At 58.2% G+C, this 115343-nt stretch carries 98 protein-coding genes, 1 pseudogene and 1 riboswitch (1 of these 100 running past the window's edge); of the genes and pseudogenes, 60 read left to right on the top strand and 39 right to left on the bottom strand.

What is annotated here, in order from left to right; translation table 11 throughout:
• Positions 1-152: 152 nt before the first annotated feature.
• The 4 genes from metA to aceK all read left to right on the top strand — a co-directional run bounded on the left by metA (position 153) and on the right by aceK (position 6072).
• Positions 153-1082: a homoserine O-succinyltransferase MetA gene (gene metA / locus ACNY69_RS14710; RefSeq protein ID WP_418799008.1), complete on the top strand. Its 930-nt coding sequence runs from the start codon at positions 153-155 to the stop codon at positions 1080-1082.
• A 262-nt stretch (positions 1083-1344) separates the two neighbouring features.
• The gene (aceB, locus tag ACNY69_RS14715; protein ID WP_418799009.1) at positions 1345-2943 is read left to right on the top strand and encodes a malate synthase A; all 1599 of its coding nucleotides are present in this window, start codon (positions 1345-1347) and stop codon (positions 2941-2943) included.
• 17 nt (positions 2944-2960) lie between these two features.
• The gene (gene aceA, locus ACNY69_RS14720) at positions 2961-4262 is read left to right on the top strand and encodes an isocitrate lyase (RefSeq protein WP_293774318.1); all 1302 of its coding nucleotides are present in this window, start codon (positions 2961-2963) and stop codon (positions 4260-4262) included.
• A gap of 61 nt (positions 4263-4323) precedes the next feature.
• Positions 4324-6072, top strand: coding sequence for a bifunctional isocitrate dehydrogenase kinase/phosphatase (aceK, locus tag ACNY69_RS14725; protein WP_418799010.1), 1749 nt, complete (start codon positions 4324-4326; stop codon positions 6070-6072).
• Here the strand turns inward: aceK and iclR are convergent.
• The gene (gene iclR / locus ACNY69_RS14730) at positions 6047-6874 is read right to left on the bottom strand and encodes a glyoxylate bypass operon transcriptional repressor IclR (RefSeq protein ID WP_111142050.1); all 828 of its coding nucleotides are present in this window, start codon (positions 6872-6874) and stop codon (positions 6047-6049) included. The genes aceK and iclR overlap by 26 nt on opposite strands.
• A 190-nt stretch (positions 6875-7064) precedes the next feature.
• Between iclR and metH the strand changes: the two genes are divergently transcribed.
• Positions 7065-10748, top strand: a complete 3684-nt coding sequence (gene metH, locus ACNY69_RS14735; RefSeq protein ID WP_418799012.1) for a methionine synthase — start codon at positions 7065-7067, stop codon at positions 10746-10748.
• A 135-nt stretch (positions 10749-10883) separates the two neighbouring features.
• Here metH and ACNY69_RS14740 read toward each other — a convergent pair whose 3' ends face one another.
• From ACNY69_RS14740 to pgi, 5 genes are all read right to left on the bottom strand, one after another.
• Positions 10884-12974 carry a YjbH domain-containing protein gene (locus ACNY69_RS14740; RefSeq protein WP_418799013.1) on the bottom strand — a complete coding sequence of 697 codons (2091 nt, stop codon included), beginning with the start codon at positions 12972-12974 and terminating at the stop codon, positions 10884-10886.
• Complete coding sequence (locus ACNY69_RS14745; RefSeq protein ID WP_293774310.1) at positions 12974-13717, bottom strand: capsule biosynthesis GfcC family protein; 744 nt, start codon at positions 13715-13717, stop codon at positions 12974-12976. Before ACNY69_RS14745 ends, ACNY69_RS14740 begins: the two co-directional genes overlap by 1 nt.
• Positions 13714-14361 (bottom strand): YjbF family lipoprotein, encoded by a 648-nt coding sequence (locus ACNY69_RS14750; protein ID WP_367396000.1) that lies wholly within the window; start codon positions 14359-14361, stop codon positions 13714-13716. Before ACNY69_RS14750 ends, ACNY69_RS14745 begins: the two co-directional genes overlap by 4 nt.
• A 187-nt stretch (positions 14362-14548) precedes the next feature.
• On the bottom strand, positions 14549-14806 hold the full coding sequence (gene yjbE, locus ACNY69_RS14755; protein ID WP_111142061.1) for an exopolysaccharide production protein YjbE: 258 nt from the start codon (positions 14804-14806) through the stop codon (positions 14549-14551).
• A gap of 566 nt (positions 14807-15372) precedes the next feature.
• Positions 15373-17019, bottom strand: a complete 1647-nt coding sequence (gene pgi / locus ACNY69_RS14760) for a glucose-6-phosphate isomerase (RefSeq protein WP_111142065.1) — start codon at positions 17017-17019, stop codon at positions 15373-15375.
• A gap of 380 nt (positions 17020-17399) precedes the next feature.
• Positions 17400-17592, top strand: a riboswitch (Lysine riboswitch).
• A 113-nt stretch (positions 17593-17705) separates the two neighbouring features.
• On the opposite strand from pgi, the gene lysC reads away from it, so the two are divergent.
• The 3 genes from lysC to panS all read left to right on the top strand — a co-directional run bounded on the left by lysC (position 17706) and on the right by panS (position 21095).
• The gene (gene lysC, locus ACNY69_RS14765) at positions 17706-19058 is read left to right on the top strand and encodes a lysine-sensitive aspartokinase 3 (RefSeq protein ID WP_293774307.1); all 1353 of its coding nucleotides are present in this window, start codon (positions 17706-17708) and stop codon (positions 19056-19058) included.
• Positions 19059-19292: 234 nt separating this feature from the next.
• Positions 19293-19979 carry an aquaporin Z gene (aqpZ, locus tag ACNY69_RS14770; RefSeq protein ID WP_304598438.1) on the top strand — a complete coding sequence of 229 codons (687 nt, stop codon included), beginning with the start codon at positions 19293-19295 and terminating at the stop codon, positions 19977-19979.
• A 192-nt stretch (positions 19980-20171) separates the two neighbouring features.
• The gene (gene panS, locus ACNY69_RS14775) at positions 20172-21095 is read left to right on the top strand and encodes a ketopantoate/pantoate/pantothenate transporter PanS (RefSeq protein WP_111141929.1); all 924 of its coding nucleotides are present in this window, start codon (positions 20172-20174) and stop codon (positions 21093-21095) included.
• 72 nt (positions 21096-21167) lie between these two features.
• Here the strand turns inward: panS and ACNY69_RS14780 are convergent, their stop codons facing one another.
• The 6 genes from ACNY69_RS14780 to ACNY69_RS14805 form a co-directional block, all read right to left on the bottom strand.
• The gene (locus ACNY69_RS14780) at positions 21168-22793 is read right to left on the bottom strand and encodes a Na/Pi cotransporter family protein (RefSeq protein ID WP_111141931.1); all 1626 of its coding nucleotides are present in this window, start codon (positions 22791-22793) and stop codon (positions 21168-21170) included.
• Between the two features lie 108 nt (positions 22794-22901).
• Positions 22902-23894, bottom strand: a complete 993-nt coding sequence (locus ACNY69_RS14785; protein ID WP_111141933.1) for an ABC transporter ATP-binding protein — start codon at positions 23892-23894, stop codon at positions 22902-22904.
• A gap of 2 nt (positions 23895-23896) precedes the next feature.
• Complete coding sequence (locus tag ACNY69_RS14790) at positions 23897-24682, bottom strand: ABC transporter permease (RefSeq protein ID WP_111141935.1); 786 nt, start codon at positions 24680-24682, stop codon at positions 23897-23899.
• Between the two features lie 11 nt (positions 24683-24693).
• Complete coding sequence (locus tag ACNY69_RS14795; protein WP_418799017.1) at positions 24694-25539, bottom strand: ABC transporter permease; 846 nt, start codon at positions 25537-25539, stop codon at positions 24694-24696.
• Positions 25536-26348: an alkaline phosphatase family protein gene (locus ACNY69_RS14800; protein ID WP_111141939.1), complete on the bottom strand. Its 813-nt coding sequence runs from the start codon at positions 26346-26348 to the stop codon at positions 25536-25538. Before ACNY69_RS14800 ends, ACNY69_RS14795 begins: the two co-directional genes overlap by 4 nt.
• A gap of 20 nt (positions 26349-26368) precedes the next feature.
• Positions 26369-27430, bottom strand: coding sequence for an ABC transporter substrate-binding protein (locus ACNY69_RS14805; protein WP_111141941.1), 1062 nt, complete (start codon positions 27428-27430; stop codon positions 26369-26371).
• A gap of 206 nt (positions 27431-27636) precedes the next feature.
• On the opposite strand from ACNY69_RS14805, the gene ACNY69_RS14810 reads away from it, so the two are divergent.
• The 4 genes from ACNY69_RS14810 (at position 27637) to ubiA (ending at position 30317) form a co-directional block, all read left to right on the top strand.
• On the top strand, positions 27637-28344 hold the full coding sequence (locus ACNY69_RS14810; protein WP_111141943.1) for a UTRA domain-containing protein: 708 nt from the start codon (positions 27637-27639) through the stop codon (positions 28342-28344).
• A 71-nt stretch (positions 28345-28415) separates the two neighbouring features.
• A complete protein-coding gene (gene psiE, locus ACNY69_RS14815; RefSeq protein ID WP_111141944.1) occupies positions 28416-28826 on the top strand; it encodes a phosphate-starvation-inducible protein PsiE in 411 nt (136 codons plus the stop codon).
• An 86-nt stretch (positions 28827-28912) separates the two neighbouring features.
• Positions 28913-29425, top strand: coding sequence for a chorismate lyase (gene ubiC, locus ACNY69_RS14820; RefSeq protein WP_111141945.1), 513 nt, complete (start codon positions 28913-28915; stop codon positions 29423-29425).
• Positions 29426-29435: 10 nt separating this feature from the next.
• A complete protein-coding gene (ubiA, locus tag ACNY69_RS14825; RefSeq protein ID WP_418799021.1) occupies positions 29436-30317 on the top strand; it encodes a 4-hydroxybenzoate octaprenyltransferase in 882 nt (293 codons plus the stop codon).
• A gap of 112 nt (positions 30318-30429) precedes the next feature.
• Here the strand turns inward: ubiA and plsB are convergent, their stop codons facing one another.
• A complete protein-coding gene (plsB, locus tag ACNY69_RS14830; RefSeq protein ID WP_418799132.1) occupies positions 30430-32853 on the bottom strand; it encodes a glycerol-3-phosphate 1-O-acyltransferase PlsB in 2424 nt (807 codons plus the stop codon).
• Positions 32854-32981: 128 nt separating this feature from the next.
• Between plsB and ACNY69_RS14835 the strand changes: the two genes are divergently transcribed.
• The 4 genes from ACNY69_RS14835 (at position 32982) to ACNY69_RS14850 (ending at position 35866) form a co-directional block, all read left to right on the top strand.
• Positions 32982-33350: a diacylglycerol kinase gene (locus ACNY69_RS14835; protein ID WP_013359773.1), complete on the top strand. Its 369-nt coding sequence runs from the start codon at positions 32982-32984 to the stop codon at positions 33348-33350.
• Between the two features lie 105 nt (positions 33351-33455).
• Positions 33456-34070: a transcriptional repressor LexA gene (gene lexA, locus ACNY69_RS14840; RefSeq protein WP_111140194.1), complete on the top strand. Its 615-nt coding sequence runs from the start codon at positions 33456-33458 to the stop codon at positions 34068-34070.
• 100 nt (positions 34071-34170) lie between these two features.
• Positions 34171-35493, top strand: coding sequence for an MATE family efflux transporter DinF (gene dinF, locus ACNY69_RS14845; RefSeq protein WP_111140195.1), 1323 nt, complete (start codon positions 34171-34173; stop codon positions 35491-35493).
• A 160-nt stretch (positions 35494-35653) separates the two neighbouring features.
• The gene (locus ACNY69_RS14850) at positions 35654-35866 is read left to right on the top strand and encodes a CsbD family protein (protein ID WP_111140196.1); all 213 of its coding nucleotides are present in this window, start codon (positions 35654-35656) and stop codon (positions 35864-35866) included.
• A 53-nt stretch (positions 35867-35919) separates the two neighbouring features.
• Here the strand turns inward: ACNY69_RS14850 and zur are convergent, their stop codons facing one another.
• Positions 35920-36441: a zinc uptake transcriptional repressor Zur gene (gene zur / locus ACNY69_RS14855; protein WP_111140197.1), complete on the bottom strand. Its 522-nt coding sequence runs from the start codon at positions 36439-36441 to the stop codon at positions 35920-35922.
• Positions 36442-36889: 448 nt separating this feature from the next.
• Between zur and ACNY69_RS14860 the strand changes: the two genes are divergently transcribed.
• From ACNY69_RS14860 to pspG, 3 genes are all read left to right on the top strand, one after another.
• The gene (locus ACNY69_RS14860; RefSeq protein ID WP_418799024.1) at positions 36890-38140 is read left to right on the top strand and encodes a conjugal transfer protein TraF; all 1251 of its coding nucleotides are present in this window, start codon (positions 36890-36892) and stop codon (positions 38138-38140) included.
• 105 nt (positions 38141-38245) lie between these two features.
• Entirely contained in the window at positions 38246-39238 is a 993-nt protein-coding gene (gene dusA / locus ACNY69_RS14865; protein WP_111140199.1) for a tRNA dihydrouridine(20/20a) synthase DusA, read from the top strand.
• A 178-nt stretch (positions 39239-39416) separates the two neighbouring features.
• Complete coding sequence (gene pspG / locus ACNY69_RS14870; RefSeq protein ID WP_111140200.1) at positions 39417-39683, top strand: envelope stress response protein PspG; 267 nt, start codon at positions 39417-39419, stop codon at positions 39681-39683.
• A gap of 209 nt (positions 39684-39892) precedes the next feature.
• Here pspG and ACNY69_RS14875 read toward each other — a convergent pair whose 3' ends face one another.
• A complete protein-coding gene (locus ACNY69_RS14875; protein ID WP_111140201.1) occupies positions 39893-40876 on the bottom strand; it encodes a quinone oxidoreductase in 984 nt (327 codons plus the stop codon).
• A gap of 96 nt (positions 40877-40972) precedes the next feature.
• Between ACNY69_RS14875 and dnaB the strand changes: the two genes are divergently transcribed.
• From dnaB to ACNY69_RS14905, 6 genes are all read left to right on the top strand, one after another.
• A complete protein-coding gene (gene dnaB / locus ACNY69_RS14880; RefSeq protein WP_111140202.1) occupies positions 40973-42379 on the top strand; it encodes a replicative DNA helicase in 1407 nt (468 codons plus the stop codon).
• Positions 42380-42508: 129 nt separating this feature from the next.
• On the top strand, positions 42509-42988 hold the full coding sequence (locus ACNY69_RS14885; RefSeq protein WP_128084961.1) for an Lrp/AsnC family transcriptional regulator: 480 nt from the start codon (positions 42509-42511) through the stop codon (positions 42986-42988).
• Positions 42989-43230: 242 nt separating this feature from the next.
• Positions 43231-43845: a YitT family protein gene (locus ACNY69_RS14890; RefSeq protein ID WP_111140204.1), complete on the top strand. Its 615-nt coding sequence runs from the start codon at positions 43231-43233 to the stop codon at positions 43843-43845.
• 40 nt (positions 43846-43885) lie between these two features.
• Positions 43886-45079, top strand: a complete 1194-nt coding sequence (locus tag ACNY69_RS14895; protein ID WP_111140227.1) for an amino acid aminotransferase — start codon at positions 43886-43888, stop codon at positions 45077-45079.
• A gap of 119 nt (positions 45080-45198) precedes the next feature.
• Positions 45199-45618 (top strand): secondary thiamine-phosphate synthase enzyme YjbQ, encoded by a 420-nt coding sequence (locus ACNY69_RS14900; RefSeq protein ID WP_111140205.1) that lies wholly within the window; start codon positions 45199-45201, stop codon positions 45616-45618.
• Positions 45618-45941: an MmcQ/YjbR family DNA-binding protein gene (locus ACNY69_RS14905; protein WP_111140206.1), complete on the top strand. Its 324-nt coding sequence runs from the start codon at positions 45618-45620 to the stop codon at positions 45939-45941. The genes ACNY69_RS14900 and ACNY69_RS14905 overlap by 1 nt, the downstream gene beginning before the upstream one ends.
• 48 nt (positions 45942-45989) lie before the next feature.
• Here the strand turns inward: ACNY69_RS14905 and ACNY69_RS14910 are convergent, their stop codons facing one another.
• Both ACNY69_RS14910 and uvrA read right to left on the bottom strand, forming a co-directional pair.
• Positions 45990-47054 (bottom strand): NAD(P)-dependent alcohol dehydrogenase, encoded by a 1065-nt coding sequence (locus tag ACNY69_RS14910; RefSeq protein ID WP_293774286.1) that lies wholly within the window; start codon positions 47052-47054, stop codon positions 45990-45992.
• A gap of 231 nt (positions 47055-47285) precedes the next feature.
• Complete coding sequence (gene uvrA, locus ACNY69_RS14915) at positions 47286-50114, bottom strand: excinuclease ABC subunit UvrA (protein WP_111140208.1); 2829 nt, start codon at positions 50112-50114, stop codon at positions 47286-47288.
• 223 nt (positions 50115-50337) lie between these two features.
• Here uvrA and ssb1 point away from each other — a divergent pair, with 223 nt between their 5' ends.
• The 3 genes from ssb1 (at position 50338) to ACNY69_RS14930 (ending at position 53000) form a co-directional block, all read left to right on the top strand.
• A complete protein-coding gene (gene ssb1, locus ACNY69_RS14920; protein ID WP_418799028.1) occupies positions 50338-50877 on the top strand; it encodes a single-stranded DNA-binding protein SSB1 in 540 nt (179 codons plus the stop codon).
• Between the two features lie 259 nt (positions 50878-51136).
• Positions 51137-51964, top strand: a complete 828-nt coding sequence (locus tag ACNY69_RS14925; protein ID WP_418799030.1) for an AraC family transcriptional regulator — start codon at positions 51137-51139, stop codon at positions 51962-51964.
• A gap of 76 nt (positions 51965-52040) precedes the next feature.
• On the top strand, positions 52041-53000 hold the full coding sequence (locus ACNY69_RS14930) for a DMT family transporter (RefSeq protein WP_111140211.1): 960 nt from the start codon (positions 52041-52043) through the stop codon (positions 52998-53000).
• A gap of 925 nt (positions 53001-53925) precedes the next feature.
• On the opposite strand, the gene ACNY69_RS14935 is transcribed toward ACNY69_RS14930, so the two are convergent.
• A complete protein-coding gene (locus ACNY69_RS14935; protein WP_111140212.1) occupies positions 53926-54321 on the bottom strand; it encodes a transposase in 396 nt (131 codons plus the stop codon).
• Positions 54322-54845: 524 nt separating this feature from the next.
• On the opposite strand from ACNY69_RS14935, the gene ACNY69_RS14940 reads away from it, so the two are divergent.
• Positions 54846-56102 carry an oligosaccharide flippase family protein gene (locus ACNY69_RS14940; protein ID WP_111140213.1) on the top strand — a complete coding sequence of 419 codons (1257 nt, stop codon included), beginning with the start codon at positions 54846-54848 and terminating at the stop codon, positions 56100-56102.
• Positions 56103-56110: 8 nt separating this feature from the next.
• Positions 56111-57061 carry an ATP-grasp fold amidoligase family protein gene (locus tag ACNY69_RS14945; RefSeq protein ID WP_111140214.1) on the top strand — a complete coding sequence of 317 codons (951 nt, stop codon included), beginning with the start codon at positions 56111-56113 and terminating at the stop codon, positions 57059-57061.
• A 54-nt stretch (positions 57062-57115) separates the two neighbouring features.
• Here the strand turns inward: ACNY69_RS14945 and ACNY69_RS14950 are convergent, their stop codons facing one another.
• Both ACNY69_RS14950 and soxS read right to left on the bottom strand, forming a co-directional pair.
• Positions 57116-57397, bottom strand: coding sequence for a YjcB family protein (locus ACNY69_RS14950; RefSeq protein WP_111140215.1), 282 nt, complete (start codon positions 57395-57397; stop codon positions 57116-57118).
• A gap of 243 nt (positions 57398-57640) precedes the next feature.
• Positions 57641-58066, bottom strand: a complete 426-nt coding sequence (gene soxS / locus ACNY69_RS14955) for a superoxide response transcriptional regulator SoxS (protein WP_199560009.1) — start codon at positions 58064-58066, stop codon at positions 57641-57643.
• A 101-nt stretch (positions 58067-58167) separates the two neighbouring features.
• Here soxS and soxR point away from each other — a divergent pair, with 101 nt between their 5' ends.
• The 4 genes from soxR (at position 58168) to ACNY69_RS14975 (ending at position 62839) form a co-directional block, all read left to right on the top strand.
• The gene (soxR, locus tag ACNY69_RS14960) at positions 58168-58653 is read left to right on the top strand and encodes a redox-sensitive transcriptional activator SoxR (RefSeq protein ID WP_111140217.1); all 486 of its coding nucleotides are present in this window, start codon (positions 58168-58170) and stop codon (positions 58651-58653) included.
• Between the two features lie 39 nt (positions 58654-58692).
• Positions 58693-59358 carry a glutathione S-transferase family protein gene (locus tag ACNY69_RS14965; RefSeq protein ID WP_111140218.1) on the top strand — a complete coding sequence of 222 codons (666 nt, stop codon included), beginning with the start codon at positions 58693-58695 and terminating at the stop codon, positions 59356-59358.
• A 336-nt stretch (positions 59359-59694) separates the two neighbouring features.
• The gene (locus ACNY69_RS14970) at positions 59695-61044 is read left to right on the top strand and encodes an NCS2 family permease (RefSeq protein ID WP_293774280.1); all 1350 of its coding nucleotides are present in this window, start codon (positions 59695-59697) and stop codon (positions 61042-61044) included.
• Between the two features lie 145 nt (positions 61045-61189).
• Positions 61190-62839 carry a Na+/H+ antiporter gene (locus ACNY69_RS14975; RefSeq protein ID WP_111140220.1) on the top strand — a complete coding sequence of 550 codons (1650 nt, stop codon included), beginning with the start codon at positions 61190-61192 and terminating at the stop codon, positions 62837-62839.
• A gap of 42 nt (positions 62840-62881) precedes the next feature.
• Here ACNY69_RS14975 and ACNY69_RS14980 read toward each other — a convergent pair whose 3' ends face one another.
• Complete coding sequence (locus ACNY69_RS14980; RefSeq protein ID WP_111140221.1) at positions 62882-63784, bottom strand: LysR family transcriptional regulator; 903 nt, start codon at positions 63782-63784, stop codon at positions 62882-62884.
• Between the two features lie 103 nt (positions 63785-63887).
• Between ACNY69_RS14980 and ACNY69_RS14985 the strand changes: the two genes are divergently transcribed.
• The 3 genes from ACNY69_RS14985 (at position 63888) to ACNY69_RS14995 (ending at position 65684) form a co-directional block, all read left to right on the top strand.
• Positions 63888-64313 (top strand): CidA/LrgA family protein, encoded by a 426-nt coding sequence (locus ACNY69_RS14985; protein WP_111140222.1) that lies wholly within the window; start codon positions 63888-63890, stop codon positions 64311-64313.
• On the top strand, positions 64306-65001 hold the full coding sequence (locus ACNY69_RS14990) for an LrgB family protein (RefSeq protein ID WP_111140223.1): 696 nt from the start codon (positions 64306-64308) through the stop codon (positions 64999-65001). The genes ACNY69_RS14985 and ACNY69_RS14990 overlap by 8 nt, the downstream gene beginning before the upstream one ends.
• A 137-nt stretch (positions 65002-65138) precedes the next feature.
• Positions 65139-65684, top strand: coding sequence for a YfaZ family outer membrane protein (locus ACNY69_RS14995; protein ID WP_111140224.1), 546 nt, complete (start codon positions 65139-65141; stop codon positions 65682-65684).
• Positions 65685-65748: 64 nt separating this feature from the next.
• On the opposite strand, the gene ACNY69_RS15000 is transcribed toward ACNY69_RS14995, so the two are convergent.
• The 3 genes from ACNY69_RS15000 to acs form a co-directional block, all read right to left on the bottom strand.
• On the bottom strand, positions 65749-67404 hold the full coding sequence (locus ACNY69_RS15000) for a cation acetate symporter (RefSeq protein WP_111140225.1): 1656 nt from the start codon (positions 67402-67404) through the stop codon (positions 65749-65751).
• The gene (locus ACNY69_RS15005) at positions 67401-67730 is read right to left on the bottom strand and encodes a DUF485 domain-containing protein (RefSeq protein ID WP_418799036.1); all 330 of its coding nucleotides are present in this window, start codon (positions 67728-67730) and stop codon (positions 67401-67403) included. The genes ACNY69_RS15000 and ACNY69_RS15005 overlap by 4 nt, the downstream gene beginning before the upstream one ends.
• A 139-nt stretch (positions 67731-67869) precedes the next feature.
• On the bottom strand, positions 67870-69825 hold the full coding sequence (gene acs / locus ACNY69_RS15010) for an acetate--CoA ligase (protein ID WP_293774275.1): 1956 nt from the start codon (positions 69823-69825) through the stop codon (positions 67870-67872).
• 585 nt (positions 69826-70410) lie between these two features.
• Between acs and gltP the strand changes: the two genes are divergently transcribed.
• The 4 genes from gltP (at position 70411) to ACNY69_RS15030 (ending at position 76275) form a co-directional block, all read left to right on the top strand.
• Positions 70411-71712: a glutamate/aspartate:proton symporter GltP gene (gene gltP / locus ACNY69_RS15015; protein ID WP_111141280.1), complete on the top strand. Its 1302-nt coding sequence runs from the start codon at positions 70411-70413 to the stop codon at positions 71710-71712.
• Between the two features lie 426 nt (positions 71713-72138).
• Complete coding sequence (murQ, locus tag ACNY69_RS15020) at positions 72139-73050, top strand: N-acetylmuramic acid 6-phosphate etherase (protein ID WP_111141279.1); 912 nt, start codon at positions 72139-72141, stop codon at positions 73048-73050.
• The gene (gene murP, locus ACNY69_RS15025) at positions 73050-74504 is read left to right on the top strand and encodes a PTS N-acetylmuramic acid transporter subunit IIBC (RefSeq protein WP_418799038.1); all 1455 of its coding nucleotides are present in this window, start codon (positions 73050-73052) and stop codon (positions 74502-74504) included. The genes murQ and murP overlap by 1 nt, the downstream gene beginning before the upstream one ends.
• Before the next feature lie 226 nt (positions 74505-74730).
• Positions 74731-76275 (top strand): methyl-accepting chemotaxis protein, encoded by a 1545-nt coding sequence (locus tag ACNY69_RS15030; protein WP_418799040.1) that lies wholly within the window; start codon positions 74731-74733, stop codon positions 76273-76275.
• A 22-nt stretch (positions 76276-76297) separates the two neighbouring features.
• On the opposite strand, the gene ACNY69_RS15035 is transcribed toward ACNY69_RS15030, so the two are convergent.
• Entirely contained in the window at positions 76298-77263 is a 966-nt protein-coding gene (locus ACNY69_RS15035) for an AraC family transcriptional regulator (protein WP_111141276.1), read from the bottom strand.
• A gap of 104 nt (positions 77264-77367) precedes the next feature.
• Between ACNY69_RS15035 and ACNY69_RS15040 the strand changes: the two genes are divergently transcribed.
• Both ACNY69_RS15040 and ACNY69_RS15045 read left to right on the top strand, forming a co-directional pair.
• On the top strand, positions 77368-78555 hold the full coding sequence (locus ACNY69_RS15040) for an MFS transporter (RefSeq protein ID WP_367396008.1): 1188 nt from the start codon (positions 77368-77370) through the stop codon (positions 78553-78555).
• A gap of 212 nt (positions 78556-78767) precedes the next feature.
• Positions 78768-78977, top strand: a complete 210-nt coding sequence (locus ACNY69_RS15045) for a YdgH/BhsA/McbA family protein (RefSeq protein ID WP_003855705.1) — start codon at positions 78768-78770, stop codon at positions 78975-78977.
• Between the two features lie 287 nt (positions 78978-79264).
• Here the strand turns inward: ACNY69_RS15045 and sbmA are convergent, their stop codons facing one another.
• The gene (sbmA, locus tag ACNY69_RS15050; RefSeq protein ID WP_418799043.1) at positions 79265-80506 is read right to left on the bottom strand and encodes a peptide antibiotic transporter SbmA; all 1242 of its coding nucleotides are present in this window, start codon (positions 80504-80506) and stop codon (positions 79265-79267) included.
• Positions 80507-80782: 276 nt separating this feature from the next.
• Between sbmA and ACNY69_RS15055 the strand changes: the two genes are divergently transcribed.
• From ACNY69_RS15055 to ACNY69_RS15065, 3 genes are read left to right on the top strand one after another with little or no spacing between them, the layout of a single operon-like run.
• Positions 80783-81517 (top strand): gluconate 2-dehydrogenase subunit 3 family protein, encoded by a 735-nt coding sequence (locus tag ACNY69_RS15055; RefSeq protein ID WP_418799045.1) that lies wholly within the window; start codon positions 80783-80785, stop codon positions 81515-81517.
• Positions 81518-81519: 2 nt separating this feature from the next.
• A complete protein-coding gene (locus ACNY69_RS15060; RefSeq protein WP_288360254.1) occupies positions 81520-83304 on the top strand; it encodes a GMC family oxidoreductase in 1785 nt (594 codons plus the stop codon).
• 10 nt (positions 83305-83314) lie between these two features.
• On the top strand, positions 83315-84625 hold the full coding sequence (locus ACNY69_RS15065; RefSeq protein WP_288360256.1) for a c-type cytochrome: 1311 nt from the start codon (positions 83315-83317) through the stop codon (positions 84623-84625).
• Positions 84626-84709: 84 nt separating this feature from the next.
• Here ACNY69_RS15065 and ACNY69_RS15070 read toward each other — a convergent pair.
• From ACNY69_RS15070 to ACNY69_RS15085, 4 genes and pseudogenes are all read right to left on the bottom strand, one after another.
• A pseudogene (locus ACNY69_RS15070) lies at positions 84710-84911 on the bottom strand (MFS transporter); the annotation flags it as partial.
• Between the two features lie 186 nt (positions 84912-85097).
• Positions 85098-86615 carry a p-aminobenzoyl-glutamate transporter gene (gene abgT, locus ACNY69_RS15075; protein ID WP_293774266.1) on the bottom strand — a complete coding sequence of 506 codons (1518 nt, stop codon included), beginning with the start codon at positions 86613-86615 and terminating at the stop codon, positions 85098-85100.
• 160 nt (positions 86616-86775) lie between these two features.
• Positions 86776-88218 (bottom strand): M20 family metallopeptidase, encoded by a 1443-nt coding sequence (locus ACNY69_RS15080; protein WP_418799047.1) that lies wholly within the window; start codon positions 88216-88218, stop codon positions 86776-86778.
• Complete coding sequence (locus ACNY69_RS15085) at positions 88215-89528, bottom strand: amidohydrolase (RefSeq protein ID WP_418799049.1); 1314 nt, start codon at positions 89526-89528, stop codon at positions 88215-88217. Before ACNY69_RS15085 ends, ACNY69_RS15080 begins: the two co-directional genes overlap by 4 nt.
• A 113-nt stretch (positions 89529-89641) precedes the next feature.
• Between ACNY69_RS15085 and ACNY69_RS15090 the strand changes: the two genes are divergently transcribed.
• Together ACNY69_RS15090 and yjdN are read left to right on the top strand one after the other, a co-directional pair.
• Positions 89642-90538, top strand: coding sequence for a LysR family transcriptional regulator (locus ACNY69_RS15090; protein WP_111141867.1), 897 nt, complete (start codon positions 89642-89644; stop codon positions 90536-90538).
• Positions 90539-90610: 72 nt separating this feature from the next.
• Complete coding sequence (gene yjdN / locus ACNY69_RS15095; protein WP_111141869.1) at positions 90611-91048, top strand: VOC family metalloprotein YjdN; 438 nt, start codon at positions 90611-90613, stop codon at positions 91046-91048.
• Positions 91049-91166: 118 nt separating this feature from the next.
• On the opposite strand, the gene ACNY69_RS15100 is transcribed toward yjdN, so the two are convergent.
• The 3 genes from ACNY69_RS15100 to ACNY69_RS15110 form a co-directional block, all read right to left on the bottom strand.
• Positions 91167-92033 (bottom strand): nucleoside-specific channel-forming protein Tsx, encoded by an 867-nt coding sequence (locus ACNY69_RS15100; protein WP_111141881.1) that lies wholly within the window; start codon positions 92031-92033, stop codon positions 91167-91169.
• 275 nt (positions 92034-92308) lie between these two features.
• Positions 92309-93664, bottom strand: coding sequence for a sensor histidine kinase (locus tag ACNY69_RS15105; protein ID WP_111141871.1), 1356 nt, complete (start codon positions 93662-93664; stop codon positions 92309-92311).
• Positions 93661-94320 carry a response regulator gene (locus tag ACNY69_RS15110; RefSeq protein ID WP_111141873.1) on the bottom strand — a complete coding sequence of 220 codons (660 nt, stop codon included), beginning with the start codon at positions 94318-94320 and terminating at the stop codon, positions 93661-93663. The genes ACNY69_RS15105 and ACNY69_RS15110 overlap by 4 nt, the downstream gene beginning before the upstream one ends.
• A gap of 300 nt (positions 94321-94620) precedes the next feature.
• On the opposite strand from ACNY69_RS15110, the gene ACNY69_RS15115 reads away from it, so the two are divergent.
• From ACNY69_RS15115 to ACNY69_RS15125, 3 genes are all read left to right on the top strand, one after another.
• Entirely contained in the window at positions 94621-94989 is a 369-nt protein-coding gene (locus tag ACNY69_RS15115) for a helix-turn-helix domain-containing protein (RefSeq protein ID WP_003855685.1), read from the top strand.
• A 161-nt stretch (positions 94990-95150) separates the two neighbouring features.
• Complete coding sequence (locus ACNY69_RS15120) at positions 95151-96047, top strand: LysR family transcriptional regulator (RefSeq protein WP_111141875.1); 897 nt, start codon at positions 95151-95153, stop codon at positions 96045-96047.
• A gap of 110 nt (positions 96048-96157) precedes the next feature.
• On the top strand, positions 96158-97363 hold the full coding sequence (locus ACNY69_RS15125) for an MFS transporter (protein WP_111141883.1): 1206 nt from the start codon (positions 96158-96160) through the stop codon (positions 97361-97363).
• A 55-nt stretch (positions 97364-97418) separates the two neighbouring features.
• On the opposite strand, the gene ACNY69_RS15130 is transcribed toward ACNY69_RS15125, so the two are convergent.
• Together ACNY69_RS15130 and ACNY69_RS15135 are read right to left on the bottom strand one after the other, a co-directional pair.
• Positions 97419-99806: a glucose/quinate/shikimate family membrane-bound PQQ-dependent dehydrogenase gene (locus tag ACNY69_RS15130; protein ID WP_111141877.1), complete on the bottom strand. Its 2388-nt coding sequence runs from the start codon at positions 99804-99806 to the stop codon at positions 97419-97421.
• A 276-nt stretch (positions 99807-100082) separates the two neighbouring features.
• Positions 100083-100682, bottom strand: a complete 600-nt coding sequence (locus ACNY69_RS15135) for a hypothetical protein (RefSeq protein WP_233499015.1) — start codon at positions 100680-100682, stop codon at positions 100083-100085.
• Positions 100683-101073: 391 nt separating this feature from the next.
• On the opposite strand from ACNY69_RS15135, the gene ACNY69_RS15140 reads away from it, so the two are divergent.
• Positions 101074-102315, top strand: a complete 1242-nt coding sequence (locus ACNY69_RS15140) for an MFS transporter (RefSeq protein ID WP_418799054.1) — start codon at positions 101074-101076, stop codon at positions 102313-102315.
• A 151-nt stretch (positions 102316-102466) separates the two neighbouring features.
• On the opposite strand, the gene ACNY69_RS15145 is transcribed toward ACNY69_RS15140, so the two are convergent.
• Positions 102467-103624: a Gfo/Idh/MocA family protein gene (locus ACNY69_RS15145; RefSeq protein ID WP_288360266.1), complete on the bottom strand. Its 1158-nt coding sequence runs from the start codon at positions 103622-103624 to the stop codon at positions 102467-102469.
• A gap of 270 nt (positions 103625-103894) precedes the next feature.
• On the opposite strand from ACNY69_RS15145, the gene ACNY69_RS15150 reads away from it, so the two are divergent.
• Together ACNY69_RS15150 and ACNY69_RS15155 are read left to right on the top strand one after the other, a co-directional pair.
• Positions 103895-104779: a glucosamine kinase nucleotide-binding domain-containing protein gene (locus ACNY69_RS15150; RefSeq protein WP_111141329.1), complete on the top strand. Its 885-nt coding sequence runs from the start codon at positions 103895-103897 to the stop codon at positions 104777-104779.
• A gap of 40 nt (positions 104780-104819) precedes the next feature.
• Positions 104820-105938, top strand: coding sequence for an ROK family transcriptional regulator (locus ACNY69_RS15155; RefSeq protein WP_111141330.1), 1119 nt, complete (start codon positions 104820-104822; stop codon positions 105936-105938).
• A 57-nt stretch (positions 105939-105995) separates the two neighbouring features.
• On the opposite strand, the gene ACNY69_RS15160 is transcribed toward ACNY69_RS15155, so the two are convergent.
• Both ACNY69_RS15160 and ACNY69_RS15165 read right to left on the bottom strand, forming a co-directional pair.
• Positions 105996-107087, bottom strand: coding sequence for an ABC transporter ATP-binding protein (locus ACNY69_RS15160; RefSeq protein ID WP_418799057.1), 1092 nt, complete (start codon positions 107085-107087; stop codon positions 105996-105998).
• 12 nt (positions 107088-107099) lie between these two features.
• A complete protein-coding gene (locus tag ACNY69_RS15165) occupies positions 107100-107699 on the bottom strand; it encodes a GNAT family N-acetyltransferase (RefSeq protein WP_111141332.1) in 600 nt (199 codons plus the stop codon).
• A gap of 550 nt (positions 107700-108249) precedes the next feature.
• Between ACNY69_RS15165 and ACNY69_RS15170 the strand changes: the two genes are divergently transcribed.
• The 4 genes from ACNY69_RS15170 (at position 108250) to ACNY69_RS15185 (ending at position 112760) form a co-directional block, all read left to right on the top strand.
• Entirely contained in the window at positions 108250-109581 is a 1332-nt protein-coding gene (locus tag ACNY69_RS15170) for an extracellular solute-binding protein (RefSeq protein ID WP_111141333.1), read from the top strand.
• Positions 109582-109638: 57 nt separating this feature from the next.
• A complete protein-coding gene (locus tag ACNY69_RS15175) occupies positions 109639-110511 on the top strand; it encodes a carbohydrate ABC transporter permease (protein ID WP_111141334.1) in 873 nt (290 codons plus the stop codon).
• A complete protein-coding gene (locus ACNY69_RS15180) occupies positions 110511-111326 on the top strand; it encodes a carbohydrate ABC transporter permease (protein WP_367396012.1) in 816 nt (271 codons plus the stop codon). Before ACNY69_RS15175 ends, ACNY69_RS15180 begins: the two co-directional genes overlap by 1 nt.
• A gap of 102 nt (positions 111327-111428) precedes the next feature.
• Positions 111429-112760, top strand: coding sequence for a glycoside hydrolase family 28 protein (locus tag ACNY69_RS15185; RefSeq protein WP_418799135.1), 1332 nt, complete (start codon positions 111429-111431; stop codon positions 112758-112760).
• A gap of 1 nt (position 112761) precedes the next feature.
• Here the strand turns inward: ACNY69_RS15185 and ACNY69_RS15190 are convergent, their stop codons facing one another.
• A complete protein-coding gene (locus ACNY69_RS15190) occupies positions 112762-113832 on the bottom strand; it encodes a tartrate dehydrogenase (protein ID WP_111141336.1) in 1071 nt (356 codons plus the stop codon).
• A 64-nt stretch (positions 113833-113896) separates the two neighbouring features.
• On the opposite strand from ACNY69_RS15190, the gene ACNY69_RS15195 reads away from it, so the two are divergent.
• Both ACNY69_RS15195 and ACNY69_RS15200 read left to right on the top strand, forming a co-directional pair.
• The gene (locus ACNY69_RS15195) at positions 113897-114835 is read left to right on the top strand and encodes a LysR family transcriptional regulator (RefSeq protein ID WP_111141337.1); all 939 of its coding nucleotides are present in this window, start codon (positions 113897-113899) and stop codon (positions 114833-114835) included.
• A gap of 198 nt (positions 114836-115033) precedes the next feature.
• Positions 115034-115343 carry the 5' end (the start) of a YncE family protein gene (locus ACNY69_RS15200; protein WP_418799060.1) on the top strand. The gene runs 785 nt beyond the window's last position, so the window shows 310 of its 1095 coding nt (coding positions 1-310); it begins with the start codon at positions 115034-115036; the stop codon falls past the right edge of the window.

Raw genomic sequence — 115343 nt, forward strand, 5'->3', positions numbered from 1 at the left:
GAAGTGCGGGGCTTTTTTACGTCCGTACTCTGCCAGTCTAAGCTGAAACATTTTCATTTTCTGCATCAAGCCTCGACAATTTCGACTGATCAGGCTAATGTTGGGCATCCAGATGTCTAACCGTTTATATGGTTGCAAGAGGTGAGCAGGCTATGCCAATCAGGATCCCCGACGAATTACCGGCAGTGAATTTTTTACGCGACGAAAACGTCTTTGTGATGACCTCGTCGCGCGCCAGTGTTCAGGAGATCCGCCCGCTTAAAGTACTCATACTGAATCTGATGCCGAAGAAGATCGAAACGGAGAATCAGTTTCTGCGCCTGCTGTCCAACTCGCCACTGCAGATCGATATTCAGCTGCTGCGTATCGACAGCCGCGAGTCGCGTAACACCCCCTCTGAGCACCTCAATAACTTCTACTGCAATTTTGAAGATATCCAGCATGACAACTATGACGGCTTAATCGTTACAGGTGCGCCACTCGGGCTGGTCGATTTTAATGATGTTGCCTACTGGCCGCAGATCCAGCGCGTGCTGCACTGGGCAAATGAGCATGTCACCTCTACCCTGTTTGTCTGCTGGGCAGTGCAGGCCGCACTCAATATTCTGTATGGCATCCCCAAGCAAACCCGGCATAACAAACTGTCGGGCGTCTACGAGCATCAGATACTGCATCCCCATGCGTTACTGACGCGGGGATTTGACGATAATTTCCTGGCGCCTCATTCACGTTATGCGGATTTCCCTTCCCGGCTGATCAGGGATTACACCGATCTTGAGCTGTTTGCTGAATCGGAACAGACGGGCGCCTATCTGATGGCGAGCAAGGACAAACGACTGGTGTTTGTAACCGGCCATCCGGAGTATGACGCCCTGACGCTGTCGGGTGAATATCATCGCGATTATGAAGCTGGCGTGAATCCGGACATTCCCCATAACTACTTTCCGCAGGATAACCCGGCCCTGCCACCGCGCGCGACCTGGCGTAGTCATGGCAACCTGCTGTTCTCCAACTGGCTCAACTACTACGTTTACCAGATTACGCCATTCGATCTGCGCCGCATGAATCCGACGCTGGAATAGTTCCGATCCGGGATCAGCTGAACCGTGTTAGCCACTGGCAGCACGGTTTTTTTTCGCCTCTATAACGCCAATGAAAAGCTTTCCTTTATCTTTATGAAATTTAATATCATTAAATTCATACAGATAAGAATCATTCACTTATAAAATGGAAATAGTTTTTGATTTAAGAAAATAAATGTTTATGCTCTGATCCTGTAGCTCATAAAACCAGCACCCTATGGATCCGCTGAATTCGATCCTTTGAATACAGGAGAGCGCCAGCATGACAGACTCAGTGATCAGCCATTCCCTGATTTTCAGCCAGCCCTTTAACCACGCCGAACAGGAGGTGTTAACACCCGAAGCGATCGCCTTCCTTGAGAAGCTGGTCGCGCGATTTGCACCACAACGTGAGGCCCTGCTATTGGCCCGCCAGCAGCGGCAGCACCGTTACGATCAGGGCTATCTCCCGGACTTCGATATGGAAACGGCTTCCATAAGAGAGAGTGAGTGGCGCATCCAATCCATCCCGGCCGATTTAGCCGATCGCCGGGTTGAAATTACCGGGCCGCCCGATCGCAAAATGGTGATTAATGCGCTGAACGCCAACGTAAAAGTCTTTATGGCTGACTTTGAAGATTCGCTGTCACCGGAATGGAAGAAACTGATTGAAGGGCAACGGACACTGCAGGAGGCGGTGCGGGGCACCCTGAGTTACACCAACGAGAATGGCAAAGTTTATCAGTTAGCTGCTAATCCTGCGGTTCTGATGTGCCGGGTTCGTGGCCTGCATCTGTCTGAAAAGCATGTCAGCTGGCAGGGTGAGGCGATTCCCGGCGGGCTGTTTGATTTTGCGCTCTACTTCTTCCACAACGTTCGTCCCCTGCTGGCTAAAGGCAGCGGGCCTTACTTCTATCTGCCAAAAACCGAGAGCTGGCAGGAGATCGCCTGGTGGCGTGAGATCTTCAGTTTCAGTGAGGATCACTTTGATCTTCCTCGCGGGACGATCAAGGCCACGGTGCTGATCGAAACGTTACCCGCCGTCTTCCAGATGGATGAGATCCTGTGGAATCTGCGCGATCACATCACCGGTCTCAACTGCGGCCGCTGGGATTACATCTTCAGCTACATCAAGACCCTGAAACAGCATGCCGATCGCGTGCTGCCTGACCGCCAGTCCGTCACCATGGATCAGCCGTTCCTGAATGCCTATTCGCGATTGCTGATCAAAACCTGCCATCGGCGGGGCGCGTATGCGATGGGCGGCATGTCGGCGCTGATCCCCGCGAAAGATCCTTCGCGCAACGCCTGGGTACTGCAGCGCGTGAAGGAAGATAAGCAGCGGGAAGCCGGTAACGGACATGACGGCACCTGGATTGCGCACCCTGGCCTGGCCGATACCGCGATGGCGGTGTTCGATGCCGCACTGGGAGAGCGATCGAACCAGCTGCACATTCTGCGTGAAGAGGATGCGCCCATCACCGCAGAACAGTTGCTCGCGCCCTGCCAGGGTGAGCGGACTGAAGCCGGTATGCGCGCCAGCATCCGTGTCGCGCTGCACTATCTGGAAGCCTGGATCAGCGGCAACGGCTGTGTGCCGATTGACGGGCTGATGGAAGATGCGGCGACTGCGGAGATTGCGCGCACCTCTATCTGGCAGTGGATTCATCATCAGCAGCGCCTCAGCAATGGTCAGCCGGTTACCGCTGAACTGTTTCTGCGCTGGCTGAATGAGGAGCTGCACCTGCTGCAGAGCGCGCTGGGCGAAACGCACTTCAGCGCCGGACGCTATAACGATGCGGCGCAGCTGATGGCGCAGATCACCACGGAGCGCGAGCTGGTTTCCTTTCTTACCCTGCCAGGCTATCGCCTGATCCCCTGAACAGAGGAGCTATTGCCATGACACGTACTCAACAGACAGAACAACTCGAACAACTCTGGCAGACCGCACGCTGGCAGGGAATTACCCGTCCCTACAGCGCGGCAGAGGTGGTTAATCTGCGGGGATCGGTTCTGCCCGCCTGTACGCTGGCCACGCGCGGTGCGGAGAAGCTCTGGGCGCTGCTGAACGGCGGGGCGAAGAAGGGGTATATCAACAGCCTGGGGGCGCTGACGGGCGGGCAGGCTCTGCAGCAGGCGAAAGCGGGCATCGAGGCGATCTACCTCTCTGGCTGGCAGGTGGCGGCGGATGCCAACGTAGCGGGGCAGATGTACCCGGATCAGTCGCTTTATCCGGTGAACTCCGTTCCTGAAGTTGTCACGCGCATTAACCAGACCTTCCAGCGCGCCGATCAGATTCAGTGGTCCAGCGGTATCGAAGCCGGTGACAGCCGCCACACTGATTTCTTTCTGCCAATCGTCGCGGACGCGGAAGCCGGATTTGGTGGCGTGCTGAATGCGTTTGAGCTGATGAAGGCGATGATTCAGGCGGGCGCGGCGGCGGTTCACTTTGAAGATCAGCTGGCGGCGGTGAAAAAATGTGGCCACATGGGCGGCAAAGTGCTGGTACCGACGCAGGAAGCGATCCAGAAACTGGTCGCGGCACGGCTGGCGGCGGATGTCATGGGCGTGCCAACCCTGCTGCTGGCCCGGACCGATGCCGATGCGGCGGATCTGCTGACCTCTGATTGCGACGAGTATGATCGGCCCTTTATCCGCGGCGACCGCACGGCAGAAGGTTTCTTCCGCACCCACGCCGGGATTGAGCAGGCGATCAGCCGCGGGCTGGCCTATGCGCCTTACGCTGACATCCTGTGGTGCGAAACCTCCACGCCCGATCTGGCGATGGCGCAGCGCTTTGCCGATGCCATTCATGAACGCTTTCCGGGCAAGCTGCTGGCCTATAACTGTTCACCTTCGTTCAACTGGAAAAAGAACCTCGACGATCGCACCATCGCGAAGTTTCAGCAGTCGCTCAGCGACATGGGCTATCGCTTTCAGTTCATTACGCTGGCGGGCATCCACAGCATGTGGTTCAACATGTTCGATCTGGCTCACGCCTACGCGCAGGGTGAAGGCATGCGTCACTACGTTGAGAAGGTTCAGGAGCCTGAGTTCGCCGCCCGCGATCGCGGTTACAGCTTCTCCTCGCACCAGCAGGAGGTGGGCACCGGCTATTTCGATCAGGTCACCAACATCATCCAGGGCGGAAAATCGTCGGTGACGGCGCTGACCGGTTCCACCGAAGAGCATCAATTCTGACCTGTTCTGCTGACTGATTTCCCGCCCGCCTCGTGCGGGCGGGCACTGACCGGAGCCGATTATGCCGCCACGCGAATCGCTGATCGCCCACACCATTCTGCAGGGATTCGATGCGCAGTATGGCCGCTTCCTCGACATTACGGCTGGCGCGCAGCAGCGCTTTGAACAGGCGGAGTGGCAGGCGGTGCAGCATGCCATGAAGGCCCGTATTCATCTCTATGATCATCATGTCAGACTGGTTGCTGACCAGCTGCGGGTGCTGAACGGCGCGGCAGACTGGGATGTGACGTTCTGGCTGCGGGTTAAGGATCACTATCAGAGCCTGCTGCCCGGCTATCCGCGACATGAAATTGCGGAAAGTTTTTTTAATTCCGTCTACTGCCGCTTACACGGACATGCCGATCTGCAGCCGGATCGGCTGTTTATCTTCACCTCTCAGTCCGGGGCTGCGCCCGTCACTCCTCTGCGTCCGCTGTCGCGCACGTATCAGCCGCAGCGGGGCTGGCTGGCGCTGGTGGATCAGATGCTGGACGATCTGCCGTTAACCCTGCCGTGGCAGCATCGTGCGCGCGATGTCGGCTGGATTGTCCGCCACCTGCAGTCGCACTTTCCCCGCCTGAACCAGGGCTGGCTTGAGGTCAACAGCGAGCTTTTCTACCGCAATAAAACCGCCTGGCTGGTGGCGCGTCTGCATCTGCCGGAGGGGATCTTTCCCTGCCTGCTGCCCGTCCAGCGCAGTGAGGCGGGCGAACTCTGGATCGACACCTGTCTGACCGATGTGAACGACGCCAGCATCGTTTTCGGTTTTGCCCGCGCCTGTTTCATGGTGTATGCCCCGGTGCCGGCGGCGCTGGTCGCCTGGCTGCAGCCGATTCTGCCCGGCAAAACGCTGGCGGAGCGCTATATGGCGATCGGCTGCCAGAAGCACGGCAAGACTGAATGCTATCGCGAATATCTGCAGGCGCTGGCCGAGAACAGGGCGGCGTTTGAGGTCGCGCCCGGCGTGCGTGGCATGGTGATGCTGGTCTTTACGCTGCCAGGCTTTGACTGGGTGTTCAAAGTCATCCGGGATCGTTTTGCACCGCAAAAAGAGGTAACGGAAGCGCAGGTCCGTGCCTGTTATCAGCAGGTCAAAGAGCACGATCGCGTGGGGCGAATGGCGGACACCCAGGAGTTCGAGCAGTTTGCGCTACCGCTGGCGCGTCTTTCACCGGCGCTGCTGGCGGAACTTTACGCCTGCTGTGCGGAGAAACTGCATGTCGAAGGCGATCGCCTGATCATCCGTCATCTGTGGCTGGAACGGCGTATGCAACCGCTCAATCTCTATCTGGCGCAGGCCAGCGCCGCCGAACGGCATCACGCCATCGAAGAGTATGGCAATGCCATTAAACAGCTGGCGGCGGCCAATATTTTTCCGGGTGACATGCTGTTTAAAAACTTCGGCATCACCCGTCATGGCCGGGTGATCTTCTACGACTACGATGAGATTCGCCCGATGCAGGATCTGAACTTTCGTGAGGTGCCGGCGGCGCGCTATGAGGAGGATGAGCTGAGCGCCGAGCCGTGGTACAGCGTCGGGCCGGATGATGTTTTTCCGGAAACCTTCCGCTATGCGTTATGCAGCGAAGCCGTGACCGGCGCGTTGCTGCTGACGCTGCACCCGGAGATATTCGACGCCAGCTGGTGGCGCACGCAGCAGCAGCGCATTGCCCGGGGCCATGTGGAAGAGGTGATCGCCTGGCGGCAGACGCAGCGTTTCAGCGTCTGCTACGCCGCTGAAGCGGTTAACGACCGCTGTACGCCAGCGTGACCTGACGCGCTTCCCGGATGACCAGCGCCCCCAGTTCCGTAATCCGATCGTCTGTCATGCGGGCAATGGGGCCGGAGATAGAGAGCGCAGCAAACGCCTCGCCATGCTCATCATAGATAGGTGCGGCCACGCAGCGCAGCCCCAGCGCATGCTCCTCATCATCCAGCGAAAAGCCCGCTTTGCGCACCTGCGCCAGATTCTCTTTTAGGCTCTGCGGTGACATCAGGGTTTTTGGCGTGTAGTAATGCAGACCCTTCTGATGCAGCAGGGCGGTGACCTGATCGTCTCCCAGATGCGCCAGAAACGCTTTGCCCGCGCCTGACGCATGCATCGGCAGCTTGCCGCCAATCGGTGCTGACATCCGCATCAGCTGGGTACACTGCACCTGATCGATGATCACCGCCTGGTGATCGCTGAGATCCAGCACCGCCAGATTCACCGTTTCGCCGGACTGCTCCATCAGGCTGCGCAGTACCGGATGAACCAGCGCCAGCAGATTGCGACTCTGCAGAAAACTGCTGCCGACCACAAAGGCGTGCGCGCCCATCGTCCAGAGACCCAGATCGCCGACCTGGCGGACAAAGCCCTGCTGCTGCATGGTGCTGAGCAGGCGATGTGTGGTGGAGTTCGGCAGGCCCGCCTGCTGCGCCAGTTCGGTCAGGGCGACGCTGCCATGTGAATCGGCAATCAGCTCCAGCAGCGTCAGGCCACGGGTCAGCGACTGCACCTGTCCACCCGCAGACGCGGCGGCAGGGGAGCTTCGGGGTTTCTTGCCACGCTTTACAGGAACCGGCGTTGCCATCGTGTTTCTCCTTTTGCATTGTGGAAATCATTTTCGTTTTAATCCGCCGGTTTGCAAACGCTGGTTTTCTGGTCAGACCTGTCACGTCGTGCTGAAAATGTCTTAACTGTGGTCACTTTGTCGCCTGACCAGCTTGTGCCAGAATGAAAACCGGGGTTTTCGCTGGCAGACTGACGTGAATGGGGCAACAGTGAGCAGAAAAATCGACGCGTTACATCAGCAGCTCGCCCAACGCATTATGGTGCTGGATGGCGGCATGGGCACCATGATCCAGCGCTGCGGGCTGGAAGAGCAAGCGTTTCGCGGCAGCCGGTTCGCTGACTGGCCCTGCGATCTGAAAGGCAATAACGATCTGCTGGTGCTGAGCCAGCCGCAGGTGATCCGCGAGATCCACGACGCCTATCTGGCAGCGGGCGCGGATATCCTTGAAACCAACACCTTTAACGCCACCTCGATCGCGATGGCGGATTACCGGATGGAGAGCCTGGCGGCGGAGATCAATCTTGAAGCCGCCCGGCTGGCGCGCGCCTGCGCCGACGCCTGGACGGCAAAAACACCGGATCGGCCGCGCTATGTGGCGGGGGTGCTGGGGCCGACCAACCGCACCTGCTCGATCTCGCCTGATGTTAACGATCCCGCTTTCCGCAATATTACCTTCACCCAGCTGGTGGCGGCGTATCGCGAAGCGACCCGTGCGCTGGTGGCGGGCGGGGCCGATCTCATCATGATCGAAACCGTGTTCGATACGCTGAATGCCAAGGCGGCGGTCTATGCGGTGCAGACGGAGATGGAGGCGCTGGGCGTTGCGCTGCCGCTGATGATCTCCGGCACCATTACCGACGCCTCCGGCCGCACGCTCTCCGGCCAGACCACCGAAGCCTTTTACAACGCCCTGCGTCACGCGGAACCGCTCTCCTTTGGACTGAACTGTGCGCTGGGACCGGATGAGCTGCGTCAGTATGTGGCGGAGCTGTCGCGGATTGCGGAAGGCTACGTGTCCGCGCACCCCAACGCCGGACTGCCTGATGCGTTCGGGGAGTACAATCTGGATGCGGCGCGGATGGCAGAGCAGATTGGTGAGTGGGCGAAGGCGGGGTTCCTGAATATCGTTGGCGGCTGCTGCGGCACCACGCCGGAGCATATCGCGGCCATGGCCGCCGCAGTGGAAGGGGTCGCACCGCGCCCGCTGCCGACTCTCCCGGTCGCCTGTCGCCTTTCCGGCCTGGAGCCGCTGAACATCACCGCAGAGTCGCTGTTTGTGAACGTCGGTGAGCGCACCAACGTCACCGGCTCAGCGAAATTCAAACGGTTAATCAAAGAGGAGAAATATAGCGAGGCGCTGGAGGTGGCGCTGCAGCAGGTGCAGAACGGCGCGCAGATCATCGACATCAATATGGATGAAGGGATGCTCGATGCTGAAGCCGCGATGGTGCGCTTTCTGAATCTGATCGCGGGCGAACCCGATATCGCCCGTGTGCCAATCATGATCGACTCCTCGAAATGGGCGGTGATTGAAAAGGGGCTGCAGTGCATTCAGGGCAAAGGGATCGTGAACTCGGTGTCGATGAAAGAGGGCGAAGCGGCATTCATTCAACAGGCGCGTCAGGTGCGGCGTTACGGCGCGGCGATGGTGGTGATGGCGTTTGATGAAGTGGGCCAGGCGGATACCCGCGCCCGTAAAATTGAGATCTGCCGCCGGGCCTACCGGATCCTGACGGAGCAGGTCGGTTTCCCGCCGGAAGACATTATCTTCGACCCCAACATCTTTGCAGTCGCCACCGGTATCGACGAGCACAATAACTACGCCGCGGATTTCATCGGCGCCTGTGAAGATATCCGGCGGGAGCTGCCCCACGCGATGATCTCCGGCGGCGTCTCCAACGTATCATTTTCCTTCCGAGGCAACGATCCGGTGCGTGAAGCGATACACGCGGTCTTCCTCTATCACGCTATCCGCAACGGCATGGATATGGGCATCGTCAACGCAGGTCAGCTGGCCATCTATGACGATCTGCCCGCGGAACTGCGCGATGCCGTGGAGGATGTGATTCTGAACCGGCGCGATGATGGCACCGAGCGACTGCTGGCGCTGGCGGAGAAATACCGCGGCGGTAAAGGCGATGCGTCCCAGGAGCAGCAGCTGGCGGAGTGGCGCAGCTGGGCGGTGGCGAAGCGGCTGGAGTATGCGCTGGTTAAAGGCATTACAACGTTTATTGAACAGGATACCGAGGAGGCGCGCCAGCAGATGCCGCGTCCGATTGAGGTGATCGAAGGCCCCCTGATGGCCGGCATGAACGTAGTGGGTGATCTGTTCGGTGAAGGCAAAATGTTTCTGCCGCAGGTGGTGAAGTCGGCGCGCGTAATGAAGCAGGCGGTGGCCTGGCTGGAACCCTTCATCGAAGCCAGCAAAGAGGCGGGGCGCAGCAACGGTAAAATCGTGCTGGCTACGGTGAAAGGCGATGTGCATGACATCGGCAAGAATATTGTCGGCGTGGTGCTGCAGTGCAATAACTACGAGATTGTGGATCTCGGCGTGATGGTGCCGGGCGAGAAAATCCTTAAAACCGCGCGGGAAGTGAATGCCGATATTATCGGCTTATCGGGCCTGATCACGCCATCGCTGGATGAGATGGTCAATATCGCGAAAGAGATGGAGCGACAGGGCTTTACGCTGCCGCTGCTGATTGGCGGCGCGACCACCTCGAAGGCGCACACCGCCGTCAAAATTGAGCAGCACTACAGCGGCCCGACCGTCTATGTGCAGAACGCCTCACGCACCGTGGGCGTGGTGTCGTCGCTGCTCTCTCCGACCTTAAGAGAGGATTTCATCGCACGTACCCGCAAGGAGTACGAAACCGTGCGCATCCAGCACGCGCGCAAAAAGCCCCGCACGCCGCCAGTCCCGCTGCAGGCAGCGCGCGACAACGCCACCCTCATCGACTGGCAGAGCTATACGCCGCCGGTGCCGCATCGGCCAGGCGTCAGTCAGGTGGAGGTGAGCATTGAGACGCTGCGCAACTACATCGACTGGACGCCCTTCTTTATGACCTGGTCGCTGGCGGGCAAATATCCCCGCATCCTGGAAGATGAGGTGGTAGGCGAAGAGGCGCAGCGTCTGTTTGCCGATGCCCGTGCGATGCTCGACAGACTGAGCGAGCACTCCCTGCTCGCGCCGCGTGGCGTGGTCGGTATTTTTCCGGCGAACCGGGTCGGCGATGATATCCATATTTACAGGGATGAGCGGCGCGAGGAGATTTTGTGTGTAAGTCATCACTTACGTCAGCAGACTGAGAAAACGGACTTCGCGAACTACTGCCTGGCCGATTTTGTGGCCCCGAAATCCTCAGGAAAGGCGGATTACCTGGGGGCGTTCGCGGTAACGGGCGGACTGGAGGAGGATGCGCTGGCGGAGGCTTATGATCGCCAGCATGATGATTACAACAAGATCATGGTGAAGGCGCTGGCGGACCGTCTGGCCGAAGCCTTTGCCGAATATCTGCATGAGCGGGTGCGAAAAGTGATCTGGGGCTTTGCGCCTAACGAAAATCTCAGCAACGAAGAGCTGATCCGGGAAAATTATCAGGGAATACGTCCGGCACCCGGCTATCCGGCCTGCCCGGAGCACACCGAAAAAGCTGCCATCTGGCGTCTGCTGGCGGTGGAGGAGCAGACCGGCATGAAACTCACTGAATCCTTTGCGATGTGGCCCGGTGCGTCCGTGTCGGGCTGGTATTTCAGTCATCCCGAGAGTCGCTATTTCGCCGTCGCGCAGATCCAGCGTGACCAGGTGGAGGATTATGCCGCTCGCAAAGGGATGCCGGTGAGTGAGGTGGAGCGCTGGCTGGCACCCAATCTGGGCTACGATGCGGAGTGAATAAAAAAGCGGCCAGCGGGCCGCTTTTCTCTTCTGGCGGGGTTCCCTGCGCATTGCGCTCAGGTGTGGCGGCCAGATCCACCCTGAACCTTGTTCCACTCAGAAGCAGGAAGCGGCCCGAAGGCCGCTCTCTGCTTAGTTGAAGCGCGCGTCGCGATCGGAGGTCAGGTCATAGAGCTGGTACTTACGACCCAGCATCTGACCGCCATCACGCGTCAGCGGCACCCAGTTCACCTGCGCACGGCCACGGGTCGGCGTCACGGTGAAGAGGTCCATCGGGATGGAGATGTAGAAGCCTTTGGTGAAGTCGCCTTCACCATACTCTTCAGACGAGACGTTGGTTTTGGTGGCATACACGCCGACCATCACGCCGCTGTCGAAGCGCTTCGACACATCGACCGTCACGCCTTTATCTTTCGCCAGATACTGACCGACGCTGGTCTTCACCAGCACATCCTGCATGAACCACGGACGCCAGTAAGCGGTCAGGTTGCCGGTGGCCGCTTTGTAGCGGTTAAACTGCATCATATTGTCCCAGTCACGCTGACGGACGTAGTTGGCATCAACGCCCACCGCCCAGTTAGCATCGACCGGACGATAGAGCAGCTCGCCGCCCACGCCACCATACATCGTCTCCAGATATCCGCCGTAAAGCTGACCATAGAAGCCGTTACCGAGGTGGCCCATATAGTTTGCCTGCAGATCGTTGACGTAGACGTTGTTCTCAACGTAGTCGCGGATGTGGGTACGCACGCGAGGCAGCGTGGAGTCCGCCGGCGCGCCGTTGTAGTTGAACTTATCGTAGTTGTTGGCGAGGTTGCCAAACAGGCTACCGCCCACCAGCAGGTGATCCGTCAGCCAGTAATCGACGTTGCCCATGACGCCGACCTGATACATGTAGAAGCTTTCCGGTCCGCCTACCGACTGATTCAGCACCGGCGACAGGCTGTAGTTCAGGCGATCTTTGCGGATGAACATGCCCTGTTCTGTGTTACCCGGATCGACCGGCTCTTTGCGAACCTGCTGCAGCGGCTGCTCATGACCCAGCGGATAGCCTTCCAGCTCTTTACGCAGGCTGGCGACATTCGTCTCCGTGGTCACCTGCGGCATGTTAAAGCGCGACTCGGTGACATTGATGGTGTCGATGCCGTCAGGCAGGTGGTTCATGATGATGCGGTTAGCGCGATCGACGCCTTCGCGGGTGTCACGATACTTTGTCTGCTCGCCTGACACATAGAGCGTGTGGCCCTGCGTCTGAATACGCGGGCCATCCAGCCCGGCATTCTCTTTCAGCGCGACCAGCTGATCGCCCACTACGGTTGTCTCCAGCAGGGCCGGTTGCGGCTGCGGCTGATAAGCAGGCTTCGCACTGTCGATATGCGACTGGCGCAGGTCGTTAAAGTTGGTGCGGAAGGTCACGCCGAACATAAAGGTGTTGCCGCGTTCGTAGCTGGCGTTGATGTCCGCCCAGTCAGTTACGCGGTAGATCGCGCCGACGTTGAGCTTACTCCGCTGATCCAGTCGTCCCGCGAAGTCATTCTGGTAGTCGTTGCCTTCATACTCCATTTTAAGGCGCAGCGGCTGCCACGGCGTCTGATACTCCACGCCGCCAAAAAAGGCCGTCGGACCGTGGAACATCTGCGAACCGTTGATGGAACCGGCTTCGCCCACCCGTGGCCGCTGGCAGTAGCTGTCGCTGTAGGAACAGAAGGGGTTCTTCACGGTGCCGCTGTTGCCGAGATAGCCCCAGCCCAGCCCCAGAGTAAAGTCGAACGGCCCCCAGGCTTTGGTCGCGACCAGATATTCGCTGTCGAACAGGCCGGTGCCGCCGAGATCGCGGGTACCCACCGCCACTTCCGGCAGCCAGAACCCCTCCTGCCACAGGCGGAGTTTCAGGTCGAACGCTTTGTCTTTATAGCTCTGGGTGCCGCTGAACTCTGACACCGCACTGTACTGACGGGTCCGCACGTCGGTATACCGCACGGTCGTCTCCAGCCACGGAAAGAGCTGCAGCGAGGCGGAGTAGTAGCGGTACTGGTCGTTGTCGCGCGCATTGAGGCTGAACTCGCCCTCTCTGGCCATGCGTGCCGTCGGCACCTGCATCAGGCCCACACCGCCAAAATCGGATTGTGACGGGCCCACCGGTGCGGGCCAGGTGTCCGCCTGCGCCTGACAGGCCGCCGCCACAGAAACAGCCAGCAGGCTGAAGAGATAACGTTTTTTCATCAGTCTGGTATCCGGTGAGTCAGTACGGAGAGGATGCGGTCATTGAGATCGTTGTTGCTGCCTGGCAGGCTCCATGAGGAGAAGCCGAGCCAGATCACGCTGCCGGGTTCCACTTCCGCGTGACGATGATTCCAGTACGCGACGGGCACCTGCTGTGTGGCTCCCGATGGCGCAATCACCGTAACAAAATTGCGTTCTGCCCCGGAGAGTGCCTCATGCCCCTCCAGATAGTCGCGTACCGACTTGCCTGGCTGCCAGCTTACTTTGCCTGCGCCGCGCAGTGCGCCGAGCAGCAGCACGGCGTCGGACGGAGCCTGCAGCCAGAGGTCGTAGCTGCCCTCGAGCCGCCGGTTGTCTGCCGGATGCAGACGGATCCAGTCCGGGTCGAGCGAGGTGAACTGACGTCCTGTCACCCTGATGGCGCTGAGCTGGCGGATCACCTCATCGATGGCCGCGGCCCGCTCACCACTGCTGTCACTGCGCCAGGCACGTAACGCGCCCAGTGTCTGCTGATAGTGCTGCCGGGCGACGGCGGTGGCACCGCGCTCGGCAATAAAGGTGCTGCGCCAGTCCGTATTCACCTGCAGCGGAGGCAGTGTCACCAGCTGGGCGAGATCGGCGATCTGGCTCAGTTCAGCCTGTCCACCTTTGTGCGGCGCATGGACAGTAACCTGCGCAGCGGCCTGCGCGCCTGCGGTGCTGAACAGGCTCAGCCCGGCCAGCAAAAAAGTAATTTTTTTCATGATTTCGCCGGCTTCAGAATGGTGGTTTCAACAGGAAAGGCATCGGCCGCCAGCATCTGCTGGGCCTGCACCACATCGCCGCTGCTGTTATCGATCCAGAAGGTGTTTTCCCACTCACGGTGCAGGCTGTCGATGCTCACCTGCTCATGCCAGACGCGGCAGGGAATGCGGTTGCCCGCGACCGTCAGCACCGCGTCGGTGCCGCGCTGGAAGGTTGAACGCACGGTTGCGCCGCGCACCTTGCCCTGTTCAGTCCACTGCACGATGCGGGTCCAGCCTGCGCCGTTGCTGAGGTGCAGGGCGTTGGCGAGCGGATCCTGTTGCAGATTGCTGACGCTCAGCAGGTTATCGGTCAGGCCAAGGGTCTTCACCAGACGGCCGTGCTGTGTCACCAGCATCGCCTGATCCTGCGTCACCCATTTCTGCTGACCCTGCTCGTTGTAACCCAGCACCACAAAAATGCGCGGGCCGTTGTTCAGACGAGCGTAGAGACTGGCATAGGGGAGATTACTGACCTGTTGATCGGTGACGGTGACGTCGTCCGGACCGTTAACCGCCAGCAGCAACGTCTGTTCAAGACCTTTTTGCGTTTGTGTACAGGCCTGCAGCAGCAGGCAAGCGAGCAGCAGAGGAAGTTGGCGCACTGTGTGTCCCTGATAAGTCATGCCAAAGTAAAAATAACCACACAAACGTGTGGTTATGTTTAAAAGTGCTCTGCCCGTCAGCGCTGACAGCAACACGAAAAACTACGCTGCGCCGCTGAATCACCGTTGAGTGTTCAGCCTTGCCCGTGGGTCATCGGACTGCCATCAGACATCTGTCGGGCAGCCATCAACGAGTGGTGCTCGTCGTGGTTGTGGTTGTTGTACCGGTATTCGCACCGTCACCACCGCCAGAAGCGGCGATGCCGAGCCCGACCAGCGCGCCCAGTGCACCGATACCCACAGCGGTGGACGTGCCGGACGAGATGGCTCCCGCCTGCGCGCCTGCTGCAGTACCTGCTTCACCCGCTTCCTGTGGCGCAGCATAAGCGCCGGAAGAGACAGCAACGAGGATCAGGGCTGCACCGGCAACCATAGTTTTTTTCATAACAACGTTTCCTGCATTGAGTGAATGAAGGATCTCTGACCGGCAACCCGGATGATGCAGATAACCTGCGATCCGCGTGACGGACAGGCCCATTGCGGGCGCGTTCATTATAGGGCAACAAAATATCAGAGTTCAGTGCCATAAAAACCAGGGCAAATAGCGGGGCGCGAACGTGATTTAATGAGCAATATTGGCGATAACTGCTCTTTATATGGGAGGGTTTCGGGCGGATACCAGATATTTCGCTGTCTGCGAATCTGTTGCAAAGCGTAATGTTCTTTTTTATTTATATCTGGTACGGAATAAGAATAATCAGAATTTACTCAAAACGGCCTGAATTAAATAAGCTTATTAATCAAAGGATAACAGGCCGGTCCGCCACTTTTCAGGGCCATTTTAAACTGGGTATACGCCAGTTTCATCTGATCAGGTTCAGAATTATCTCAGGCTGTTTTAAGACTTTTCCCGCCTCGGACAGCAGCCGGAAAAGAATAAATGGCGTGTTCAGCGATAAAAACGGACAAAAAAAGGGCAGCGCGATGGCTGCCCTGTTCATTTAACGCCGATTAACGCCAGGACTTATAGCGGTTAATTAAGGCATTGGTGGAACTGTCGTGCGAAGTAACCTCGTCGTCGTTTTCCAGTTCCGGCAGAATGCGGTTCGCCAGCTGCTTACCTAATTCCACACCCCACTGATCGAAGGTGAAGATATTCAGGATAGCGCCCTGAGTGAAGATCTTATGCTCATACAGGGCAATCAGCGCGCCCAGGCTGTAAGGCGTAATCTCACGCAGCAGAATGGAGTTGGTCGGGCGGTTACCCTCAAATACCTTGAACGGCACGATATGGGCCACGGACTCAGCAGACTTACCGGCATCGGTAAACTCTTTCTCGACCACGTCGCGTGACTTACCAAACGCCAGCGCCTCGGTCTGGGCAAAGAAGTTTGAGAGCAGCTTCGGATGGTGATCTGCGAGCGCATTGTGGGTGATGGCGGGCGCGATAAAGTCACACGGGACCAGCTTGGTGCCCTGATGGATCAGCTGATAGAAGGCGTGCTGACCATTGGTGCCTGGTTCACCCCAGATGATAGGGCCGGTCTGGTAATCCACCGGATGACCGTCGCGATCCACATACTTACCGTTCGACTCCATATTGCCCTGCTGGAAGTAGGCAGCAAAGCGGTGCATGTACTGGTCGTAAGGCAGAATAGCTTCAGTTTCGGCACCGAAGAAATTGTTGTACCAGATGCCAATCAGCGCCAGCAGGATCGGCAGGTTCTGTTCCGCCGGGGCAGAGGCGAAGTGCTGGTCCATAGCGTGTGCGCCGCTCAGCAGCTGCTCAAAGTTGTCGAAGCCGATGGAGAGGATGATCGACAGGCCGATGGCTGACCAGAGTGAATAGCGGCCGCCCACCCAGTCCCAGAATTCAAACATGTTGTTCGTGTCGATACCAAATTCACCCACCGCTTTGGCGTTGGTTGACAGTGCCGCGAAGTGTTTAGCAACATGCTGCTGGTCACCGGCTGTCTTCAGGAACCAGTCGCGCGCGCTGTGGGCGTTGGTCATGGTTTCCTGGGTAGTGAAGGTCTTCGAGGCGACCAGGAACAGCGTGGTTTCCGGGCTGAGATCTTTCAGCGTTTCGGCGATGTGGGTGCCGTCAACGTTGGAGACAAAATGCATGTTCAGATGGTTTTTGTACGGGCGCAGCGCCTCGGTCACCATAAACGGACCCAGATCGGAGCCGCCGATGCCGATATTCACCACATCGGTGATCGGCTTACCGGTATAGCCTTTCCACTCGCCGCTGATGATACGTTCGGAGAAGGCTTTCATCTTCTCCAGCACCGCATTGACTTCCGGCATCACATCTTTGCCATCTACCAGAATCGGCGTATTGCTCCGGTTGCGCAGGGCGACGTGCAGCACCGCGCGATCTTCGGTACGGTTAATCTTCTCGCCGGAAAACATCGCGTGAATGGCACTGCTCAGATCGGTCTCTCTGGCCAGCGCCTGTAACTTATCGAGGGTGTCCTGGGTGATGCGGTTTTTGGAGAAATCCACCAGCATCTGATCATCAAAGGTGGCAGAGAATTTGGCAAAACGATCGGCATCCTGGGCGAACAGATCGGCGATTTCTACCGATTTCATCTGCTCAAAATGCTGTTGCAGCGCTTTCCAGGCTGCGGTTTGTGTCGGATTGATATTTTTCATGGCAACACTCTTGTTGATATTAAGAACCGTCATTCCATCGGAGGCAGATCCTGCCCATTTAGCGTTTCAGTATGACCACAGTTGTAACTGAAAGGAAAAATTTTGTCAGTGCCCGGCGGGCGGGCGCACGGAACAGCGGACGCTTATCGCCAGCATTAAGTGGTGCGAAGCGCCCAGCCCGACGCGGCAAAGTGTGCCGCGAAAGCGGGCATAAAACGTTGTGCATTATCAGGGATTACTGCACAGGCTGAACCCATTAAGCACTGTAGCCGCTGCGACAGAGGGTAATTTGTTTTCTGATGCGACATTCCGGGCCTCACTGGCGTTGACAGCAGGGCCAGAAAAGGCTAAATCTATGCGCCTACTTGCGCACCTGTGCGCAAGCCAGAAGAGGCGCGTCGCCCAGGCAGTGTGTTGGAGGAGCCGTATCCGGTGAAAACACATAATGGGGAGCGACGCCGAGGCGGTTCAGCACGCGGTGTGTTGTCTGTCGGCTACAGGGGCTGAATCCTCTGGGTTGTCACCAGAAACGTCTGCAGTCGACGTTTCGCAAGGTGGGGCGCTTCTGGGTGACTCGTCTACCCGATCTGGTCTGCCCGTTTCTGCTCTTTCCTTGTGCCTGGCTGAAAGAATGTTTCTCGACCCTTTCTGCGGCGAGAACAAGATAACCTGACACGAGGTCCTACATGTCTCAAACTCTGATTGTGGCAAAATTCGGCGGCACCAGCGTGGCCGATTTTGAAGCGATGAACCGCAGCGCCGATGTGGTTCTGCAGGACGCCAGCACGCGTCTGGTGGTGCTTTCCGCCTCGGCGGGCATTACCAATCTGCTGGTGGCGCTGGCCGAAGGCCAGCCGGCTGCCCAGCGCGCAACGCTGCTGGACGATATCCGCCGCATCCAGTACGCCATCGTTGATCGTCTGCAGCGTCCGGCGGTGATCCGCGAGGAAATCGATCGGATGATCGACAATATCAGCATGCTCTCCGAAGCCGCTTCGCTGGCCAACTCACACGCCCTGACCGATGAACTGGTCAGCCACGGCGAGCTGATGTCTACGCTGCTGTTTGTGGAAATTCTGCGTGAACGTCAGGTTAACGCCGAATGGTTTGATGTCCGCAAGGTGATGCGCACAGACGATCGCTTTGGCCGGGCCGCACCGGACGTCGCAGTGCTGGCGGAGCAGGCGACGACACAGCTGCAGCCGCGCATTGCACAGGCGCTGGTGGTGACACAGGGCTTTATTGGCAGCGAAAGTGAAGGGCGCACGACGACCCTGGGCCGTGGCGGCAGTGATTACACCGCCGCGCTGCTGGGCGAAGCCCTCCACGCCGCGCGGGTGGATATCTGGACCGATGTGCCGGGCATCTACACGACCGACCCACGCGTGGTGCCAACGGCAAAACGCATTGATGAGATTACGTTCGAAGAAGCCGCCGAAATGGCGACCTTCGGGGCGAAAGTGCTGCATCCGGCGACGCTGCTGCCTGCTGTCCGCCGCGGCATTCCGGTCTTCGTCGGCTCCAGCAAGGACCCGGCGGCGGGCGGCACCCGCGTCTGCAATGAAACCCGTAACCCGCCGCTGTTCCGTGCGCTGGCGCTGCGTCGCAAGCAGACGCTGCTCACGCTGCACAGTCTGAACATGCTGCACACCTTTGGGTTCCTCGCCGAACTCTTCGCGATTCTGGCGCGTCACAACGTCTCTGTTGATCTCATCACCACCTCCGAAGTGAGCGTGGCGCTGACGCTGGACACCACCGGCTCCACCTCAACCAGTGGCAGCCTGCTGACCCAGGCGCTGCTGACGGAACTCTCGTCGCTGTGCCGGGTTGAGGTGGAAGAAGATCTGGCGCTGGTGGCGATTATTGGTAACCAGCTGTCAAAAGCCTGCGGCGTTGGCAAAGAGGTGTTTGGTGTGCTGGATCCCTTCAACCTGCGGATGATCTGCTACGGTGCCAGCAGCTACAACCTCTGCTTCCTGGTGCCGGGCAATGACGCTGAAAGCGTGGTGCGGACGTTGCATCACAACCTGTTCGAGTAAAACGCCTTGCCCTCAGGCCGCGTTCGCGCGGCCTGAAACCTGCCTGAGTGCCCGATTTTTGTCCGGTCCTTCCTCGTTGCAATAGTCTGAATAAAATAAGCAAAAACAATTTCTTAGATTACTCGTTGTCAAATGGCAACCCATTTCTTTGCGCATTTCGTGCACCTCCGTTGCGCTCCCCTTGCGCAGATTTATAATCCCGCCGCTGAATCAATTCACCCAAATTTAGGAAATATCATGAAAAGGTTAGTCGCAGAGGCGCTGGGTACGTTCGTACTGGTGGCGGGCGGTTGTGGGAGCGCCATTCTGGACGCGGCGTTCCCTGAGCTGGGCATCGGCTTCACGGGCGTGGCGCTGGCTTTCGGGCTGAGCGTGCTGGTCATGGCGTACGCGGTGGGGCATATCTCCGGCGGTCACTTTAACCCGGCGGTCACCCTGGGATTAGTGGCGGGCGGCCGTTTTCCGGCGTCACAGGCCATCCCCTATATTCTTGCGCAACTGGCGGGCGGCATCGCTGCGGGCGCAGTGCTCTATCTGATCGCCAGCGGCAAAGGTGACTTCAATGCCACGGTGAGTGGCTTCGCGGCAAATGGTTATGGCGAACATTCGCCAGGCGGCTTCAGCCTGCAGGCGGGCATGATCACTGAAGGGGTAATGACCGCTATCTTCCTGATTGTCATCATGGGCGCTACCAGCGAACGCGCGCCGAAAGGCTTCGCGCCTGTGGCGATTGGCCTGGCGTTAACCCTGATCCATCTGGTCAGCATTCCGGTAACCAACACCTCGGTGAATCCGGCCCGCAGCACCGCGGCCGCGCTGTTCCAGGGCGGCTGGGCGCTCTCTCAGCTCTGGATGTTCTGGTTGATGCCGGTTATCGGTGCAGTGATCGGTGGTTTGATCTACCGCGGTTTACAGGAATAAGCAGCGTAATTTCGTCGATATCCTGCGGATCGGCAGCAGTCGATCCGCATTTTCCCGCCTCGCCCGATCTTCGCCTTACGTCCCGATCCTGAGATGTTATGATCCCGCCCTCGTCACGGCAGTCGTTCCTGTCTGACGCTCCGACAGGGAAATCCTGCATAAAACATCACATTCTTATAAGGAAGTCTGGCTATGCTCGCCACCCTGACCCGCCTGTTCCCGCTCTGGGCCGTGTTGTTATCCGCCGCGGCGTATTACTCGCCAGGCACCTTTCTCGGCATCGGCCCCTGGGTCACCTATCTGCTGATGCTGATTATGTTCGGTATGGGGGTGACCCTGAATATCGATGATTTTAAACGGGTATTGATCCGGCCTGCGCCGGTGATCGCCGGCACCTTTCTGCACTATCTGGTCATGCCGCTTGCGGCCTGGGGACTGGCAAAACTATTCCATATGCCGCCCGATCTGGCCGCCGGCATGATCCTGGTGGGCAGCGTGGCCAGCGGCACCGCCAGCAACGTGATGATCTATCTGGCGAAAGGGGATGTGGCGCTGTCGGTGACCATCTCCTCGGTTTCGGCGCTGGTGGGGGTGTTCGCTACGCCGCTGCTGACCCGCTTCTACGTGGATACTCACATTCAGGTGGATGTGGCGGGTATGCTGCTGAGCATCGTGAAGATCGTCGTGATTCCGATTACCCTGGGATTGATCATTCATCACAGCATGAACAGCGTGGTTCGCCGGGTAGAGCCGTGGCTGCCTGCGTTTTCGATGATCTGTATTCTGCTGATCATCAGCGCGGTCGTTGCGGGCAGTCAGGGTTTTATCGGATCGGTAGGCCTGATGGTGATCGCGGCGGTGATCCTGCATAACGCGATCGGCCTGCTGGGCGGCTACTGGGGCGGTAAGCTGTTTGGCTTCGATGAATCCACCTGCCGCACCCTGGCGCTGGAAGTGGGTATGCAGAACTCCGGTCTGGCGGCAACGCTGGGCAAGCTCTACTTCTCGCCGCTGGCCGCTCTGCCGGGCGCGCTGTTCTCGGTGTGGCACAACCTCTCTGGCTCACTGCTGGCGGGCTACTGGTCGGGAAAAGCGATTAAGAAAAAGGCACCCTGACGTCGCAGGATAGCGGGGCGATCCCGGTTGCGCCAGACTCCGGCGCAACCGGCGGTTCAGGCTGCTCGCGGCCTATTCATAATCACGTTCATCGTCGGGCTGCTCCAGCACGGTGTAGGCCACGCTGCAGAACAGGGAGTTAAGACGCTTCATGTCGCCGAGCAGACCGAGATGCAGCGAACTGGTTTCGATGCTCTGCACGTTCTGCTGATGCAGCCGATCGACGTGCGCGTGCGAGTAGCGGCGGATCATCAGGCGGAAGCGGTGTTTTGCGCGGCGCAGACGTCTGGCGCTGGTGACATCGTGCGACAGAAACACCGACAGACTCATTCTGAGGTTAGCGAGTAACTGCTCCAGTAACCCCTCCAGCTCTTTTAATCCCTCGGCAGAGAAGGCACGGCCTGCCGCCAGTGATTTATCGGCAACATCGCCACTCATCCGTTCGATGATGTCCCCGGCCTGCTCCAGGTTCAGTGACATCTCGATAATCTCTCCCCAGCGGCGCGAATCCTCTTCGGGCAGATCCTCTTTCGGCATCCGTGCCAGATAGAGTTTGATGGCGGTATAGAGCACATCCACATCATCATCCAGCCGCCGGACCGTGCGCTCCTCGCGGGATTCGCCGTGCACCACCTTGCTGAAAGCCTCCAGCATCTGCTCCAGCACATCTCCGATGCGCAGCGCCTCGCGGGCAGCGTTCACCAGGGCCAGTGCGGGCGTGTCCAGCGCGCTGCGATCGAGGTGTCTGGGTTTGAGATGCAGCGTGGTGTCGATATCGTCGGCGATCAGGCGACGACAGAGACGCGCCATCTGGTCAGTCAGGGGCACCATCGCCACACAGCGGATCAGGTTGTAAAACACATGGAAGAAGATCACTAACTCTTCATCGTTAACCGGCAGCTTATCGAGCCAGTGCGCCACAATATCGACAAACGGCAGGACCAGGATGCAGCCGATGAATTTAAACAGCAGACTGCCAAGCGCCACGCGTTTGCCCGCCGCATTGGATCCGCTGGCGTTGATCATCGCCAGCAGGCCGCTGCCCAGATTGGCACCGATGACCAGACAGAGCGCCACCTTAAACGAGATCACGCCGGTGGCGGTCAGCGTAGCGGTGATCAGCACGGCGGCCAGGCTGGAGTAGCTGATGATGGCGAAGACCGCACCCAGCAGCGCATCAAGCATCACGTCACCGGTCAGGCTGGAGAAGAGGACCTGAACACCGGAAGCCTGGGTTATCGGACGCGCCGCCGCGACGATCAGCTGCAGCGCCAGCAGGATCAGACCCAGTCCGATGCTGGCGCGGCCCAGCTGACCAGCGCGCGTCTGCTTGCGGCTGAGGAAAAAGACCACGCCAAAAAAGATAAACAGCGGTGAGAGCCAGGAGAGATCAAACGTCAGGATACGCGCCATGATCGCGGTGCCAACGTCGGCGCCCAGAATCACCACCAGCGCGGGCGTCAGGCTGACCAGATTCTGCGCCACAAAGGAGGTGACCAGTAAGGTAGTGGCATTGCTGCTCTGCACCAGCGTGGTCACGCCAATGCCCGCCAGAAAAGCCATGGGTTTTTTTTCGATGCTGCGGCTCAGGACCCGCCGCAGATCCGCGCCGTAGACCCGCATGATACCGGTTCGTACAATGTGGGTGCCCCAGACCAGCAGGGCTACGGCAGAGAGCAGATTAAGCAGAGTTAACACGGGGCATCGCTCCTCGTTCGTCAGGCGCAAAGCACAGACTGCCAGCCTGACGGGAAGCGCAATCTGCGAAGGGGGATTGCCGCGCTGTGCGTGATTTTTTCCTGTGTTTTAAGCCACCTGGCGCAAAGTCGACATCTCCAATTGTAGACCAATCTGACTGCCCGCGGGATGCAAATCGGCCGCCGAGCGGTTCAGCACATCCACCGAAAGTTCGACCCCGTTTGCCCGGATACGGTAGCGGATGACGTTGCCCAGCAGGCTGTGGCTGAGGATTTCAGCCGCTATTCCCTCGCCCGGTGCGGTAAACCGCATCGACTCAGGGCGGATGGCAACCTGACTGCTGAAAGGCTGGCCGGTCAGCCGCGTTGCCTCTCCGGCGCTCAGCAGGTTGTAGTTGCCGATAAACCCGGCGGCAAAAAGATCGACCGGCTGAGTGTAAAGCGCCTCCGCATCGCCGTTCTGCACGATTTTTCCGCGATTCATCAGCACGATGCGGTCGGAGAGCGTCAGCGCCTCCTCCTGATCGTGCGTGACGAAGAGGGTAGTCAGTTTCAGCTCGCGCTGAATACGCCGGATCTGATCGCGCAGGTGGCGTCGAATGCGCGCGTCCAGCGCCGACAGCGGCTCATCCAGCAGCAGCAGACGCGGGCGCGTCACCAGCGACCGCGCCAGCGCCACGCGCTGACACTGCCCGCCCGAAAGCTGATGCGGATAGCGGCGTGCATAGTCGCTGAGTTCTGCCAGCTCCAGCACCTCCATCACCCGCTGGCGGATCTGCGCCCCGGGCAGTTTCTGCATCTTCAGGCCGAACGCGACGTTCTTCTCCACCGTCATGTTAGGAAACAGCGCATAGCTCTGAAACACCATGCCGATCGCCCGCTTCTGCGGAGCCAGCGGCACGATATCTTTGCCCTCCAGCCGGATCTCGCCGCTGTCGACGCCGGTCAGGCCCGCCAGGCAGCGCAGCAGCGTCGATTTGCCGCAGCCGCTCGGGCCCAGCAGGGTAACAAATTCCCCTTCTGCGGCACTGAAATCGATCTGCTCAAAAATGGGTGTGGGACCATAGGACTTATTCAGCTCTCTGACTTCCAGATAACTCATATTCAGCCTCGCTCAGGATTCAGGGCGTTAGCCAGCCAGGTGACCAGCAGCACCACGACGAAATAGGAGATCACCAGCGCGCTGGTGAAGTGGCCGCTGCCGTTGCGCATGTTGAAGAGGTAAACCTGCAGGGTTTCATAGCGGTTGCCGACCAGAATATTGGCGAAGACAAACTCGCCGATCAGAAAGGAGAACGAGAGCAGTACGGCAATCAGCATCCCTTTGCGCAGATTGGGCAGCACGACCCACAGCGCCGCCTGCCAGGTGCTGGCCCCCAGCAGCTGTGCGGCATCGATCAGCTCTTTGAGGTTGATCGTCTGCATATTATTTGCCAGCGCCCGATAGATAAAGGGCAGCGCGATAGTGAAATAGCAGCCGATTAAGATCCAGGGTGTGCCGGTCAGCATCAGCGGGGAGGCGGAGTAAAGTTGCAGCAGTCCTACAGAGGAGACGACGGGGGGCACGGCGAAGGGCATCAGGATCAGCACATTCATCACCGCATCCAGCCGGGGATAATAGTAAGCGATCACAAACATGGCAGGCAGCATCAGCACCAGCGAGAAGAGCAGCGCGCCGAAACAGATCAGCAGAGAGTGCCCCAGCGCCGTCAGAAAGCGCGGGTCGCTCCAGAGCTGGATGAACCACTTCAGGCTATAGCCCTGCGGCAGAATGGTGTTGCTCCAGTCGGATGAGAGCGCATAGAGCAGCGTTGCCAGCAGCGGCAGCGCCAGCAGGGTAAAAAGCAGCCCGACCATGATGCGGTGATAGAGGTGTTCGGCGCGTGACATGGCGGCTCCTTTCATGGCTGCTTCGCATTGAGATAGCTGCGGCGCACCAGATATTGCTGCACCAGGGTGATCAGCGCCATGATCGCCACCAGCAGCATGGCCAGCGCGCTGCCGGTGTCAGGGTCCAGCGAAATATCGCCGGAGACCAGCGCGGCAATGCGCACCGGCACCACGTTAAAGTTGCCGGTGGTCAGGGCGTATATCGTGGCATAGGCGCCCAGCGCATTCGCCAGCAGGATGACAAACGTCCCGATCAGCGCCGGAAAGAGAATCGGCAGGCCGATGTGCCACCCGTAGCGCCAGCGGCTGGCACCCAGCAGCGCCGCCGATTCCTGCCACTCCTTCTTCAGTCCGTCGAACGCCGGATAGAGCAGCAGTACGCCAAGCGGGATCTGGAACCAGGTGTAAACCAGCACCATGCCGTTGCGCGAAAAGAGCCGGAAGCTCTCAATCACACCATAGTGGCGCAGCAGCAGCGTCAGGCAGCCGTTCAGCCCCAGCAGGATCACAAAGGCGAAGGCGAGTGGCACCCCGGCAAAGTTGCTGGTCATGTTGGCAAAGGAGAGCAGAAAACGCTGCAGCCGCCCGCCGCCGAGCTGATGCAGTGAATAGCCGGTCACCAGCGCAATCAGTAATCCATACAGGCTTGACCAGAACGAGATATCCAGCGAAAAGCGGAACGCCTGCTGATAGAAGGGCGAGGTCAGGATATCCCGATAGTTATCCCAGCCCCACTGGCTGTTCATCTCACTCCAGAAGCTGTTGATGGCGATCCACAGCAGCGGGGCCAGCTGAAAGGCGACCCAGAACAGGGTGAAAGGCAGCAGCAGCAATAGCGCGATCCCTTTGCCTTTCATCGTGGCCACTCCGCCAGCAGTCCGCGACAGACCGGCTTATCATGCGCGACCGCCAGCAGCTCGCACAGGGTGCCGCAGAGGTCGGTCTGCTGCGGCGCAAGGTCCGGCTGTAGCGAGAACGCGCGGCCAAAGACAAACAGCGGCACGGTGGTCTCCTCCGGCAGGATCCCGCCGTGGGAGCGGTCGTCGTTCATGCCGTGATCAGCCGTGACCATCACCTGATAGCCTTCCGCCAGCCACGAAGGCATCCACTGCGACAGCAGGCCGTCGGCGATGCGCGCCCGGTTGCGATACTGTGGCGAGCAGAGCCCCGACTTATGCCCGGCATCGTCGATGTTCATCGGGTGGATCAGCAGAAAATCGGGATCGTGACGCAGCCGCAGACTCTCTGCATCTTCAAACAGATGCGAGTCGGGATAGCTGTCGTCAGAGTAAAAATGGCCATACTGAATGGGCAGGTCCGGCGCGTCGGTGTGACGGTCGCGCGCCGGAACGAACGGGGTCCGGTTATAGAGCTCACTTACCCAGTGGTAGGCGGCCGCCGCCGTCGTCAGTCCGGCAGCCCGCGCAAAGTGAAATACGCTGCGTTCGCGACTCAACCGGCTGACGCCATTATGAATAATGCCGCTTCTGACCGGCGGAACACCAGTCAGAATGCACTCATAAAGCGGGCGCGACAGTGACGGCAGCTCACAGGTCATACGGTAATAGAAGCCGTTGCCCTGCGAACATTCGGCATGCAGATAACCCATTGCATGTTGCGCCACCTGATTGCTCAGGCCGTCCAGCACCACCAGGATCGTTTTCATTCCGTTCTCCCCGCCAGCGGCTACTGCTGCATGTTGATGATGACGTTTTCCTGCCACAGGCGCGGCAGCATTTTCGACGATTTATCCCATGCAGTCTGGTCCTTAACCGGACGGGCGTTTTTATATTCCGATTGCGGCAGCAGGCGAGCCTGAACGTCCGCCGGCAGCGTCAGATGCTCAGCACGGATCGGGCGGGCATAGCCCTTCGCCAGGTTGATCTGCCCCTGATCGGAGAAGATATATTCGCGGGTCAGTTTCGCGGCGTTTGGGTGTTTTGCATATTTGTTGATAAGGGTGGTGTAGCCGGAGGTCACTGAACCGTCAGAGGGGATCACCACTTCATAGCGATTTTTGTCGATCTGGTCACGGTAGTTCAGGGCGTTGAAGTCCCATACGACCGCCATCTGCACTTCACCCTTTTCGATGTTAGCGATCACCGGATCGGTCACGCCAAGACGTCCCTGTTTTGCCAGGTCCGCAAAGAAGGCCAGCGCCGGTTTCAGGTTCTTCTCATCGCCGCCCAGCGCGTAGTTTGCCGCCAGTACGCCGTTAGCCGCCTGAGCTGCCACGCCGACGTCGCCGATAGTAACCACATACTTACCTTTCTTCAGATCGGCCCAGCTGTGGGGAATATCTTTGACCTGCTGCTTGTCGATCAGAAAGGCAATGGTGCCGGTATAGGCCAGCGCCCAGTGTCCCTCTTTATCTTTGGCCCAGTCCGGGATCTGATCCCAGTGGGTGGGTTTGTAGGGCTGGGTCACGCCTTTAGCCACGGCAATGGGACCAAAGGCGGCACCGACGTCACCGATATCAGCACTGGCGTTCTCTTTCTCCGCCTCGAACTTGGCCAGCTCCTGAGCCGACGACATATCCGTGTCGCTGTGCTTCAGGCCATATTTGCTGCTGATGTCCTGCCAGGTCTCTTTCCAGTTGGCCCAGCTGTCCGGCATCCCGACGCTGTTGACCTGACCTTCACTGCGTGCGGCTTTTTCCAGCGCAGCAGGGTCGTTATCGGCGGCCTGCGCAACGGGCAGGGTAAGCACAACAGCACTGGCTACTACAGAGGCGATAAACGCTTTCATCTCAGTTGCTCCGGGTGTAAGTTGATGGGCCTGACTGGTCTAGTCCAGCAAGAACCGAGCCAATGTAGCCCCTGTATATGAACGATTTATGACAAGGCGGCGCGGGGCGGGGAATGGGGAGAGAAAGCGGCGGCCGGTCAGCCGGTCGATGGCATGTTTACCTGAACAGTAAGTGTGCGGGGTCGCACTAAAATGAGGCTACTGTTGTGGAGTCACCAGCACTCAAATCGGCGGACGCGATCGCCAGCGCCCTGCTGACGCGCATCCACTCTGGCGAGTTCAGCGGCGGACGGCTGCCCGCCGAGCGTGCCCTGAGCGAGGCGTTCAGCACTACCCGCATCACTCTGCGGGAAGCACTGGGCAAGCTGGAAGCGCAGGGGGTGATCTACCGGGAACTGCGGCGCGGCTGGTTTATTGCACCGCCGCGGCTGATCTATAACCCGCTGCATCACAGCCATTTTCATGCCATGGCGCTCGCGCAGGGACGGCAGGCGACCACCGAAGTGATCGCCGCTGAAGAGGTCGCGGCGCACGAGAGCGTGGCGACCGCGTTGCAGCTGACGCCGGGTTCGGCGGTTTACTGCATCCGCCGCCTGCGGCGTATCGATGGACGCGCGGTGCTCTATGTCGAACACTACCTCAATCCCCGTTTTTTCCCGGATTTGCTCGGCGAAGACCTGACGCGTTCACTGACCGATCTCTACGACCAGCGTTACGGCATCCGTTACGGCGGGGCGCGCTTCACCATCCTGCCCGGTCCGTTACCGGAGATCGCCGCACCGACGCTGAATGTGGCATCCGGCAGTCCCGGACTGCTGATCACCCGCATCAATCGCAACCAGCATCGGGAAGTGATTGACTGCGACTGCGAATACTGGCGTTACGATGCGCTCTGCGTGGATGTGGAAGCCTGAGTCAATATTGTGATTTGCGTCACACTCGCGCATGATAGCGCGCGCTGATAACCTCTTTTTTAAGGCGCAACATGAGTGACAAAAATCCGTTTGCCCGCCACCTTGCCACGCTGCTGCAGTGGGTGCTGAATCTGGGCCTGCTGAGTCTGGCGATTATCCTTATCGTCTTCCTGGGCAAAGAGACGATCCACCTGGCAAACGTGCTGTTTAATACCGGCGAGCAGGCCTCTTCCTACCTGCTGATTGAGGGAATCGTCATCTATTTCCTCTATTTCGAGTTTATTGCGCTGATTGTGAAGTACTTTCAGTCAGGCTATCACTTTCCGCTGCGCTACTTTGTCTATATCGGCATCACGGCCATTATCCGGCTGATCATCGTCGACCATAAAAATCCCTTCGATACGCTCTGCTACTCGGCCGCGATACTGATTCTGGTAATCACGCTGTGGCTGGCAAACAGTAACCGGCTGAAACGCGAGTAATCTCTCTGCCGTCTGACACGACGGCAGGTGTTCGCATCGCCGCTCTGCGCTAAACTACCGACCTGAAAATTACCGGGAGTGGTGCTATGTCGCAAGACGCGCTCAGCTTATTACGTGCGCTCAACTGGCTTTCGCCGTCGCAGGCTGCCCCTGCGCCATCTTTGCTCGACTGGCTGATGGAGGAGGATTCGATGACGCGCCGTTTTGAACAGCATTGTCAGCGGGTCACGGTTCAGCCGCTGCGAGAAGGCTTTATCAACGCCAGCGAACTGGCTGAGGAGAGGGCGCTGTTGCCAGATGATGAACGCTTCTGGCTGCGTGAAGTGCTGCTGTTCGGCGACGATCAGCCCTGGCTGGCGGGCCGCACGCTGGTGCCGGAAAGCACCCTCAACGGGCCGGAGGCGATGCTGCAACAGCTCGGCACCCGTCCTCTGGGCCGCTATCTTTTCTCCTCATCGACGCTGACCCGCGATTTTATAGAGCCGGGGCAGGTGGAGGGATTGTGGGGGCGGCGTTCGCGCCTGCGTCTCTCCGGCAAACCGCTGTTGCTGACTGAACTATTTTTACCCGCATCGCCATTCTATCGCGATCGGGACTGAGGGCTCTGTAGTGCAAAATAGTATGACCATGAAATGGCGGGCTTACGCCCGCCTGATGCGTATCGACAAACCGATCGGGACGCTGCTGCTGATGTGGCCAACGCTCTGGGCGTTGTGGCTGGCGGATATGGCCGTGCCGCCGCTGCCGGTGCTGGCGGTTTTTGTCGCCGGTGTGTTCGTAATGCGTGCGGCCGGTTGCGTGATCAACGACTATGCCGACCGTAAGGTGGATGGGCACGTTGAGCGCACAAAGCATCGGCCTCTGGCCAGCGGGGCGGTGAGCGCCAGAGAGGCGAAGCTGCTGTTTGTCATCCTGGCGCTGGTGGCTTTTGCGCTGGTGCTGACCATGAACCTGATGACAATTCTGCTCTCCGTCGTCGGGCTGGCGCTGGCCTGGGTTTACCCCTTTATGAAGCGTTATACCCATCTGCCGCAGGTGGTGCTGGGTGCTGCCTTTGGCTGGGCAATTCCCATGGCGTGGTCAGCAGTTAGTGAGTCCTTACCTCTCGTCTGCTGGCTGGTGTTTATCGCCAATATCTGCTGGACGGTCGCCTATGATACGCAGTATGCGATGGTGGACAGGGATGACGATCTGAAGATTGGCGTGAAGTCGACCGCGATTCTGTTTGGCCGTTTTGACAAGCTGATCATCGGTCTGCTGCAGCTGGCGACCCTGGTGCTGATGGTGCTGGTGGGGATGATGCTGCATCTGAATGGTGCCTTCTACTGGACGCTGCTGCTGGCGGCGGCGCTGTTTGTTTATCAGCAGAAGCTGATCGCCGGGCGCGAACGGCAGCCCTGTTTTCAGGCGTTCCTGAATAATAACTATGTCGGGATGGTGCTGTTCCTTGGCGTGCTGATGAATACGCCGCCGTTCAGCCAGCTATTCTGACAGCGTTCCGGGCATAAAAGGCCGGTTCATTGCTGCCGTGCGCCTTCCGGGCTGAATTTCAGGCATAAAAAAGGCGACCTCATGAGGTCGCCTTTTTATCTGCAGGCAGATGTCAGTCGTGCGCCACGGCGGTTTCAATCGTCAGGCGAACGTCATTGGTCACCAGGTCTGCCAGAATGTGCCAGGTGGCCTGGGTCTGCGCGACATCGGCATCGCCGCGATCACTGATATACCCTTCGTCGCGCAGCGTCAGTACCAGCGAGGTGAAGACGGCTTTGTCGAAGAACTCCGGTGCGTTGATGCCGTGCAGTACCGACAGTCGCTGTGCCAGCGTCCGGCTCTCTTTTTCCAGCGTGCCACGGTTAATCGTTGGCTTGGCACTGAGAATGGAGAAGGTAATAGCGTAACGCTGCAGCGTTTCACGCACCCCGGCGGCCAGCAGTTGCAGCGTGCGGTAGCGCGCCGCAGTGAAGCGCAGCTCACCGGCTTCGCGCGTGATCAGGCCCTGACGCGCCAGCTCCTGACACAGGTCAGCCAGCAGTTGCGGCAGTTCATCGTTCTGCCAGCGCAGGAACAGCTCACTCTTCAGCATCGGGTAGATCAGGCTCACCTGACGCAGCAGTTCGGCTTCGCTCAGCGTCTGATGCTGCTGAACAATGGCGGCAATCAGCGACGGCATCACCAGCATGTGATGAATGTTGTTGCGATAGTAGGTCATCAGCACCGCCTGCTCGCGCGGCAGAATGATGATGTCACCGATACTGTCCTTTTCACTCTCAAACTTGTTCATGCCCATGGCGTGATCCAGCAGTGCTTCCGCTGAGAGATCGGGCACCGTCGCGTTGGGTGAGTAAGGCACATTGCGCAGAAGCTGGGTGTAGCACGCCAGCTGCTCAATCAGCTGTTCGCGCGTTAGTGAGCGCTGACGTGACGCCAGCAGGGCGGTGACACAGAGGTTCATGGCATTGGCTGCGCCCGCTTCATTGATCCGCACCATCAGGCTGGCAGCGATATCGTTGACGGTCGGCGTTAACCAGCTCGGACGCTGCGGCTCGATCGGATCGATGTCGTCGCGCCATTCCGGCACGCGCTTGTTGAGATAGTTAACCAGCGGCATCGGCTCGCCAAAGTTAACGTAGCCCTGGCCGAGATTACGCAGCTTGCGTAAGCCCCGTACCATCTGCATGAAGCCCTCTTTCTCTTTCGCCGCGCCGCGCAGCTCTTTGGCGTAAGTCCCCACTTCCATCACATGCTCATAGCCGATGTAGATCGGCACCAGCGTGATCGGGCGATTTCCGCCGCGCAGCATCGCCTGTAGCGTCATTGCCAGGGTGCCGGTTTTCGGGTCCAGCAGGCGACCGGTGCGTGAACGGCCCCCTTCGACAAAGTACTCAACCGAATAGCCACGGGTAAACAGCTCGCCGAGGTATTCGCGGAACACCGTGGCATAGAGCTTATTACCCTTAAAGGTACGACGGATAAAGAACGCGCCCAGACGACGGAAAATCGGGCCAGCCGGCCAGAAGTTGAGGTTGATACCGGCTGCGATATGCGGCGGCACCAGACCCTGATGGTAGAGCACATAGGAGAGCAGCAGATAATCCATGTGGCTGCGATGGCAGGGCACATAGACGATCTCATGGCCATCCTGCGCCAGCTGACGCACTTTTTCGCCGCCGTTGACGTTGATGCCCTGATAGAGACGGCTCCAGAGCCAGCCCATGACACGGTCAGTGACACGAATTGCTTCATAGGAGAAGTTGGCCGCAATCTCTTCCATCATCTCGATGGCATTCTGCTGCGCTTTCTCGTGGGAGATCTTTTTGCTGCGTGCTTCATCTTCTACCGCTTTTTCAATCGCTTTGGATTGCAGCAGACGATTAAAGAGATCCTGACGCGCCGGTAAACGCGGGCCAATCGCGGCCAGCCGCTGACGGGCAAAATGAATACGGGCCACGCGGGCCAGCTTCTGGGCGATCGACTTGTCCGTTCCGTGTTCGGTTGCCATACGGCGCAGCGAAACGGTCGGCGAGAAGCGGACAAAACTGTCGCGTCCGTGCCAGATGACGGCAAAGAATTTCTGTACCCCGTTCAGGACCCGCAGATGGGGCGTTGGCTCGCCCTGAACTTCACGTCCCGGTGCGCGGCCAAACATCACGGTGACTGGCAGCATCTGAATATCCAGCGTGGGATTGTTTCGATGCAGATCGAGGTAGTCGTGAAAGATTTTCACGGATTCGACGCTGGGCACAAAATAGGGGAAAACGCGCGGACCATCGTGAATAAAGACGTGACGCGGCAGCAGCGCGCCGTCAATCTCCAGCGGAGAGAGCGGATCGGGCAGATGATGCCGCAGACACTGGGCGCGCAAAGTCAGTAAGTCGGCCTTCGAATCGTAAGGCAAAACATACATAATAGGCCGGGTCGGATCCAGACCATGTTCTGACACGGGATCGGCCGGAATGGCCTTACTTTTTACCAAAAACGACAGTGGTAAGTTAAGCAGTTTGTAATAGAGTTTACGCCAACCTGACATAGACAACATGAAGCCTCTTGTTAGCAAAGCGCCGCAAGCATACCAGAAAGTGCAGCGAAGATCTGTGGTGGTGCGAATTGCACGCAGCCCAGACATTGACGTCAATACGATGAAAGGGTTCCCCCATCATGGCAAATAACGCCACCGGACTTATCAGAATAGTTAAAGCCGCAGGTTACTCATGGCAGGGGCTGCGTGCCGCCTGGCAGCATGAAGCGGCATTTCGCCAGGAGGCGCTGGCCGCGCTGGTTGCCATTATTATCGCCTGCTGGCTGGATGTGGATGTAGTCTCACGTATCCTCATGATTGGGTCCGTGGTGCTGGTGGTCATTGTCGAAATCCTTAACAGTGCCATTGAAGCGGTAGTCGATCGCATCGGTCAGGAGCATCATCCGCTGGCTGGTCGGGCAAAAGATATGGGATCGGCCGCGGTGCTGATCAGCATTCTACTGGCTCTGTTTGTCTGGATTGCGCTGCTCTGGACACATTTGCGATAAGCGTTCCATATCGCGTCGGAAGCCGCGTTTTGCGGGACAATCGGTTTCCATTTCACCAATACCTGTATATACTCACAGCGACTGTATAAACAACCAGGGGGCGGGATGAAAGCATTAACCAGCAGGCAGCAGCAGGTCTATGACCTGATTCGCGACCATATTACTTCAACGGGCATGCCGCCTACGCGTGCCGAGATTGCCGCGCAGCTGGGATTCCGTTCGCCGAATGCGGCAGAAGAGCATCTGAAAGCGCTGGCGCGTAAAGGCGTCATCGAGATCGTGTCCGGTGCTTCGCGCGGCATCCGTCTGTTGATGGAAGAAGAAGCCTCAGAAGGCTTACCGCTGATTGGCCGGGTTGCTGCCGGTGAACCGATCATGGCGCAGGAACATATCGAAACCCACTACAAGGTGGATCCGGGCCTGTTTAAGCCGTCGGCTGACTTCCTGCTGCGCGTCAGCGGAATGTCGATGAAAGATATCGGGATTATGGATGGCGATCTGCTCGCGGTGCATAAGACCCAGGATGTGCGTAATGGTCAGGTCGTCGTGGCGCGCATCGATGATGAAGTCACGGTGAAGCGCTGGAAAAAGCAGGGCGCTATCGTGCATCTGCTGCCTGAAAACAGTGAATTTGACCCGATTGTGGTTGATACCCGTGCGCAGTCGCTGACTATTGAAGGTCTGGCCGTGGGCGTGGTTCGCAACGGCGAATGGCTCTGATTTTTCTGCCCGCGTGCATTCGCCCGCTCTGATGCTATTCTGTCTGCCCTAATTTTGTCGCTGCCCTGTCTGCGCAGCGACACTGAGCACGGAACGGCGAATGCGCTTTATCACGGCAACCGATAAAAATCTCTGGCGGCTTGCGCTGCCGATGATCCTTTCAAATATCACCGTGCCCCTGCTGGGCGTGGTCGATACCGCAGTTATTGGTCATCTCGACAGCCCTGTCTATCTTGGCGGGGTCGCGGTCGGGACCACCGTCACCAGTTTCCTCTTTATGCTGCTGCTTTTTTTGCGGATGAGTACCACCGGTCTCACGGCGCAGGCGCTGGGTGCGGGCGACAAAACGGCGCTGGCGCGGGCGCTGGTCCAGCCGCTGATCATTGCGCTGCTGGCCGGTGTGCTGTTTATCGTCTTACGCTATCCGATTATTCAGCTGGCAACGCAGCTGATCGGTGGCAGTCCCGAGGTCCTGGCGCAGGCTGCGCGGTTTATCCAAATCCGCTGGCTCAGCGCACCTGCCACGCTGGCAAATCTGGTGATCCTGGGCTGGCTGCTGGGCGTACAGTATGCGCGTGCGCCGGTGATCCTGCTGGTGGTGGGAAATCTGGTGAATATCGTGCTCGATCTCTGGCTGGTCATGGGTCTGCACTGGGGTGTCGCGGGGGCGGCCACCGCCACGGCGCTGGCTGAGTACATCACGCTGGGCGTTGGCAGCATCATGGTCTGGCGGGTGCTGAAACTGCACGGCATCACGCCAGCCCTGCTGAAACAGAGCTGGCGCGGTGACAGTGCCCGGCTGCTGCGCCTCAACCGGGATATCATGCTGCGATCCCTGATGCTGCAGCTCTGTTTCGCCTCGCTGACCGTACTGGGCGCACGGCTCGGCCCCGATGTGGTCGCTGTTAACGCCGTCTTACTGATGTTCATTACCTTCACCGCCTACGCACTCGATGGCTTCGCCTATGCGGTAGAGGCATTTGCGGGAGAGGCGCATGGCGCTAAAGATGGCCGTAAACTGCTGCGTGTCTGGCACTCCGCCTGTCGTCAGGCGGTGGCCGTCGCGCTGTTCTTCTCGCTGGTCTATGCGATCGCCGGTCCGCAGATCGTGACGCTGTTGACCTCGCTGACGTCGTTGCAACAGACCGCCGATCGCTACCTGGTCTGGCAGGTCATCATGCCGCTGGCGGGCGTCTGGTGTTACCTGCTGGATGGCATGTTTATCGGTGCCACACGCGGTCGCGAGATGCGTAACAGCATGGTAATGGCCGCCGCAGGCTACTTCCTGACGCTGCTGAGCGTTCCGCTGCTGGGTAATCATGGACTTTGGCTGGCGGTAACCGTTTTTCTGGCGCTGCGTGGCCTGACGCTCTGGCTCATCTGGCGCAGGCACTGGCGTCAGAACAGCTGGTTTGAAGCCTGATTCAGCCAGGCTGGCAGAAGGGTACAGATTATTCTGTATTATTCTTCATTCTTGAATATGGCGACTACAATTAACTCTATACGGCGCTGTTAAGCAGCGATTTGTATCGAAGTTATGGCGAGTAGCCAGATAATTAAACCCCGAGGATTGGAGATCTGCCATGAATAAAGACGAAGCGAGCGGCAACTGGAAGCAGTTCAAAGGCAAGATGAAAGAGAAATGGGGCAAGCTGACCGACGACGATATGCAGGTGATCGAAGGCAAACGCGACCAGCTGGTGGGCAAAATTCAGGAGCGTTACGGCTATGCGAAAGATGAAGCAGAGCGCGAAGTAACAGACTGGGAAACCCACAACAAAGATCATCGCTGGTAATCGAGCCCCTGTTCCGGTGAGCCTTCACCGGAACCGCTTTCAGGCGTTACAGCCTATCCCCGTTTTCCCCGTTTTTTTCCCTCCTCCTGATGATCATGTTCGCAGCTATCATGATGCGTACAGGCCGCCACTTCCGCACAGTTTTCACATAACCCATGCGCCTCGATCACGCTATGGCGCAGAGCAAACTGCGCTTCGCCCGCCAGCGTCGCAATTATGGTCTCCACGCCCTGCGCCTGTTTTTCCGAGACGGCAGCACAGCGATCGCAGACCAGCATCACCGAGGTATGCGCCGGGGCTTCAAAATGGTGACACATAACATAGCTATTGTTGGACTCCACCCGATGGATGAAGCCCTGCTCCAGCAGGAAATCGAGCGCCCGATAGACCGTGGGCGGTTTGGCCTGAGGTTCACTGACCCGCAACTGGTCCAGCAGATCGTAGGCGCTGATAGAGCCAGGCTGTTCGGCCATCAGGCGCAGCACTTCAGCGCGCTGCGACGTCAGACGCACACCGCGTTGCAGGCACATTTTTTCGGCCTGGGTCAAAATTTGCTGCGACGTCATGGTTGTCATGAAAATTCTCCGCTGGATGAGTGATGTTATTTTATCACAATTGGCGGCGGGGTGCTGAAGTGGCTTCTGGCTTAAAAAAACAGCATTAATTGCCTGTTAAAACAGCATATTCAGCGTTTCAGCCCGCTTTTTTAACCTTAGTGAGGACAAATCAGATCCATTCCGAATCGACCGTCAGAGGATTTCAGGGGCATTTTGCTTTGCATCTCACGGAGTTAAGAAGTAATGTTCAGAAAGACTTAAGCAACGGCTGGTATTTTTGGTAATTCCCCGGCTCGGTCTGAACAATCACAACAAATTTTTGGTTGGAAAACGTCCAATCACTTGAATTAAGGCACTGTTTCCTTTGAATTCACAGCAACGACGCGTTAGCCAGCATTCACAATACGGCTAACAAATTATTCAGTCATTGAATGTGTTAATGACAATTTCAGGTGATGGCAGGCAAATGGTGAAAAAATCCGCTCAACGTCCGGCGCTGAAGTACTCCGCTGCGGCGACCGCGCTTTTCCTTTCTTCTTCCGCCATGGCGGCAGGGACCTGGTACGATGCACGTAATGACGCCATGGGTGGCACCGGCGTCGCTTCTTCTCTCTATGGATCTGCGGTGCTGGCAAACCCGGCATTGATGACGCGTGCTAAAACCGACGATAACGTCAGCATTATTTTTCCGTCAGCCGGTGTTCAGGTCACTGACAAAGATGACCTGATTAACAAGGTCGATGATATTACCGCGACCGTGGATCGTTATCGCTCAGTGCTGGGTAACTTTACGCCGGCAGACTATTTCCGTGGCTATCCTGAACTGCGTGCTGCCTCTGGTGATGTGGCCAACAGGCTGAGCGATTTGCGCGGTGATAAAGCCAATGGCTCGGCGGGTGTTGCCGTCGCCGTGACGGTGCCGAATGAGACGCTGCCTTTCGCGTTTATCACCAAAGCCTACGGTACGGCGCACGTTCGCGCTAATGTCGAGCAGGGTGATATCGACTATCTGCGCGGCGTGGCTAACGGCACGATACTGCCGCGTCAGGGCGACCAGAACAACCTTCGCTCCAGCGCCAATGGTTTAGCGGCCCTCGTCACCGATTATGGTGTGGCGGTCGCGCATGAGTTCACCATCGCCGGTCAGCCGGTGTCGGTGGGCGTTACGCCGAAAGTGCAGAAAACCTGGCTCTATAACTACACCGCCAGCATCTATAACTACGACAAGAACGACATCAACAACAGCCAGTATCGCAGCACGGATACCGGGTTTAACGTCGATGCCGGTCTGGCGACGACCTTTGCGGAGAACTGGACGCTGGGCGTCACCGGTCAGAACCTGGTGTCGCGCGATCTGCAGACCCGCGAGGTCAACGGTTATCGCGACAACTATCAGATTCGCCCGCTGGTCACTACCGGCCTGGCCTGGGATAAGGGGCCGTTTACCGTGACGGGCGATGTGGATCTGACGGAGACGAAACGCTTTAAAAGCCAGGGCAGCAGCCAGTATGCGGCTGTGGGTGCGGAGTACCGCGTTCTCGACTGGCTGCAGCTGCGTGCCGGTTATCGTGCGGATATGCGGTCCAACGATGAGAATGTCGCTACCGCCGGTTTTGGTCTCTCGCCGTTTAACAAAGCCGTCCATCTGGATCTGGCCGGATCGGTGGGCGCGAACAACACCTGGGGCGCAATGGTACAGCTGGGCTTCAACTTCTAAGCGCGTTATTCAGGCGGTCCGGGGCGGGGCGATGCACTATCGCCCCGCCTTGTGTTATCCTTGCACAGAATTCCATCACCTTAATTACCGGATTGCCTGTACTTCATGCCTGAATTTTCTTCGCAACGCTTCTCTGTCGCGCCGATGCTCGACTGGACCGATCGCCACTGTCGCTATTTCCATCGTCAGCTGACGGCTGATACGCTGCTCTACACCGAAATGGTGACCACCGGCGCCATCATTCATGGCAAAGGGGATTACCTGGCTTACAGCGAGGCCGAACATCCGGTTGCGTTGCAGCTGGGCGGCAGCGATCCGGCGGCGCTGGCGCACTGTGCGAAGCTGGCAGAACAGCGCGGCTACGATGAAGTGAACCTGAATGTCGGTTGTCCCTCTGATCGGGTACAGAATGGCCGTTTCGGTGCCTGTCTGATGGCCGAGGCAAATCTGGTCGCCGATGCGGTCAAAGCAATGCGCGACGTAGTATCGATTCCGGTCACCGTCAAAACCCGCATTGGTATTGATGAGCTGGACAGTTATGCGTTCCTGACCGATTTCATCGGCACGGTCGCGGGGCGCGGCGAGTGCGACACCTTTATTATTCATGCGCGTAAAGCCTGGCTCTCCGGTCTCAGCCCCAAAGAGAACCGCGAGATCCCGCCGCTGGATTATCCGCGCGTCTGGCAGCTGAAACGCGATTTCCCGCATCTGACCATCGCCCTGAATGGCGGCGTGAAAACGCTGGAAGAGGCGCAGAACCATCTGCAGCACCTCGACGGCGTAATGATGGGCCGCGAAGCCTATCAGAACCCCGGTATTCTGGCGCAGGTCGATCGGACCTTATTTGGTCGTCAGCAGCCGGCGGTAAATCCGGTTGAGGTGGTGCGTGCCATGTACCCTTATATTGAAGCGGAGCTGGCGAAGGGCACCTATCTCGGCCACATTACGCGCCATATGCTGGGCCTGTTCCAGGGCATTCCGGGCGCGCGCCAGTGGCGTCGCCATCTGAGCGAAAATGCCCATAAGCCGGGCGCGGACGTGCGTGTGCTGGATGCGGCGCTGTCGCTGGTCGCTGATAAAATCCCGCAGGAAGCCTGATTTTCTTTTTTAACGTTAAAAACCAGCCGTGAGGCTGGTTTTTTTTACGCCATAATCTGGTTTTTCTCACCAGGTCACAGGCACGAACCGGCCGTTTAATGTTGTAAAAACAGCAGGTTATCTGTTGGCACGCTTTTTGTAATATCTATAACAATGAATATCAAAAAGGAGTGCTGACGTGGAAATTTTATTCGTATTGGGTTTTTTCCTGATGCTGTTGCTGACCGGCGTTTCGCTGGTGGGCGTGCTGGCGGCACTGGGGGTAGCGACCATCGTAATGTTTGTCGGTGGACTGCTCGCACTTGTTATTAAAGTGTTACCGTGGCTGGTGCTGGCGGTGATAGCCGTCTGGCTGCATCGGACTTTTTTTGGCGACAGCGATGCACGAGCGCGTCGCAACCTGCGGCGCAAGATCAACAGGTTAGACCGAAAAAGCTGGCGCTAAATGCGGTAAAGATCACAGAGTGAAAGATTGATTAGCGCGGATCTGCAATTAAACATATTTTTTACTTATGTTTTCTGGCAGGATGCTGTCGTCAGTTCGATGTGCCATCGACCCGACACGAATTCATCGCCGCTGTCCCTACACCAGCGCGAACTAAAAAGAAAAAAAGAAGAGGGCTTCCTGCGGGAAGCCCTTTTTGTTGCTGACGCTTACGGAATTAACAGGCAGGAGCCCTGCGTGGCACGGCTCTCCAGCATCTGATGCGCCCTGCTGGCCTCTTTAAGCGCAAACTTCTGCTGCGCGGGAACGTCCACCTGAATCGCGCCGCTGGCCAGCAGCGAGAACAGCTCGGCGCTGGCGGTTTCCAGCTCCTGACGGTTGGTGATGTAGCCAAACAGCGAAGGACGGGTCACAAACAGCGATCCTTTCTTATTCAGGATGCCAAGATCAATGCCGGTCACGGGCCCGGAGGCGTTACCAAAGCTGACCAGCAGGCCATGACGACGCAGCGAGTCCAGCGACGCTTCCCATGTATCTTTACCGACGGAGTCATAGACCACCGCCACTTTTTTTCCCTCTGTCAGTTCGCTGACGCGCTGCGCAATGTCCTCTTCGCGGTAGTTAATGGTCGCCCAGGCACCGGCCTGTTTCGCCAGTGCGGCTTTCTCCGCAGAACCTACCGTGCCGATCAGGTGCGCGCCCAGTGCTTTGGCCCACTGGCAGGCGATCAGTCCGACGCCGCCTGCCGCAGCGTGAAACAGAAAGGTTTCTCCGGCGCTGATTTTATGGGTCTGGCGCAGCAGATATTGCGTGGTCAGCCCTTTCAGATAGCTGGCTGCGCCCTGTTCAAAGCTGATCGCCTCCGGGAGATGCATCAGGCGATCTTCTGCCACATTGTGTACTTCGCTGTAGGCGCCCAGGGATGCCAGGCAGTAGACCACGCGGTCGCCGGGCTTAAACAGCGTAACGCCCCGGCCGACCCGGGAAACCACGCCCGCGGCTTCCGTCCCCAGGCCAGAAGGAAAGGCGGCCACCGGATAGAGGCCGCTGCGCACATAGGTATCGATGTAGTTGATGCCGATAGCGCGATGCTCTACCTGAACTTCCTGTTCCGCAGGCTCAGCAGGTTCAAAATCTGTCCACTCTAAAACGTCCGGTCCGCCGTGCGCACTGAACTGAATACGCTTTGCCATTCTGACTCCTGTGATTGTTTCATCATGAGGGTGAGGCACGCCCCTCAACTAAGGTATACTTGCGCGTCCCCACAGAAGATCGGTAATGCATTCACTATGGCAGGAAATAAACCCACCAACAAATCGAACGAAACGCAGGATCGCCAGCTCGCAGGCGTGAAAATGCCCCCGCATTCGCTGGAAGCGGAGCAGTCTGTGCTGGGTGGGTTGATGCTGGATAACGAGCGCTGGGATAACGTCTCTGAGCGCGTCGTCGCGAATGATTTTTTCAACCGTTCGCATCGGCTGATTTTTTCAGAGATGCAGCGGCTGCTGGAAAACAGCAAACCCATTGACCTGATTACACTCTCTGAATCGCTGGAAACCCGTGGCGAACTGGAGATGGCGGGCGGCTTCGCCTATCTGGCTGAACTGGCTAAAAATACGCCGAGCGCAGCCAACATTGGCGCCTATGCCGATATCGTGCGCGAACGTGCGGTGGTGCGCGAGATGATCTCCGTTGCCAATCAGATCGCCGATGCCGGTTACGATCCACAGGGACGCAACAGTGAGGAGCTGCTCGACTTTGCGGAGTCGAACGTCTTTAAGATTGCGGAAGCGCGCGCAGATAAAGACGCGGGCCCGAAAAATATCGAGCAGATTCTGGAATCGACCGTTACCCGAATCGAATCGCTTTATCAGACGCCGCACGACGGCGTCACCGGTGTCGATACGGGTTATCAGGATCTGAATAAAAAGACGGCGGGCCTGCAGGGTTCTGACCTGATTATTATCGCTGCCCGTCCGTCGATGGGCAAAACCACCTTTGCGATGAACCTGTGCGAAAACGCCGCCATGCTGCAGGATAAGCCGGTGCTGATCTTCAGCCTGGAGATGCCCAGCGAACAGATCATGATGCGTATGCTGGCGTCACTCTCCCGCGTCGATCAGACCCGCATCCGAACCGGCCAGCTCGATGACGAGGACTGGGCACGTATCTCCGGCACCATGGGCATCCTGCTGGAGAAGAAGAATATGTACATCGACGACTCTTCCGGCCTGACGCCTACCGAAGTGCGCTCCCGTGCCCGGCGCATCTACCGTGAAAACGGCGGTTTAAGCCTGATCATGATCGACTACCTGCAGCTGATGCGCGTGCCTTCGCTGTCGGACAACCGAACGCTGGAAATTGCGGAGATCTCCCGCTCGCTGAAGGCGCTGGCGAAAGAGCTGAACGTGCCGGTTGTGGCGCTGTCGCAGCTTAACCGCTCCCTTGAGCAGCGAGCCGACAAGCGTCCGGTCAACTCGGATCTGCGTGAATCGGGCTCGATCGAACAGGATGCGGATTTGATCATGTTTATCTATCGCGATGAGGTTTATCACGAAAACAGCGATCTTAAAGGGATCGCCGAGATTATCCTGGGTAAACAGCGTAACGGCCCGATCGGCACGGTGCGGCTGACCTTTAACGGCCAGTGGTCGCGCTTTGATAACTATGCAGGCCCGCAGTACGACGACGAATAATCTCCGCACCGGGCTGTCATGCACGATCTGTGCATGACAGCTCCCATCATCAGAAAATAGTGTTGGACAACCTCTCGGGTTATCGGGTTATCTGTAACAAAGCGACGACCATTACGCTGTGGAAACGGAATGACTCACGTAGACGATTACGACCTTAAAATCCTGACTTTATTACAATCCAACGGCCGTCTGACCAATCAGGAACTGAGCGATCTGGTCGGGCTCTCGGCCTCACAATGCTCCCGCCGCCGTATTAATCTGGAACAGGCGAATCTGATCCTGGGCTATCACGCCCGGCTCTCACCCGATGCGATTGGGCTGGGCATGGTAGGACTGATAGAGGTGCGCCTGATTAACCATACTGCAGAGTATGTCGAGAGTTTTCACCGCATGGTGGAGCAGGAGCAGGCGATCGTCGATGCTTACAAAACCACCGGGGATGCAGACTATCTGCTTAAAGTGGCTGTGGCCGATCTCAACGCCCTGAGTGCCTTAATCAGTCAGTTAGTGGCCGGTCATCAGAGCGTATCTCATGTGAAAACGTCAGTGGTGCTGGGCCGCATGAAAGAGAACGGGCTGATGATGATGCCTGAGAGCAGAACGCGCTAAAAAGGTGCGCGCTGTGCGCTTTTGGTGCACACTGGCGGTAAAGCATGCAAACAACGCGCATCGTAACGGGGTTTTACGCAAGATATGACGGAAGCAGGCGTCATTCATGCAAAAATTTCTGTCCTGAAGTATCAGGGATATCAATGAGATATCGCGCGCTTCCGTGCAGCCGCCGGTGAGCGCGGTGACGATGGTGCGTTTTTTGCATTTGGACCGCATCCTTTGCACTGAGAAACCCCCCCATGGATAACATCGCAGAACCCGCCCGCGTCCCGCATTCGCGCATTGAAGATGCGCTGGCGATGGTGCTGGGCACCCTGATGGTCTCGTTCGGCGTCATCATGCTGAAACAGGCAGGCGCCCTGACCGGCAGCACCGCTGGTATCGCCTTTCTGATCAGTTACCTCTCGCCGCTGTCGTTTGGCGGCGCCTTCTTCCTGATCAACATTCCCTTTTACTGGCTGGCGGTAAAACGCATGGGCTGGGAATTTACCCTGAAAACCTTCTGCGCCGTCGGTCTGGTGTCGCTGTTTACCCAGCTGCATCCGCTGTTCGTCCACTTTTCCGATCTCAACCCCTTCTATGCGACACTGTTCGGTAACGTCATCATGGGAATCGGGTTTATAGTGTTGTTTCGTCATAAAGCGAGCCTGGGCGGCATCAACATTCTGGCGCTGTGGCTTCAGGATCGCTTTGGGATCCGCGCAGGAAAACTGCAAATGGCGGTGGACACCTGCGTCGTGCTGGCCTCCCTGTTTGTGGTGAGTGGCCCGATCCTGCTCGCTTCGATTGCGGGGGCGGTGATCCTGAATCTGATTATTGCAATGAACCACCGTCCGGGACGCTACCGGGTTTAACCCGTTTTTTACCTCTGGACCAATCTTGGAGACCTATACCGTGTTTCAAAACGTTGATGCCTATGCTGGCGATCCGATTCTGTCGTTGATGGAAGCCTTCAAACAAGACCCGCGCGAACACAAAGTTAACCTGAGTATCGGGCTCTATTATGACGAACAGAACATCATCCCACAGCTGAAGGCCGTGGCGGCTGCCGAAGAGCAGATCTATGCTGAGCCGCATCAGGCATCGCTCTATCTGCCAATGGAAGGGCTGAACAGCTACCGGAGTGCGATTGCACCGCTGCTGTTCGGGGCAGATCATCCGATGTTGCAGGCGGGCCGTATCGCTTCGATTCAGACGCTGGGCGGCTCGGGCGCGCTGAAAGTGGGCGCCGATTTCCTGAAACGCTATTTCCCGCAGTCCGCTGTCTGGGTCAGCGATCCGACCTGGGAAAACCATATCGCGATCTTCAACGGTGCCGGTTTTGAGGTGAACACTTACCCCTGGTATGACGCAGACACTCACGGTGTGCGCTTTGATGCCTTTATCAGCACCCTGAAAACCCTGCCGGCCCGGAGCATCGTTCTGCTGCACCCCTGCTGCCATAACCCGACCGGTGCCGACCTGACGGACGCGCAGTGGGATGAAACCATTGAGGTGCTGAAAGCGCAGCAGCTGATTCCTTTCCTGGATATCGCCTATCAGGGCTTTGGTGCCGGTATGCAGCAGGATGCTTATGCGCTGCGCGCCGTCGCAGCCGCCGGTCTGCCCGCGCTGGTGAGCAACTCCTTCTCCAAAATCTTCTCGCTCTACGGTGAGCGCGTGGGGGGGCTCTCTATCGTCTGCGACAGCGCCGAAGAGTCAGCGCGCGTGCTGGGCCAGCTTAAAGCGACCGTTCGTCGTAACTACTCCAGCCCGCCGAACTTTGGTGCGCAGGTCGTGGCGCGGGTCCTCAACGATGAGGCGCTGAAAGCGAGCTGGCTGGCAGAAGTGGAGGCGATGCGTCTGCGTATCCTCGCGATGCGTGAGTCATTAGTCGAAGTGTTGCGCACCGCGCTGCCGGGCAAAAACTTTGACTACCTGCTGAAACAGCGCGGCATGTTCAGCTATACCGGACTGAGCGCGCAGCAGGTCGATCGTCTGCGCAACGAGTTTGGCATCTACCTGGTGGGCAGTGGCCGTATGTGCGTCGCCGGTCTGAACAGCAAAAACGTGCATCAGGTGGCTGAAGCCTTTGCCGCCGTGATGTAACGGTTGCCACGCTGTGAAAAAACCGCCGGGTTCGATCCGGCGGTTTTTTTATGGGTCAGGGTTTACCTTTGGGCGACATGCTGCACACTTAAACGGGACAACCGTTCAAGGAAACCGTTATGTGGCATCAACAGACCCTCACGCTGAGCGCGAAGTCGCGCGGCTTTCATCTGGTGACCGATGAGATTGTCGGATCGCTCTCCGGCCTGCGGGATATCAAAACCGGCCTGCTGCATCTGCTGTTACAGCATACGTCGGCGTCGTTAACCTTAAATGAGAACTGTGATCCGACGGTGCGCAGCGATATGGAGCAGCATTTCATGCGGCATGTGCCGGAAAATGCACCTTATCAGCACGACTACGAAGGACGCGATGATATGCCCGCACACATCAAATCATCGATCTTAGGCGTGTCGTTACTTTTACCGGTTCAGCGCGGACGTCTGGTGCTGGGCACCTGGCAGGGTATCTGGCTGGGCGAGCATCGCATTGATGGCGGTGCCAGGCGAATTGTCGCGACGTTACAGGGGGAAGCGTAATGAATAACTCAGACTTACTGACCTATTGTATGAGCAAGCCGGGCGCGGAGCAGAGCGTCCACAGTGACTGGAAAGCCACGCAGATTAAGAGCAATGGCGTGCTGTTTGCGATGGTGCACGAGGCCAAAGGGCGGCCCGCGATATCGCTGAAATCGACGCCCGCGCTGGCCGAGTTACTGCGCGAAGAGCATAGCGACATTATTCCCAGCGAACATCTGAATAAGTCCCACTGGAGCACACTGTTTCTCGACGGTTCGCTCAAAGATTCGCAGATCTACTATCTGATCGACGCCTCCTGGCAGCAGGTGGCGGCGGGGCGGTAGACAGCAAAAAACCCTCTTACCTGAGCAAGAGGGTTAAGCGCAGGACGGTTACGCGGCAGACTGCTCGCGCAGCGTGTTGATGTCGATAACAAAGCGGTACTTCACGTCGCTTTTCAGCATACGTTCATAGGCGTCGTTAATCTGGTCCATCGCAATCAGTTCAATGTCTGAGGTGATGTTGTGCTTGCCACAGAAATCGAGCATCTCCTGCGTTTCCGCGATACCGCCGATCAGTGAACCGGCGATGCTGCGGCGCTTAAAGATCAGGTTAAACACCTGAGGTGCCGGGTGATCGTGCTCCGGCGCACCGACCAGCGTCATGTTGCCATCGAGCTTCAGCAGAGTAATGAACGGGTTGAGATCGTGCTGCGCCGCCACGGTGTTGAGGATAAAGTCGAAGCTGTTTGCGTGCTGCGCCATCTGCGCCGGATCTTTAGAGATAACCACCTCATCGGCGCCCAGACGCTTGCCATCTTCGATCTTAGAGGCCGAGGTGGTGAACAGCACCACATGCGCACCCATCGCGTGGGCGATCTTCACACCCATGTGGCCCAGACCGCCTAAACCGACGATGCCCACTTTTTTACCCGGGCCGACATTCCAGTGACGCAGCGGGGAGTAGGTGGTAATCCCGGCGCACAGCAGCGGTGCCACGCCCGCCAGCTCCAGGTTTTCGGGAATACGCAGCACAAAGCTCTCATCCACCACCATTGATGTGGAGTAGCCGCCGTAGGTAATCGCGCCGGTTTCGCGATCTTCACCGTTGTAGGTGCCGACAAACCCGTTTTCGCAGTACTGCTCCAGACCCTGCTGACAGCTCGGACAGCTGCGGCAGGAGTCGACCATGCAGCCCACGCCAACCAGATCGCCGACTTTATATTTCTGCGTCTGCGGCCCAACGGCGGTTACGCGACCGACAATTTCATGACCCGGCACAACAGGGAAAATCGTGTTTTTCCACTCATTACGGGCCTGATGCAGATCGGAATGGCAAACGCCGCAGAACAGCACTTCAAGCTGGACGTCATGGGCGCGCAGCTCACGCGGCTTGAAATCGAACGGTGCCAGTTTGGATTTTGCATCCTGAGCAGCATACGCATGCGTAATATTCATGGTGTCTCCAGTTTCGATGTGTCGTGAGTTTTTCTGATGAAGTGCAGCCGTCTGAACGGGCTGCAAAAACAGGGCGACGCAGGGCGTGCCAAAGAGGAACCGCTTAAGGATAGTCAGCGTGGTGAAAAGCGTATATGCCTATACATGTCTGAATCTTGCCTGATCCTGCATTTTTCTGGCTGAATCGGCAGGGGCAATAAAAAAGGCCCGCACGCGGCGGGCCTGAGGGAATTACTTCTGTAACAGCGGCTTCAGGAAGCGCGCCGTGTGGGATTTCTCACACTCCGCCACGGTTTCTGGCGTGCCCGCCACCAGGATTTCACCGCCGCCACTGCCCCCTTCCGGGCCGAGATCGACAATCCAGTCGGCGGTTTTCACCACGTCGAGGTTATGCTCAATCACCACGATGGTATTGCCCTGATCGCGCAGCTGATGCAGTACTTCCAGCAGTTGCTGGATATCGGCAAAGTGCAGGCCGGTGGTCGGCTCATCCAGAATGTAGAGCGTCTGGCCGGTGCCGCGTTTGGAAAGCTCACGCGCCAGTTTCACGCGCTGCGCTTCACCGCCGGAGAGCGTCGTCGCAGACTGACCGAGGCGGATGTAGGAGAGACCCACATCCATCAGCGTCTGCAGCTTACGCGCCAGTGCCGGCACCGCATCGAAGAACTCACGGGCTTCTTCGATGGTCATCTCCAGCACTTCATGAATGCTCTTGCCTTTGTACTTCACTTCCAGCGTTTCGCGGTTATAGCGTTTGCCTTTGCACTGGTCGCACGGCACGTAGATGTCCGGCAGGAAGTGCATCTCGACTTTCAGCACGCCATCGCCCTGACAGGCTTCACAGCGTCCGCCGCGCACGTTAAAGCTGAAACGGCCCGGGTTATAACCACGCGAACGCGCTTCCGGCACGCCGGCAAAGAGTTCACGTACCGGGGTGAAGATGCCGGTGTAGGTCGCCGGGTTAGAACGCGGAGTACGACCAATCGGGCTCTGATCGATATCGATCACCTTGTCGAAGTGCTCCAGACCCGCCACATCGCGGTAGGGGGCCGGTTCGGCGATGGTCGCCCCGTTCAGCGCCCGCTGTGCAATCGGGAACAGCGTATCGTTGATCAGCGTCGATTTACCCGAGCCGGAGACGCCGGTGATGCAGGTGAAGAGTCCGACCGGCAGCGTCAGCGTAACATCCTTGAGGTTGTTGCCGCGCGCGCCGGTAATCTTCAGCACCTTCGCCGGATCGCCTTTGACACGGGCTTCCGGCACCTTAATCTCACGCTTGCCGCTCAGGAACTGGCCGGTCAGCGACGCCTCCTGCGCCATGATCTCATCCACGGTGCCTTCTGCGACGACCTGGCCCCCATGCACACCGGCACCCGGGCCGATGTCGATCACATGGTCAGCGGCACGGATCGCATCTTCGTCGTGTTCAACCACGATCACCGTGTTACCGAGATCGCGCAGGTGAATCAGGGTGCCGAGCAGGCGCTCGTTGTCGCGCTGGTGCAGGCCGATAGAGGGCTCATCCAGCACATACATCACGCCGACCAGCCCGGCACCGATCTGGCTGGCCAGACGGATACGCTGCGCTTCACCGCCGGAAAGGGTCTCGGCAGAACGCGACATTGAGAGATAGTTCAGGCCGACGTTCACCAGGAAGCTCAGGCGATCGCCAATCTCTTTCAGAACCTTCTCGGCGATCTGCGCACGCTGGCCGCTGAGTTTCAGGTTTTCAAAGAAGGACATCGCATGACCGATGCTCATCTCCGAGATGGTCGGCAGCGTGGTGTTCTCGACATAAACGTGACGTGCTTCGCGACGCAGACGGGTACCTTCACAGCTGGCACAGGCGCGGTTGCTGATAAATTTTGCCAGCTCTTCGCGCACCGCAGAGGATTCGGTCTCTTTGTAGCGACGCTCCATGTTATTGAGCACGCCCTCGAACGGATGACGGCGTACCGAAGTGTCACCGCGATCGTTAATGTACTTAAATTCGATATTCTCTTTGCCGGATCCATACAGAATTACCTTCTGTACGTTGTCGGGCAGGCTGCCGAATGCGGCTTCAATGTCGAAGCTGAGGTGATCCGCCAGCGAACGCAGCATCTGGAAGTAGTAGAAGTTGCGGCGATCCCAGCCGCGGATAGCGCCGCCCGCCAGCGAGAGCTCCGGATTCTGTACCACGCGATCGGGGTCGAAATATTGCTGCACGCCGAGGCCGTCGCAGGTCGGACAGGCACCGGCCGGGTTGTTGAACGAGAAGAGGCGCGGCTCCAGTTCGCTCATGCTGTAACCACAGACCGGACAGGCGAAGTTAGCCGAGAAGAGCAGCTCTTCGGCGTCGGCATCATCCATATCCGCAACAATTGCCGTGCCGCCCGAAAGCTCCAGCGTGGTTTCAAACGATTCCGCCAGGCGGGTCGACAGGTCATCGCGCACTTTAAAGCGGTCAATTACCACTTCGATGGTGTGTTTCTTCTGCAGTTCCAGCTTAGGCGGATCGGAGAGGTCACACACTTCGCCATCGATGCGTGCGCGGATATAGCCCTGCGCCGCCAGGTTCTCCAGCGTCTTCGTGTGTTCGCCCTTGCGATCTTTAATCACCGGCGCCAGCAGCATCAGGCGACGGCCTTCCGGCTGCGACAGCACCTGATCAACCATCTGGCTGACGGTCTGCGCCGCCAGCGGCACATCATGATCCGGGCAGCGCGGTTCGCCCACGCGGGCAAACAGCAGGCGCAGATAATCATGGATCTCGGTGATGGTTCCCACCGTAGAACGCGGGTTGTGCGACGTGGATTTCTGTTCGATAGAGATGGCGGGCGACAAACCTTCGATGTGATCGACGTCTGGCTTCTCCATTAACGAAAGAAACTGGCGCGCATACGCAGAGAGCGACTCTACATAGCGGCGCTGACCTTCCGCATACAGCGTATCAAACGCCAGTGAGGATTTACCGGAGCCTGACAGGCCGGTCACCACAATGAGTTTGTCGCGTGGGATGGTCAGGTTAATGTTTTTCAAATTATGGGTGCGGGCACCACGAACTTCGATCTTATCCATTCACCTTTCCCGGTTAGCAGCACTCACCGCGCCTTGCCGACACGGCCAGAATAAACGTGTCATTATGGCACAAAAAATAGACTGAATAAATATCCAGTACTCTGTGGTCCGGGCGGCGGGCAGATTAAAACTGGAACCCCGCTCTAAAGTGGGAAACAGTGCGCAGGACGTGTTAGAATTGATGGATTAGACTGTATGCATTAACTCATCGGGAGACAGCAACATGGCCAGTCGTGGCGTTAACAAAGTGATTCTTGTCGGGAATCTGGGTCAGGATCCGGAAGTACGTTATATGCCCAATGGCGGCGCGGTTGCGAACATTACGCTGGCGACGTCTGAGAGCTGGCGTGACAAGCAGACCGGTGAAAACAAAGAGATCACCGAGTGGCACCGCGTGGTGCTGTTTGGCAAACTGGCTGAAGTCGCGGGCGAATACCTGAAAAAAGGATCGCAGGTCTACATCGAAGGCCAGCTGCGTACCCGTAAATGGCAGGATCAGGGTGGCCAGGAGCGTTACACCACAGAAGTGGTCGTGAACGTCGGTGGCACCATGCAGATGCTGGGTGGCCGTCAGCAGAGCGGTAACGCCGGTGCGCAGGGCGGTGGCAACAACAACGGCTGGGGTCAGCCGCAGCAGCCGCAGGGCAACAACAACCAGTTCAGCGGCGGCGCGCAGTCCCGTCCGCAGCAGCAGCCACAGAGCGCACCTGCCAGTAACAACAACGAACCGCCAATGGATTTCGACGACGATATTCCGTTCTGATTCCACTGGCAGAAAGAGTGCCGAAAAGCCCGCGATGCGGGCTTTTTTTTATGCGCTGTGTCCATGTTCCCGCGCCGATCGCGCTGCCGGTGTCGCGTTCCTGCGCGGCACGTCGCCGGATAGCCGCAGCGGCGAGCACACCTCATACCATGAATACGTCTGCTGTGCCGTCGTGCACACAGTGAATCGCAATTTTTTGCATTTTGCCCCCGGTCGCAGGCATTCTGAAGGTCACATCGGTTCAGAAGAGGAGTCAATCGTGGAAGGTGTTCCGGCGAGTTTCCCGTATGAGAAAGATCGCGCCTGTTTCCGGCAACCTACCGGACTGCCCGGTGTGGAACTCTATCAGGCCCACATCTCCCGTTACGCCTTTGAGCCCCACACCCATGAAGCCTTTGGGATTGGCACTATCGAAGCGGGCGCGCAGCGTTTCCGCTATCGCGGCACCCAGTATACGGCACCGGTCAACTCGCTGGTCACGATGAACCCGGATGAGCTGCACACCGGCGAGTCGGCGTGCGAGGAGGGGTGGCGCTATCAGATGATCTATATCCAGCCGCAGCGGATGGAGGAGCTGACCGGCGACCGCGGCTGGTGGTTTAACGAGGCGCTGCTGACCGATCCGCGCGTGGCACAGCCGCTTTCCCGCACGCTGGCCGGGCTCTGGCAGGCGGAGTCTGAGCTGGCACGTCATGGCCTGCTCGCGGAACTGCTGCTGCAGATCCGGCCGCTGGCACGCATGGCCTCGCCGGGCCGGATCGAAACCGGTCATCGTTTTGACCTGGTGCGTGATTATCTGCGTGCGAACCTGGCCGAGCCGGTACGGCTGGATGAGCTGGCGGCGCTGGCTTCGCTGTCGCCGTGGCACTTCTTACGCGCCTTTCGTCAGCACTATCACGTCACGCCACATCAGATGCTGATGGCCTTCCGGCTTTACGAGGCGAAACAGCGGCTGGCGCGGGGTGAACCGGCCGCCAGCGTCGCGGCGGCGGTGGGCTTAACCGATCAGGCTCATCTGACCCGCGCCTTTGCCCACCGGTATGGCATCACGCCGGGACGCTATCAGAAACAGGTGCGCCAGCCCTGACGCGATCGCAATCTGCTACAAGCATTGCCCGCCCGAATCCGCCACACTGCCCGAAAACGTCATACGGGAAAAAATCATGTTTGCTGGCGTCATCTTTGCCATCACTGCCGGGCTGATGTGGGGGCTGATCTTTGTCGGGCCGCTGCTGGTGCCCGATTACCCCGGCGCGCTGCAATCGGCGGGGCGTTATGTCGCCTTTGGCGTGATCGCCCTGCCGCTGGCCTGGCACGATCGTCGCCGTCTGCGTCAGCTGGTGCGAGCAGACTGGCGCGAAGCCATTAAGCTCTCGCTGGTGGGAAACCTCTTCTATTATGCTTTTCTGGCGAACGCCATTCAGCGAACCGGCGGACCGGTTTCGACCATGATTATCGGCACGCTGCCGGTCGTGATCGCCGTGACGGCCAATCTCTGTTACGGCCATCTCGAAGGGCGGCTGTCGTGGCGGCGGCTGTTTCCGGCGCTGATCATGATGGCCGCCGGGCTGCTCTGCGTGAACGCGGCGGAGCTGCAGAATCAGGGCGCGATGCTGGATCCTGGCCGTTACCTGACCGGGCTTGTGCTGGCACTGCTGGCCGTGATCTGCTGGACCTGGTATCCGCTGCGCAACGCCCGCTGGCTGCGGACGCATCCCGGACTGCGGCCCTCGACCTGGGCCACCGCGCAGGGGCTGGTGACACTGCCGATGGCGCTGGTGATGTATCTGCTGGTCAGCGTGCAGATCGCCTGGCAGCAGCCCGCATTTTCACTGCCGTTCGGGCCACGGCCCGCCGTGTTTGTCACTCTGATGCTGACGATTGGCCTGCTCTGTTCCTGGCTCGGCACCCTGTGCTGGAACGCAGCCAGCCAGCGTCTGCCTACCGTGCTGATGGGGCCGCTGATCGTTTTTGAGATCCTGTTCGGCCTGTTATGGACTTTTCTCTGGTATCAACGCTGGCCGCCGCAGCTCACTGTTGCGGGGATTCTCTGTCTGATGGCGGGCGTAATCTGGGCCATGCGTATCAAACCTCAGCCGCGGGTGGTGTCGGTGAACGACTAACCCCCCACGCGAAACAGCAGGTGATTGCCGCGCAGAGACGACGCTGCGCGGCTTTTTAAGATTAAGCCCTATGCCGATTTGCTCGCTCTCCGGCAGATTTATGCCGCGAAATCGTTTTCATAGGGCGCTGCACCCAGGCGATTCCCCGTGCTTCCCCTGGTTATCCCCCCTTAACCCGTGAAAAAAAGCCTCTTACACCCGTCTCTCCCCCGATCTTTTCGCACCGAAAAGGGATTCACTGTTCAGATATCGGTCATTAATCAGGGAAAAAGGGACAACATTATGGACGTTACGCTTTTATCCACGGCTTTTTATTGTGGTCTGGCCCTGAGAAAAGCGGGTTAAAAACCACGATTAACTTCACTCAGTGATAAAGGAGTAAGACAATTCCGCCGCTGCGTTAATAAATAAATATTAATCTCTGGCATCAATGATGCGCAATGAAGAGAAGCAGGCGTAAGACAGATAACGTTAGTGTTAAGGAGCAATAAACTATTTATCCTGGATTATTCCTGGTCCCGGCAGAGGCAATTAACGCACTGCACGACAATTAAAGCGAAGCCGAAAGATTTTCGTCAGGACCATTGTTAACTTAAAAAAGACGTGACGATTTTTTGGCCGATGTTTAAAGCGGCTTAATCATATTCAGCGTGTTTAGTTCCGGGGATTAGCAGGGCTTATCAGATAACGAGAGGGCCCGGCCCCGCTGTTAACGGGGCCGGGAGGAGGAGAAAAGGCGTGGAATGCGAGACTTTTGCTGTTGTGAATCAATTTTACCGCAAAAAAAGAAGCTTAGCCGTGAAGCCATTCATTAGTTATAAATGGAGCGGAAAAGGGTGCCGCAATTGTCCTGTTAAATGATCTTCATCTCTTCTGGTAAGAACAAATCTCAGCGTTAAGTCTAAAAAGCGCGGTAGCATTAGGTTCAGCGGTTCTCCGTGCCTGACGGATAGTGGTAGACGCTGCGGCTGATATCCAATAAGCGGCAGCTGCGGCGGGTGCCGATGTCAAAAGTACTCTGCAGAAAATCCACAGCCTGACGTTTTTCATTCGTCGTAAAGAAGTGCTTCAGCACGCTCTGCAGCATCTCTTTGTCAGAGTTGAGGATCTGCAGTTCGCGTGTGATGTTCTGCAGTTTTTCTTCCAGATCCTTGATTTTTCTGCCTTCTTCCGAAGACAACCCAGAAAACTTCTTCTTCCAGCTGTAGAACGTGGCTTCAGAGATGCCTAACTCTTCACAGATTTCCCTGACTTTCACGCCCGATTCAGAAGCTTTAATGGCATTTGTGATTTGATCTTCGCTGTATCGTGACTTTCTCATAAATGCTCTTACCTTTCTTATCGATTAATGGATGAGAATGACTTTAATAATTTCTGGCACTGTAAGATTCTATTAAGGCAGTATTAAAGTGCGCGAGTTGAATTGCGAAGCCTAAATTAAGATATTTGGAATAAATATCATCATGGGATAAATCTTATTTTATTCTTATCGGCCAGGCGTGCCTTCCTGGAGGCGGGTTTTTGTTATAAATTCATCGCATCCAAATTACGAAAAAATTCTACGTACATTGGATATTTAGCCTTATCGACCTGATTAATTTGCCGATAAGGCGCTTTAAGGTTGTTTTATTTTCAGCCTGAAATCGTTTCCATTTGAAGTGATTCGCGCCATTTATAATAAGAATTATCCTGAATTCACTCTCCGGAATATGATTTACTTCTCACTTTTCGGACCAGTTTGGTCTGAAGTCTTACATTTCCGCCAGGCCCACTGAGCGCTTATTAATTCGTTACAGGGATGTTGTACCGAAGCGGTTGTAGTTGAGTAATACTAAGGAAGAGTCGATGAAATTGAGCGTAATGTCGAATGCCGCCTGGATGATGTCTGAAAAGATCATCTCCGTTTTTGGCGTCATTTTTGTGACGTCTTACGTGGCGAAATCCTTTGGTCCGACGGTGTTCGGCCAGATGGCGTTTTCTACTTCACTGTTTGCAATGGTGCAGACCGTTGCAATCTTTGGCACCGAAACCATTCTGTTCAAGCGCGTCAGCAAAAATGCGGCCAAAGGGCTGCGTCTGATGACGATCGCCCGCACGCTGCGGATGGTGCTGCTGCTGGCGACATCGGTGCCAGTCTTAATCTGGGTCTGGTACAACATGCAGGAAAACTTCCTGGCATTTGCACTGGCCTCATTTGTGGCTTCGGTGTTTGTCACTCAGGACACCTTCAGCGTCTATAACAACGCCCGGCTTGCCTCGCGGCTGAACACGATCGCCAACGCGGTGGGAATGCTGCTGAGTTTCGCCATCAGCTTCACCATCGCCTGGCTGCGTCTGAATCCGCTCTGGCTGACGCTGTCGATCGTGGCCGTGACGCTGGTGCCTTACCTGATTAAACGCCGCAATTTCTATCAGGAGCATCAGGATCAGATGCCGCCGCGCGAGAAGCGCACCGCCTATCTGCGTTATCTGATGTATGCCGGTCTGCCGCTGGCGATCTCCAGCATCTTTATCTCTGTGCAGGTTAAAGCCGCACAGATGTTTCTGGCGGGCACCGCGCCCGCGCGCGACCTTGGCCTGTTTGCGGCGGCTAACACCATTTCCGCCTCCTGGATTTTTATCCCGGTGGCGCTTATCACCTCCTGCTTCACTGAAATTTTCAGAGAGCGCGGCGAGGTAGCCATTAAGCTGGCTGCCCGGCTCAATGGCTATGTTATGGCTGTCTCCCTGTTGATGTTGCTGGTTATTTCGCTTTACGGCGAGCGGATCATCATTGCGTTGTACGGGCCGGAATACACACAGTCAGGAAGTCTCATTACGTTGCTGTCGATAGCGACCAGCTTTTCGGCAATGGGAACGGTAGCGTATCGCTACATGGTTAAAGAGGGAGGATTCAACTACCTGCTGCGGAAAATCATCTGCCTGATGGTCATCAGTCTGCCGCTCTCCTGGTGGTTGATTCAGGGGCACGGCATCATGGGGGCCGCGTGGAGCGTTTTCCTTTCAGAGCTCTTGTCCCTGACCGTAATGAATTACTTCTTTAAAAACGGCGTCATTCAAAAGATTCAGGTTTCCTCACTCAACTACAAAACCTACAAATGAGGTCAGATATGCTCAAGTTGAAAGAAGAACTCAGAAGAAGTGTGCAGTACTTTATCAAGAAGATGCCCTGGGCTTATCAGGACCGCATCTACTACTTCCATAAGTTCAGAAAGCTGCCCAATCTGCGTCAGCCAAAAGTGTTCAACGAGAAGGTGTTGTACCGTAAGTTTATCTTCGGCGATTACCAGAACTATGGTCGCCTGTCAGATAAATACTCGGTGCGCGAATTTATTGCTGAGAAAATCGGTAATGAGTACCTGATCCCGCTGGTTCACGAAACCACTGACCCGACCACGCTGAACAGCTTACCCTGCTGGAAAGGCACGGTGATCAAGCCGAACCACGCCTCCAACATGGTGGAGATTCTGCTGGAAGAGCCGGATGCGCTGCGCAAGCAGCAGATCATTCACGACTGCTATCGCTGGCTGAAGACCGACTTCGCCAACGAAGCGCGTGAGATCCACTACCGCTACATCAAACCACGCATTCTGGTAGAGAAGTACATTGGTGATGGCAAAAGCGCGCCGATCGATTACAAGTTCCATATGTTCAACAAGCGTGATGGCAAGTTCGAATATGTGTTGCAGGTGATCTACAACCGCTGCCAGCCGCTGCTGTCGATGAATTTCTATGTGAACAACCTCAGCGAGGCCTATCACAAGATTCGCGACACCGGTCTGGATGTCTCGCCGATCCTGCCTTCGCTGGAGCATGCGCTGGAACTGAGCAAGAAGCTGGCCAGTGATTTCGACTATGTGCGTGTGGACTGGTATATCCATGACGAACAGATCTACTTTGGCGAACTGACCTTCACCCCAGGTGCAGGGCTGGTAACCGGATTGGATCGCGGTTTAAATCAGATGATGGGAGATATGTGGATTCAGGACCGTCGCGGAACGCAGAGCCCGGGCGTGACAGTGCAGGATGTGAATATCCCTGCCATGTTGAAGAAAATTTAAGCACACACAGCAATATAAAAAACCCCGCTTCGCGGGGTTTTTTATGCGCAGAAATCAGGGCATCGGCCAGTCAGCAGGCGCCTGGCTCATCGCCTCAATAAAGGCATGCTTTGAGATAGCCAGGAAGTTATGCACGTTGTCCATGCTCAGGGTAATGCCCATCAGCCCGGTCACAAACCAGCAGGTCATGCCTAAACCGATCCCGCCACACATAAAAGCCATGACGTGACGGCTATCCTGACGAAGTTTAGTTTTCAGGGTGCTGGCAAAAAACATCATTACTGCGCTCAGCAACTCCCAACGCATAACAAGAAAACTGGCGGTTAACGTAGCCATCGGCCGGACCTCAATATCAGTAAGTATCCCTGACAATCTGCGGACATCACCGGCGGCGGAAAAGCGTGTCAGGAAAGACTTTTGCGCCGTCAAATCAGGTTCAAAGTGTGACGTGGGTCACATTATATCACCCGATTTTAAATTTTGAACAAAATCTGACTCATGGTGCGGGCATGAAATGAACAGCGGCGGAATAAACGGCGGGAAATCAGAGGGATGCGCCCGGGCAGGCGCATCGGTCAATCAGCGAACCGGGCAGCACTCGCCTGTGGTGCGCTGGGTAAAGCTGTTCAGCGTGTCGTTGCAGCCAAAACTCAGGAGGCGAGGGCGCTGGATGGCCTGACGACGCATGGTGTGACGATAAGCCGTCGGCGTCTGTGAAAACTGACGACGAAACACCCGGGAGAAGGTCTGCTGCGAGTCATAACCATACTGCATCGCGATATCGAAAACCGGGCGCTGCGTCTGCGACAGCGCTTCTGCCGCCAGCGTCAGACGGCGTTCACGAATATAACCACCCAGCGTCTGTTTCGTCACCGAACGGAACATACGCTGCAGGTGCCATTTCGAATAGCCCGACTTTGCGGCCACTTCGTCAATCGACAGGCTCTTATCAAGGTTCTGGTCAATCCAGTGCGTCAGGGAATGAATGATCTCTTCTTGCATGATGGCCTCATCCTTCTGGTGTGTAATAAAGAGGTAACAGGAGTTTAGTCGTTCTGATGGAGAAGAAGTATAATTCCTCAAGTTAACTTGAGGTAAAGGCTGAGATGAAAAAAGAACGTAACTATCCAAAACCGGTCTTAACGCCGGGTGAAGTGGCGCGCCGCAGCGGCGTCGCGGTCTCTGCGCTGCACTTCTACGAATCGAAAGGATTGATCTTCAGTACCCGTAACAGTGGCAATCAGCGGCGATACAGCCGTGACGTCCTGCGCCGCGTCGCGATTATCAAGATTGCACAGCGCATCGGTATTCCGCTGGCGACGGTCAGCGAGAGTCTGGACCACATTCCGGCCAACAAGCGCATGTCGACGCCGGAGTGGGATGCGCTGACGCAGCACTGGCGCGAAGAGCTGGACAAGCGGATCGAAACGCTGACCCGCCTGCGCAATGACCTGGATGGCTGCATCGGCTGCGGCTGTCTGTCGATGCGCGACTGTCCGCTGCGCAACCCTGGCGATCGGCTGGGTCAGCAGGGTTCCGGAGCCGTGCTGCTCGATCCCGAACAGGATGACAGACATGCGGAAGGTGAGTGACGTCTATACTGAGGGGAGGTCAACACACAGGGAACCACGATGATCACCGTTCACCATCTTGAGAAATCGCGCTCGCATCGGGTGCTGTGGCTGCTGGAAGAGCTGGAAGTGCCTTATCAGATCAAACGCTATCAGCGCGAGCCGACCATGCTGGCCCCGGCGGCGCTGAAAAAAGTGCATCCGCTGGGGAAATCGCCGGTCATCACCGACGGCAACCAGGTGGTCGCTGAATCCGGGGCCATTCTTGAGTACCTTGAAGAGAAATATGACCAGACGTTCAGGCTGAAGGTGAATGATGAGGCGTCGCGGTTGCAGTGCCGCTACTGGCTGCACTATGCCGAAGGCTCCCTGATGCCGCTGCTGGTAATGAAATTAATCTTCGGGCAGATGGGGAAAAAGCCGGTGCCCTGGCTGCTAAGGCCGGTAGGCGCAGCCTTTGGTAAAGGGGTGCAGAAGGCGTTTCTGGATAAACAGCTTAAGCCGCACATGGCGATGATTGAACAGCATCTGACCGCCCACGACTGGTTTGCCGGCCCGCATCTCACGATTGCGGATATCCAGATGAGCTTCCCGCTGCTCGCCCTGGCGCAGCGCGCCGGACTTGATCAGATGCCCGCCACGCAGAAATGGCTGAACACCGTGCAGCAGCGTGCCGCCTGGCAGCGGGCGATTGCGCAGGGCGGCGAACTTTCACTGCCCGGCTGACCGGGCGTCCAGGCCGCCTGGCCGGGTCCGGCCCCGGACAGGCGACTCATAACGCCCTGAAATCCCGTTAACGGCGGCGTTTCCGTCGCCCTCTCTCAGCCCGGCCATGCGCTCCGGATCCTGAAGAATCTCCCTCTGACAGTTGAAAATGGACGGCTAAACGCCGGATAATCGCCTGCCTTTTTTATCTGGCCGCGTCTGACGGGCCACTATCTGCGGCAAGGTAAACGTTTGCCTGCCGGGTTACGCCGGGCAGTGACGCCGTCTACCCGCTTATTCCAGGGACAGCGATGGTCGCAGAGCGATCCACACAACAAAAATTTTTGAGGCTCAACTATGTCAACTGAATCACGCCCGGCCAGTGGAAAACTGGACGCCTGGTTCTCGATCTCGGCGCGCGGCAGCAGCGTGCGTCAGGAAATTCTGGCCGGACTCACCACCTTCCTGGCGATGGTCTACTCCGTGATTGTGGTGCCGGGGATGCTGGGAAAAGCCGGTTTTTCTCCCTCTGCGGTCTTCGTTGCCACCTGCCTGGTCGCCAGCTTTGGCTCCATCGTCATGGGGCTGTGGGCCAATATGCCGATGGTGGTGGGCTGCGCCATCTCCTTAACCGCCTTCACCGCCTTCAGCCTGGTGCTGGGGCAGCACATCAGCGTGCCGGTCGCGCTGGGCGCTGTCTTCCTGATGGGCCTGCTGTTTACCCTGATCTCGGCGACCGGCATTCGCGCCTGGATCCTGCGTAACCTGCCGATGGGCGTCGCGCACGGCACCGGCATCGGGATCGGCCTGTTTCTGCTGCTGATTGCGGCTGACGGCGTGGGTCTGGTCATGAAAAATCCGGGACCGGGCCTGCCGGTGACCCTGGGCCACTTCACCACCTTTCCGGTGATGATGACGCTGCTGGGGCTGTCCGCGATTATCGGCCTGGAGAAGCGTCGGGTGCCGGGTGGCATTCTGCTGACGATCGTCGCCATTTCGCTGCTGGGGCTGATATTTGACCCGGCGGTCAGCTATCAGGGGCTGTTTGCGCTGCCCGCACTGCGCGACGCCAGTGGTCAGTCGCTGCTGTTCAGCCTGGACATTATGGGCGCAATGCAGCCTGTGGTGCTGCCCAGCGTCCTGGCGCTGGTGATGACGGCTGTGTTTGATGCTACCGGCACCATCCGCGCGGTGGCGGGCCAGGCCGGTCTGCTGGATAAACAGGGGCAGATCATTAACGGTGGCCGCGCGCTGACCACCGATTCCGTCAGCAGCCTGTTTGCCGGTCTGGTGGGGGCGTCTCCGGCGGCGGTCTACATTGAGTCGGCGGCCGGTACGGCGGCGGGGGGCAAAACCGGCCTGACCGCGATTGTGGTCGGTCTGCTGTTCCTTGTGATCCTGTTTATGTCACCGCTGGCGTATCTGGTGCCTGCTTACGCTACCGCCCCGGCCCTGATGTATGTCGGCCTGCTGATGCTCAGCAACGTGTCGAAGATCGACTTCAATGATTTTGTCGATGCGATGTCGGGCCTGCTCACGGCGGTAATCATCGTTCTGACCTGTAACATCGTGACCGGCATCATGATCGGCTTCGCCAGTCTGGTGGTCGGCCGTCTCTTCGCCGGTGAATGGCGTAAGCTCAACATCGGCACCGTCGTCATCGCTGTGGCGCTGGTGGCCTTTTACGCCGGAGGCTGGGCGATCTGACTGTACAACCGGACGTGCGGCTGCGCGTCCGGGATTTTTCACTGTTTTCCCGCCCGTCGCACGCGTAGCTGACAACCTTCACCGCACTTTGTTTTACACTTTAGCGCTTAACCAATGATTGAAAGAAACGACGCCTAAGGAAAGCATGGAAATCTTTTTTACTATTCTCATCATGACGCTGGTCGTGTCGCTCTCTGGCGTCGCGGCCCGTATCCTCCCTTTTCAGATCCCGTTGCCGCTGGTCCAGATCGCCGCCGGTGCGCTGCTGGCCTGGCCCACATTTGGTCTGCATGTGGACTTCGATCCGGAGCTGTTTCTGGTGCTGTTTATCCCGCCGCTGCTGTTCGCGGATGGCTGGAAAACGCCGATCAGCGAGTTCCTGCATCATGGCCGTGAGATCATCGGCTTAGCCCTGGCGCTGGTGCTGATTACCGTGATCGGTATCGGCTATCTGATCTACTGGATGGTACCCGGCATTCCGCTGATCCCGGCCTTTGCGCTGGCTGCGGTACTCTCGCCGACCGATGCCGTGGCGCTCTCCGGCATCGTCGGGGAAGGCCGCATTCCCAAGAAGATCATGTCGATTGTTCAGGGTGAAGCCCTGATGAATGACGCATCGGGCCTGGTCTCCCTGAAGTTTGCCGTCGCCGTCGCGATGGGCACCATGGTGTTTACCTGGAGCGGTGCCAGCATTGAGTTTCTCAAAGTGGCGATTGGCGGGCTGATTGCCGGTGTGGCCGTCTGCTGGCTCTACGGGAAATCGCTGCGCCTGCTCAGCCGCTGGAGCGGTGACGATCCGGCGACGCAGACCGTCCTGCTGCTGCTGCTGCCGTTTGCCTCTTACCTGATTGCCGAACATCTGGGCGTGTCAGGCATTCTGGCGGCCGTGGCGGCCGGGATGACCATCACCCGCTCCGGCATTATCCGTCAGGCGCCACTGGCGATGCGTCTGCGTGCCAACAGCGTCTGGCAGATGCTGGAGTTCGTGTTTAACGGCATGGTCTTCCTGATGCTGGGCCTGCAGCTGCCGGACATCCTGCAGACTTCTGTCGATCAGGCGCAGGCCGATCCTAATGTCGAACTCTGGATGCTGTTTGCCGACATCGGGCTGGTCTATCTGGCGCTGATGGTGGTGCGTTTCGGCTGGCTGTGGATTATGCAGCGCTTCAGCAAACGCCTGCTGAAGAAGAAGCCGCTGGAGTTCTCTAACTACTCGCTGCGTGAACTGCTGATCGCCTCCTTTGCCGGCGTGCGCGGTGCGATTACCCTGGCGGGTGTGCTGTCGATTCCCCTGTTCCTGAGCAACGGGGATCCCTTCCCGGCGCGCTATGAGCTGGTCTTCATCGCCACCGGCGTGATTCTCTTCTCGCTGCTGGTGGGTGTTGTGATCCTGCCGGTGCTGCTGCGCGGCATCGACAGCATCGACAAAGGCGCACATCGTCGCGAACTGCAGAGCGCCCGCGCGGTGATGGCCGGGGCGGCGATTGAGAGCCTGCACAAGATGGAAGAGCGGCTGGAAAATGAGTCGGAGGAGAACATCGATCCAGAGCTGCTGAAAGAGGTGAGCCTGCGGGTGATTGGTAACCTGCGTCGCCGCGCCGAAGGGAAGAATGATCTCGAACATGCGCTCTACGCCGAGAACCTGGAGCGCCGCTTCCGCCTGACCGGACTGCGCGCCGAGCGTGCCGAGGTCTACCATCTGCGCGCCACCCAGCAGATCTCCAACGAGACTATGCAGAAGTTACTGCACGATCTGGATCTGCTGGAAATCCTGCTGATCGAAAAAGAGGAGTAAGGTCAGGCTGGCACGCCTGCGCGGAGGCAGCGTGCCAGCCTTTTACACCGACAGGCGCGGCGGTTCATCCGGCCAGTGCTCGCGGCAGCAGGCAATCCACGCCTGCGCACTGCGCGACAGATAGCTCCCCTCCCGCCAGATCAATCCCAGGCTCCACTTCAGTTCCGATTCCAGCGGCAGCCACAGCAGAGACTGTTTGTCCAGGCGCTGACAGATCGGCTCCGGCAGAATCGCCAGCCCCATCCCGGCCTGCACCATCGCCGCCAGAAAATCCCACTGTCCGCTGCGCACCGCCACCGTCGGCGTCAGGCTGAGCCGCTGAAAGGCCTGCATCAGCTGACGGTTCAGCGAGAACTCTTCGTTGAAAATCAGCAGCGGATGCTGTGCGAGTTCGGTCAGACTCATCTGCTGACGGCCGAGCCACCCGGGATGGCGCGGCAGCAGCACACAGAGCGGATGATGCATCAGCGGCAGGGTGTTCAGCGGCAGCCCGGCGTCCACCGGCAGGGCGGTCAGGGCGATATCGAGGCTGCCCGCCAGCACTGCCTGCTGTACCGTCAGACCGCCAAACTCAGAGATCTTCAGCTTCACGCCGGGATAGCGGCGGCGAAAGGCGGATATCGAACCGGCTATCTGCATACCGACCATCGGCGGAATACCGAGCCGCAGCTCGCCGGTTTTAAGCTGGTTGATGTCACCGATCTCCGCCTCCAACTGATGAAACTCCTGCAGGATCGCCAGACCACGCTGATAGACCGCCTCGCCGCTGTCGGTGAGGTGCAGACGGCGGCCATCGCGCAGGATCAGCGTGCAGCCCAGCTCCTCCTCCAGCTGACGCAGCATCTTGCTGATGGTCGGCTGGGTCACGAACAGTTTCTGCGCCGCCCGGGTAAAGCTCTGCTGGCGGACGACCTCAGTAAAGTAACGCAGGGCGCGGACATCCATAACTATTCCTTTCAGGCATGATTGCGATAATTTTAATTCATTTTTTTCACCTTCTGTGGGCGTTTTATACTGGTGCAGTCAATTTATTCGGGAAGAGAGGAAGATGGCGTCCGTGCTGGTTTCACGCAGTCACCGCGCAGCGCAGTGGTTCAGTCTGCCGCTGCAGCTGGGGTTCTATATCGGCCTCTATATCGCCTGCGACCGGCTGGTAAGCTGGCTGCATCTGCCGCTGCCCGCCAACATTGTCGGGATGCTGCTGATGCTGGCGTTAATCGTAACGCGGATTGTGCCGCTGAACTGGGTAAAAGCGGGATCGCGCTGGCTGCTGGCAGAGATGCTGCTGTTCTTTGTTCCGGCGGTGGTGGCCGTGGTCAACTATGGCGATCTGCTGCGGGTGGATGGCTGGCGCATCTGCGTGGTAATTGGTGTCAGTACGCTGCTGGTGCTGGCCTCGACGGCCTGGGTCGTGGAGAGGCTTTATCAGTATGAAGTCGCGCGTGCCGCGCGTAAGCAGGCACCCGATGCGTGATCTCCTGCTCAGCCTGCTGTGTGTGGCGGTCACGCTGCTGGTTTATGCGCTGAATAAACGGCTCTATCGACGCTGGCGGACAATGCTGCTGATGCCGCTGGTGATGACGCCCCTGGTGCTGGTGGCGCTGCTGCTGCTGACGCACATCAGCTGGCAGGACTACATCGCAGAAAACCACTGGCTGCTCTGGCTGCTCGGCCCGGCCACGCTGGCCTTTGCGGTGCCGGTCTATGAGAACGTGGCGATCATCCGACGCCACTGGCTGTCGCTGAGCGCGGGGGTCATCACCGCCACGCTGGTCGCCGTCTGCAGTTCCGTCTGGCTGGCGCGGCTGCTCACCCTGCCGGAGTCGATCCAGCGCAGTCTGGCCGTGCGCTCTATTACCACCCCCTTTGCGCTGGCGGCGGCAGGCCCGATTGGCGGTCAGCCCGATCTGGTGGCGCTGTTTGTGGTGATCACCGGCGTGTTTGGTATGGCGGTGGGGGATGTGCTGTTTCTGCGGATCGCGATTAAACAGGGGGTCGCGAAAGGCGCCGGATTCGGCGCGGCGTCGCACGGAGCCGGAACCGCACGCGCCTGGCAGCTGGGCCAGCAGGAGGGCGTCGTCGCCAGCCTGGTGATGATGCTGTCGGGCGTATTCACCGTGGTGATGGCGCCCCTGATTGGCCACCTGATGTGGGCAATATAGTCTACACTCCGTTGCGCGGGTGATGACATGCAGGCAGAAAGGGACACGGTTTTTTACGTAAAGTTTTCGCTATTTTGTTGTCACCCCATTTCAGGCTGTTAACCTTGCGGCCGAATTAATTGTCATGGAGTGGAATCATGTTTAAGCAATTTGTTGCCGGGAGCGCCTTCGGGCTGGTTTTACTGAGCGGTGCAGCTCAGGCGATTGAAGGCAGTGTGGACGTCAGCGAACACAACACCAATCTGAATCTGGGTCTGGGCACCACGACCCCTGGCCTGTTTCTGAAGGGTAACTGGCTGCGCAGCGACCATGACGGCAGCACCTACGGCGCCGGTCTGGGCTACAACGTTGACTTCGGACCTCTGCGTCTGGCGCCGACCGCAAAAGCGATCTTCACCCATCCTGAAGATGGAAAAGATGGATTTGCGGTGGCGCTGGGTGGCGCTGCGAACTACAGCTTCAACAGCATGTGGGGCGTGTATGGCGAATATTATTACGCACCGGAGTCGCTTACCGATCACCTCGACAGCTATCAGGAAGCCGCTGGCGGCCTGAGCTTTACGCCGGTTTCTCTGCTGAACCTGCGCGTGGGTTATCAGTACATCGAACTGAACAACAAAGGCGGACGGAAAGATAACGTGCTGGTCGATGGCCCGTACGTGGGTGCCTCACTGCGCTTCTGATCCCGTGGCATGAAAAGAAAAGGGCGACTGTTATCAGCCGCCCTTTTTTTGTGCCACCACAAAATCAGTGGGCTTTACCCTGCTGAATGCCGGTGCCGGTCTGTGAACGAATAAACTGCGCCCGGAAACGGGAACGCTCCTCTGCGCCCTGCGGCGTATGGTCGGTAACAGAGAAGATCCAGATGCCGATAAATGCCACGGCCATGGAGAAGAGCGCCGGATACTCATACGGGAAAACCGGCGTGGCGTTACCCAGTACCTGCACCCATACGGTCGGGCCAAGGATCATCAGGATCACGGCAGTCAGCAGGCCCAGCCAGCCGCCCACCATCGCACCGCGCGTGGTGAGTTTCGACCAGTACATCGACAGCAGAATGATCGGGAAGTTACAGCTGGCCGCAATCGAGAAGGCCAGCCCGACCATAAAGGCGATGTTCTGCTTCTCAAACAGGATACCCAGGGCAATCGCCACCACGCCCAGCGCCAGCACGGTGATTTTGGAGACCCGCAGCTCATCTTTCTCGCTGGCCTGGCCTTTACGATAGACGCTGGCGTAGAGATCGTGTGACACCGCTGAGGCACCTGCCAGGGTCAGGCCCGCCACCACCGCCAGGATCGTGGCGAAGGCAACCGCAGAGATAAAGCCCAGGAAGGTGCTGCCCCCCACGGCGTTCGCCAGGTGGACCGCCGCCATGTTGGTGCCGCCAATCAGCGCGCCGCTGGCATCTTTAAAGATCGGATTCGCGCCGACCAGCAGAATGGCACCAAAGCCGATGATAAAGGTGAGGAAGTAGAAATACCCCATAAAGCCGGTGGCCCAGAAGACGCTTTTACGCGCCTCTTTGGCATCCGCCACGGTGAAGAAACGCATCAGGATATGCGGTAATCCGGCCGTACCGAACATCAGCCCCAGCCCCAGCGACAGCGCCGAAATCGGATCTTTTACCAGCCCGCCCGGCTGCATAATGGCGCTGCCTTTGGGATGAACCGCCATCGCCTCGGTGAACAGCGTATTGAAGCTGAAACCGGTCGCCTTCATTACCATCACCGCCATAAAGGTGGCACCAAACAGCAGCAGCACCGCCTTGATGATCTGCACCCAGGTGGTGGCGAGCATGCCGCCAAACAGCACATACATCACCATCAGAATGCCGACCAGCACCACCGCCACATGGTAGTTAAGGCCAAACAGCAGCTGGATGAGCTTACCGGCGCCGACCATCTGCGCAATCAGGTAGAGCGCCACCACCACCAGCGAGCCGCAGGCCGACAGGATACGGATCGGCATCTGCTTCAGGCGGTAGGAGGCGACGTCGGCAAAGGTATAGCGACCCAGGTTGCGCAGCCGCTCGGCGATTAAAAACAGAATCATCGGCCAGCCGACCAGGAAGCCGAGCGAGTAGATGAGGCCGTCATAGCCGGAGGTGTAGACCAGCGCCGAAATGCCCAGGAACGAGGCAGCGGACATAAAGTCACCCGCCATCGCCAGGCCATTCTGAAAACCGGTGATATTGCCGCCTGCGGTGTAGTAGTCGTTACGCGATCGGGTGCGCCGGGAGGCCCAGTAGGTAATGCCCAGCGTGGCACCGACGAAAACCATAAACATGATGATCGCCTGATAGTTGGTCGCCTGACGCTGCACCGCGCCGGTGATCGCATCGGCCGCCAGGGCAGAAAACGGCAGCAGCATGGCCAGCAGCCATAAGGTGAGACGGGTCATGATTTCACCTCGCTGAGGATCGCTTTGGTTAAACGGTCAAACTCACCGTTGGCGCGCCAGACATAGACGCCGGTCAGGACAAACGACATTACGATCAGCCCGACACCAATCGGGATACCGCGCGTGACGCTGGTGCCGGCGTACAGTGGCGTACCCAGCCAGCCGGGAGCAAAGGCAATCAGCAGGATAAAGCCGACATACAGTACCAGCATAATCAGCGACAGCAGCGTGGCGAACGCCTGACGTTTACGGACTAACTCATGAAAACGGGGATTGCGTTCAATCTGCTGATTGATGGCATCCTGATTCGAAAGGGCGTCATTCATCACATTTTCTCCAGAGGGCTTGCAGGCAGGAACCTCGCGCAGGGCGCGGATTCAGCTGGTTATAGTAGTTGTGACTCGCGAAACAGACTGCGTGGGGCGGGGGTGGCGGGAAGCGATCTTCCCGCCGGATTGCGTGCGCTTAAGGCATTTTAATCGACTGCTTCTCCTCAAGCAGTTTCTCCACCACGCCAGGGTCGGCGAGGGTCGAGGTATCACCCAGATTACTGGTGTCGCCGGTGGCGATCTTGCGCAGAATACGGCGCATGATTTTGCCCGAGCGGGTCTTCGGCAGAGAGTCGGTCCAGTGCAGCACGTCCGGTGTGGCGATGGGGCCGATCTCTTTGCGCACCCACTGCCGCACGTCGCTGTAGAGCTCCGGCGACGGCTCTTCACCGTGGTTCAGGGTAATGTAGGCATAGATCGCCTGGCCTTTGATGCTGTGCGGGATCCCGACGACCGCCGCTTCGGCAATTTTCGGATGGGAAACCAGCGCCGACTCGATCTCGGCGGTGCCAAGCCGGTGACCCGAGACGTTGAGTACGTCATCGACGCGTCCGGTGATCCAGTAGTAGCCATCTTCATCGCGACGGGCGCCGTCACCACTGAAGTAGACGTTTTTAAAGGTGGAGAAGTAGGTCTGCTCGAAGCGGTCGTGATCGCCATAGAGCGTACGCGCCTGGCCGGGCCAGGAGTCCGTGATCACCAGATTGCCCTCGCAGGCACCCTCCTGCGGCTGGCCTTCGTTGTCCACCAGTGCCGGTTGCACGCCAAAGAAAGGACGGGTAGCGGAACCGGCTTTCAGCTCGGTTGCCCCTGGCAGCGGCGTGATCATGAAACCGCCGGTTTCGGTCTGCCACCACGTATCCACGATCGGGCAGCGGCTGTTGCCGATTTTCTTGTAGTACCACTCCCAGGCTTCCGGGTTAATCGGCTCGCCGACCGATCCCATAATGCGCAGGCTGCTGCGGTCGGTGCCTTCAATCGCCTTGTCACCCTCGGCCATCAGCGCACGGATTGCCGTCGGCGCAGTGTAGAGCAGGGTAACTTTATGCTTGTCGACCACCTCGGCCATGCGGCTTGGCGCTGGCCAGTTCGGCACCCCTTCAAACATCAGCGTGGTCGCCCCGCAGGCCAGCGGGCCATAGACCAGATAGCTGTGGCCCGTGACCCAGCCTACATCGGCGGTGCACCAGTAGATATCATCCTGATGGTAGTCAAAGACGAACTTGAAGGTGGTCGCGGCGTAGACCAGATAGCCGCCCGTGGTGTGCAGCACCCCTTTGGGCTTGCCGGTGGAGCCTGACGTATAAAGGATAAAGAGAGGATCTTCCGCGCCGACTTCGGCGGCAGAATGGTTGGTGCTGGCGTTCTGCATCAGGTCGTGCCACCAGCGATCGCGGCCTTCCACCCAACCGATATCTTTACCGGTGCGCTGGAACACCACAACGTTTTTCACGCTGGTAACGTGAGGATTCTTTAAGGCGTCATCGACATTTTTCTTCAGCGGAATGCTGCGTCCGGCGCGGATCCCTTCGTCGGCGGTGATGACCAGCGACGCACTGGAGTCGACGATACGCCCGGCAACCGCCTCCGGTGAAAAGCCGCCGAAGATGACCGAATGAACGGCACCGATACGCGCACAGGCGAGCATGGCGACAGCCGCTTCGGGCACCATCGGCATATAGATCGCCACCACATCGCCTTTTTTCACCTCCAGCAGCTCCAGCACATTGGCGAAGCGACAGACTTCGGCGTGTAGCTGGCGGAAGGTCAGAGTTTTGCTTTCGCTGGCGTCGTCACCTTCCCAGATAATGGCGGGATGATCGCCGCGTGTGGCGAGATGACGGTCAAGGCAGTTTGCCGCCAGGTTGAGCGTGCCATCTTCGTACCAGCGAATATCAATGTTACCTGGCGCAAACGAGCAATTTTTCACCTTGCTGTAAGGCTTAATCCAGTCGAGGATTTTGCCCTGTTCACCCCAGAAACTGTCTGGATCATCGACAGATTGCTGATACATCGCCTGATACTGCTCTGCGGTAATCAGGGTGTTTGCTGCAATATTCTCTGGAACGGGATGTTTGTGTATTTGGCTCATGGCAGATCTCCTTGAAGATGTTAATGATATGTCAATCAATGGTTAATTAAAGCCCGCCCATAAGCTTTGTTTCTTTTTTGCGCCACAGATCACGGGATAAACCGTCTGCCAGGAAGTGTGAAGCCATTCTGATATTTCCGGTTAACTCTCTGGCGGCGATAGGGAATTAAGAAAGGGTGTCAGACGGGAATGCACTGGATAAAAAGCAAGCAAACGCGCCAGCCGCGTTTTTAACCCACTCTGCATAGCTATGCGGAAATTCATCTAAGTATTACTTTTCATAACAGCAGGTTAGGGATTTTTACTTCTGGCAGCACTTTATGCTACTTAGGTGGCTAACTTTTAATCGGATCCGCCAGGGGTTGCATTTACCACAGTGAAAATGGTACTTATCTCGCCCCTGTTCTGCAGGTATCAACTCAGACAGCGTCTGAATATGGGTATGAGAATCATCAGATTTTCATACGGGGCGCTGTTTCAAGACACCCTCTAATTTACCGGGCTTTTTGCTCACTCCCTGTGTGTATTGTCTTCTGCACCTTCGCAGTAGAGAAAAACGGGTTTTGACTGAGGAAATTACGCGTTATGAAAGGTTTTAAAATCAGCCTGGCCTGGCAGATTCTGACAGCCCTGGTGCTTGGCATCATCGTGGGTGCTGTGTTGCATAATCAGCCAGACAATCGTGAATGGTTAGTCACCAACATTCTCAGTCCTGCGGGCGATATCTTTATTCATCTTATCAAGATGATTGTGGTACCGATTGTGATCTCATCCCTGATTGTCGGCATCGCTGGCGTCGGTGATGCAAAGAAGCTGGGACGCATCGGCGTCAAAACGATTCTCTACTTTGAAGTGATCACCACCATTGCCATTGTGGTCGGTATTACGCTGGCCAACGTATTTCAACCCGGCACCGGCATCGATATGTCAACGCTGGCAACGGTGGACATCTCTAAATATGAAGCGACAACGGCAGAAGTCCAGGGTGGCCCGCACAGCCTGGTGACCACGATTCTGTCGCTGATCCCGCAGAACATCTTCGCTTCCATGGCGAAGGGCGACATGCTGCCGATTATCTTTTTCTCGGTGCTGTTTGGCTTAGGCCTGTCGTCACTGCCGTCAGCGCAGCGCGATCCGCTGGTGAACCTGTTCCGTGGCGTTTCTGAAGCGATGTTTAAAGTGACCCACATGATCATGCGTTATGCGCCGGTAGGGGTGTTTGCGCTGATTGCGGTGACTATCGCGAACTTTGGCTTCGCCTCGCTGTGGCCACTGGCGAAGCTGGTGCTGCTGGTTTACGCGGCGATCCTCTTCTTCGCCTTTGTGGTGCTGGGCGGCGTTGCGCGCTTCTGTAAGCTGCGGATCACCACGCTGATGCGTATCCTGAAAGATGAGCTGATCCTCTCTTACTCGACCTCCAGTTCAGAAACCGTGTTACCGCGTATCATGGAGAAGATGGAAGCCTACGGCGCGCCGAAAGCGATTACCAGCTTCGTGGTGCCGACCGGTTACTCGTTTAACCTGGATGGATCGACGCTCTATCAGAGTATCGCGGCGATCTTTATTGCGCAGCTCTATGGCATCGACCTGTCGCTGACCGACGAGATCGTGCTGGTACTGACGCTGATGGTGACCTCAAAAGGGATCGCTGGCGTGCCGGGCGTCTCGTTCGTGGTGCTGCTGGCGACGCTGGGCAGCGTCGGCATTCCGCTGGAAGGCCTGGCGTTTATCGCCGGTGTTGACCGTATCATGGATATGGCGCGTACCGCGCTGAACGTGGTCGGTAACGCGCTGGCGGTGCTGGTGATTGCCCGCTGGGAAAACCAGTTCGACGCTGAACAGGCGAAACAGTATGAGCTGCAGTTGCGGACACAGACCGCAGACTGATCAGGGTTCTGACAAAGACAAGGGCTCAACGAAAGTTGGGCCCTTTTGTTTTGCGGGCTTTTGCGGGCGCCTGGGTCATCCCTGCCAGAGACCCTGTCAGCAGCCACAGAGCAACCTGCAGCCAGAGAAGGGCCATCTGAAAAGGAAAGCGTCCCACGCAGGCCTGGCATCATGGATGACGTATTCAGCCTGACGATCGGGTGAACCGTTTCTGACCGGTTCCGAATGTCCGGCCACGCCACTGCCCGGCAAATCACAGCCTCCAGTCCCGCGTGTCGGGCAGCCTGCGTAAACGCACCGCGGGTCAGCCCGGCCTCTGCAACATGACTTACCCCGCATCCATTAAAAAAAGATCTCACCCAATGAATTAATCATTCGCTATGATAGCTTTTATATCGAATAATTTATTCCTTAGCGGAGCCCGCCATGAAACTCGACCTCAGCCAGATGATCACCGAAGGCCGCAATCCGGCCAGCCAGAACATTGATGAACTCTCTACGGAAGCGATGCTGCGCGTCATTAATGACGAGGACAAAAAGGTGGCACTGGCGGTTGAGGCCATTGTGCCGCAGATCGCGGCAGCCGTTGACGCCATCTGCGCGGCGTTTCAGGCCGGTGGACGCCTGATCTACGCTGGCGCGGGCACCTCCGGGCGACTGGGCATACTGGATGCAAGCGAATGCCCGCCCACTTTTGGCACCCCGCGCGAACAGGTGATCGGCCTGATTGCGGGAGGGCACACTGCCATCCTGCAGGCGGTCGAAAACGCCGAGGATAACCGGGAGCAGGGCGCACAGGATCTGAAAGATATTCACTTCAGCCGCGACGATGTGCTGGTGGGGATCGCCGCCAGCGGCCGTACCCCTTACGTGCTGGGGGCGCTGGCCTGGGCGAACGAACTCGGTGCCACCACCGTGGCGCTCACCTGCAATCCGGGCAGCGCGATGTCACAGGTTGCCGCGATTGCGCTTACGCCGGTCGTCGGCCCGGAAGTGGTCACCGGCTCGTCACGCATGAAAGCGGGCACGGCGCAGAAACTGGTGCTCAACATGCTCACCACCGGATCGATGATCCGCAGCGGAAAAGTGTATGGCAACCTGATGGTAGATGTGGAGGCGACTAACCAGAAGCTGGTGCAGCGCCAGGTCAATATCGTCATGCAGGCGACAGACTGCGATGACGCCACCGCCCGCACCGCGCTCTCCGCCTGCGGCGGTCACTGCAAAACCGCCATTCTGATGGTGCTGGCCGATCTGGATGCCGATACCGCGAAAACGCTGCTGAGCCAGCATCAGGGCTTTATCCGTCAGGCGCTGCAGGCGGCGGGAGCACGCTGATGGCCACAATCACCGAAGCACTGTTGCGTGAGATCCTGCAGGCGGTCGGTGGCGCGCAGAATATCGCGGCCTGTGGTCACTGCATGACGCGGCTCCGGCTCACGCTTAACCAGCCGGAGCAGGCGGATGTGAAGCGGTTAAAAAGCCTGCCCGGCGTGCTGGGCGTTATCGACAGCGATGCCCAGTTACAGATCGTTGTCGGCCCCGGTAAGGCGCAGACCGCCGCTGAGGGAATGCAGAGTCTGCTGGCGCAGGATGACACCGCCCGGCCACCGCAGGATGATGCGATGGAACTCAGCCAGCTGGCGGCGCAGAAAAAGCAGCAGATGAAGGCGAAGCAGACCCGCGGCGTGCATCAGTTTCTGTCACGTTTTGCGACCATCTTCACGCCGCTGATCCCCGGCTTTATTGGTGCCGGACTGCTGCTGGGTTTTGCCACGCTGATTGAACAGAGTCTCCATCTTAATGCGCCCGGCGATCATGCGCCCTGGCTGCTGCACACCGTGGCCTACATGAAGGTCTTTGGCAAAGGGCTGTTCACCTTTCTCAGCATCCTGATTGGCTACAACGCACAGAAGGCGTTTGGCGGCAGCGGTGTGAATGGCGCCATTATCGCCTCGCTGTTTGTGCTCGGCTATGTACCAACCGCCACGACCGGCTACTACAGCGGCATGGAGAGCTTTTTCGGCCTGACCATCGACCCGCGCGGCAACATTATCGGCGTGCTGATGGCGGCGATTATCGGTGCGTGGATTGAGAAACAGCTGCGCAGAATCATTCCCGACAACCTCGATACGATCCTCACCTCGCTGTTTACCCTGCTGATCACGGGTGCCATCACCTATCTGCTGATCATGCCGCTGGGTGGCGAACTGTTTAAAGGGATGTCGTGGCTGTTTATCCATCTCAACAGCAACCCCTTTGGCTGTGCGGTGCTGGCCGGGCTGTTCCTGATCGCGGTGATGTTCGGCATCCATCAGGGCTTTATTCCGGTCTACTTTGCGCTGATGGAGACGCAGGGCTTCAACTCACTGTTCCCGATTCTGGCGATGGCCGGTGCAGGGCAGGTCGGCGCCTCGCTGGCCCTGTGGTGCAAAGCCGAAAAGGGGGCGCTGCTGCGGGCGCAGATTAAAGGGGCGATTGTGCCGGGTCTGCTGGGCGTCGGTGAACCGCTGATTTACGGGGTGACGCTGCCGCGCCTTAAGCCCTTTATCACCGCCTGTGGCGGCGGGGCACTGGGCGGTTTCTTCATCGGCCTGGTGGCGTGGCTGGGCCTGCCGGTCGGGATGAACACCGTCTTCGGGCCGTCCGGGCTGGTGACGCTGCCGCTGATGACCTCCAGCCAGGGGATCTTCGCCGGTATGGCGGTTTACCTGGCCGGGCTGATCGTGGCGTGGACCGGCGGATTCCTGCTGACCTGGTGGTTTGGCAGCCGGGGTGTCGATCTGAGCTGACTGACGGCCCGAACCCTCCAGCCGGGCTAACCGATAACCTGTCAGTAAAAGTGTGAAAGCCGCTGCAAAGCGGCTTTTTTCGCGGCGGAAATTTAACAAAAACACTAAAGAGAGTCTCAAATGATGCCGAAAACATAAAAAATGGTAATCGTTATCTCTCAGCCCGCCGTTTACACGCAGGCTCTCCGGCTGTCGCGTGCAAACGCCGGGTTTTTAAGGACCCGTAATGCGTAACAATCAACCTGTCTCTCAGCATGAATATCTGTTCGACGATCATGCGACCCTGATGTCGACCACCGACCTCAATAGCTATATCACCTACGCAAATGATGCCTTTATCGACGTGAGTGGATTCACTGCCGACGAGATCAATGGCCAGCCGCATAACCTCGTCCGTCATCCCGATATGCCGCCAGAAGCCTTTGCCGACATGTGGGCGACGTTAAAACAGGGCGAACCCTGGACCGCGCTGGTCAAAAACCGCCGTAAAAATGGCGATCACTACTGGGTAAGAGCGAACGCCATTCCGGTGGTGCGTGACGGCAAAGTGCAGGGCTACATGTCAGTGCGGACCAAACCGACGGCAGAAGAGGTGCGGCAGAGCGAAGCGCTCTATCAGGATTTCCGCGAGGGGCGTGCCAGAGGACGACGTTTTTACAAGGGTCTGCTGGTTCACAGCGGCTGGCGTCGTCCCTTCTCGCTTCTGAAGACGCTGCCCCTGCGCTGGCGGATCCGCAGCACCCTGCTGATGATGCTCCCGCTCTCCATCGCCGGCGTCTGGGCGCTGGGTGTCTCCTCTGGGGCGCTGGCTGGCTTTAGCGCGGGCATGGCGGGTCTGCTTCTGCTCAGTAGCCTGTGGCTGGAACAGCAGATTTCGCGCCCTGTCGAACGGATGTGTCAGCAGGCGCTGAGCGTTGCGACCGGGGCGAATCACAAAGTAGAACAGATGGATCGGGTGGATGAGATCGGTGTGACGCTGCGCGCTATCGGCCAGCTCGGTCTGATGTTCCGCTGGCTGGTGGATGATGTCAGCGGTCAGGCGATCACAGTATTAAGCGCCAGCGACGCCATCGCCCGCAGCAACAGCGAGCTGAGCCGCCGGACCGAGCAGGCCGCTGCCAATGTGCAGCAGACGGCAGCCACCATGAACGAAATGACCGCCACGGTGAAGAGCAACACCGAAACGGCCAACGAAGTGAATATGCTCTCGGCTGATACCAGCAATGCCGCCATCAAAGGCGGCAGCGTGATGAACGAGATGATGGGCATCATGGGCGAAATTGCGGACAGTTCAAAGCGGATCGCCAACATTACCAGCGTGATCGACGGCATCGCTTTCCAGACCAACATTCTGGCGCTGAATGCCGCTGTCGAAGCCGCCCGGGCAGGCGAGCAGGGCAAAGGGTTTGCGGTGGTGGCGGGTGAAGTGCGCAGCCTTGCACAGCGCAGTGCCAAAGCCGCCAGCGAAATTAAAACGCTGGTGGAAACCAGCGCCAGCCGCGTTCAGTCAGGTAATAACCACGCCAGCACGGCGGGTATGACGATGCAGGATATTGTCTCGCAGGTGCAGAATGTGACCGCGCTGATTGCCCAGATCAGCGCCGCGACGGCGGAACAGGCGACGGCGCTCAGCGAGGTCAGCACCGCAGTAGAAGATCTGGATGACATCACGCATCAGAACGCAGCCCGCGTCGCTGAAAGCGCCGAGGCGTCAGATCGCATGACCCATCAGGCTAACCGTCTGGTGGAAGCGATCAGCGTCTTCCGTTAACTGCGAAGCGTAAGCTGCCTGGTTAAGACGCCAGCGCCTGCGGGCCTTCACGCCCGGCCCGCAGCGCCCCCGGCGACTGGCCAACAATCCGCTTAAAGGCGCGGCTGAACGCCGCAATCGAGCCGTAGCCGAGATGAAACGCGACGGCCTCCACGGCTTCACCGTTATTCACAATCCGCTGGACCGCCAGCCGCATCCGCAGTTCCGTCAGATAACGCAACGGTGTCATGCCGGTGGCGTTGAGAAACCGCCCGGCAAACACCGAACGCGAACAGCCCGCCACGCTGGCCAGCCGCGCGACCGTCCAGTTTTCGCCGGGATCGCGATGCATGGCGGCTATCGCCTGGCTGAGGCGGGGATCGCGCATCGCCTGCACCAGCCCGGTGGATTCTCCACAGCCGTTCTCCACCCAGCCGCGCACGATCAGGGCGGCGACCACATCGGCCAGACGCGACAGAATACCGGCGAATCCGGCCTGACGGGTGCGGGATTCCCGCTCCATTGCCGCCAGAATCGGCTGAATTTCCGGGTACTGTGACAGCAGGGTGCTCACCAGCATCACATCCGGCATGGTGTTGATCAGCGGCTGCATCCCGCCCAGTTCAAATGCCATGCAGGCGCTGAACAGCAGTACGCTGTGCTCGTCATCGCAGGCCCCTTCCGGCGCGGCGATCGTGCAGACGCTGTCGCAGAGCGGCTTGCTCGCCATGTTCTTAATACACTGGCAGGTTGCCTCTTCGCTGGAGATCAGGCTGTGCGGCTTACCGTGCGGCACCAGCAGCGCATCGCCACTGTTGAGCTGAATCAGCTCGCCAGAGGCACTGCGCACCAGCAGCGAACCGCGTCCGACAAAGTGAAACTGCGCCCGGCCCGGTGCGTAGTCGTAATGCAAACCGAAAGGCGCACTTACCGCGATACGCTGGTAGTTGACGCCATACAGGCGCATGCCCATCAGCAGCTCGCTGGTCAGATCTCCATAGTGGCTCATAGTATTCCAGACGAATTATCAAAAATGAAGGTGTAAGCATCATAGATCGTCCTGGTCCGACACTCTATGCTCACACTCACTTTTTTATTTTCCGGAGAAGCAGCATGAGTCTGACAACCGAAGTGGCTGATGAGGTTTCCTCGCCCGCCCGTCCCGCGTGGGGCGCGGTCTTTGCTATGGCGTTTGGGGTGTTCAGCCTGATTACCGCCGAATTTTTACCCGTCAGCCTGCTGACGCCGATGGCCCATAGCCTGGGCGTCTCAGAAGGGCAGGCGGGGCAGACCGTGACCGTGACTGCGCTGGTGGCGCTGTTTACCAGTCTGGTCATCGGCAGCGTCACGCGGCGTATCGATCGCCGCATCGTAATGCTGGTTTTTTCGCTGCTGCTGATCGCCTCGGCGCTGATGGTGGCCTTTGCGGCTGACCTGACCGTGATCCTGCTGGCGCGGGTGCTGCTCGGGATGGCCATCGGGGGATTCTGGACGCTCTCTACCGCCATCACCATGCGTCTGGTGCCCGGCGACCAGGTGCCGCGTGCGCTCTCGATCGTCTTCAGCGGTATCTCGCTGGCGACGATTATCGCCACCCCGCTGGGCAGCTATCTGGGCGGGCTGGTGGGCTGGCGCAACATCTTTATGCTGACCGCCGGACTGGGCAGCGTGGCGCTGCTGTGGCAGTTCTTTACGCTGCCCGACATGCCTGCGGAGGACAAAGATCGCAACGGCGGGGTGCTGGCGCTGCTGCGGATGGGCGTCATGCGCTGGGGGATGCTTGCGGTCATTATGATGTTTACCGGCCACTTCGCCTTCTTTACCTACCTGCGTCCGTTCCTGGAAGGCGTGGCGCAGTTCAACCTCAATCAGCTGTCACTGGCGCTGCTGGCCTTTGGTGTGGCGAACTTCTTTGGCACCTCGCTGGCCGGTTTCCTGGTCACCCGCAGCGTGTCGCTGACGCTGAGCGGGATGGCGCTGCTGATGAGCGTCACCGCGCTGCTGCTGGTCACGTCTGGCGAGGTCAGCTGGATGGTCGGTGCGGGCGTGGCACTCTGGGGAATGGCGTTTGGTTCGATGCCAACCGGCTGGTCAACCTGGATTTCGCGCGCGGTGCCGGACGATGCGGAATCGGGTGGCGGATTACTGGTCGCGACTATTCAGCTGGCGATTACCGCCGGCGCGGCGGCGGGCGGCTGGATGTTCGACCTGCGCGGCGCAGGGGGCGTCTTTGTCGCCAGCGGGGTGCTGATGCTGCTGGCCGCGCTGACCATCTTCACCCGCGTCAGACACCACGGCTGATGCCATAAAGGCAGCGGGAAATGCTGCCTTTTTTATTGTACCTGGATTATTAACCTTCTGAGCGAAAACTGTGCGAAATGTGCTTTTTATGTTCAGTTTTACTGAATGAGTTAAGCAAATCACTCCGCTTTTTACTGACTGACTTCGGGACTATTATATCTATCAACAAGGCAGCACGCCTTACCTGATAAAAATTAACCGAGGAATTGACCATGAAATCTATCAAAACTTTTGCAGCTGTTATCGCGCTCTCTGTCCTGCCATTCGCCAGCTTCGCGCAATCTGTGACCGCCGTCGACTCTACACTGGATGGTGCTGAAGCGAAAATCGCTGCCCAGGCTCAGGATGCTGGTGCTTCATATAAAATCACCGAAGCTTACACCAACAACGGCGTTCACATGACCGCTGAGCTGCTGAAATAAGTTGAGCTTTACCCTCTATGCTGACAGGACGCCTTCGGGCGTCCTGGCTGCGTTGTTCTGCAGCGCGCCCCGCCTCCTTTTCCCACGATAAACGCATTTCTCAGAAATTTTGTGTCAGGCTGCGGATAAACGATGACCGCATCTGACGCTGTATCCGCAGTTGACTGAGGCTTACGCGGCAGCGATCGCCTATGCCGCCATCATATGGAACGCTGGGCTATTTACGTGTTGCCTGATCACTGACGAAAAAAAAGCCACGCTAACGTGGCTTCTTTTTTCACACCCTTCTACAGCTCTTCCGACGCTTCGCGCATCATCTCATCATGCGGTACATCATCCAGGATCTGCTCAAAGCTGCGCAGACGTTTATAGATCGACATCAGCTCAATCAGCGTTGACCAGGAGGTGATCAGATACTGGAATGAGCCGCGCACCTGATCGAAGACGTTAGTGATCTGGTTGAGCAAGCCCAGCGTGATAGTGCCTGCGACAATCGACGGAAACAGCAGGAACAGACCAAACACGTTATCAACCTGCAGATAGAGAATGCGGGTGATATTAAAATAGAGATAGTGGAAGTAGAGGCGGAAGTAGTTTACCCGCACGCGGCTGAACAGCGCCTGCACTGTCGGTGGTCTGGCGCGATCGGCATGATCTTCGCCGTAAACCAGCTCTTTACGGTAAGCCGCTTCCACCCGCTGATTGCGGAACTCCAGCCCCGGCAGTTTGATCCCCACCAGCGCCAGTAGCCCGGTGCCAAATACCGACCAGAGCACCGCAGCGATCACCAGCGCATAAGGAATATTGCCCAGAATCGGGATATCTTTGACGTGACGAGAGAGTGCCACCAGCACCGGTAAAAACGCCACCAGTGTCATTATCGCCTGAATAAACCTGACGCCCCAGTCTTCCAGCGTAGTGGCAAACCGCATGGTGTCTTCCTGCACACGCTGTGCGGCCCCTTCGACATGACGCAGGCGCTGCCAGTTGTGCATATAGTAGTTATTCATGGCGGTACGCCAGCGGAAAACCCAGTGACTGATAAAGAAAGAGTTGAGTACGCCAATCACCACGGCGATTAATGCGATACCAAGAAACGCGATAACCTCACGATAAAAATCAGAAATATTAACCGAGCCCGCTTTGGTCAATGCTTTCTGAATCAGATCATAGAATGGGCCATACCAGGCATTAATCGCCACCCCGACCTGCACACCAAACCAGGTGACAAAGATAATCAGCGCGGAACCCCATACTGACCAGCGCTGCCACGGATGCGGATCGATAATCCGCCAGGCCACGGCGAATAGCGTGACCATAATCCAGTAGTAGAGATAGAACCAGAGCTGGCTGGCGGCGATAAAACGTGCGGCCGTGGTCGGCAGCGGCGCTTTGATCGCGGCTTCAAATGTGGGCCAGTTGCCGGGCAAATCGCTGGCAAAGCCAAACCAGGCAAAAATCGCAATTAAGCTCCAGACAGCCGCAGAGCTGAAAAACAGCGCTGGCCGCGGAAAAAAAGACTTAAACATAGGGACTCCGCTGTTGTGTGTTGCCTGTTATAACGTTTTTGACCTGTCGCTGTCTGTAGTCTGTTGTTTCTGCTCGTGACAGGACGAGGAGAGATGTTAATGAAATTGTGCGATTTTGTTTCCTGGAACTAAATCTTTGTGAATGGCAGTGTTACAATATGGAGGTTTGTTACCGGTAACAAACCGGCTCCGGGCCGGTATCTGCGGATTAAAACCATTACAACGCAACCACCACTTTTTTCATACCGCCAGTCAGCGCGGGAATGAGGCAATGTCATGTCAGAACAAAAAAAGGGTCATTCACGCAGGGATTTTTTGCTGAAGACAATTACCCTGGCGCCAGCAATGGCGGTAGGGTCCACTGCGATGGGCGCGCTCTCCCTGACGCAGGCCGCGCAGGCGGCTGAGACGCCTGCGGCACCACAACAGGCGCGCGATTACCAGCCCGCCTGGTTTACACCGCAAGAGTATGCCTTTATCACCGCCGCCGTCGCACGGCTCATTCCCAGCGACGAACGTGGCCCGGGCGCGCTGGAAGCGGGCGTGCCGGAGTTTATCGACCGTCAGATGAATACCCCCTACGCCACGGGATCGAACTGGTATATGCAGGGGCCATTTAATCCTGACCTGCCAAAAGAGCTGGGCTACCAGCTTCCGCTGGTGCCGCAGCAGATCTATCGTCTGGGACTGGCCGATGCCGATCGCTACAGCAAACAGCAGCACGGCAAGGTCTTCGCGCAGCTCAGCGGCGATCAGCAGGATGCCCTGCTGCAGGCGATGGAGAGCGGCAGCGCCGAATTCAGCCAGCTGCCGGCAAAAGTCTTCTTTAGTTTTCTGCTGCAGAACACCCGCGAAGGCTTCTTCAGCGATCCTATCCACGGCGGGAATCAGGGCATGGTGGGCTGGCGGCTGATCAACTTCCCTGGCGCACGCGCCGACTTTATGGACTGGGTAGAGCGCGGCGAACGGTATCCGTTCCCGTCAGTGTCGATTCGCGGAGAGAGAAGTTAAGCATGGCAAACGAAATGAAAAAAGTGGATGCGGTCATTGTCGGTTTTGGCTGGGCGGGCGCCATTATGGCGAAAGAGCTGACCGAAGCGGGCCTGAACGTCGTGGCGCTGGAGCGCGGACCGCATCGCGATACCTATCCCGATGGGGCCTATCCGCAGTCGATTGACGAACTGACCTATAACGTCCGCAAAAAGCTGTTCCAGGATCTCTCCAAAAGCACCGTCACCATTCGTCACGACGCGTCACAGACGGCGGTGCCTTATCGTCAGCTGGCCGCCTTCTTACCCGGCACCGGCACCGGCGGCGCGGGTCTGCACTGGTCCGGCGTTCATTTCCGTGTCGATCCGATTGAGCTGCGGATGCGCAGCCACTACGAAGAGCGTTACGGCAAGCACTTCATCCCGGAAGGCATGACGATTCAGGACTTTGGCGTCACCTATGATGAGCTGGAGCCCTTTTTCGACAAAGCGGAAAAAGTTTTTGGCACCTCCGGCAGCGCCTGGAGCATCAGGGGCAAGGTGGTTGGCAAAGAGAAGGGCGGCAACCCGTTCGCGCCCGATCGTTCAGATAACTTCCCGCTGCCCGCGCAGAAGCGCACCTACTCGGCGCAGCTGTTCGCCCAGGCTGCCGAATCGGTCGGCTATCACCCTTACGATCTGCCGTCCGCCAATACCTCCGGTCCCTACACCAATACCTATGGCGCGCAGATGGGGCCGTGTAACTTCTGTGGTTTCTGCAGCGGCTACGCCTGCTACATGTATTCCAAGGCGTCGCCAAACGTCAACATCCTGCCCGCCCTGCGTCAGGAACCGAAGTTTGAGCTGCGTAACAACGCCTATGTATTGCGGGTGAATCTCAGCGACGACAAAAAACGCGCTACCGGCGTAACCTATGTGGATGGTCAGGGACGCGAGCAGGTTCAGCCCGCCGATCTGGTGATCCTCTCCGCCTTCCAGTTCCACAACGTGCATCTGATGCTGCTCTCCGGCATCGGTAAGCCTTACAACCCCATCACCAATGAAGGCACGGTGGGACGTAACTTCGCCTATCAGAACCTCTCGACGCTGAAGGCGCTGTTCGACAAAAACACCACCACTAACCCGTTTATCGGCGCGGGGGGCGCGGGTGTTGGCGTGGATGATTTCAACGCGGATAACTTCGACCACGGGCCGCTGGGCTTTGTCGGCGGCTCACCATTCTGGGTCAACCAGGCGGGCACCAAACCGATCTCCGGCCTGCCGGTGCCAGCGGGTACGCCAAACTGGGGCAGCAAATGGAAGGCGGCGGTGGCGGATACCTACACCCATCATCTGTCGATGGACGCGCACGGTGCGCATCAGTCCTATCGCGCTAACTATCTCGATCTCGACCCCAACTATAAAGATGCCTACGGACAGCCTCTGCTGCGTATGACTTTTGACTGGCAGGAGAACGACATCAAAATGGCGCAGTTCATGGTCGGTAAGATGCACAAAATCGCGGAAGCGATGAATCCGAAGATGATCATCGGCGGTGCGAAAAAGCCGGGCACGCATTTTGACTCTACGGTCTATCAGACCACCCACATCAGTGGCGGCGCGATCATGGGCGACGATCCCAAAACCAGTGCGGTTAACCGTTATCTGCAGAGCTGGGATGTCCCGAATGTGTTTGTACCGGGCGCGTCCGCCTTCCCGCAGGGTCTGGGCTATAACCCGACCGGCATGGTAGCGGCGCTGACCTACTGGTCAGCCAAAGCGATTCGCGAACACTACCTGAAAAACCCCGGCCCGCTGGTACAGGCATAAGGAGATGGCGATGAAAAATGGCATTCTGGCTCTGATTCTGGGCGCGCTGTCGTTCTCTGCACTGGCGGAAAGCGGTCAGGACGATCTGCTTAAACGGGGTGAGTATCTGGCGCGCGCCGGTGACTGCGTGGCCTGCCACACCAGCAAAGGCGGCGCACCCTTTGCCGGCGGGCTGCCGATGGCAACACCGATTGGCACCCTCTACTCCACCAACATCACGCCCGATCCTGAGACCGGTATTGGTGACTACAGCTATGACGACTTCCAGAAAGCGGTGCGTCACGGCGTGGCAAAAAATGGCGATACGCTCTATCCGGCGATGCCTTATCCCTCTTACGCGGTGGTCAGCGACGAGGATATGAAGGCGCTCTACGCCTGGTTCATGCAGGGTGTCGCCCCGGTTAAGCAGGCGAATCGGGAGAGCGATATTCCGTGGCCGCTGTCGATGCGCTGGCCGCTGGCGATCTGGCGCGGAATTTTTGCGCCCGATGTGAAAGCCTTCCAGCCCGCCCCGCAGGAAGATCCGGTGCTGGCGCGCGGTCGCTATCTGGTTGAGGGCCTCGGCCACTGCGGCGCCTGCCACACGCCTCGCAGCATCACCATGCAGGAGAAGGCGCTGACCAACGAAGAGGGAAGTGACTATCTGGCAGGCAGCAGCGCACCGGTTGATGGCTGGACCGCCAGCAATCTGCGTGGCGACAACCGGGATGGACTGGGACGCTGGAGCGAAGAGGATCTGCGTCAGTTCCTGCGTTATGGCCGCAACGATCAGACCGCCGCGTTCGGTGGCATGACCGATGTGGTGGAACACAGCCTGCAACACCTGAGCGAGGCCGATATCACAGCCATTGCGCGCTACCTGAAATCCCTGGGTGCAAAAGATCCGCATCAGGCGGCTTTCAGCGTGGATGATGCGACCGCAAAAGCACTGTGGAAGGGCGACGACAGCCAGACAGGGGCGGCAACCTATGTCGATAGCTGTGCCGCCTGCCACAAAACCGATGGCAGCGGCTACAAACGCTTCTATCCGGCGCTGCGCGGCAATCCGGTGGTGCTGGCGGACGATCCGACCTCACTGATCCACATCGTGCTGGTGGGCGGTCAGTTGCCTGGCGTCAATGGCGCACCCTCAACCATTACCATGCCGGCATTTGGCTGGCGTCTTAACGACCAGCAGGTCGCGGACGTGGTGAACTTCGTGCGCAACAGCTGGGGCAATACGGCGTCGGAGCCGGTCAGCGCGAAGCAGGTCGCCGCGCTGCGGAAAGATGAGAAAGATCGGCTGGGCAGTGCCGATATCCGGGTACTGGAAGGCAGGTAAACGGCAATCAACGCGGCCGTCACCCTCAGGGTGACGGCCTTTTTTTCAGATGTTTTCCGGATCGCGTCCCCGCGTCTTCGGCCCGTAAATCCCCGCCGACAGCAGCCCGCTGCTGATGTAGCCGGTCTCCAGCAGATCATAAAGCTCAAAAAAACCACCCTGCGCCAGCAGGGTAATGAATCGCCACAATCCGGCGGCGGAGGGCAGCGCATCAATACGCGCGGCTAAGCGGTTGCAGATCGCGGGTGAAGTGTCCCCAGGCGAGCCTGGTGGCAAGCGTGGTCATTTCAGCGTGAACCTCAGGCAGTTCAGGGGCGACGTGCAGCCGGTCAGCGGCTTCGTAAACGCGTTAACCGTTAGCAAGCAGAGAATAAGCAGAACAGGCAATTCATCCGCGGTTGCCGGAAGGGGCGTTGCTGACGATTCAGCAACGCACATTGCAGGTTCTGCCATCCGTGGCAGGCACCGTGCATTATGGCAGATGCGGCCAGACGCCCGGTCCAATCGGCAGGCCCAGCAGATACCACACCAGCAGCAGAGCTATCCAGCTGATAAAGAACACCAGCGGATAGGGGAAGATCAGCCCGTAATAGGTGCCGAGCTGCGCATCCTTCTGGTAACGCTGTAAAAAGGCCAGGAAGAGCGGCAGGAAAGGCGACATCGGAGCCAGGGGCAGGACGGCAGAGTCGGCGATGCGAAAAATCATCTGGGCAAAGGCGGGATGAAAGCCGAGCAGCATAAACATGGGGACAAAGACCGGGGCCAGAATCGACCAGATCGCAGATCCGCTGGCGATAAACATGCAGAGAAACGCGGACAGGAACATCAGGCCGAGAAAGGCGGGTGCACCACTGACGCCTGCGCTCTCCAGTACGTCGGTCAGCCCGATCGCCATGAATTTGCCCATATTGCTCCAGTTAAAGAACGCCACGAACTGCGACAGCGGAAACACCATCACGATAAAACCCGCCATGCCTTTCATCGGATCAACCAGCAGCTGCGGAATATCATCCGGACGGCGGATCTGCCGGGTCACCACGCCGTAAGCAATCGCGACCACAAAGAAGAACAGGATGATGATTGGCACAATACCCTGAATAAAGGGTGAGGGAATGATGGCGCCGGTGGTGGGATGGCGAAGCGGCGCCTGTTCCGGCACGACCAGCAGCGCCATCAGCGCAATAAACAGCAGGGCGGCGATGCCGGCGGCGCGCAGACCTCGGTTCTCCAGCGGCGTCAGTGCCGCCAGCTTCTCACCGTTGCCCTGCCACGCTGGCAGGCGCGGCTCAACAAATTTGTCGGTCAGCAGCGCACCCGCAATCGTCAGTACAATTACCGACGTAGCCATAAAAAACCAGTTGTCGATGACGCTGACGTGTACCGTGTCGCTGACCGCTTTGGCCGCTTCGGTACTGATGCCGGAGAGCAGCACATCGGTGGTGACGATCAGCAGGTTAGCGGTAAAGCCTGAGGCGACGCCAGCGATCGCGGCCAGCAAACCTGCGACCGGATGTCGTCCCACCGCCAGAAAAATCAGCGCGCCCAGCGGCGGCATGACGACCAGCGCGGCATCCGAGGAGATATGGCTGAAAAAGGCGATAAACAGCACCATATAGCTGGCGTAACGACGGCTGACGCGTGACGCCATTTTCACCATCAGCGACTGCAGCAGGCCCACTTTTTCGGCCAGTCCGGCCCCAATCACCAGTGCCAGAATCGATCCCAGCGGGGTAAAGCTGCTGAAGTTTTTGATGATATTGGGCAGGATCCACTGCAGGCCTGCGACGCTCAGCAGGTTGTTTACCCGTACAACTTCGCCGTTACTGGGGTTGGTCACCGCCAGATCCAGCGCGCTGATAATGGCGGTAGCTACCATCAGCACCACGATCAGATAAACAAACAGTAAAAACGGGTTGGGGACTTTGTTGCCTATACGCTCTATCCAACAGAAGAGCCGGCCAGGAGTGCGGTTCGCGGATGTTGCTTCCATGGTATTGATTCTCGTCTTGGGTTCCCTTTATCGGCGGAGGCCCGGTCTGACGCCGGTCCGGGAAGGCGACAGGCGGTGAGTTCAGAAACGGCTCCGCTGAGTCAGGGAAGTGTTTGCAATCATTTTTATAAGGGGCCGCGTCAGAGACACGGCCATTGGCTCATCCGGCCAGTTTTGTTGGGGTGATCCCTGCCGGGATCGGACACTGATAAGGCTGCGCGGCGCGTGTATGTTCAAACTCGGCCCGACAGTCAGCCAGCGTCTGCGGATCCGTCAACAGGGTTAACACCGTGGCTGCCATCACTTTGCCTGCCAGAAACATCCCTTTATGCCCGATGCTGGTGCGGCCCTGCGCCACCAGTTGCCAGGTGTGCAGCGGCGTGCCAAACGTAAAACAGGGCGCAAAGCACTGTGCGGTGGGTGTCACCCAGCTGACATCGCCGACATCGGTGGAGCCATAAAGCAGTTCACGCGTGACGGCATAGGGCGCAACCTCGTCCATAAAGAGCTTATCGCCCAGCCGCTCAGCCCAGGCATAACCGGCTTCGCCACCGATACGGGCCGCATTCAGCCGGGCATTGCGCAGATCGTCATCGGTCAGAGTGGCACGGAGTTCGGCCGCCAACGCGCGCTCTTCGTCGCTGTAGTCGGGCAGACCAAACTGATGCAAATTGCGCTCCATGACCGCTTCCAGCGTACGATTAGGCACGTAGTCTGAGCAGGCTTTGTCAAAACGCACCGTCAGGGTCGTGTCAGTCATCAGTGCGGCACCCCTGGCGATGTTAATCACCCGTTCATAAATCGCCTGGGCCTGCGGCAGTTCCGGGGCGCGGATCAGGTAGAGCACCTCCGCGTCAGCCTGCACCACATTCGGTGAAACGCCGCCGCTGTTGGTGATGGCGTAGTGCACGCGCGCCTCCTGTACGATGTGCTCGCGCAGAAAGTTGGCACCGGTATTCATCAGCGTGACGGCATCCAGCGCGCTGCGGCCCAGATGGGGAGAGTTGGCGGCATGGGCGGCAACGCCTTTGAAGCTGAACGCCGCCTGAATATTGGCCAGCGTGCGCAGATTGAACATGCCGCTGAAACCTTCGGGGTGCCAGGTGACGGCGGCATCCACGTCATCAAACAGCCCTTCACGCACCATAAAGGTTTTGCCCGATCCCCCCTCTTCGCCGGGGCAGCCATAGAAGCGTACCGTGCCGCCGGTGTGATGCTGCGCCATCCAGGCTTTCACGGCGCAGGCCGCCGCGACGCCCGCCGTGCCGAGCAGGTTATGCCCGCAGCCATGTCCGTTTCCGTTGGCCTCCAGCGGCTGTGGCCGGGCGCAGCCCGACTGCTGGCTCAGTCCGGCCAGCGCATCGAACTCACCGAGAATGGCAATCACCGGCTTGCCGCTGCCCGCGCTGGCGATAAATGCTGTGTCGATACCGCCCACGCCCCGCTCCACAACAAACCCCTCCTGTTCCAGCGCATCGGCCAGCAGGGCGGAAGAGCGGGTTTCGGCGAAGCGGGTTTCGGGTGTGTCCCAGATCGCGTCGCTCAGCGTGCTGAAGCGGAGCTGATGGCGATCGATATAATCGGCAATAAAGGCTTCCATCATCCTGCGCCCCCGAACGCTGCCTGATTCAGGGCGAGGGTGGCCAGCAGCGTGATGGCATCCGGCATCACCCGCTCGTCAAAGTCGAATTTCGCATTGTGATGACCCGCTGCCAGCGCACAGCCGAAAATAACGTAGGAGGCCTGACCGCCACGCGCGATGACGCGCTCTATCATGCAGGTTGCATCTTCCGAACCTGCCGCCTGCGCTTTACGATCGACCACCGAGCTGAAGAGGCCGAGGGCGTCCGCCTGCTGGTGGATGAAGTCGACCCACGGCTGCGTCGGGGTACAGCTGCGTGCCGCGCCCATCAGCGAAACCTCCTGCTCAACGCCATACATCGCCGCTGCGCCCGCAATCACCCGCAGCGCCTGCTGATAAATATCGTCGTTGACCTCATTGGTCACACCGCGGGTTTCGACTTTCAGCAGGGCGCAGTCGGCCACCACGTTACGACCGGTTCCCGCCTGCAGCACGCCGACGTTAACCCGTGCCACGCCGCCGCTGTGCTGGGTCAAACCATGCAGCGCCAGCGTCGCCTGAGCTGCGGCCAGCAGGGCATTGCGACCCTCTTCAGGGCGGCCGCCCGCATGGGCACCGACGCCGGTGAAGCGGACATCCAGCTTGGTGGTGGCAAGGAAGCTGTCGCTGCCGCACACCACTTCACCTGCCGGAACGCCGGTGCCGATGTGAATCGCGGTGAAGCGCTCAACATCATCGACCACGCCCCGGGTGACCATCGCTTTCGCCCCGCGCACCCCCTCTTCGGCGGGCTGGAAGATCAGTTTAATGGTGCCGCTGAGCTGATCTTTCATCGCCATCAGCACCGTCGCGAGACCCAGCCCGATGGTGGTGTGACCATCATGCGCGCAGGCGTGCATCATGCCAGGGTTGCAGGAGGCGAACCCTTCGCGCTGCGGCAGGTGATCGTCGGCCTGGCTTTCGTTGAGATCCAGTGCATCCATATCGACGCGAAAGCCCATCACCGGGCCGGGACGCCCGGTTTCCAGCGTTGCCACAATGCCGCAGAATCCGCCGGAAAAGTGGCTGATCCACTGCGGCAGTGCGCCCTGCTGCAACGCCCGCGCCTCCTGCTGCTTCAGCGTCGCGTCGTCCGGCAAGCCCATCCGCGCATCGGCGTCGATGACGTCACGACCCAGCTTCAGCTGATAACCGAGCCTGTGCAGCGCTTCCGCCACGAAGGTGGCAGTACGGAACTCCAGCCAGCCCGATTCGGCATAGTGATGGAAGTCGCGTCGCCACTGTTGCAGCGTTGGCAGCAGGGCGCTGACGTGCTCTGAAAGGATTTTCATCGGCTTTTCCTCGTTGTTGATTTTTTATGCATTGTGTCGAATCTACACAATGGTGCTGGCGGGCATAAGATGCGAATATCTTGCGAATGATAAACAATGGTTATCGGGGAACTATGTCTGCCAACATCAAACTTCATCAGCTGCGCGCTTTCGTTGACGTGGCGCGACAGGGCAGTATCCGGGCCGCGAGCCGTCTGTCCGGGCTGTCGCAGCCGGCGTTAACCAAAGCCATTCAGGAGCTGGAGCGAGAGCTGGGGGCAAAGCTGTTTAACCGCCGTCAGCAGGGCGTCGTGTTAACCGATATCGGTGATAACTTTTTTCGTCATGCCAGCCTGGTGCTGGCAGAGCTGCGGGTCGCGGAAGAGGATATCCAGCAGCGTCTGGGGCTGGGTGGCGGCCAGGTGAACATCGGGGTGGGCGGCAGCGTGGCGCGCACCATCATGCCGCAGGTGATAAACCAGTTTCATCGTGAATATCCGCTGGTGAAGGTGCGCATCGTCGAAGGCCAGCTGGTGTCGATGGTGCATGAGCTGCGTCAGGGCGCGCTTGATTTCACGATCAATACCTACGATCAGAGCCATCTCGATCAGGAGCTGATGTATGAGCGGCTCATGGAACGTGAATACAGAGTGGTGGTTCGCAAGGGCCATCCGCTGGAAAAGGCCCGTTCGCTGGCGGCGTTGCAGCAGGCGGACTGGACGATGCCCACGCCGAAAGGCAGTTATTACCGCCTGCTGCACGATCTGTTTGGCGAGCGCGGCATGGCGCCCAAAATCGTGGTGACCTGTGAAACCTTTATGGCCTGCACCAGCCTGGTCGCGCAAAGCGATTTCATCAGCATCCTCTCAGTTGACGTCATTGACGATCCGATTCTGGGCCAGTCACTGGTGGCGCTGACGCTCGACGATCCCCTGCCGAAAGCGATCTTCTATCTGATTCAGCGGAAAGAGACGACGCTGACCCCGATGAGCAGTTACATGGCGCAACTCTTCCGCCGGTATTGTCAGTAAAATCAGCGGGTAAAGGTGATCGTCTACACTCTTAAGGTACTGTAAAAATCCAACCGATAAATAGAGGTGAAGATGCAAGTCAGTCCTTATCTGTTTCTCTATGGCCGTTGCGAAGAGGCTATCGACTTTTACCTGCAGGCAACCGGGGGTGAGCTGCTCGGCAAAATGACGTTCGGAGATATGCCGGACCAGGGTGAGCAGGTCGGTGACCAGTCTGCCGCGCCACAGCCGCCAGAAAAGATCATGCATGCGCAGCTGCGCATTGGTGATGGTGAGCTGATGCTGAGCGATGGCGACACCGCGAAGCCGCCCGCGTCTGAACATGCCGGTTATGCGGTCAGCCTTTCCACCGATGATGTCGAAGAGGGTAAAGCCTGGTTTGAAAAACTGTCAGCAGGCGGCAAAGTAACGACGCCGTGGCAGGAGACCTTCTGGTCAGACGGCTTCGCCATGTTTATCGACAAGTTCAACATTCCCTGGCGTATCAACGTCGAGAAGTCGCAGGACTGATTGCCGTAAACGGGTGGCGCTTATCTGCAAGGCCTGAAAACAGACGCGCTGACCGGGAAGCTCAATTCCCGGCCAGCGCGTCGGTATGTCGGACGGCACACTGCGCCGCCCGCGCTTATCAGAAGTTGTAACCCGCCACCAGGTAGTAACCCCAGCCGGTTGATTTCACTTCAAACGGGCCCTTGCCGAAGTTCAGCTCCTGACCATCAGCCCACTGGCCGCCGTTGTGGAAATAACGAGCCACCGCAGAGATATGCCAGTGATCGTAACCCAGTGACAGAATGTGGCTGGAGGCGATGGAGTTGCTGGTACGTGATGCACCCCCTTTCTCATTCAGATCAGAGCCCCAGTCGAAGTTGGTGAAGCCGACATAGCCCAGGTTACCGCCCCACAGCGTGGTGATAGGCACGAAGTATTTCACCTTGAAGCGATAGCCATCCCAGCTGTTTTCATTCGCCGCACCGTAGTTTTCCCACTGGTATTTCGCGTAAACGTTCAGCGACAGGCCGACATCGCTGTGCGTATCAATATCGGTGCCCAGGCCCATGTACCAGGTATTCTGGCGATTATCGCTGTTGCGGCCCATGTCGTAGATGTAGTTGTTCGCGAAGTACCACTCTTTGAACGGGCCAAAGGCCAGGCTGGTGCCGGTCAGCTTATCGATAGAGAAGCGCGGTTCGATTTCCATAAACATCGGTGAACCGTGGTCGAACACGCCGTTGGCGTTGCTGTTGCCCACGCCAAAGAAGTTAGGCACGTCGAGGTAGCCGTAAAAATCGAACCACTCTTTCTTCGCAAACGCTTCATATTCCAGATAAACGTCGTTATTGAATTGCGGTCCGAAGCGGGTGTGGTAACTGCCTACCACGTTAACGCTCTGATGCCACCAGTCTGAAACATACTGCGGATCGCTTTCAGCGGCCTGCGCAGCACCGGTCAGTGAACATGCCAGCGCGGCACCCGCTATCAACGTTTTAAATTTCATTATCATCAGCCACATGCTTTTGACCGCCGCCCAGCAGAGGCAGTCAGAGAGATATCGGTCCCCTGGAGGGGAATAAGAGGTTCAGCAAAAACAGCCGTTTTCAGCCCGCGTAGCGTGCCTGTAACAGTTCGATAGAAAATAGATTTTGCTCACGTTTGTCAAAAAGTGTTGCATTACAATTCAGCTAAATTGTGATTTGCTTCACAATAATGACCAGGATCGAACGGAACCAGGCAACCGTTTACGTTGTCTGGTTCGTGATCAAACGGGCGGGATCAAGGAAGGGTGACGCGAACCTGCAAACCACAAACGGTACCCTGTGGCGACAGGCAGTTGGAAAGGGCGACCTGCATCTGGTACTTCTGCGCGACGTTGCGCACGATCGATAATCCCAGACCGCTGCCCTGCGCTTTAACGTCAGGCGAACGGGTAAAACGATCGAATGCGCGGTCGATGAAAGCGTCCGGCATCCCCATGCCGTTATCGACGATATCGACCACCGTTCTGCCCGCGACCCGATGCAGCAGAACATCCACCAGGCTGCCTTCCGGGGTATGCAGCATGGCGTTGCCAATCAGGTTGTCGAACAGGCTGCGCAGCTCGGAGCGGCTGGCCTGCAGGCGATACTGTGTGGAGCCGTTAAAGCCAATATCGATGCCACGTTTATCCGCCACCACCATCAGCTGCTCGATGCTCTCCTTCAGCAGTTCGTCCAGTTCGATATGTTCAACGCTGGCGATGACACTCTGGTCATCCTGGCGGGAGACGTTAAGCAACTGCGTAACCAGATGACGGGTGCGCGTAACGCCCGCTTCCAGCTGACTGAACTGCCGGCTCGCCTCGCCGGGCTGAATATGCTGGCGCAGGTTCTCCAGCTGCAGCGTCACGGCGGTCACCGGCGTGCGCAGCTCATGGGCGGCATCCTCCAGAAACTGACGCTGGGACGACCAGGCGTCGCGCAGCTTGCTCAGCAGCGAGTTATAGGCTGCCACCAGCGGCAGGATCTCATCCGGTAAGCCTTCCGGTGAGACGATATGCGGATGATGGGTCTCCTGTGCCGCGATCTGCCGCGACGCGACCTGCAGATCCCGCGTGATCTTCCTGACTACCAGCCAGATCACCAGCAGCGAAAGCGGCATCATCAGGATCATCGGCACGATCGCCGACAGCGCGCGCTTAACCATCGAGGCCTTCATGTAGCTGAGGTTGTGCATAACCTGAATGGTCCTGATCTCACTGCCTGGCATCCCCGGCCGGGTGTAGATGCGCCATTCGCAGTCGTCGCAATGGCCCACATAGACATCGCGATAGCCGCGCTGATTCTGCAGCGGCGCCGCCAGTTCCGGCCATGAGCTGGCCCGCAGCTGGCCCCGATCGTCCCACAACTGGACGACAAAGGCGCTTTTCGCCTTATCCGGCGCGATAAGCATCGGCATCAGGGCGGGCATCTGTTTATTGGTGGACCAGGCATCGGCGATTTTCGCCAGCTGATCGTCCTTCATGGTGCCGACCATATCGCCGTAGCAGCTGAAGAAATACCAGGTCACGCCGCCGATCATCAGCAGATGAATCATCAGCAGCGTAGAGAGTAATTTATTGCGCAGAGAGCGCATAAACGCGAAGGGTTTCATATTGCCGGTACCCGCCAGCCCAGCCCGCGCACGTTGCGGATCACATCATTGTCGAGCTTGCGCCGCATGCCGTGAATCAGCACATCCACGGCGTTGCTGCTGACCTCATCGCCCCAGCCGTAGATGCGGTTTTCCAGCTGCTCTCGCGACAGGATCGCGCCCGGCCGTTCCAGCAGTGCGTAGAGCAGGGCATATTCCCGCGCGGTAAGCTGTTCGCGCTGGCCTTTGTAGAGCACCTCGCGGGTCATCATATCCAGCTGGACATCGCCGCTGCCCAGTACCGAGTCCGCAGCGCCGTGGCTGCGTCGGGTAATGGCACGCATCCGGGCCATCACTTCCTGTAAATCGAAGGGTTTGAGCAGGTAGTCATCAGCGCCGCTGTCGAGCCCCTGTATCCGCTGCGCCACCGTGTCGCGTGCGGTCAGGATCAGCACCGGCGTGGCATCGCCGCGTCCGCGCGCCCGGCGCAGCACCTGCAGGCCATCATCGCGGGGTAAGCCGAGATCCAGCAGCACACAGCTGTAGCCGCCTTCGCTCCAGGCATTCTGGGCGTAGACGCCATCACGCACCCAGTCCACCGACCAGCCTGCGCCCTCCAGTGCCTGCTGAAGGTTCGCGCCGATCATTTCATCATCTTCAACCAGTAATACGCGCATGGCTGATCTCCTCTGCAAAGATGGAAGAGAGTGTACTCATCAATTGTTAGGTCAGAATTATCCGCCGTCGACATCCTTTGTGCTATCAACGCATCCCCGGATTCAGCCGTTATCTGATCGATAACGCTGGCCGCTTGCGTCACCGGCCAGACGGTGATGTACGGGAGGCTCATCCTCCTGCTGCCCCTTTTCCTGTGCGCTTCTGCCGTTGCTAATTCTGCGCTAATTTTCTGCTAATTAAGGGATAAATTTTAGCGGGTAGAGTGGTTCCACTGCACATCAGCATCAACGGGAGGAACCATGAATCAGCGCGAGTTTATTCGGAGTCTGCTGGACTGGATTGAAAACAACTTAGGACACGATCTGCATCTGGATGAGGTGGCGCGCCGCTCAGGCTATTCGCGCTGGCATCTGCAACGCCTGTTCCGCCAGCATACCGGCTTTTCACTGGCAGAATATATCCGTCAGCGCCGTCTGACAGAGTCTGCACTTACGCTGCTGAGCAGCAACGAAGCGATACTGCAGGTGGCGATGAACTACGGCTTCGATACCCAGCAGGCCTACACCCGCACTTTTAAAAACTACTTTATGATGACGCCGGGTCAGTTGCGTCGTCAGCGTCGCGTTGAGCCTGATCGGCTGCTGTTTCCTCTGGCGATGGCCAGTTGAGGCCCATCAGACCTTCCCGTCACCCTCTTCAGACGGGAAGGCCGGCCCGCCTTCTCCACGCCTTTCGCTGCCTCCCGCCTTTTTTACCCTTCAGCCGCCGTGACGCCATACGGACGTGATAGCTTGTTGCCAGTATCTCATTCCGACTGGAGTCAGGAAATATGGAAAACGGCGCGAATTTAACCGCCATGCTGGTTTTTGCTCGTGTTGTGGAATTACAGAGCTTCAGTGAGGCTGCTCGCGCGCTGGGCTGGTCCAAATCCCATGTCAGCCGGGAGATTGCCCGGCTGGAACTGCGGCTCGGTATCCGGCTGCTGCAGCGTACGACCCGGCGGCTGGCGCTGACCGAGCTGGGTCAGGCGTACTATCCCTACTGTGTGCGGATGCTGGCCGAAGTTCAGCGCGCCGAAACCTTTGTCCAGCAGCTGCATCAGCAGCCCGCGGGTCATCTCCGGCTGCAGGCACCCGTGACCTTCGGCTGCCAGTGTGTGGTGCCGGTGCTTAATCGCTTTCTGCGCCGCCATCTGCATATCAACGTCGATCTCGATCTGACCGATCGCAATCACGATCGGCTCGACGATCAGACCGATCTGGCGATTGTGATCCGATCCCGATCGCCACAGCAGGGCCATTTCCGGGTGCTGAGCGAGATCGAGTGGGGACTCTATGCCGCGCCCGCTTACCTGTCGCAGCGACCCGCCATCACGCACCCGGAGATGCTGCCGCGCCACGACCTGCTGCTGTTTCATGGCCCGGCGCACACTGCGGCGTTGCCGTTCCGCCGCGATAAGCAGCGGCTGGCGCTGGATGTACGCAGCCGGTTTCGGGCCAACAACAGCATGGCACTGCTGAATGCGGCGCTGGCGGGCAGCGGCATTGCTTATCTGCCTTCCTACATGGCGCAGGAGGCGGTCGCGCGCGGCGAGATCCAGCAACTGCTGCCGGCGTGGCAGATGGACCGGCTGCAGAGTTATCTGCTGCTGCACGATGCCTGTGAAACGGCGTCGCCGGTCACGCTGCTGTGCGATGCTCTGATCGCGGCGCTGAATCCGCGCTGATTGTTGCCTGCTGACAACAATCAGCGCCACAGAGTAACTATCCCGCTATGACTGTTGTTATCCGTTGCGCCTGGTTAGCCTGTCTTCCTGATCACTCAATGGACATTATTATGCACCCGTCACCCGAAGCGGCAGAGTCTGAGCACTGGAGACGTAACCTCGCGGTCTGCGTCGTTGGCTCGTTTACCACCATTGTGGCGATGACGCTGCTGCTGCCTTTTCTGCCGCTCTATGTGCAGCAACTGGGGGTAGAGCAGCCTGCCGCTATCGCTCGCTGGTCCGGTCTTGCCTATGGCGCGACGTTTTTCAGCGCGGCCCTGACCGCGCCGCTGTGGGGCAGGCTGGCCGATCGGTATGGTCGTAAGCTGATGCTGATCCGGGCCAGTCTCGGGATGGCGATTGCCATGTCGCTGACAGGCATGGCGACGGCGCCGTGGCAGCTGGTGGCGCTGCGCCTGCTGGCAGGATTACTGGGCGGTTATGCCTCGGGATCGACCATTCTGGTGGCGGCTCAGACGCCGAAAGCGCACACCGGCTGGGCGCTGGGTATGCTCGCGTCCGGCATCATGGCCGGTAACGTGGCCGGGCCGCTGCTGGGCGGCGTGTTACCGCCGTTTATCGGTATCCGTCAGACGTTCTGGCTGACCGGCGCGGTGATTTTTCTGGCCTTCCTCGCCACCACCTTTTTACTGAAAGAGCAGCCGCGGTCTGCGGCGGCGGCGCGCGCCGGTCAGCCAGCATCGCCTGATGAGCGGCCGGTAAATCGTCGCCTGGTCCGGCTGATGTGGCTCTCCGGCATGCTGCTGATTTTCGCCAGCATGTCGATTGAGCCAATTATTACGCTCTACGTAGGGGAATTTGTACAGGGTGACCATCAGATTACGCTGACCGCCGGACTGGTGATGTCCGCGGCGGCGCTGGGGACAGTCCTGGCGGCTCCCCGGCTGGGAAGGCTGGCAGACCGGGTGGGCCACTGGCGGGTGCTGACCGGCGGACTGCTGGTGAGCGGATTGCTGCTGATCCCGCAGGCGTTTATTAGCGCGGCCTGGCAACTGGTGCTGCTGCGTTTTCTGATGGGGATGGCGCTGGGCGGGCTGATGCCCTGTATCACCGCGATCATTCGTCACAATGTACCGGGTTCTCAGGTCGGACGGATGCTGGGCTACTCCACTTCGGCGCAGTATATCGGCCAGGTCAGCGGTCCGCTGTTCGGCGGGCTGGTGGGTGGGGCGTTCGGGATGCGACCGGTGTTTCTGGCCACCTGCGTGGTGATGCTGTTCTGTGGCTGGCTCAACTGGCGCGCAATGCGTCACTAGCGCGATCAAAAAAGGCGGACCGGAGTCCGCCTGAATTTATTCACCGTCTGATGAGTTACTTCTGGTCTGGCAGCGCGTAGGCAATCACATAGTCGCCCAGTTTGGTACCAAACGAGCCGTGACCGCCTGCCGCGATGACAACGTACTGCTTGCCATTCGCTTCATAGGTCATCGGTGTCGCCTGGCCGCCCGCTGGCAGACGTGCCTGCCATAACAGTTCGCCGGTATCGGTGCTGAACGCACGCAGGTAGTTGTCTGCGGTCGCGCCGATGAAGAAGACCTTACCGGCCGTGGTAATAGGACCACCCAGCATTGGCATCCCCATTTTGAACGGCAGCGGAACCGGTGCGCTGTCGCGAACGGTACCGATACGCTGTTTCCACACCACGTCGTTGGTCTTCAGATCCACCGCAGAGATGTAACCCCACGAAGGCTGTTTACATGGCAGACCAAACGGTGACAGGAACGGATTCAGCTCGACGCCATAAGGCACGCCATACTGCGGCTGAATACCGGTTTCGGTGCCTGAACCGCCTTCAGCGCCTTTCGGCGGCTCAATCGGGTTGCCCGGACCGCGTGGAACCAGTTTAGAGACAAACGGCAGCGCCATTGGGTTAGCAATCGCGATCTGACGGTGAGGATCGACAGCAATGCCGCCCCATTCGAACATACCAAGGTTGCCCGGGAAGACCAGGGTGCCCTGCTCAGATGGCGGGGTGAACGGACCTTCATAGCGCAGGCGCTTGAAGATCACGCGGCACACCAGCTGGTCAAACATCGTCGCGCCCCACATGTCCTTGTCCGTCAGATTCTGCTTCGGACGGAAGGTCAGCTCAGAGTAGGGCTGAGTGGCGGCAACATGATCGCCTTTCGCCGCACCCTGCGGCACGGGTGTTTCTGGTGCCGGGACGACGGGCTTACCGGTGCGACGGTCCAGCACGAAGATGTTACCGGTTTTCGCTGGTGCATAAACCACCGGCACGGTGTTGCCATCTTTGTCCGTGATATCGGCCAGCGTCGGCTGCGACGGCAGGTCCATATCCCACAGGTCGTGATGGACGGTCTGATAAGACCAGACCAGCTTACCGGTGGTAGCGTTCAGTGCCAGCACGCTGCTCGCGTAACGCTCCTGCTCTGGTGTGCGGTTACCGCCCCAGATATCTGGCGTGGTCACACCCATTGGCAGGTAAACGGTATCCAGTTTCGGATCGTACACCGCCGGAGCCCATGAGTTCGGTGAGTTCATGGTGAAGGTGTGTTCATCCGCCGGAATCGCGTTGGGATCTTTCGCGCCTGGATCGAACACCCACAGCAGTTTACCGGTGTTGACATCAAAGCCACGAATGACGCCTGACGGCTCGCGTGTGGAGTAGTTATCGGTCACTGCGCCTGCCATCACGATAGTCGTGTTGGTGATGACGGGCGGTGAGGTCGGCTCATACATACCTGCGGTGGTCACAGGCTGTTTGTGCTGCAGATCCAGCTCGCCATTAATACCGAATGCCGGGCAGCGTTCGCCGGTTTCAGCGTCCAGGGCAAACAGACGGCCATCGTTGACAGGCAGGTAGATACGACGTGAGCAGAGCGCAGGCTGGCTGTTTGCGGCATCAGCAGCCGGCACTTCGTGATAAGAGACACCACGGCAGGTCACATGCTGGAAGGTGGGGTTCACCTTCATGCCCGGATCAAATTTCCACTTCTGCTTACCGGTTGCCGCGTCCAGTGCAAACAGGATCTGGTGTGGCGAGCAGAGGTAGAGCGTGTCGCGGATTTTAATCGGCGTCACTTCGTCGGTGATTTCACCCGGATCGTTAGGCGTTTTCATGTCGCCGGTCTGGAACTGCCAGGCAACCTGCAACTCTTTCACGTTCTCGTGGTTAATCTGCTTCAGCGGAGAGAAACGGGTTCCCTGCTGGTCGCGCGCGTAAGCGGGCCAGTCAGCATCCGGGATGGTGCTCAGTGGCGTAGCCTGTGGGGCGTTATCGGCCGTTTCCGGCACTGAACCGTTGATAACCTGCGGGTCGTTGAAGACGGCATAGGCCAGAACGATGGCGCTGGCAATCAGCGCAACGGCCATGGTGCCCAGCGCAGCTTTGCTGCCTGCGTTGAAGCTGCGATAAACAAACGGCAGGATCAGCCAGACACCGAAAATCACCAGCACATCGGTGCGCGGTGCCAGTGCCCAGAAGTCAGTGCCCACTTCCCAGACGCCCCAGATCAGGGTACCGATCAGCAGCAGCGCGTAGAGAACCAGTGCGGTGCTTTTACGACGGGAAAGCAGATAAGCGGTGATAAGCATAACCACACCGCCGAAAACGTAATACCAGGAACCACCAATGGCGGCTAACCAGCCACCGCCAATCAGCATAAACGCACCCGTCAGCACTGCGAACAGCACGGTCAGGAAACGAACTACGCCAAAAGATGAGGAGTTTTTCCCCATAATATCGACCTCGTTTTGTTGCCATAAAACACACGAAAACAACCAGATAGGCTGTTTCCAGTTATCAAGTACAAATGATTAAGGGTGTTCTTGAGTATCTCTTCCGATAAGACAGCTGATCCTTTTGTGTTAAATGTTATAGCAAAATTAGATCGAGGTTTGATTTTTTTAGCTCAAAACGCTTAACAAATAGAGTAGTACGACATTTTATGAGGGATTGGAGGACGTTAAGCGCACCGCCGTGTGCCCTTAACGCCGGAAGGCAGGATTTGTGAATCAGCTGCTAATAAGATCGCCGTCCGAACGTTGCTGTTGCCAGCCGCTGATATTTATCTCAGCAAACTGCTCAGCGGTTAATGGGGGAGTCTGACTCCGCACGATGACCTCTGCCCCTTTATCCCGGAATGTCGCCATAAAAAAGGGAAAGGTAAATTTTTCATAATTGTCTTTAAAGAACGCTTCGGTTAAAACAATCCCTGAAAAAGGAAAGGATTCCAGCAGTCGCCAGTCTGCGCCCGGTGGCGCAAAATCATAAAGCCAGAAATCAAATTTATCCGTTAATTCAAGCAGTGACGCACTATGTGCGGCCAGGCTGGAATAATTGATGCCTATCCGGACGCGTCCATTCTGTAAATGTGACCAGGCGTCCGGCACCGCAATAATTCCCCGCAGCCGAAGATCTTCAACCGGAATAATCATTAAGGCTGCTTCAGTAGCAATTTGGTTGTGAAGTGAAATAATGTTGTTTGTATTAAGTATATTGCGGCTGTCCTGGTTTTGCTGAAGATAAGGCACGCTATAGCAAATGCCGGTAACATTACGCTTAACATGGTGAATAGGTTCAGTAACATAAGGGTTATATAAACTGTTTCTCATTATCTCTATAAATGTAATAAAAAAGAAGGTGTTGATAATCAGGCATATAAAAAGTCGCATTTTTCTGAATGCGTGAATAAATATAGATCAACTCCTTAATCTAAATCACCTCTTTGTTGCGTGAAAAAGTAAATTAATCCATTAATAGGGCGAGGATAATTCCTTTGGCATCTGATGATGTACTGGAATATATTCATGAGTCGGGACCAGTAGGCTGGTAATAATCAGCGGTGGACCGCCTGGTGCTGCCCGGGAACGGGGCCGTTAGCGGCGCAGCGGGCTCATGCCGTCGTGGCAGACCGTCTGGCCGCCGCGCGTATTAACACCTCCATCCTCACACCAATAACACCGCGCTAAGAGGCGGCTTTCCTCACCTGATTTGGGATAAGAGATGAAATTTAAGGCATCGGCGGCGGAAGCGTCGCTGTGGCAACATCGGGCATTTGTCGCTTTCTGGATAGCGCGGACCTGCTCCTCTTTTGGATTCCAGATGTTTTCGGTCGCGATTAGCTGGCAGATCTATGCGCTGACCAACAGCGCCATGGCGCTGGGGATGATTGGTTTAATGCAGTTTCTGCCGTCGGTGTTGCTGGCGCTTCCTGCGGGCCACCTGGCGGACCAGTATGACCGGCGGCGTATCGTCCTGCTGGGACAGCTGGTGGAATTTGCTGCGCTGGTGGCATTAGTGGTGCTTACCTTATTCCAGACGGCTGACCGCAGCGAATTATGGGGGCTGGTATTTATGATCGCGGTGGCGAAGGCGCTGGAGTGGCCTGCGATGTCTTCAATGCTGCCGTCGCTGGTGCCGCCTTCGATTCTGACGCGGGCGATGGCGATGAACTCCGTAGGCGGGCAGGCGGCGGTTATTGTCGGGCCGACGATCGGCGGTCTGCTCTATGTCGCGGGACCGCAGGTGGTGTATGGCGTTTCCGGGCTGTTTTATCTGATTTCGCTGATTCTGGTGAGCCTGCTGCGTTACGAGCGCCCGGCGCAGAGCCGCCTGCCGATGAATATGAAAAATCTGTTCGCCGGAATTCATTTCATCCGTGAGCGCAAAGATGTACTGGGCGTGATTTCGCTCGATCTGTTTGCGGTGTTGCTGGGTGGCGCGACGGCGCTGCTGCCGATTTTTGCCAAAGATATTCTGCATACCGGACCCTGGGGGCTGGGGATGTTACGCGGCGCGCCATCGGTGGGTGCGCTGCTGGTCGGCATCTGGCTGAGCCGCCACAAGCTGGAAAAGCATGTCGGGATGATCATGTTCGGATCGGTGGCGGGGTTTGGCCTTGCCACGCTGGTGTTCGCGCTCTCCACGCAGTTGTGGCTTTCGCTGCTGGCGCTCTGTGCGCTGGGCGGTTTTGATATGGTGAGTATGGTGATCCGGGGCGCGCTGGTGCAGCTTGATACGCCGGACACGATGCGCGGGCGGGTGAATGCGGTTAACGCCATCTTTATCAACACGTCGAATCAGCTGGGCGAGTTCGAGTCAGGCCTGCTGGCGGCCTGGATGGGTGCGGCCCCGGCGGCGGCGCTGGGCGGCATCGGAACGCTGATTGTGGTGGCGCTCTGGATGAAGCTGTTCCCGCATCTGCGGCGGCGTCAGAGGCTGGAGAATGAGGCGGGTCTGGTTTAGGGCGGCGGTACGGGTATTGACCCGGCAGGCTCAGTTTCCGGGGGAGAAAAAAGAGATAACTGGCCCGAAGGCCAGTTCAGTAGGGGGACCAGTCACACTGCCAGTTCAGGCCGGGGGCAGAGGGGGAGTCTGACCCGCAGGCGGGAGGCCGTCAGGCCCCGGTTTTTCCCAGGTTGGCGTCAAATGTTTGCCAGCTTTCACGCATGTCCACAACGCTGCGGGTTTTGCGTGCCTCATCGATTTTGATGGCAGTGAGGCCCGCTTCCAGCGCGTCCACCACTGACACTTTCAGCGGTGTTCCCTGTTTAATATGTTTGACAATTTCTGCGGCCATCAGCGCATCCGCGCCGTAATGGCCATCATAGGCGTTGCCGCTGTAGGCGGTATCCACCTCTTTTGCGCCGGTGCGGGCATTGTGTACGCGGAAGTAGTTGCGGACAAAGTCGCCCTCCGCCATGCCGCTGGTGCCCATCACACAAAAACGGCGGAACTCATCCGGCACGTTCAGGTTGGCGTGGAAGGCAAGCGTCGCACCGCCTTCGTATTCGATCAGGGCGGTCTGGTAATCCACAATGTCGGCATCGCTGTCGAACACCGCATCGGTACTGGACCAGCCGCTGGGCTTCTCATGATAGATGGCGGAATCAGGCGTGACAGCGCCCTGCGGAGCATGAGCGGGCGTAAAGGATTTGCGACCGCCAAAGCTGGCGACGCGGGTCGGACGCTGCTGCAGCAGGCCCTGATAGAGATCGATGTCGTGGCAGCACTTTTCCAGAATATAGGGGCCGGCATACTTCTCCAGGCGCCGCCAGTCGCGCTGGAAGAAGGCACCGTGATAAGGCTTGATGTGCTCTGTCGCCTCAATAGAGGTGATCTCGCCCAGTTGTCCGGCGTCGCGCGCCGCCAGCAGGTCGTGATAGAGCGGTGAATAGCGCAGCACCAGACCGACCAGGATGCGAGCCTCGCCATACTCGCGCACCAGCTTCGCCATCGCCATCGTCTGCTCTTCATTGATCACCACCGGCTTTTCGGTAAAGACCGTATAACCCGCCGCCAGCGCCTGACCCACATGCTCCAGATGCAGAAAGTTGGGTGAACCTACCAGCACCACATCCATTCCACCCTGTTTTAGCAGGGCATCAATGGAGTCAAAGGCCTGACCGGGCGCGATACCAAAACTGTGCAGATTAGGCAGTCCGGCGGGAGCCGGATCGTAATACCCCACCACCGAGAAGGCGTCGTCGGCCCTGCTGAACTCTTTGATTACGTGGGACAGACGAAAGCCAAGACCGATAATGCCTACTTTCATGATAAACCCCTGCTTCTGAAATCGGATGATGTCTGGCCTGCCGGTAAGCGGCGTGGCTGTTGATAATCTGACCATCAACTTATTACGACAGAAAAAGTAATGTCAATAACGCGCTGCGCGTTTTGCGAGAGGGGTTTTTGTTATATAGATGTAAAATAAGGGAAAATTGACAATATCTTTTTGCCATATTTATTTGTGATTGCGATTTAAGTTTTTTTATCCTATCGTTCGCTCACTATGGCTATAACCCTTACTCCGGGAAGGAATCGCGTGCAACCACACTATCTTCTTGGCATTGATGGCGGCGGTACACAGTGTCGCGCGCGGTTAACCGATCGGCAGGGGCGTCTGCTGGCCGAAGCCACGGGCGGTCCTGCCAACGTCTGGTCAGCCTATGACGCGGCGCTGAGCTGCGTTGATCAGCTGATCGACCTCGTTTTCTTACAGGCGGAATTAACCGCAGAGGCGCTGGCGCAGACCGCGCTGGTCGCCGGCTTAGCCGGAGCCAACGTCGCCTCGGTGCAGGCACGGCTTGCCAGCTGGCAGCCCGCCTGCGCGGCGTTACAGGTTGTCAGCGATGTGGAGATCGCCTGTGCAGGCGCCCACGCGGGCGCGCCTGGCGCCGTCTTTATCATCGGCACCGGCAGCCAGGGGGCCGCCTGGGATGGCGAACGCTTTACGCTGCTTGGCGGCTGGGGCTTTGCCCTGTCGGATCAGGGGTCGGGCGCGGAGCTGGGCCGTCGTGCGCTGCGTCTGGCGCTGCTGGCCCACGAGTCCATTGTTCCGCCTGGCGCACTGACCCGGCAGCTGATGGCGCAGTTTGACCACAGCCCGGAAACCATGCTGCTCTGGACGCGCTCCGCCACGCCTGCGGACTGGGCGCGCGTGGTGCCGCAGATCTTTGCGGCCGCCGACGCGGGCGATCGCCATGCCCAGGAGCTGCTGCAGCAGACCGCCGCCGATATCGGCCTGATGGTTCGCCGTCTGACCGCCCTGAGCAGCGGACCAGTGGCCCTGATGGGCGGGCTCGCCACCCCGATCCAGCCCTGGCTGGATGAGGCCGTTCAGGCCCGGCTGGTGACGCCTCAGGGTGATGCCCTGAGCGGCGCGCTGATCCTGGCCCGGCAGCTGACACCTGCCCGATTAACGATCTGACGCTGGCTTACTCCGTTCAGCCCGCTAACCCGAGGAATTTATGACCGCTCCCAACGTAACCGCGCGCATTCTGCGGTTGATTGTTGAAAATGCGCCGATCAGCCAGTCGGACCTGAAAGTTCGCAGCGGACTGAGCATGTCAACCGTGTCTCAGGCGACGAATCGCCTGCTGGCGCAGGAGATTGTGCAGGAGCTGGGGTTACGCCGCGTCTCGATGGGACGGCCAAAGACGCTGCTGGGGCTCAATGCCGATCGCGCCAGCGTGATTGGTATTCAGCTCAATGCCGAACGTAACCTGATCGTGATGACCGACCTCAGCGGCAACCTGCTGGGCGAGCAGCAGATGCCAAAAGGAACGCTGACGCCACGTCAGCTTGGCGATGCACTGGCAAAGTTTCTGCGCGGTGTGGAGGAGAAGCGGGTTGGTGCAATCGGCCTCGCCCTGTCGGGCCTGGTCGACGCCGACAATGGCTATTGCATCCGTTCCAAGGTGCTCGGCTGGGACAACGTGCCGATTGCGCGCCTGCTGGAAGCGCGTTTCTCTCTGCCGGTCTTTATCGAAAACGATGCCAACGCGATGGCGATGGCGGCGATGGTTTTTGGTCAGCTCGGCAACGCGCAGTCGGCGGTGATCGCCACCTACGGCAAAGGTATCGGGGCAGGGATCATTCTTAACCGTCAGCTCTATCGCGGGCGTCACGGCAAGGCGGGGGAGATTGGCAACGGGCTGGTGGCGGACGGTTCGCTGCGGCTGCTGGAGGATGTCGCCTCGTCGCGGGCTATTCTGCAACGCCTTGCGGAGCAGGAGCCGGATGAGGGCGTCACGCTACAGGCGCTGGACCAGCGGCCCACACCCGCAGTGCTGGCGGCGCTGGAAGAGGCCGGGCGCGAGCTGGGGATTTCGCTGGCGAACCTCTCTGTGGCCTACGATCCGGATGTGGTTTATCTGGCGATGGAGCCGCACATGGCGTCGCGCATCCTGCTCGATCACATCACCCAGAGTTTCCAGGCCTACCGGCTGAAACTGACGCCGCACATGACGCCGTTGCAGTTCCTGACAGAATCGAACCGGATGTGGGCGCTGGGCGCGGCAGGCTTTGCCGTTAACCGGCTGCTGGATCTGCTGGCGGCGCAGGCCGATGAAGAACCCGTCACCTGAATCCCCCTCCCAATAAAAACGGGCGCCGCGGCGCCCGTTTTTGTTTCCGCGTTGTCCTTAACGCAGGCGCATTCCCTGCTCATCAAACAGCAGGCAGTGCGCGGCGGAAAAGCCCAGTTCAACCTGAGTGCCCAGATCGCGCGCTGTCGCCTCGCGCTCCTCCACCACCAGCATCTGCTCACGTCCGATATCCAGATAGAGATAGTTGGTGTGGCCCAGCATCTCGCCATAGGCTAGCTCACCGCAGAAGTGCACGGCATCCGGCGTGCGGGCGGCAGGCTGGAAGTGCTCGGGACGAATGCCCAGCGTCACGGTCTGCCCTTCGTGGCAAGCGGCGGCGATGTTCAGGGTCAGCGCCTCAATTTTCAGCGCCGGCACCCGCAGCTGCACCTTACCCGCGCCCGTGGCGCTGATCTCTGCCCGCAGGAAGTTCATCTTAGGCGAGCCGATAAAACCGGCGACAAACAGGTTATCCGGGTCGTGATAGAGCGCCAGCGGCGCGCCAACCTGCTCGATGCGGCCCTGGCGCAGCACCACGATGCGGTCAGCCAGCGTCATCGCCTCCAGCTGATCGTGCGTCACATAGATCATGGTGTTGCCGAGCGAGGCGTGCAGGCGGGCGATCTCAATCCGCATCTGCAAACGCAGTTCGGCATCCAGGTTAGAGAGCGGTTCATCGAACAGGAAAATCCGGGGGTGACGGATGATCGCCCGGCCAATCGCCACACGCTGCCGCTGTCCGCCTGACAGCGCGCGCGGCAGACGATCAAGCAGTTCGGTGAGGTGCAGGCGGGCGGCGGTCTGCTCAATCGCGCGGTTGATCTCCTCTTTTGACTTTTTCATCACCTCCAGCGGATAGGCCAGGTTGCCGCGCACCGTCATGTTGGGGTAGAGCGCATAGGACTGGAACACCATGGCGATGCCACGTTCGGTGGCGGGCTGCTGCGTCATATCCTGTTCATCAATCAGCAACTGCCCGCTGCTGATCTCCTCCAGCCCGGCGATCATCCGCAGCAGCGTGGATTTGCCACAGCCGGATGGCCCGACAAACACCACAAATTCGCCGCTGTTAATCGTCAGATCGATGCCATGAATGACATTCACATGTTCATAGGACTTCTTCACATTCTGCAGGCGCAGGCTGGTCATCGGCTACCTCACTCAGAGTAACTGGCCCATGTAGATGGCATTGCTGCGCAGGATCGGGGTGAACCCCATGCGCTGATAAAAGGCACAGACCTGCTCATTCTGCAGGCTGACCCCCAGATGAACGCCGGTCACACCGGCGGCACGCAGCGCCGCCAGTTCATGCTCAATCATCCGTCGCCCCCATCCCCCTTTCTGAGCCGCGGGCAGCAGGTTGATATGCAGATGAGCCGGCCACTGCGTCACCAGATTGTCTGCGGCCTGGTCGGGATGGCGGATGGCGTCAAGAATTTTGCCGTCGAGCGGGGCGCTGGCGTGGCGGTCGCGATATTTCGCCTGCAGCGCCGGCCACCATTCGGCCGCCAGCCGGGCTTCAAACGCGCGGGTATCGGGCACCGCGACCACATAACCCTGCACCTCACCCTCCCGCTCCAGCACAAAGGCAAAGTCCGGCGCAAATCGTGCGTACGGCACGGCAAAACGCTGGCCGGGGTAGTCGGGATCGGAGTAGAGCGCACGGGCATCGCCGCCCGCATCGGCTGTTTCCAGGCAGATGCGGTAGAGCGCCGGAAAGTCCGCCGGTGTGGCCGGACGGATGACACCTTGATTCGCCATGGTGAATTCTCGTGAGTGAGTGAACCGGTCAGAGCGTGAACCGCTTCGCAGGTGAAAGTTACGTTAATAAAAGCGGACTTAGTTTTCAAGATAGAATAATTACCTTATCGCACTAACCCGGCCGGTTCGGCAATATTTACCGGCATCAGGATGCACAACTGTGATCGCCAGCACGCCCGTAACAGGGCGTCTGGCAGCCGTTTCACAGCCAGCGAAAAGAGAAAAGTGTGAGCGTGATAGGATTTTCATATGTTTTATCAGGATGTTATTTTGCGATTGTTGCACAGGCATCTTCTGTGGGATAAGCGGCAGGTGGCGGAATACCGCACCGGCTGATGCACGCAGACGCAGCGCGGCGTGCTGAATTTTCTGCTCTTTTGTTGTTTATTTGCGCGTGCTCACAGCGTTGCAATTCCCCGCGCGGGCTGTTTGACTTTATTTTTTTATTAAAGTAAGTATGAGTGAGTGCGTTTGTGTGCGGCTGCAGCCTGCAGGATGTCAGGCGGTGAGATGAAGGGATGCCGATCCTGGTCTGAAGAAGGTGAGCATAATGTCTGTTTCCTCCGTTCGTTCGTTCCGAATTCGCAATGTGGGTCGGCTGCTGGCAGCGAGCCTGCTGGCGGGCAGCGTCTCGCATGTCGCCCACGCCGCCGTAACCCTGAATGAGTGGGATATCTATAACTATCCGCAGCAGACGGCCGCAGTGGATGAAGGGATTAAGGAATTTTCGCAGCAGAATCCTGGCATCGTGATTAATCGCTCGGTTCACTCTTTCGAAGATACCCGTATTCCGCTCAAACTGGCGCTGACCGCCGGTGATGGCCCGCAGATCGCTCAGGTTAACCAGGGCGGTGGCGATATGGGCTCGCTGGTGAAAGATAAGCTGCTGCTGCCGCTGGACAGTTACGCCACCAGCAACGGCTGGACCCGCCGTTTCCCGGACTCGATTCTGAAGCGTAACCGCTGGTCAGACAGCGGCGAGTTTGGCAGCGGTAAGCTTTACGGCATCGCCAGCCTGGGCGAAATGGTGGGGCTCTATTACAACAAAGCATTGCTGGACAAGGCGGGTATCGCGGTGCCGAAAACGCTGGCCGAGCTGGAGAGCGCCATGGCGAAGCTGAAACAGCAGGGCACCGCCCCGATGATGCTGGGCCTGCTCGATGGCAATATGGGCCAGCAGCTGCTCAGTACGCTGTGGCAGGCGCAGATTGAGAGCCGCGACCGCAAGACGCTGGACAACCTGATTTACGATGTGGGTGGCACCTTCAAAGAGAGCAAACTGGTGAATGCCGCCACCATGATGAAGAGCTGGACCGACAAAGGCTACTTCTTCCCGGGCTTCCAGGGCATCGGCCACGACGATGCGGCAACCCTGTTCCAGAACGGCCAGGCGGCCTTCCTGGTCAGCGGCACCTGGTATCTTGGCCAGTTTAAAGACAACAAAGATATTCACTTCGCCGCGATGCCTGCCGGTGAGGGTGTGAAACAACCGCTGATGGTGGGCGGAACCGATCTGGCGTTCTCTATTACCAGCACCGCCAAAAGCAAGGATCAGCAGGATGGCGCGGCGAAGTTCATCAACTATATGGTTTCCGATGCGATGGCGGATCGCTGGCTGAAGGTCGGTTTCCTGCCCGCCAGCACCAACAAAGCGGCCAGAATGCCTGCGGATAATCCGCTGCTGGCGGAGGCGTATCAGGTCTGGCTGACGCTGAACGACTACGACGGTTTAGGCCACTATGTAGACTGGGCGACACCGACCATGAACGCCGAACTGAACCAGAATGTCCAGCTGCTGCTGGCAGGCCGTCTGACCGCCGATCAGATGGTCGTCAACTTTGATAACAACTATCAGCGTTACCTGAAAACCCTGAAGCATTAAGCCGGAGGCCCGGCAGACCGCCGGGCCTGAGCATCGTTCCGAACCACGGGTAAGGTTATGTTGAATTTAAGCGGCTGGCGTAATTTTCTCTATGTTCTGCCTGCGGTGCTGGTGTATGCGGTGTTTCTGCTGTTCCCGCTGCTGGCCTCGCTGGGCATCAGTTTTACTGAATGGGATGGCACCTCGCTGCCGGTATTCAGCGGCCTCAGCAACTATCTGCGGATGTTCAGCGATCCGGTGTTCTGGATCGCGCTGGGTAACAACGCCCTCCTGATGCTGTTCTACACCCTGCTGCCGATTGGCGTCGGCCTGCTGCTCTGCAGCTTTCTGTATGAGACGCGCAACAACAGCGAACGCAGCGTGCTGCGCATTCTCTTTTTCCTGCCCTATATCATGCCGATGGCGGTGCTGGGCGTGGTGTGGCGCTGGCTTTATAACCCCGCGTTCGGGCCGATCGATCAGATCCTCCGCGCAATAGGATTGCCGCAGCTGGCGCTCTCCTGGCTGGGCGATTTTACCTGGGCGCTGCCTGCGGTGGGGCTGGTCGCGACCTGGTACTTCTTCGGCTTCTGTCTGGTGCTGTTTATGGCGGGCCTGCAGCGCATGGATCCCTCGCTGCTGGAAGCCGCCGACCTGGATGGCTCATCGCGTCGCCAGAAGTTTATGCGGATTACGCTGCCCGGCCTGCGGCCTGAACTGCGGATTGCGCTGCTGCTGACGGTGATCGCCAGCCTGAAAGCCTTCGACCTGGTCTATGTGATGACGCAGGGTGGGCCGGGCACCTCGACCATGGTGACCAATATCTTTATGTATAAGCAGGGTTTTGACCTGCACTACTTTGGCTACGCCTCGTCGGTGGCGGTGTTCAGCATGGTCATTGTTTTAGGCATTAACTATCTGATCCATCTGGCCTTAAAGGAGCGTTACTGATGCGAAGCACGCCGATCATTTCACGCGCGCTGATCTGGATTGTGGCGCTGATGACGATTCTGCCGTTTCTGATGGCGCTGATGACCTCGTTTAAAACCCAGATGGAGCTGTTTCAGGGGGTCTTCACGCTGCCCGCCTCGCTGAATTTTAAAAACTATCTGACCGCGTGGCAGCAGGGACATTTTAACGTCTACTTCCTCAACTCGGTGCTGGTGGTGATCCCGGTGGTGCTGTTCAGCGTGCTGCTGGGGATCCTGGCCGGATTCGGTTTTGCCTGGCTGAAGATCCCGGGGAAAAAAGTGATTGCTGCGATGCTGGCGCTGGGGATGGTGCTGCCGAGTGAAGCCTTTATCATTCCGCTCTATCACGAACTGCGCTGGATGGGGCTGACCAACACCTATCTGGCGCTGATCCTGCCGCAGATTGCGCTGTCGCTGCCCTTTACCACGCTGATGATCGCCAGTGCGTTTCAGCAGGTGCCCAAAGAGCTGGTGGAAGCGGCGGTCATGGATGGGGCATCGCGGGTCAAAATCCTGTGGGGCATTCTGGTGCCTGCCATCTGGCCGACCCTGTCGACCCTGGGACTGCTGCTGTTTATCTGGACCTGGAACGAGTTCCTGATCCCGCTGATTCTGGTCAATAAAGATGAGCTGCGCACGCTGCCGATTGGCATGATGTTTTTCCAGAACAAAAACACCATCGACATTCCGGTGCTGATGGCGGGCGCGATGATTGTGATTATGCCGCTGATCGCGGTGTTCCTGATTTTCCAGCGCAAATTTATCAGCGGCGTCACCGAAGGTGCCGTGAAGTAATCTGTGACAGCCCGCACAAAACGGCGCACTGGCGGCCAGACAAAGGTTTGCTGCGCCGCTGTGTGCTGCAATTTCTCCTCCTCAACCTGCGGGAGACGCATGATGCACCTTTCCCTTGCTGATTTTCATCCGGCCGCCGATGGCGAAACTGCCGACACCGACGTGCTGCAGCGCGCCCTGGATCAGATTGCTGCTGCGGGTGGCGGGCGTCTGGCCGTGCCAGCCGGTCGCTATCGCACCGGTTGCCTGACGCTGCCCTCTGATTTTGAGCTGCACCTGGAAGCCGGAGCAGAGCTGATCGCCAGTCACCGGCTGTCGGACTATCAGGCCGTGCAGACGCTAAGCTGTGCGGAGAAGTCCCACAACGTGCTGCTCTATGCGCTGGGCCAGCGCAATATCACCATCAGCGGCACCGGACGCATTGATGGTGAAGGTGAAGCCTGGTTCGCCGCTGAGCGTGATGAGCAGGGCTATCGCCTGCCGCGCGTCGACCGGCCACGAATGATCGTGTTTGAGGATTGCGAACAGGTGACGCTGACGGCTTTTACCATCGTGCAGGCGCCGATGTGGACGGTGCATCTGGTGAGCTGCCGCCATGTGCATATCGACCATCTCACGATCGACAACAGCATGACCATGCCCAACACCGATGCGCTGGATATCGATAGCTGCGAGGCAGTGTTTGTGAGTAACAGCTACTTCAGCGCCGCCGATGACGCGATCTGCATTAAAACCACCTGTAAACCCGCAGCCCTGCGGCGTCCGGCCCGGCAGATTATGATCACCAACTGCCTGCTGCGCAGCTACAGCTGTGCATTTAAAATCGGCACGGAGACCTGGGACGATGTCGAAGATGTCACCGTGACCGGCTGTACGCTGTTTGATTCCAACCGTGGCATCGGCATTCTGTCGCGCGACGGCGGGGCGATGCGACGTCTGCTGTTCAGCAATCTGATCTTTGCCTGTCACCATGCGCCGCCCTGTCACTGGGGCAAAGCCGACCCACTGCATATCTCCGTTCGCAGCCGTGATCCCGCCATCCCGCCCGGCATCGTCGAACTGGTGCAGTTCTGTAACCTGACAGGCATCGCGGAAGGTGCAATTAACCTGCATGCGGCACAACCGGGCTGGATACGCGATGTGGTGATTAGCCAGCTTCAGATGCGGCAGACGGTGTCGCCGATGACTCAGGGGCAGTATGACATTCGCCCGCCCTGTAACCCGGATGCCCCGACCGGCATGGGTCTGGACAACGCCTATAAACTGGATCCGACAACCGGCGAAGCCTTTGGCGTGGAACCCTATCCCGGCGGGTTGCCTGGCCTGTTCGCGCGTGGCGTGGAGAATCTGCAACTGCACCACCTGACGATCAACAGGCCAGCGCCGTTACCGGCAGGCTGGCATCCCGATCCGGTAGTGCAGCTACCGGCGTGAATTACAGCGCGGCGGCGATGGCGGCCCCCAGCTCTTCCGTGGTGGCGCTGCCGCCGAGGTCGCGTGTGAGATGCTGACCCGCCGCCAGCGTGCGTTCGATCGCATTCAGCACGGCATCGCCCGCCGCTTTGTAGCCCAGGTGCTCCAGCATCATCGCGCCACACCAGATCTGCCCGACAGGATTGGCGATGCCTTTACCGGCGATATCGGGCGCCGAGCCGTGCACCGGTTCAAACAGGCTGGGAAACAGACCTTCCGGGTTGATGTTAGCGGAAGGCGCAATGCCGATGGTGCCGGTGCAGGCCGGGCCGAGATCGGAAAGGATATCGCCAAACAGGTTGCTGGCGACCACCACATCGAACCAGTCCGGGTGCAGTACGAAGTTGGCGGTGAGAATATCGATGTGATACTTATCGACGCGAACCGCCGGGAACTGGCTGGCCATCGCCTCAACGCGGCTGTCCCACCAGGGCATGGTGATGGCGATGCCGTTGGATTTGGTGGCGGAAGTGAGATGTTTTTTCGGCCGGCTCTGCGCCAGCTGATAAGCAAACTTCAGGATGCGATCGACGCCGGTGCGCGTCATCACCGTCTCCTGAATGACCACTTCGCGATCGGTGCCAGGAAACATCGTGCCGCCGACGCTGGAGTATTCCCCCTCGGTGTTTTCGCGCACTACATAGAAGTCGATATCGCCAGGCTGGCGATTCGCCAGTGGCGCTTTCACGCCGGGCATCAGCCGGACCGGGCGCAGATTGACATACTGATCGAATTCACGCCGGAACTGCAGCAGCGAACCCCACAGTGATACATGGTCGGGCACCACCTCAGGCCAGCCGACCGCGCCAAAATAGATCGCATCAAAGGCTTTCAGCTGCGGAAACCAGTCGTCAGGCAGCATTTTGCCGTGCTGCTGCCAGTAGTCGGCGCTGGCATAATCGAACCACTCCCAGCGCAGCGGAATGTTGAATTTCTCTGCGGCAGCATTCATCACGCGGACGCCTTCCGGCATCACCTCTTTGCCAATGCCGTCGCCAGGGATGACGGCAATACGGTGGATTTTATCAGTCACAGGGCACCTTTCCGGTTGATGTTCGAATTGTGTACGCAGTATAACTGTCGGTTCCGGGAAGATAATGAGTCTGAAACGCAATCCAGTGTTGAATAAAAGTAGAGAATCCCGCACATCCACAGATGACCTGGCTTTCTTTGTTCGCCTGGCCGGGCTGGAGAGTCTGACGGCGGCGGCGCATGAACTGGGCCTGTCGCTGGCGGCGGTCAGCAAACGTCTGAGCCAGCTTGAGCAGCGCCTCGGCGTGCAGCTGCTGCGCCGCACCACCCGACGGCTGGAGCTGACGGCAGAAGGGCGTCGCTATCTGGCGGGTGCCCGACCGCTGCTGGATCAGCTGGCGGCGCTGGAGGAGGCGGTGAGCGGGGAAACCGCTCAGCTACGCGGCACACTGAACATCAACGCCTCATTCGGCTTTGGCCGTCGCCATATCGCGCCCTGCGTGTCGGCCTTTGCTGCCCTGCATCCGCAGCTCTCGCTGTCGCTGCAGCTCAGCAGCCAGTCACTCAATTTTCCGGATGCGCATATGGATATCGATATTCGGGTCGGTGAACCACCTGACTCGCGGCTGGTGGCGCGCAAACTGCGCACCAATCCGCGTATTCTCTGCTGCTCGCCTGCCTACGCTGCCCGGCATGGTCTGCCTGCCACCGTGCGCGATCTGGCGCAGCACAACTGCATTTTACTGCGCCAGCATGACAGCGATTTTACCCTGTGGCGGCTGATCCGTGGCGAACAGAGCATCACGCAGAAAGTGCGCGGCAGCCTGATCACCAATGATGGCGAAGTGGCGATGCGCCTGGCGATGGACGGGCATGGCATCCTGCTGCGTTCCTGGTGGGACGCGCAGCACAGTCTGGCGTCGGGTGAACTGCTGCCGGTGTTACCTGACTGGCAGGCACCCGATGGGGATATTTTTGCGGTCTGGCAGGCGCAGCGTCAGCTTCCGGCGCGAATTTCCGCCTTTGTCGCGTTTCTGCAGCAGCATCTTCAGTCGATTGATTAATCTGTTATTGATCTGTTTTCCTGCCCCTTCTGACGGGGCTGAACACTTTATATACCGTATAATGCTGATTTACGCCGCTGAACGAGCCGCTGCGTTTACACTATTTTCACTGATGCGTATGATTCTCATTCTTTTTATCCCAGCCTGCCGGGTCTGCCGCGGCCCGCCGGGAACGGCAGATCGATAAGGGAGTTAAGCATGAAAGCGTTGTTCAGCCCGCGTAAAATGGCACTTGCCCTGGCGATGGTCAGCGCCTTCGGCCTGACCGCGTGTCAGACCACAACCAGGAAAGTGGATGGCAGCGGGGCGGTGGTGATGCAGCCCTCCAGCCCGGACAATCTGATCCAGCGTGAGCTGGAAGGGGGCGTGCAGCAGATGGTCTATCTGTCCGCAACCAATACGCTCTATATCGCCCGTGCGCAGGCGGCAGAGACGGTAAGCGGCGGCATGATCTATCGGCTTGATGCCACCACGCTGCAGAGCCGTGGGGCCGGGCATTTCGATCTGA

Origin of the sequence: Pantoea graminicola (assembly GCF_048452665.1) — a bacterium.
Classification (GTDB): domain Bacteria; phylum Pseudomonadota; class Gammaproteobacteria; order Enterobacterales; family Enterobacteriaceae; genus Pantoea.

Bases quoted from the DNA above. Each gene is read 5' to 3' on its own strand.
- metA (WP_418799008.1), top strand. From the start codon at position 153: ATGCCAATCAGGATCCCCGACGAATTACCGGCAGTGAATTTTTTACGC.
- aceB (WP_418799009.1), top strand. From the start codon at position 1,345: ATGACAGACTCAGTGATCAGCCATTCCCTGATTTTCAGCCAGCCCTTT.
- aceA (WP_293774318.1), top strand. From the start codon at position 2,961: ATGACACGTACTCAACAGACAGAACAACTCGAACAACTCTGGCAGACC.
- aceK (WP_418799010.1), top strand. From the start codon at position 4,324: ATGCCGCCACGCGAATCGCTGATCGCCCACACCATTCTGCAGGGATTC.
- iclR (WP_111142050.1), bottom strand. From the start codon at position 6,874: ATGGCAACGCCGGTTCCTGTAAAGCGTGGCAAGAAACCCCGAAGCTCC.
- ACNY69_RS14740 (WP_418799013.1), bottom strand. From the start codon at position 12,974: ATGAAAAAACGTTATCTCTTCAGCCTGCTGGCTGTTTCTGTGGCGGCG.
- ACNY69_RS14745 (WP_293774310.1), bottom strand. From the start codon at position 13,717: ATGAAAAAAATTACTTTTTTGCTGGCCGGGCTGAGCCTGTTCAGCACC.
- yjbE (WP_111142061.1), bottom strand. From the start codon at position 14,806: ATGAAAAAAACTATGGTTGCCGGTGCAGCCCTGATCCTCGTTGCTGTC.
- pgi (WP_111142065.1), bottom strand. From the start codon at position 17,019: ATGAAAAATATCAATCCGACACAAACCGCAGCCTGGAAAGCGCTGCAA.
- lysC (WP_293774307.1), top strand. From the start codon at position 17,706: ATGTCTCAAACTCTGATTGTGGCAAAATTCGGCGGCACCAGCGTGGCC.
- panS (WP_111141929.1), top strand. From the start codon at position 20,172: ATGCTCGCCACCCTGACCCGCCTGTTCCCGCTCTGGGCCGTGTTGTTA.
- ACNY69_RS14785 (WP_111141933.1), bottom strand. From the start codon at position 23,894: ATGAGTTATCTGGAAGTCAGAGAGCTGAATAAGTCCTATGGTCCCACA.
- ACNY69_RS14790 (WP_111141935.1), bottom strand. From the start codon at position 24,682: ATGTCACGCGCCGAACACCTCTATCACCGCATCATGGTCGGGCTGCTT.
- ACNY69_RS14795 (WP_418799017.1), bottom strand. From the start codon at position 25,539: ATGAAAGGCAAAGGGATCGCGCTATTGCTGCTGCTGCCTTTCACCCTG.
- ACNY69_RS14800 (WP_111141939.1), bottom strand. From the start codon at position 26,348: ATGAAAACGATCCTGGTGGTGCTGGACGGCCTGAGCAATCAGGTGGCG.
- ACNY69_RS14805 (WP_111141941.1), bottom strand. From the start codon at position 27,430: ATGAAAGCGTTTATCGCCTCTGTAGTAGCCAGTGCTGTTGTGCTTACC.
- psiE (WP_111141944.1), top strand. From the start codon at position 28,416: ATGAGTGACAAAAATCCGTTTGCCCGCCACCTTGCCACGCTGCTGCAG.
- ubiC (WP_111141945.1), top strand. From the start codon at position 28,913: ATGTCGCAAGACGCGCTCAGCTTATTACGTGCGCTCAACTGGCTTTCG.
- plsB (WP_418799132.1), bottom strand. From the start codon at position 32,853: ATGTCAGGTTGGCGTAAACTCTATTACAAACTGCTTAACTTACCACTG.
- ACNY69_RS14835 (WP_013359773.1), top strand. From the start codon at position 32,982: ATGGCAAATAACGCCACCGGACTTATCAGAATAGTTAAAGCCGCAGGT.
- lexA (WP_111140194.1), top strand. From the start codon at position 33,456: ATGAAAGCATTAACCAGCAGGCAGCAGCAGGTCTATGACCTGATTCGC.
- dinF (WP_111140195.1), top strand. From the start codon at position 34,171: ATGCGCTTTATCACGGCAACCGATAAAAATCTCTGGCGGCTTGCGCTG.
- ACNY69_RS14850 (WP_111140196.1), top strand. From the start codon at position 35,654: ATGAATAAAGACGAAGCGAGCGGCAACTGGAAGCAGTTCAAAGGCAAG.
- zur (WP_111140197.1), bottom strand. From the start codon at position 36,441: ATGACAACCATGACGTCGCAGCAAATTTTGACCCAGGCCGAAAAAATG.
- ACNY69_RS14860 (WP_418799024.1), top strand. From the start codon at position 36,890: ATGGTGAAAAAATCCGCTCAACGTCCGGCGCTGAAGTACTCCGCTGCG.
- dusA (WP_111140199.1), top strand. From the start codon at position 38,246: ATGCCTGAATTTTCTTCGCAACGCTTCTCTGTCGCGCCGATGCTCGAC.
- ACNY69_RS14875 (WP_111140201.1), bottom strand. From the start codon at position 40,876: ATGGCAAAGCGTATTCAGTTCAGTGCGCACGGCGGACCGGACGTTTTA.
- dnaB (WP_111140202.1), top strand. From the start codon at position 40,973: ATGGCAGGAAATAAACCCACCAACAAATCGAACGAAACGCAGGATCGC.
- ACNY69_RS14885 (WP_128084961.1), top strand. From the start codon at position 42,509: ATGACTCACGTAGACGATTACGACCTTAAAATCCTGACTTTATTACAA.
- ACNY69_RS14890 (WP_111140204.1), top strand. From the start codon at position 43,231: ATGGATAACATCGCAGAACCCGCCCGCGTCCCGCATTCGCGCATTGAA.
- ACNY69_RS14900 (WP_111140205.1), top strand. From the start codon at position 45,199: ATGTGGCATCAACAGACCCTCACGCTGAGCGCGAAGTCGCGCGGCTTT.
- ACNY69_RS14905 (WP_111140206.1), top strand. From the start codon at position 45,618: ATGAATAACTCAGACTTACTGACCTATTGTATGAGCAAGCCGGGCGCG.
- ACNY69_RS14910 (WP_293774286.1), bottom strand. From the start codon at position 47,054: ATGAATATTACGCATGCGTATGCTGCTCAGGATGCAAAATCCAAACTG.
- uvrA (WP_111140208.1), bottom strand. From the start codon at position 50,114: ATGGATAAGATCGAAGTTCGTGGTGCCCGCACCCATAATTTGAAAAAC.
- ssb1 (WP_418799028.1), top strand. From the start codon at position 50,338: ATGGCCAGTCGTGGCGTTAACAAAGTGATTCTTGTCGGGAATCTGGGT.
- ACNY69_RS14930 (WP_111140211.1), top strand. From the start codon at position 52,041: ATGTTTGCTGGCGTCATCTTTGCCATCACTGCCGGGCTGATGTGGGGG.
- ACNY69_RS14935 (WP_111140212.1), bottom strand. From the start codon at position 54,321: ATGAGAAAGTCACGATACAGCGAAGATCAAATCACAAATGCCATTAAA.
- ACNY69_RS14940 (WP_111140213.1), top strand. From the start codon at position 54,846: ATGAAATTGAGCGTAATGTCGAATGCCGCCTGGATGATGTCTGAAAAG.
- ACNY69_RS14945 (WP_111140214.1), top strand. From the start codon at position 56,111: ATGCTCAAGTTGAAAGAAGAACTCAGAAGAAGTGTGCAGTACTTTATC.
- ACNY69_RS14950 (WP_111140215.1), bottom strand. From the start codon at position 57,397: ATGGCTACGTTAACCGCCAGTTTTCTTGTTATGCGTTGGGAGTTGCTG.
- soxR (WP_111140217.1), top strand. From the start codon at position 58,168: ATGAAAAAAGAACGTAACTATCCAAAACCGGTCTTAACGCCGGGTGAA.
- ACNY69_RS14965 (WP_111140218.1), top strand. From the start codon at position 58,693: ATGATCACCGTTCACCATCTTGAGAAATCGCGCTCGCATCGGGTGCTG.
- ACNY69_RS14970 (WP_293774280.1), top strand. From the start codon at position 59,695: ATGTCAACTGAATCACGCCCGGCCAGTGGAAAACTGGACGCCTGGTTC.
- ACNY69_RS14975 (WP_111140220.1), top strand. From the start codon at position 61,190: ATGGAAATCTTTTTTACTATTCTCATCATGACGCTGGTCGTGTCGCTC.
- ACNY69_RS14980 (WP_111140221.1), bottom strand. From the start codon at position 63,784: ATGGATGTCCGCGCCCTGCGTTACTTTACTGAGGTCGTCCGCCAGCAG.
- ACNY69_RS14985 (WP_111140222.1), top strand. From the start codon at position 63,888: ATGGCGTCCGTGCTGGTTTCACGCAGTCACCGCGCAGCGCAGTGGTTC.
- ACNY69_RS14990 (WP_111140223.1), top strand. From the start codon at position 64,306: ATGCGTGATCTCCTGCTCAGCCTGCTGTGTGTGGCGGTCACGCTGCTG.
- ACNY69_RS14995 (WP_111140224.1), top strand. From the start codon at position 65,139: ATGTTTAAGCAATTTGTTGCCGGGAGCGCCTTCGGGCTGGTTTTACTG.
- ACNY69_RS15000 (WP_111140225.1), bottom strand. From the start codon at position 67,404: ATGACCCGTCTCACCTTATGGCTGCTGGCCATGCTGCTGCCGTTTTCT.
- ACNY69_RS15005 (WP_418799036.1), bottom strand. From the start codon at position 67,730: ATGAATGACGCCCTTTCGAATCAGGATGCCATCAATCAGCAGATTGAA.
- acs (WP_293774275.1), bottom strand. From the start codon at position 69,825: ATGAGCCAAATACACAAACATCCCGTTCCAGAGAATATTGCAGCAAAC.
- gltP (WP_111141280.1), top strand. From the start codon at position 70,411: ATGAAAGGTTTTAAAATCAGCCTGGCCTGGCAGATTCTGACAGCCCTG.
- murQ (WP_111141279.1), top strand. From the start codon at position 72,139: ATGAAACTCGACCTCAGCCAGATGATCACCGAAGGCCGCAATCCGGCC.
- murP (WP_418799038.1), top strand. From the start codon at position 73,050: ATGGCCACAATCACCGAAGCACTGTTGCGTGAGATCCTGCAGGCGGTC.
- ACNY69_RS15030 (WP_418799040.1), top strand. From the start codon at position 74,731: ATGCGTAACAATCAACCTGTCTCTCAGCATGAATATCTGTTCGACGAT.
- ACNY69_RS15035 (WP_111141276.1), bottom strand. From the start codon at position 77,263: ATGAGCCACTATGGAGATCTGACCAGCGAGCTGCTGATGGGCATGCGC.
- ACNY69_RS15040 (WP_367396008.1), top strand. From the start codon at position 77,368: ATGAGTCTGACAACCGAAGTGGCTGATGAGGTTTCCTCGCCCGCCCGT.
- ACNY69_RS15045 (WP_003855705.1), top strand. From the start codon at position 78,768: ATGAAATCTATCAAAACTTTTGCAGCTGTTATCGCGCTCTCTGTCCTG.
- sbmA (WP_418799043.1), bottom strand. From the start codon at position 80,506: ATGTTTAAGTCTTTTTTTCCGCGGCCAGCGCTGTTTTTCAGCTCTGCG.
- ACNY69_RS15055 (WP_418799045.1), top strand. From the start codon at position 80,783: ATGTCAGAACAAAAAAAGGGTCATTCACGCAGGGATTTTTTGCTGAAG.
- ACNY69_RS15060 (WP_288360254.1), top strand. From the start codon at position 81,520: ATGGCAAACGAAATGAAAAAAGTGGATGCGGTCATTGTCGGTTTTGGC.
- ACNY69_RS15065 (WP_288360256.1), top strand. From the start codon at position 83,315: ATGAAAAATGGCATTCTGGCTCTGATTCTGGGCGCGCTGTCGTTCTCT.
- abgT (WP_293774266.1), bottom strand. From the start codon at position 86,615: ATGGAAGCAACATCCGCGAACCGCACTCCTGGCCGGCTCTTCTGTTGG.
- ACNY69_RS15080 (WP_418799047.1), bottom strand. From the start codon at position 88,218: ATGATGGAAGCCTTTATTGCCGATTATATCGATCGCCATCAGCTCCGC.
- ACNY69_RS15085 (WP_418799049.1), bottom strand. From the start codon at position 89,528: ATGAAAATCCTTTCAGAGCACGTCAGCGCCCTGCTGCCAACGCTGCAA.
- ACNY69_RS15090 (WP_111141867.1), top strand. From the start codon at position 89,642: ATGTCTGCCAACATCAAACTTCATCAGCTGCGCGCTTTCGTTGACGTG.
- yjdN (WP_111141869.1), top strand. From the start codon at position 90,611: ATGCAAGTCAGTCCTTATCTGTTTCTCTATGGCCGTTGCGAAGAGGCT.
- ACNY69_RS15100 (WP_111141881.1), bottom strand. From the start codon at position 92,033: ATGAAATTTAAAACGTTGATAGCGGGTGCCGCGCTGGCATGTTCACTG.
- ACNY69_RS15105 (WP_111141871.1), bottom strand. From the start codon at position 93,664: ATGAAACCCTTCGCGTTTATGCGCTCTCTGCGCAATAAATTACTCTCT.
- ACNY69_RS15110 (WP_111141873.1), bottom strand. From the start codon at position 94,320: ATGCGCGTATTACTGGTTGAAGATGATGAAATGATCGGCGCGAACCTT.
- ACNY69_RS15115 (WP_003855685.1), top strand. From the start codon at position 94,621: ATGAATCAGCGCGAGTTTATTCGGAGTCTGCTGGACTGGATTGAAAAC.
- ACNY69_RS15120 (WP_111141875.1), top strand. From the start codon at position 95,151: ATGGAAAACGGCGCGAATTTAACCGCCATGCTGGTTTTTGCTCGTGTT.
- ACNY69_RS15125 (WP_111141883.1), top strand. From the start codon at position 96,158: ATGCACCCGTCACCCGAAGCGGCAGAGTCTGAGCACTGGAGACGTAAC.
- ACNY69_RS15130 (WP_111141877.1), bottom strand. From the start codon at position 99,806: ATGGGGAAAAACTCCTCATCTTTTGGCGTAGTTCGTTTCCTGACCGTG.
- ACNY69_RS15135 (WP_233499015.1), bottom strand. From the start codon at position 100,682: ATGAGAAACAGTTTATATAACCCTTATGTTACTGAACCTATTCACCAT.
- ACNY69_RS15140 (WP_418799054.1), top strand. From the start codon at position 101,074: ATGAAATTTAAGGCATCGGCGGCGGAAGCGTCGCTGTGGCAACATCGG.
- ACNY69_RS15145 (WP_288360266.1), bottom strand. From the start codon at position 103,624: ATGAAAGTAGGCATTATCGGTCTTGGCTTTCGTCTGTCCCACGTAATC.
- ACNY69_RS15155 (WP_111141330.1), top strand. From the start codon at position 104,820: ATGACCGCTCCCAACGTAACCGCGCGCATTCTGCGGTTGATTGTTGAA.
- ACNY69_RS15160 (WP_418799057.1), bottom strand. From the start codon at position 107,087: ATGACCAGCCTGCGCCTGCAGAATGTGAAGAAGTCCTATGAACATGTG.
- ACNY69_RS15165 (WP_111141332.1), bottom strand. From the start codon at position 107,699: ATGGCGAATCAAGGTGTCATCCGTCCGGCCACACCGGCGGACTTTCCG.
- ACNY69_RS15170 (WP_111141333.1), top strand. From the start codon at position 108,250: ATGTCTGTTTCCTCCGTTCGTTCGTTCCGAATTCGCAATGTGGGTCGG.
- ACNY69_RS15175 (WP_111141334.1), top strand. From the start codon at position 109,639: ATGTTGAATTTAAGCGGCTGGCGTAATTTTCTCTATGTTCTGCCTGCG.
- ACNY69_RS15180 (WP_367396012.1), top strand. From the start codon at position 110,511: ATGCGAAGCACGCCGATCATTTCACGCGCGCTGATCTGGATTGTGGCG.
- ACNY69_RS15185 (WP_418799135.1), top strand. From the start codon at position 111,429: ATGCACCTTTCCCTTGCTGATTTTCATCCGGCCGCCGATGGCGAAACT.
- ACNY69_RS15195 (WP_111141337.1), top strand. From the start codon at position 113,897: ATGAGTCTGAAACGCAATCCAGTGTTGAATAAAAGTAGAGAATCCCGC.